The sequence below is a fragment of the Bartonella sp. AU55XJBT genome (assembly GCF_028618525.1).
In genome coordinates, this window is record NZ_JAQITC010000007.1 from 1 (window position 1) to 114,879 (window position 114,879).

Annotated in this window: 92 protein-coding genes and 5 pseudogenes; 61 read left to right on the forward strand and 36 right to left on the reverse strand. The window is 40.6% G+C overall.

All coding sequences use genetic code 11. From position 1 onward, the window contains the following. From trwL (PVV70_RS04690) to PVV70_RS04705, 4 genes are all read right to left on the reverse strand, one after another. Positions 1 to 311 (reverse strand): VirB2 family type IV secretion system major pilin TrwL (gene trwL / locus PVV70_RS04690; protein WP_273758141.1); only part of this gene is annotated, 311 nt, incomplete at its 3' end. Positions 312 to 444: 133 nt separating this feature from the next. After that, complete coding sequence (gene trwL / locus PVV70_RS04695) at positions 445 to 762, reverse strand: VirB2 family type IV secretion system major pilin TrwL (RefSeq protein WP_273758142.1); 318 nt, start codon at positions 760 to 762, stop codon at positions 445 to 447. After that, positions 725 to 1,024 (reverse strand): KorA family transcriptional regulator, encoded by a 300-nt coding sequence (korA, locus tag PVV70_RS04700; protein WP_273758143.1) that lies wholly within the window; start codon positions 1,022 to 1,024, stop codon positions 725 to 727. Before korA ends, trwL (PVV70_RS04695) begins: the two co-directional genes overlap by 38 nt. 126 nt (positions 1,025 to 1,150) lie before the next feature. Further along, positions 1,151 to 1,771 carry a TrwN protein gene (locus tag PVV70_RS04705; RefSeq protein WP_273758144.1) on the reverse strand — a complete coding sequence of 207 codons (621 nt, stop codon included), beginning with the start codon at positions 1,769 to 1,771 and terminating at the stop codon, positions 1,151 to 1,153. Between the two features lie 745 nt (positions 1,772 to 2,516). On the opposite strand from PVV70_RS04705, the gene PVV70_RS04710 reads away from it, so the two are divergent. Next, positions 2,517 to 2,804, forward strand: coding sequence for an H-NS family nucleoid-associated regulatory protein (locus tag PVV70_RS04710; protein ID WP_005774518.1), 288 nt, complete (start codon positions 2,517 to 2,519; stop codon positions 2,802 to 2,804). A 908-nt stretch (positions 2,805 to 3,712) separates the two neighbouring features. Here the strand turns inward: PVV70_RS04710 and PVV70_RS04715 are convergent. Next, positions 3,713 to 4,990: a ubiquinone biosynthesis hydroxylase gene (locus PVV70_RS04715; RefSeq protein WP_273758145.1), complete on the reverse strand. Its 1,278-nt coding sequence runs from the start codon at positions 4,988 to 4,990 to the stop codon at positions 3,713 to 3,715. Positions 4,991 to 5,776: 786 nt separating this feature from the next. Between PVV70_RS04715 and PVV70_RS04720 the strand changes: the two genes are divergently transcribed. The 8 genes from PVV70_RS04720 (at position 5,777) to PVV70_RS04755 (ending at position 21,499) form a co-directional block, all read left to right on the forward strand. Continuing rightward, positions 5,777 to 8,218 (forward strand): DNA translocase FtsK 4TM domain-containing protein, encoded by a 2,442-nt coding sequence (locus PVV70_RS04720; RefSeq protein WP_273758146.1) that lies wholly within the window; start codon positions 5,777 to 5,779, stop codon positions 8,216 to 8,218. Between the two features lie 126 nt (positions 8,219 to 8,344). Then, positions 8,345 to 8,953, forward strand: coding sequence for an outer membrane lipoprotein carrier protein LolA (locus PVV70_RS04725; RefSeq protein ID WP_273758147.1), 609 nt, complete (start codon positions 8,345 to 8,347; stop codon positions 8,951 to 8,953). A 33-nt stretch (positions 8,954 to 8,986) separates the two neighbouring features. Next, positions 8,987 to 9,796: an exodeoxyribonuclease III gene (locus PVV70_RS04730; protein ID WP_273758148.1), complete on the forward strand. Its 810-nt coding sequence runs from the start codon at positions 8,987 to 8,989 to the stop codon at positions 9,794 to 9,796. Positions 9,797 to 9,864: 68 nt separating this feature from the next. Then, a complete protein-coding gene (locus PVV70_RS04735) occupies positions 9,865 to 11,343 on the forward strand; it encodes an efflux transporter outer membrane subunit (protein ID WP_273758149.1) in 1,479 nt (492 codons plus the stop codon). Next, entirely contained in the window at positions 11,340 to 12,563 is a 1,224-nt protein-coding gene (locus tag PVV70_RS04740; protein WP_273758150.1) for an efflux RND transporter periplasmic adaptor subunit, read from the forward strand. Before PVV70_RS04735 ends, PVV70_RS04740 begins: the two co-directional genes overlap by 4 nt. Before the next feature lie 3 nt (positions 12,564 to 12,566). Next, complete coding sequence (locus PVV70_RS04745) at positions 12,567 to 14,552, forward strand: MacB family efflux pump subunit (RefSeq protein WP_273758151.1); 1,986 nt, start codon at positions 12,567 to 12,569, stop codon at positions 14,550 to 14,552. Between the two features lie 556 nt (positions 14,553 to 15,108). After that, on the forward strand, positions 15,109 to 15,339 hold the full coding sequence (locus PVV70_RS04750; RefSeq protein ID WP_273758152.1) for a hypothetical protein: 231 nt from the start codon (positions 15,109 to 15,111) through the stop codon (positions 15,337 to 15,339). Positions 15,340 to 16,540: 1,201 nt separating this feature from the next. Further along, positions 16,541 to 21,499 carry a type ISP restriction/modification enzyme gene (locus PVV70_RS04755; RefSeq protein WP_273758153.1) on the forward strand — a complete coding sequence of 1,653 codons (4,959 nt, stop codon included), beginning with the start codon at positions 16,541 to 16,543 and terminating at the stop codon, positions 21,497 to 21,499. Between the two features lie 464 nt (positions 21,500 to 21,963). Here the strand turns inward: PVV70_RS04755 and PVV70_RS04760 are convergent, their stop codons facing one another. The 6 genes from PVV70_RS04760 to PVV70_RS04785 all read right to left on the reverse strand — a co-directional run bounded on the left by PVV70_RS04760 (position 21,964) and on the right by PVV70_RS04785 (position 29,851). Beyond that, entirely contained in the window at positions 21,964 to 22,641 is a 678-nt protein-coding gene (locus tag PVV70_RS04760) for a YdcF family protein (protein WP_273758154.1), read from the reverse strand. Beyond that, the gene (locus PVV70_RS04765) at positions 22,628 to 23,581 is read right to left on the reverse strand and encodes an ABC transporter permease (RefSeq protein WP_273758155.1); all 954 of its coding nucleotides are present in this window, start codon (positions 23,579 to 23,581) and stop codon (positions 22,628 to 22,630) included. Before PVV70_RS04765 ends, PVV70_RS04760 begins: the two co-directional genes overlap by 14 nt. Further along, complete coding sequence (ftsE, locus tag PVV70_RS04770) at positions 23,574 to 24,233, reverse strand: cell division ATP-binding protein FtsE (RefSeq protein ID WP_139412492.1); 660 nt, start codon at positions 24,231 to 24,233, stop codon at positions 23,574 to 23,576. Before ftsE ends, PVV70_RS04765 begins: the two co-directional genes overlap by 8 nt. A gap of 472 nt (positions 24,234 to 24,705) precedes the next feature. After that, complete coding sequence (gene acs / locus PVV70_RS04775) at positions 24,706 to 26,649, reverse strand: acetate--CoA ligase (RefSeq protein WP_273758156.1); 1,944 nt, start codon at positions 26,647 to 26,649, stop codon at positions 24,706 to 24,708. 1,148 nt (positions 26,650 to 27,797) lie between these two features. Further along, the gene (locus tag PVV70_RS04780; protein WP_273758157.1) at positions 27,798 to 28,049 is read right to left on the reverse strand and encodes a hypothetical protein; all 252 of its coding nucleotides are present in this window, start codon (positions 28,047 to 28,049) and stop codon (positions 27,798 to 27,800) included. A 1,112-nt stretch (positions 28,050 to 29,161) separates the two neighbouring features. Next, positions 29,162 to 29,851 carry a YggS family pyridoxal phosphate-dependent enzyme gene (locus PVV70_RS04785; protein WP_273758159.1) on the reverse strand — a complete coding sequence of 230 codons (690 nt, stop codon included), beginning with the start codon at positions 29,849 to 29,851 and terminating at the stop codon, positions 29,162 to 29,164. Positions 29,852 to 30,017: 166 nt separating this feature from the next. Here PVV70_RS04785 and leuS point away from each other — a divergent pair, with 166 nt between their 5' ends. Both leuS and PVV70_RS04795 read left to right on the forward strand, forming a co-directional pair. Next, positions 30,018 to 32,672, forward strand: coding sequence for a leucine--tRNA ligase (gene leuS / locus PVV70_RS04790; RefSeq protein ID WP_273758224.1), 2,655 nt, complete (start codon positions 30,018 to 30,020; stop codon positions 32,670 to 32,672). Continuing rightward, on the forward strand, positions 32,659 to 33,273 hold the full coding sequence (locus tag PVV70_RS04795) for an LPS assembly lipoprotein LptE (RefSeq protein ID WP_273758160.1): 615 nt from the start codon (positions 32,659 to 32,661) through the stop codon (positions 33,271 to 33,273). Before leuS ends, PVV70_RS04795 begins: the two co-directional genes overlap by 14 nt. On the opposite strand, the gene fsa is transcribed toward PVV70_RS04795, so the two are convergent. Then, positions 33,270 to 33,923, reverse strand: coding sequence for a fructose-6-phosphate aldolase (gene fsa / locus PVV70_RS04800; RefSeq protein ID WP_273758161.1), 654 nt, complete (start codon positions 33,921 to 33,923; stop codon positions 33,270 to 33,272). The genes PVV70_RS04795 and fsa overlap by 4 nt on opposite strands. Before the next feature lie 434 nt (positions 33,924 to 34,357). On the opposite strand from fsa, the gene PVV70_RS04805 reads away from it, so the two are divergent. The 9 genes and pseudogenes from PVV70_RS04805 (at position 34,358) to PVV70_RS04845 (ending at position 45,843) form a co-directional block, all read left to right on the forward strand. Next, the gene (locus PVV70_RS04805; RefSeq protein ID WP_273758225.1) at positions 34,358 to 36,565 is read left to right on the forward strand and encodes a primosomal protein N'; all 2,208 of its coding nucleotides are present in this window, start codon (positions 34,358 to 34,360) and stop codon (positions 36,563 to 36,565) included. A gap of 15 nt (positions 36,566 to 36,580) precedes the next feature. After that, positions 36,581 to 36,882 (forward strand): annotated as a pseudogene (locus PVV70_RS04810) (primosomal protein N'); the annotation flags it as partial. Positions 36,883 to 37,923: 1,041 nt separating this feature from the next. Next, positions 37,924 to 38,508 carry an ATP synthase F1 subunit delta gene (gene atpH / locus PVV70_RS04815; protein WP_273758162.1) on the forward strand — a complete coding sequence of 195 codons (585 nt, stop codon included), beginning with the start codon at positions 37,924 to 37,926 and terminating at the stop codon, positions 38,506 to 38,508. After that, positions 38,508 to 40,043: a F0F1 ATP synthase subunit alpha gene (gene atpA, locus PVV70_RS04820; RefSeq protein WP_273758163.1), complete on the forward strand. Its 1,536-nt coding sequence runs from the start codon at positions 38,508 to 38,510 to the stop codon at positions 40,041 to 40,043. The genes atpH and atpA overlap by 1 nt, the downstream gene beginning before the upstream one ends. A gap of 20 nt (positions 40,044 to 40,063) precedes the next feature. Next, on the forward strand, positions 40,064 to 40,990 hold the full coding sequence (locus PVV70_RS04825) for a F0F1 ATP synthase subunit gamma (protein ID WP_273758164.1): 927 nt from the start codon (positions 40,064 to 40,066) through the stop codon (positions 40,988 to 40,990). A gap of 19 nt (positions 40,991 to 41,009) precedes the next feature. Beyond that, positions 41,010 to 42,617 carry a F0F1 ATP synthase subunit beta gene (atpD, locus tag PVV70_RS04830; protein WP_273758165.1) on the forward strand — a complete coding sequence of 536 codons (1,608 nt, stop codon included), beginning with the start codon at positions 41,010 to 41,012 and terminating at the stop codon, positions 42,615 to 42,617. Positions 42,618 to 42,742: 125 nt separating this feature from the next. Next, positions 42,743 to 43,159, forward strand: coding sequence for an ATP synthase F1 subunit epsilon (atpC, locus tag PVV70_RS04835; protein ID WP_273758166.1), 417 nt, complete (start codon positions 42,743 to 42,745; stop codon positions 43,157 to 43,159). A gap of 23 nt (positions 43,160 to 43,182) precedes the next feature. Next, positions 43,183 to 44,814: an MFS transporter gene (locus PVV70_RS04840; protein ID WP_273718705.1), complete on the forward strand. Its 1,632-nt coding sequence runs from the start codon at positions 43,183 to 43,185 to the stop codon at positions 44,812 to 44,814. A gap of 24 nt (positions 44,815 to 44,838) precedes the next feature. Next, positions 44,839 to 45,843, forward strand: coding sequence for an HlyD family secretion protein (locus PVV70_RS04845; RefSeq protein ID WP_273758167.1), 1,005 nt, complete (start codon positions 44,839 to 44,841; stop codon positions 45,841 to 45,843). A 611-nt stretch (positions 45,844 to 46,454) separates the two neighbouring features. Here PVV70_RS04845 and PVV70_RS04850 read toward each other — a convergent pair. Beyond that, positions 46,455 to 46,742 (reverse strand): hypothetical protein, encoded by a 288-nt coding sequence (locus PVV70_RS04850; RefSeq protein WP_273718707.1) that lies wholly within the window; start codon positions 46,740 to 46,742, stop codon positions 46,455 to 46,457. An 873-nt stretch (positions 46,743 to 47,615) separates the two neighbouring features. Here PVV70_RS04850 and ispG point away from each other — a divergent pair. Both ispG and PVV70_RS04860 read left to right on the forward strand, forming a co-directional pair. Then, a complete protein-coding gene (gene ispG, locus PVV70_RS04855; protein WP_273758168.1) occupies positions 47,616 to 48,857 on the forward strand; it encodes a flavodoxin-dependent (E)-4-hydroxy-3-methylbut-2-enyl-diphosphate synthase in 1,242 nt (413 codons plus the stop codon). 657 nt (positions 48,858 to 49,514) lie between these two features. Continuing rightward, entirely contained in the window at positions 49,515 to 50,666 is a 1,152-nt protein-coding gene (locus tag PVV70_RS04860) for an MFS transporter (RefSeq protein ID WP_273758169.1), read from the forward strand. Between the two features lie 198 nt (positions 50,667 to 50,864). Here the strand turns inward: PVV70_RS04860 and PVV70_RS04865 are convergent, their stop codons facing one another. After that, complete coding sequence (locus tag PVV70_RS04865; protein ID WP_273758171.1) at positions 50,865 to 51,767, reverse strand: polyprenyl synthetase family protein; 903 nt, start codon at positions 51,765 to 51,767, stop codon at positions 50,865 to 50,867. Positions 51,768 to 52,206: 439 nt separating this feature from the next. Between PVV70_RS04865 and rpmF the strand changes: the two genes are divergently transcribed. Beyond that, positions 52,207 to 52,386 (forward strand): 50S ribosomal protein L32, encoded by a 180-nt coding sequence (rpmF, locus tag PVV70_RS04870; protein ID WP_005774555.1) that lies wholly within the window; start codon positions 52,207 to 52,209, stop codon positions 52,384 to 52,386. Between the two features lie 1,084 nt (positions 52,387 to 53,470). On the opposite strand, the gene PVV70_RS04875 is transcribed toward rpmF, so the two are convergent. From PVV70_RS04875 to PVV70_RS04885, 3 genes are all read right to left on the reverse strand, one after another. After that, positions 53,471 to 54,055, reverse strand: a complete 585-nt coding sequence (locus tag PVV70_RS04875; RefSeq protein WP_005774557.1) for a CarD family transcriptional regulator — start codon at positions 54,053 to 54,055, stop codon at positions 53,471 to 53,473. Positions 54,056 to 54,360: 305 nt separating this feature from the next. Further along, on the reverse strand, positions 54,361 to 54,702 hold the full coding sequence (gene fdxA / locus PVV70_RS04880) for a ferredoxin FdxA (RefSeq protein ID WP_273758173.1): 342 nt from the start codon (positions 54,700 to 54,702) through the stop codon (positions 54,361 to 54,363). A gap of 21 nt (positions 54,703 to 54,723) precedes the next feature. Next, positions 54,724 to 56,304 carry a hypothetical protein gene (locus PVV70_RS04885; RefSeq protein WP_273758174.1) on the reverse strand — a complete coding sequence of 527 codons (1,581 nt, stop codon included), beginning with the start codon at positions 56,302 to 56,304 and terminating at the stop codon, positions 54,724 to 54,726. Positions 56,305 to 56,911: 607 nt separating this feature from the next. Between PVV70_RS04885 and PVV70_RS04890 the strand changes: the two genes are divergently transcribed. Further along, the gene (locus tag PVV70_RS04890; RefSeq protein WP_254475021.1) at positions 56,912 to 57,823 is read left to right on the forward strand and encodes an RNA polymerase factor sigma-32; all 912 of its coding nucleotides are present in this window, start codon (positions 56,912 to 56,914) and stop codon (positions 57,821 to 57,823) included. 385 nt (positions 57,824 to 58,208) lie between these two features. On the opposite strand, the gene PVV70_RS04895 is transcribed toward PVV70_RS04890, so the two are convergent. Continuing rightward, the gene (locus PVV70_RS04895) at positions 58,209 to 59,786 is read right to left on the reverse strand and encodes a M48 family metalloprotease (protein WP_273758175.1); all 1,578 of its coding nucleotides are present in this window, start codon (positions 59,784 to 59,786) and stop codon (positions 58,209 to 58,211) included. A gap of 150 nt (positions 59,787 to 59,936) precedes the next feature. Here PVV70_RS04895 and PVV70_RS04900 point away from each other — a divergent pair, with 150 nt between their 5' ends. The 4 genes and pseudogenes from PVV70_RS04900 (at position 59,937) to rimJ (ending at position 64,039) form a co-directional block, all read left to right on the forward strand. Beyond that, entirely contained in the window at positions 59,937 to 60,572 is a 636-nt protein-coding gene (locus tag PVV70_RS04900; RefSeq protein WP_273758176.1) for a thiamine diphosphokinase, read from the forward strand. Positions 60,573 to 60,676: 104 nt separating this feature from the next. Beyond that, complete coding sequence (locus tag PVV70_RS04905) at positions 60,677 to 61,063, forward strand: glycine zipper domain-containing protein (RefSeq protein ID WP_005774563.1); 387 nt, start codon at positions 60,677 to 60,679, stop codon at positions 61,061 to 61,063. Further along, positions 61,063 to 62,928 (forward strand): ABC-F family ATP-binding cassette domain-containing protein, encoded by a 1,866-nt coding sequence (locus PVV70_RS04910; protein ID WP_273758226.1) that lies wholly within the window; start codon positions 61,063 to 61,065, stop codon positions 62,926 to 62,928. Before PVV70_RS04905 ends, PVV70_RS04910 begins: the two co-directional genes overlap by 1 nt. Before the next feature lie 545 nt (positions 62,929 to 63,473). Then, positions 63,474 to 64,039: pseudogene (gene rimJ, locus PVV70_RS04915) on the forward strand (ribosomal protein S5-alanine N-acetyltransferase). 593 nt (positions 64,040 to 64,632) lie between these two features. Here the strand turns inward: rimJ and PVV70_RS04920 are convergent. After that, complete coding sequence (locus PVV70_RS04920; protein ID WP_039760779.1) at positions 64,633 to 64,893, reverse strand: DUF2312 domain-containing protein; 261 nt, start codon at positions 64,891 to 64,893, stop codon at positions 64,633 to 64,635. A 270-nt stretch (positions 64,894 to 65,163) separates the two neighbouring features. On the opposite strand from PVV70_RS04920, the gene PVV70_RS04925 reads away from it, so the two are divergent. Together PVV70_RS04925 and pyk are read left to right on the forward strand one after the other, a co-directional pair. Next, complete coding sequence (locus PVV70_RS04925; RefSeq protein ID WP_273758177.1) at positions 65,164 to 65,652, forward strand: DUF1036 domain-containing protein; 489 nt, start codon at positions 65,164 to 65,166, stop codon at positions 65,650 to 65,652. Then, the gene (gene pyk, locus PVV70_RS04930; protein ID WP_273758179.1) at positions 65,649 to 67,085 is read left to right on the forward strand and encodes a pyruvate kinase; all 1,437 of its coding nucleotides are present in this window, start codon (positions 65,649 to 65,651) and stop codon (positions 67,083 to 67,085) included. The genes PVV70_RS04925 and pyk overlap by 4 nt, the downstream gene beginning before the upstream one ends. A gap of 758 nt (positions 67,086 to 67,843) precedes the next feature. On the opposite strand, the gene PVV70_RS04935 is transcribed toward pyk, so the two are convergent. Both PVV70_RS04935 and PVV70_RS04940 read right to left on the reverse strand, forming a co-directional pair. Continuing rightward, positions 67,844 to 68,227, reverse strand: coding sequence for a cell division protein ZapA (locus tag PVV70_RS04935; protein ID WP_273758180.1), 384 nt, complete (start codon positions 68,225 to 68,227; stop codon positions 67,844 to 67,846). A gap of 12 nt (positions 68,228 to 68,239) precedes the next feature. Further along, positions 68,240 to 68,515 (reverse strand): DUF4164 domain-containing protein, encoded by a 276-nt coding sequence (locus PVV70_RS04940; protein WP_005774573.1) that lies wholly within the window; start codon positions 68,513 to 68,515, stop codon positions 68,240 to 68,242. Positions 68,516 to 68,851: 336 nt separating this feature from the next. Here PVV70_RS04940 and tkt point away from each other — a divergent pair, with 336 nt between their 5' ends. The 7 genes and pseudogenes from tkt to PVV70_RS04970 all read left to right on the forward strand — a co-directional run bounded on the left by tkt (position 68,852) and on the right by PVV70_RS04970 (position 76,741). Further along, a complete protein-coding gene (tkt, locus tag PVV70_RS04945) occupies positions 68,852 to 70,858 on the forward strand; it encodes a transketolase (protein ID WP_273758181.1) in 2,007 nt (668 codons plus the stop codon). 205 nt (positions 70,859 to 71,063) lie between these two features. Then, on the forward strand, positions 71,064 to 72,071 hold the full coding sequence (gap, locus tag PVV70_RS04950; RefSeq protein ID WP_273758183.1) for a type I glyceraldehyde-3-phosphate dehydrogenase: 1,008 nt from the start codon (positions 71,064 to 71,066) through the stop codon (positions 72,069 to 72,071). Positions 72,072 to 72,625: 554 nt separating this feature from the next. Next, a complete protein-coding gene (locus tag PVV70_RS04955; RefSeq protein ID WP_273758227.1) occupies positions 72,626 to 73,819 on the forward strand; it encodes a phosphoglycerate kinase in 1,194 nt (397 codons plus the stop codon). A gap of 119 nt (positions 73,820 to 73,938) precedes the next feature. Beyond that, a complete protein-coding gene (locus PVV70_RS04960; RefSeq protein ID WP_273758185.1) occupies positions 73,939 to 74,970 on the forward strand; it encodes a class I fructose-bisphosphate aldolase in 1,032 nt (343 codons plus the stop codon). Between the two features lie 302 nt (positions 74,971 to 75,272). After that, a pseudogene (locus PVV70_RS09810) lies at positions 75,273 to 75,497 on the forward strand (class I fructose-bisphosphate aldolase). Between the two features lie 47 nt (positions 75,498 to 75,544). Then, positions 75,545 to 75,667: a hypothetical protein gene (locus PVV70_RS09815; RefSeq protein WP_404977261.1), complete on the forward strand. Its 123-nt coding sequence runs from the start codon at positions 75,545 to 75,547 to the stop codon at positions 75,665 to 75,667. Positions 75,668 to 76,327: 660 nt separating this feature from the next. Then, a complete protein-coding gene (locus PVV70_RS04970) occupies positions 76,328 to 76,741 on the forward strand; it encodes a hypothetical protein (RefSeq protein ID WP_273758187.1) in 414 nt (137 codons plus the stop codon). A 476-nt stretch (positions 76,742 to 77,217) separates the two neighbouring features. Here the strand turns inward: PVV70_RS04970 and PVV70_RS04975 are convergent. Both PVV70_RS04975 and rpmE read right to left on the reverse strand, forming a co-directional pair. Beyond that, positions 77,218 to 77,402 (reverse strand): annotated as a pseudogene (locus tag PVV70_RS04975) (ABC transporter); the annotation flags it as partial. A 267-nt stretch (positions 77,403 to 77,669) separates the two neighbouring features. Next, positions 77,670 to 77,891 (reverse strand): 50S ribosomal protein L31, encoded by a 222-nt coding sequence (gene rpmE / locus PVV70_RS04980; RefSeq protein WP_005774581.1) that lies wholly within the window; start codon positions 77,889 to 77,891, stop codon positions 77,670 to 77,672. Positions 77,892 to 78,080: 189 nt separating this feature from the next. Here rpmE and PVV70_RS04985 point away from each other — a divergent pair, with 189 nt between their 5' ends. Next, on the forward strand, positions 78,081 to 79,871 hold the full coding sequence (locus PVV70_RS04985) for an ABC transporter transmembrane domain-containing protein (protein WP_273758190.1): 1,791 nt from the start codon (positions 78,081 to 78,083) through the stop codon (positions 79,869 to 79,871). Between the two features lie 278 nt (positions 79,872 to 80,149). After that, the gene (locus PVV70_RS04990) at positions 80,150 to 81,613 is read left to right on the forward strand and encodes a hypothetical protein (RefSeq protein WP_273758191.1); all 1,464 of its coding nucleotides are present in this window, start codon (positions 80,150 to 80,152) and stop codon (positions 81,611 to 81,613) included. A 437-nt stretch (positions 81,614 to 82,050) separates the two neighbouring features. Here the strand turns inward: PVV70_RS04990 and PVV70_RS04995 are convergent, their stop codons facing one another. The 5 genes from PVV70_RS04995 to PVV70_RS05015 form a co-directional block, all read right to left on the reverse strand. Next, positions 82,051 to 82,842 carry an inositol monophosphatase family protein gene (locus PVV70_RS04995; RefSeq protein ID WP_273758192.1) on the reverse strand — a complete coding sequence of 264 codons (792 nt, stop codon included), beginning with the start codon at positions 82,840 to 82,842 and terminating at the stop codon, positions 82,051 to 82,053. Positions 82,843 to 82,854: 12 nt separating this feature from the next. Further along, the gene (gene efp, locus PVV70_RS05000) at positions 82,855 to 83,430 is read right to left on the reverse strand and encodes an elongation factor P (protein WP_273758228.1); all 576 of its coding nucleotides are present in this window, start codon (positions 83,428 to 83,430) and stop codon (positions 82,855 to 82,857) included. 645 nt (positions 83,431 to 84,075) lie between these two features. After that, complete coding sequence (locus tag PVV70_RS05005) at positions 84,076 to 84,441, reverse strand: helix-turn-helix domain-containing protein (RefSeq protein WP_273758193.1); 366 nt, start codon at positions 84,439 to 84,441, stop codon at positions 84,076 to 84,078. 386 nt (positions 84,442 to 84,827) lie between these two features. Then, positions 84,828 to 85,193, reverse strand: coding sequence for a helix-turn-helix domain-containing protein (locus PVV70_RS05010; RefSeq protein WP_273758194.1), 366 nt, complete (start codon positions 85,191 to 85,193; stop codon positions 84,828 to 84,830). A 542-nt stretch (positions 85,194 to 85,735) separates the two neighbouring features. Next, positions 85,736 to 86,134 carry a hypothetical protein gene (locus tag PVV70_RS05015; protein WP_273758229.1) on the reverse strand — a complete coding sequence of 133 codons (399 nt, stop codon included), beginning with the start codon at positions 86,132 to 86,134 and terminating at the stop codon, positions 85,736 to 85,738. 445 nt (positions 86,135 to 86,579) lie between these two features. Here PVV70_RS05015 and PVV70_RS05020 point away from each other — a divergent pair, with 445 nt between their 5' ends. Then, a complete protein-coding gene (locus tag PVV70_RS05020) occupies positions 86,580 to 86,798 on the forward strand; it encodes a hypothetical protein (RefSeq protein WP_273758196.1) in 219 nt (72 codons plus the stop codon). Here PVV70_RS05020 and PVV70_RS05025 read toward each other — a convergent pair. The 3 genes from PVV70_RS05025 to PVV70_RS05035 all read right to left on the reverse strand — a co-directional run bounded on the left by PVV70_RS05025 (position 86,795) and on the right by PVV70_RS05035 (position 89,869). Further along, complete coding sequence (locus PVV70_RS05025) at positions 86,795 to 87,838, reverse strand: tetratricopeptide repeat protein (protein ID WP_273758197.1); 1,044 nt, start codon at positions 87,836 to 87,838, stop codon at positions 86,795 to 86,797. The genes PVV70_RS05020 and PVV70_RS05025 overlap by 4 nt on opposite strands. Positions 87,839 to 88,255: 417 nt before the next feature. Next, positions 88,256 to 88,621: a helix-turn-helix domain-containing protein gene (locus tag PVV70_RS05030; protein ID WP_273758199.1), complete on the reverse strand. Its 366-nt coding sequence runs from the start codon at positions 88,619 to 88,621 to the stop codon at positions 88,256 to 88,258. Positions 88,622 to 89,206: 585 nt separating this feature from the next. Next, positions 89,207 to 89,869 (reverse strand): thiamine phosphate synthase, encoded by a 663-nt coding sequence (locus tag PVV70_RS05035; protein ID WP_273758200.1) that lies wholly within the window; start codon positions 89,867 to 89,869, stop codon positions 89,207 to 89,209. A 145-nt stretch (positions 89,870 to 90,014) separates the two neighbouring features. Here PVV70_RS05035 and PVV70_RS05040 point away from each other — a divergent pair, with 145 nt between their 5' ends. The 7 genes from PVV70_RS05040 (at position 90,015) to ybgC (ending at position 95,480) form a co-directional block, all read left to right on the forward strand. Continuing rightward, entirely contained in the window at positions 90,015 to 91,157 is a 1,143-nt protein-coding gene (locus PVV70_RS05040; protein ID WP_273758201.1) for an OpgC family protein, read from the forward strand. Between the two features lie 199 nt (positions 91,158 to 91,356). Further along, positions 91,357 to 91,875 (forward strand): DUF1465 family protein, encoded by a 519-nt coding sequence (locus tag PVV70_RS05045; protein WP_273758202.1) that lies wholly within the window; start codon positions 91,357 to 91,359, stop codon positions 91,873 to 91,875. A gap of 284 nt (positions 91,876 to 92,159) precedes the next feature. Continuing rightward, positions 92,160 to 92,417, forward strand: coding sequence for a hypothetical protein (locus PVV70_RS05050; RefSeq protein WP_273758203.1), 258 nt, complete (start codon positions 92,160 to 92,162; stop codon positions 92,415 to 92,417). Positions 92,418 to 92,575: 158 nt separating this feature from the next. After that, entirely contained in the window at positions 92,576 to 93,091 is a 516-nt protein-coding gene (gene ruvC, locus PVV70_RS05055; RefSeq protein WP_273758230.1) for a crossover junction endodeoxyribonuclease RuvC, read from the forward strand. A 13-nt stretch (positions 93,092 to 93,104) separates the two neighbouring features. Further along, complete coding sequence (ruvA, locus tag PVV70_RS05060) at positions 93,105 to 93,719, forward strand: Holliday junction branch migration protein RuvA (RefSeq protein WP_273758204.1); 615 nt, start codon at positions 93,105 to 93,107, stop codon at positions 93,717 to 93,719. A gap of 13 nt (positions 93,720 to 93,732) precedes the next feature. Continuing rightward, a complete protein-coding gene (gene ruvB, locus PVV70_RS05065; RefSeq protein WP_273758205.1) occupies positions 93,733 to 94,824 on the forward strand; it encodes a Holliday junction branch migration DNA helicase RuvB in 1,092 nt (363 codons plus the stop codon). Positions 94,825 to 95,039: 215 nt separating this feature from the next. After that, the gene (gene ybgC / locus PVV70_RS05070) at positions 95,040 to 95,480 is read left to right on the forward strand and encodes a tol-pal system-associated acyl-CoA thioesterase (protein ID WP_273758206.1); all 441 of its coding nucleotides are present in this window, start codon (positions 95,040 to 95,042) and stop codon (positions 95,478 to 95,480) included. 595 nt (positions 95,481 to 96,075) lie between these two features. On the opposite strand, the gene PVV70_RS05075 is transcribed toward ybgC, so the two are convergent. Continuing rightward, positions 96,076 to 96,450, reverse strand: coding sequence for a helix-turn-helix domain-containing protein (locus PVV70_RS05075; protein WP_273758207.1), 375 nt, complete (start codon positions 96,448 to 96,450; stop codon positions 96,076 to 96,078). 731 nt (positions 96,451 to 97,181) lie between these two features. On the opposite strand from PVV70_RS05075, the gene tolQ reads away from it, so the two are divergent. From tolQ to tolB, 4 genes are all read left to right on the forward strand, one after another. Next, positions 97,182 to 97,895 (forward strand): protein TolQ, encoded by a 714-nt coding sequence (gene tolQ / locus PVV70_RS05080; RefSeq protein ID WP_273758208.1) that lies wholly within the window; start codon positions 97,182 to 97,184, stop codon positions 97,893 to 97,895. Between the two features lie 15 nt (positions 97,896 to 97,910). Then, positions 97,911 to 98,360, forward strand: a complete 450-nt coding sequence (gene tolR, locus PVV70_RS05085; RefSeq protein WP_273758209.1) for a protein TolR — start codon at positions 97,911 to 97,913, stop codon at positions 98,358 to 98,360. Between the two features lie 106 nt (positions 98,361 to 98,466). Continuing rightward, positions 98,467 to 99,849, forward strand: coding sequence for a cell envelope biogenesis protein TolA (locus tag PVV70_RS05090; protein WP_273758210.1), 1,383 nt, complete (start codon positions 98,467 to 98,469; stop codon positions 99,847 to 99,849). 43 nt (positions 99,850 to 99,892) lie between these two features. After that, on the forward strand, positions 99,893 to 101,218 hold the full coding sequence (gene tolB, locus PVV70_RS05095; RefSeq protein WP_273758211.1) for a Tol-Pal system beta propeller repeat protein TolB: 1,326 nt from the start codon (positions 99,893 to 99,895) through the stop codon (positions 101,216 to 101,218). Positions 101,219 to 102,067: 849 nt separating this feature from the next. Here the strand turns inward: tolB and PVV70_RS05100 are convergent. Beyond that, positions 102,068 to 102,814: a YebC/PmpR family DNA-binding transcriptional regulator gene (locus tag PVV70_RS05100; protein WP_254492472.1), complete on the reverse strand. Its 747-nt coding sequence runs from the start codon at positions 102,812 to 102,814 to the stop codon at positions 102,068 to 102,070. 394 nt (positions 102,815 to 103,208) lie between these two features. Here PVV70_RS05100 and PVV70_RS05105 point away from each other — a divergent pair, with 394 nt between their 5' ends. The 10 genes from PVV70_RS05105 to PVV70_RS05150 all read left to right on the forward strand — a co-directional run bounded on the left by PVV70_RS05105 (position 103,209) and on the right by PVV70_RS05150 (position 113,947). Then, positions 103,209 to 103,904 (forward strand): DUF1013 domain-containing protein, encoded by a 696-nt coding sequence (locus tag PVV70_RS05105; protein WP_273758212.1) that lies wholly within the window; start codon positions 103,209 to 103,211, stop codon positions 103,902 to 103,904. 194 nt (positions 103,905 to 104,098) lie between these two features. Next, a complete protein-coding gene (gene pal, locus PVV70_RS05110) occupies positions 104,099 to 104,620 on the forward strand; it encodes a peptidoglycan-associated lipoprotein Pal (RefSeq protein WP_273758213.1) in 522 nt (173 codons plus the stop codon). Positions 104,621 to 104,673: 53 nt separating this feature from the next. After that, positions 104,674 to 106,578, forward strand: a complete 1,905-nt coding sequence (locus PVV70_RS05115) for a tol-pal system protein (RefSeq protein ID WP_273758214.1) — start codon at positions 104,674 to 104,676, stop codon at positions 106,576 to 106,578. 18 nt (positions 106,579 to 106,596) lie between these two features. Continuing rightward, positions 106,597 to 108,075 (forward strand): tRNA lysidine(34) synthetase TilS, encoded by a 1,479-nt coding sequence (tilS, locus tag PVV70_RS05120; RefSeq protein WP_273758216.1) that lies wholly within the window; start codon positions 106,597 to 106,599, stop codon positions 108,073 to 108,075. A 114-nt stretch (positions 108,076 to 108,189) separates the two neighbouring features. Continuing rightward, positions 108,190 to 110,358 (forward strand): ATP-dependent zinc metalloprotease FtsH, encoded by a 2,169-nt coding sequence (gene ftsH / locus PVV70_RS05125; protein ID WP_273758217.1) that lies wholly within the window; start codon positions 108,190 to 108,192, stop codon positions 110,356 to 110,358. Positions 110,359 to 110,945: 587 nt separating this feature from the next. After that, a complete protein-coding gene (glmM, locus tag PVV70_RS05130) occupies positions 110,946 to 112,316 on the forward strand; it encodes a phosphoglucosamine mutase (RefSeq protein WP_273758218.1) in 1,371 nt (456 codons plus the stop codon). 325 nt (positions 112,317 to 112,641) lie between these two features. Further along, positions 112,642 to 112,719 carry a hypothetical protein gene (locus PVV70_RS05135; RefSeq protein WP_273758231.1) on the forward strand — a complete coding sequence of 26 codons (78 nt, stop codon included), beginning with the start codon at positions 112,642 to 112,644 and terminating at the stop codon, positions 112,717 to 112,719. 13 nt (positions 112,720 to 112,732) lie between these two features. Beyond that, positions 112,733 to 112,981 carry a HigA family addiction module antitoxin gene (locus PVV70_RS05140; RefSeq protein ID WP_273758219.1) on the forward strand — a complete coding sequence of 83 codons (249 nt, stop codon included), beginning with the start codon at positions 112,733 to 112,735 and terminating at the stop codon, positions 112,979 to 112,981. Positions 112,982 to 113,178: 197 nt separating this feature from the next. Beyond that, positions 113,179 to 113,367, forward strand: a complete 189-nt coding sequence (locus PVV70_RS05145) for an antitoxin VbhA family protein (protein ID WP_273758220.1) — start codon at positions 113,179 to 113,181, stop codon at positions 113,365 to 113,367. Then, on the forward strand, positions 113,354 to 113,947 hold the full coding sequence (locus PVV70_RS05150) for a Fic family protein (RefSeq protein ID WP_273758221.1): 594 nt from the start codon (positions 113,354 to 113,356) through the stop codon (positions 113,945 to 113,947). The genes PVV70_RS05145 and PVV70_RS05150 overlap by 14 nt, the downstream gene beginning before the upstream one ends. On the opposite strand, the pseudogene PVV70_RS05155 reads toward PVV70_RS05150, so the two are convergent. The 3 genes and pseudogenes from PVV70_RS05155 to PVV70_RS05165 form a co-directional block, all read right to left on the reverse strand. Then, positions 113,944 to 114,201: pseudogene (locus tag PVV70_RS05155) on the reverse strand (type IV secretion system protein); the annotation flags it as partial. The gene PVV70_RS05150 and the pseudogene PVV70_RS05155 sit on opposite strands and share 4 nt — an antisense overlap. Before the next feature lie 46 nt (positions 114,202 to 114,247). After that, a complete protein-coding gene (locus PVV70_RS05160; protein ID WP_273758222.1) occupies positions 114,248 to 114,610 on the reverse strand; it encodes an EexN family lipoprotein in 363 nt (120 codons plus the stop codon). A 2-nt stretch (positions 114,611 to 114,612) separates the two neighbouring features. After that, positions 114,613 to 114,879: hypothetical protein (locus PVV70_RS05165; RefSeq protein ID WP_273758223.1), on the reverse strand; the 267-nt coding region annotated here is incomplete at its 5' end.

Genomic DNA, 114,879 nt, shown 5'->3' on the forward strand with positions numbered 1-114,879 from the left:
GTAAATAACAGTGTAGCAAGTTGGGATGCTGAACCAGCAACAACAACGCCAACAGCCCATCGTATGAACGTATCTTTTTCGATGTAGCGCCCTGCATAAGCAATTGCTAGACATAAAAGTATAACGCCAGCGGCAATAGGGATAATAATTTTTAAATCGCTATTTAAACCGTCTAAAGCCGCCTTTGCATTTGTCAAAGTTTTCGGGTCAGCAGCATATGCAGAATTATTCATAAAGAATACAGTTAAAGCTGCAGAGATTGGAGTAGTTTTATTACGAACTATTGTTTGAAGAATATTTAATTGTTTCATATCTCACTCTTATTAAGCTTCTAAATAACATTTCAAATTATATATCTTCGGTATAAATGAAACTGCTATTTATTTATAATTAATGGATAAACTTTGCTTTTTACAAATTGTATTTACTACATGATCGCCACAATTAAGATCGAGTAAATAACAGTGTAGCAAGTTGGGATGCTGAACCAGCAACAACAACGCCAACAGCCCATCGTATGAACGTATCTTTTTCGATGTAGCGCCCTGCATAAGCAATTGCTAGACATAAAAGTATAACGCCAGCGGCAATAGGGATAAGTGCATTTAAATCTCCTTTTAAGCCGTTTAAAGCTTTCTCTGCATTTGTTAAAGTTGTCACTGCGGCATAAGCAGAACTATCCGTAAAAAACACAGTTAAAGCTGCAGAAAACGCAGCAATTTTATTACGAGCTGTTGTGCGAAGAATATTTAATTGTTTCATGTCCTTTATCCTGATTAAGATTAAAACTCCCACAAATGACCCCTCTTTCATGAAGAAATTTAAAGAGATATTTTGGATCAGCCCAAGTTCTTAGTTTTCCTCTTTGTGTAAGTAGTGTATATTTATTTGGTTTTCCGGTGATTGGATCATCGGCAACAAACGTAAAATACCACTGCCTTTCTGAGCGCATCACAACTGTAATTTCACGTGCTGCCCTCTGGCGAAATGCTATATCAACGCTGTTTTGTTCTATCATTTTCATTTTTTTGCCCTCAATTAGAAGAGATTTTGTCCAATCTTACTAATTAGAGCTTTAATATTTTCTTATCTAGCTTTCATTATACTACCCTATCAAAATTCTAGTTTCCATTTATGAAAATATCAGTCATCACTCTAGCCGCTTTGTCGATGAAGAAAAATCTTCCGTGGCAAAAGCATCATAGCTGCTACTTTCTTTACGCATAAATACATCTTCTAATTCCTCTGAGGAAAAGGGAAGATTCTGTTCTGGTTCTTCTTTTTTTAGCCTTACAGGCTCTTGCAAATCTTTATCTCTTCGTGCAGCAGCTTTTACTCCGATATACGAAGCAACTGTTTGTGTATCGACATTACCGTTTAAGTTTTCTGTGTTGTAAAAACTCAGCGTAAACTGCAATGTTGCTTTTTCAAAGGTATGCTTTGATGCTGTTTGTTCATAACAGTAAGTTAAAGTGCTTTGTACAGCTGCAAGATTCCTGCAAAAGTCAAATGCCCAAAAAAAAGAAAACCATTTCATATTTTCAACATCAATTTGCTCAAAGATTGCGTCAAAATTATGTTTATTTTGTTTAAATTGCTCAGCTATTACGGTTTCTTCTTTAAGTATAGATAGGTGACGGAATAATTTATCATGATTAGCTGTTTTATAAACATTATCCCGTGCTCCGCGTTCAATAAGAGCTGAAAATACTGGACGGGGAGTATTGGATATGTATGACTCAGTAAATATTGTGAAATCTGGGACAATCATTAGCACTTACACCTTATTACTAAGAATTCCATTGATACAAATATCAATTCTATGCGGTGCTTTTTGTCGCTGTCTCTTGATTTTATAAATTTGCTGAACGGGATTGTTTAGCTTAGAATATTCCTCGTGGTGATGACTTCTTTCTTTTCTGAGAAGATTTCTAATATATGTGAGTATGCAAGAAATAAGCTCAATGTGTGGCATAAAACAGAGCAGATTACACCAACCAATATTACTAGGATGACGAAAAAAAATAGGACCTTTAAGCAATAATGAGCTTTGGGACTCTCTTGAAATTGCTTGTTTTGTGTAATTTTCTAGCTGTAAAAAAAAATTTAAATAACATTTATACGAAGTGAAAATTCGTTGTATTTGAGGGCAGCTCGTATTGTTATAATGAACTACACCATCATTATAGGGAGAGGGCTTGTTCTTTGTTGCATATTGCCATAGTTTATAGAATGGCGATTTATATTTACTTTTGACGACTGTTTCAGCAGAGTCAAGGAGGTGTGATGGCATTTGCGCACGGCATTTTTCAATTTCAGTGATTAGACTGAAAAGGGATGCAGTGGTGGAAGCTGAGACACAAACAGATAGCTCTTTGTGGTACAAAACACATCTCCGTCAAAGTGATATATTTATCGTAATTTTAATTCTGATAATAAATAGACAAAAATTGTCTATAATTGTGTTTAAAATATGGCAAAGGGCAATTCTTTTTTTTGCAAGGGGAGTAATGAAGGTGAATGATCTCAAAAATATGAATTTTGATGAATTACAAGAGATGCGTACACAAATTGATGTGGAATTAAAAAAACGGCAAGCAAAGGAAAAGCAAAATGCGCGACGAAAAATTCTTGAAATTGCTAGTACCCATGGAATTGATATCGCTGATCTTGTGAGCAAAGAGCGCCATTATAGGAATCCCAATAACCAATGGGAATTATGGAATGGGCGTGGACGGAGACCTAAATGGATTAAAGAGTGGTTGGAGAATGGGTATACACTTGATGAGCTCGAAGTGACATAACACATGTTTGATATTTATAAAGTAAGGGAATATCAAGAGATATGAATGCAAAAAGTAGCCTCTTGTTGCTCATTTGATTGTATAAAAATACTGAATGGATGTATTAACCTATTGAGGTGTCAAATAAAATGGTAAAAGGTATGGACAAATGTATCTAAATGCAAAAGGTATTTTTATCATGAGCTGGCATCATCATTATGCTTCCCAGCTTAAAATGTTATAATTACTCTTGGCATTTGAGGGTGGGGAGCGCTTTATCTCTTTTCGTTATAATTTTACTTAAATGTTGCTCTTTTTAGTCTAGGCAAATAAATGGTTTTATTGATTCTTTACAAAAAGGGGTGAAATCAGAAGAATTTATTGTGTCAGAAGTATGCCAATACTGTTGTTATATTTTCCAGCCGCAATGTTGTGATTTAGTATTGGGGAGGGGATAGAGGAGGCGTGGATTCCTTTTTTTAATCATTTTTTATCCATATACTCATCCTATGTGTGACGTGCAAAGGATGGTTTTGATTGCTTCAACAAGAGAGAGATTGGAAATGAGGGTATTTTACGATTTTCAGCTCTTTCATTCAACATGAAAACAATGAAGTATTCATTATAAATCAAAGTTTGTCTGATCAAGAAAGCCTTGTTTATTTTATTATGCCGTGAAAGAGCCTTCATGTGAAGAGTGATAGATCATTTTCATGAGATGTTTTTTCAGTGTGTGGTGAATATTCTTAAAATATGGCTTGCTTGTTTTGCTCTATGGCTAAGCTAAATACGAGAAGGGCAAATCAAGGGAAACTTGTGTGACAAGAATCTGGGCTGTTTACAGACCGGATTGAATGGAAGTTTTTGCTTTTTGTGGGGGAGTAAAAAAAAGCCAAAGGTTGTAAAAATAAAAGGGTATGAATTTTTTCTTAAAGCGGGAAGCCATTTAGAAGACGGGGTGCATTTGGGGTAAGGCCAGCAGCTTCTTGAATGAAATACTTTTTTATTTTTGGTGCTTGATTGATGATTCCAAGACCGGTATCGCGTAGCATCCGTAAGAGAAGGTTATCGTTCGAAAAAAGTTTATTAAGCCAATCGTTGCTTAAAGCCATACGGACAATTTCAAAACGTCTCCAGCTTTGATAGCGCTCTAAAGCGGTGAGGGAGCCAATGTCAAGACCTAATCGTGCTGTTTCAATAATCACTTCAGCAAGGGCAGCGCTATCGCGTAATCCTAAATTGAGTCCTTGTCCTGCAATGGGGTGGATGGTATGGGCAGCATCTCCAACGAGCGCAAAACGGGGCTTAATACATTGACGTGTTAAAGAAAGTTTTAGCGGAAAAGCTTGACGTTCGCCATTCCAAGAGAGTTTTCCTAATCGATGACCAATACGTCTTTCGAGCTCTGTTTCAAAAATAAGTGCGTCAGCTTTGAGGTAATATTGCGCAGTTTTATGATCTTCATTCCATACAATGGCGGATCGGTTGCCTTTAAGCGGGAGAAGAGCAAAAGGGCCGGCGGGTAAAAAATGTTGAATTGCTTGACCATGATGGGGTTTTTCATGTTCGACTGTGCAGATGATTGCTGTTTGTTTATAGGGGTGAGAAAAGTTTTTTAGACCAGCTTTTTGGCGTAATGTTGAGTGGGCACCATTGGCTGCAATAAGCAATTTTGTTTGCCAAACCTCTCCATTATCTAAAGTGATAGTTGTGTGTTGGTTGTCTTGATGAAAATCAATGACACGTGTGTTTGCAATAACAGGGATATTGAGATCTTTGACACGTTTTTTTAAAGTATTGATCAGTTCTCTATGTTCTACCATAATTGCAAAGGGTTCACCGGGGGTAATGTCGCCTTCAAAGGTTAAAAGAGGGGGTTTAACAGGATCATTTGTGCTTGTATCTGTGATGATCATTGAGTGAATGGGTTGCGCAGAGGGGGTGATAGAGTCCCAACATTGCAATTGTTTTAACATACGAACAGAAGCAGCAGCAAGGGCAATGGTTCGTATGTTAGAAGCAGGAATATCTCCTTGTGGAGCAGCATCAACGATTTCTATTTTCAGATTAGGGGCTGTTTGCTTGAGTGCTATTGCAAGTGTTAAACCGACAACCGCCCCCCCTGCAATGAGAAGATCACATTGTTTGATTTTATGAGATTTTATTTTCTTATGGGGTTTTATATCTTTATGGTGATTAGAATACACAATGCTTCTTCCATTATTTACGAGGCTTCTTCCATTGTTTAAAGCTTGCTTGCTGTTAAAAAGAATACTGTTCGTTCAAATTATCTACACTATTTTAAATTTTTACTTTTTCCCCTACTCTTTAAAAAGAAGAGACTTTTCTTTGGATGAGGTGTCTTTTTGGTATCAATCTGATGACAGATGAGTGTTTTAGAACTCTTTTGTTTTATTTGTGTGACTCACTTTACAGATTTATCGGATCAGCCTTTTTTGAATATCTTCTTCAATTCTTTTTACACTTGGTTGATAGAAAAGAAAACTAAAATTAGACAAAGATGGGAATGTATTTTTTTAATTTGTATGAATGTCCTTTAAGAGGCGTGTTCTGAAAGGGTACATTGAGGGTGATAGATAAAGAAAATAGTGTTCATTTGTGATGGTTAAAACGGTATTAATATTTTTCTGTTACCATGGTGTAGCTTAACCTTCTGTTGAGAAGGGTGATAGGGCTGGTGGTAAACTTTATAACCCATGTAAAATTTTACACATGAGGTGTTTTTTTGTTGCTCGTGTGATAATATTTTAGGGTAGAATTGTTTTCTTGCTTTATGTAAGGATTGGCCCTTCAGATGGTGGTCTATGAACGATATGAAGTGGGAAGAAGGCAGAATGCACGAGATTAAGAAGTTGGATTGTTAACAGATGATTGTTTACAGATCGGCGCTGAGTGTAAGCTTCGTCCTTTTTTAGGAGAAGGGAGAAGTTATAACGCTTTAAATATGAAAATTTTATATTTGGAATTGATGGATGCACCGAAGTTCTTCTCCTTATGATTCATTGGAATCCCCAGATTCTCAAGGTTTTCGACTTGTTGAGATGTTTTTACGTCAGATTGGCGTATTTATTGGGCTTGGGCTTTTGGGCTTTATTATTTTTTGTGTATTTGCTTTGGCAACGTGGAATGTTGCTGATCCTTCTTTAACCCATGCAAGTACAAATGAGGTTACAAACCTTATGGGGTGGCTGGGGGCGATTTTTTCAGATTTTATTATGCAGTTTTTTGGCTTGGCAAGTCTTGCTGTTTTGTTGCCGCCATTATTTTGGTCTTTTCTCTTGTTGGCACAAAAGAATATCTACAATTTGACTTTGCGCTTTTTCTTATGGATGGTATCAACGATTTGTTTTTTAATGGCTTTTGCCCTTATGACGCCTGTCTCTTCTTTTACCTATTGGCCTTTGCCTATGGGATTGGGAGGGGTTTTAGGAGATAAAGCTTTAAATGTTGCTTCTTCAATTTTTCCTCTTTTTCTTTCTCCACTTTACAGGGGACTCTTCGGCGTTGTTTTTATCCTTTTAGGTTTTTTCATTGCTGCTTTTGCTGGCAATGTGATATGGCGGCGTCGAACAAAGAAAAGAAAAGAAAAAAGAATTCTTAAAAATGAAATTGTTGATCCGGTCTTTGAGATGGAAGAAGATGTGGAATATGCTGCAGAGAATGATCGTGAGAAACATGGTTTTTTTACCACAACTTTTGGCGGTCTTTTACATCTTTTTTATTTTTTACAAGCGCGGTTTTTTCGTTTTTTCTGTTTCAAAAGGCATTTCTACAGTAAGGGGAAAGGCAAGTCATTTGATCGGATTGAACCAACTTTTTTGGGTGAAAAAGAAAAGTGTGAGGAAAATCAAAATAAAGTCCACGCTTCTTCTGTAAAAAGTCGAAAGTCTTTAACAGTTTCTTCAAATGGTGGTTTTGTTCTTCCACTTTTAGATTACCTATCGGTTCCACCACCGTCTGTCAGGGATGCAAAACTTTCTCCTGCTGCTTTAAAAGCAAATTCTCAAGAACTGGAAGGGGTTTTGTTAGATTTTGGGGTCAAAGGAAAAATTATAGATGCTTGTCCTGGACCCGTGGTCACTTTATATGAATTTGAACCGGCTGCTGGAATTAAGTCTTCCCGTATCATTAGTCTGGCAGATGATATCGCGCGCTCAATGCGTGCGATTTCTGCACGTGTTGCTGTGGTTCCAGGGCGTAATGTAATTGGAATAGAATTGCCCAATGCAAAGCGGGAGATGGTTTATTTACGAGAGATTGTGCAAGCGCAGGAATTTGTTGAAAGTAAAGCAAAGTTAGGGCTTGCTTTGGGAAAGACTATCGGCGGAGAAGCTGTTATTGCGGATTTAGCAAAAATGCCGCATCTTTTGGTGGCTGGGACAACAGGATCGGGAAAATCTGTTGCTATCAATACAATGATTTTATCATTGCTTTATCGTATGACGCCTGAACAATGTCGTCTCATTATGGTGGATCCGAAAATGCTTGAACTTTCGGTTTATGATGGCATTCCTCATTTGTTAACACCCGTGGTGACAGATCCTAAAAAAGCTGTGACTGCGCTTAAATGGGCTGTTCGTGAAATGGAAGAACGCTACAGCAAAATGTCAAAACTTGGCGTTCGCAATATCGATGGATTTAATGCACGTCTCAAGGAGTCAGAAGGTCAAGGAGAGACAATGGTGCGCACCATTCAAGTGGGCTTTGATCATGAGACGGGTGAACCACTTTATGAGACGGAAACACTTGATTTTAGTCCTATGCCCTATATTGTTGTCATTATCGATGAAATGGCTGATTTGATGATGGTCGCGGGTAAAGATATTGAAGGTGCGGTTCAACGCTTGGCACAAATGGCACGGGCCGCCGGTATCCATGTGATTATGGCGACACAGCGTCCTTCCGTCGATGTTATTACGGGGACGATCAAAGCCAATTTTCCTACACGCATTTCTTTTTCCGTGAGTTCAAAAATTGATAGCCGAACAATTTTAGGCGAACAGGGAGCTGAGCAATTATTGGGACAAGGAGATATGCTCTTTATGATGGGAGGAGGACGTATTCAGCGTGTGCATGGACCTTTTGTTGCGGATGATGAAGTGGAGCAGGTTGTTGCACATCTCAAAGCGCAAGCACGTCCTGATTATTTGGAAACAATTACCCAAGAAGTTGAAGAAGATGGCGCTGATGTTTCTTCGGCTGCTCCTTCAGCAGATGATCCCTATAGTCAAGCTGTTGCTATTGTTCTTCGTGATCGTAAGGCTTCAACCTCTTATATTCAACGCCGTTTAGGGATTGGTTATAACCGTGCTGCAACATTGATTGAGAGAATGGAAGAGGAAGGTATCATTAGTCCAGCAAATCATGCAGGCAAACGAGAAATTCTAGTCCCTGCGGAAGAAGAAGGCTTTTGAAAAATCTTTTGATAGCCTTTTCAAACAATATCTTTATCTTATAAAGCAGGGTATTTATTCATCATTGATGACTTAATTATAAATGATAATGATAAAGACAATTCGATATTGTTTGGGAGCATTTTTATGAAAACATCTTTTTTACCGCAAAGAAGAGTCTTAGGGTTTGTGGGAATTCTTTTCTTTTGGTGTTTAATTTTTCCTGCTTTTTCGCAAGTATCTCAGAAGGTGGCAAAAGCGCAGAATATTGCCAACCACTTTGCGGCAATCAAAACAATGACAGGTGATTTTATTCAATTTAGTCCAAAGGGGAAAATGTCTCAAGGAACATTTTATCTTGAGCGTCCAGGGAAAATTCGCTTTATTTATAAGAAAATGCCTTTACAAATCATTGCAGATAGTCAATTTGTGGGCATTAACAATCGGGCTTTGAATACTTGGAACTTTTCACAACTTTCACAAACGCCAATGAAGTTTTTGTTGGATGATAAAATTGATGTATCATCTGGGCGTTTGTTGGCATTTCGCGAAGATCCAGGAGCCGTGACGATTGTTCTGCGTGATAAAACGGTTGGGGCTGGGCAAATAAGAATGGTATTCGATTCCAAAAACTTTGCTTTGCGGCAGTGGACAATTGTTGACCAACAAAACTTGGAAACCACAGTGCAGATTATGAATGTGCAAACAGGCGTTCGTTTTGCTCAAGGAATGTTTACACTTCCCTCAAAAAAATGAAGCAATAGTATCACGTTATTGGGGTTGAAGCAGATGCTCTTTCGTATTGCGACTTGGAATATTAACTCTATTCGTTTGCGCCTTGCACAGGTTTTTCAGTATTTGAAACTCTTTCCGGCCGATGTTTTATGCCTACAGGAAACAAAATGTCCCGATGCTTTATTTCCCGTGGAGGCTTTTGAAGCAGCAGGATATAAGCATATCGCATTGAGTGGACAAAAATCTTATAACGGAGTGGCGATTGTTTCTCGTTTGCCTTTTAAAAAGGTAGAAAAGCGTTTCTTTTGTCAAAACCAAGATTGTCGCTATATCTCAGTGATTGTGGAAATCCATGGTAAATTGATGCGGATTCATAATTTTTATGTCCCCGCTGGAGGCGATATTCCTGATGCTGAGGTGAATGAAAAATTTCGTTATAAGCTTGATTTTTTAGAAGAAATGTCTTTTATTCGTGCCGATCAAGAAGAGGGGCTGTCTTCTCTTTTGTTGGGCGATTTGAATATTGCTCCTTTAGCAGAGGATGTTTGGTCTCATCAGAAATTGTTGAAGGTTGTAAGCCATACACCCATTGAAACCGAGCGTTTACAAAATTTGTGTTGTCAGGGCGGATGGGTTGATCTTATGCGGTTGCATATCCCTGTTCCCACACAACTTTATACATGGTGGAGCTATCGTGTGCGCGATTGGGCGGTGAAGGATTATGGGCGGCGGCTTGATCATATTTGGTCGTCTCCAGATTTAGCGCCTTTTGTGGCGGATCTTTCGACTTTTCGTGATGCGCGCGGATGGGACCGTCCTTCAGATCATATTCCTGTGCAAACAGTATTTGATTTTTCACGTTAATTTTGAAATAACAAGGTAAATAAAGTATTAATATTACATAATGATTCTGAAAGAATGCGGGAGAGTAGATGCATATCAAAAATCTCAAAAGGGGCGCTTCTCGCGGATTACTTTCTAGTATCTTGCTTTGTTTTCTTTTGTCAGGATGTATGGTTGGTCCGAATTACCATAAGACATTTTTTTCTGTTCCAGCTCAATGGGGACAGCAGTCTGCGCAGATATCTCAGCGTTCAATTTCCCTTGCAGGGTGGTGGCGACAGTTAAATGATCCAGTTTTAAATGCGTTGATGGATGAGGCAATTTCTGGAAATAATGATGTTGCGGTTGCCAAAGCTCGAGTTCGTGAAGCACGTGCGAGTTTAGGGCAAGTGGTGGGATCTTTGTTGCCAAGTGCGTCAAATACGATTTCAGGAACGCGTAGCGGCTCTGGAGAATCTGATACGTTGAACCAGTATCGTAGCGGATTTGATGCAAGTTGGGAGCTTGATTTTTTTGGAGGGCATAAGCGAGGCGTTGAAGCGGCGCGTTATGGTCTTGAAGCGACCGTGGAAGATATGCGTGCGACGATGGTCGTATTGTTAGGTGATGTAGCAACAAATTACGTTCAAATGCGTGGTTGGCAACAAAAGTTATTGATTGTGCGGCAAATTGCTGCAACGCAGCGCAAAACATATGAATTGATGCAGGCAAAATTAACAGCAGGTGATATTTCTGAGCTCGACGTTTCAAATGCACAAGCGCAAATGGCCAATACAGAAGCCGATATCGCTCAGATGGAAGCAAGTCTGGAAATGAGTATGCATCGCCTTTCCGTCTTAACCGGTCATGTTCCTACGGCTTTGAAGGATCTTTTGCAAAAAAATGCCAAACACATGAGGATTCCACAACCACAATGGCCAATACCAGCAGGAATTCCGGCAGATATTTTGTTGTCACGTCCCGATTTACGACGAGCGGAGCGCCAATATGCGCAAGCAACAGCGCGCATTGGTCAACGTGAGGCAGAACGTTATCCGTCACTTACATTAACGGGGAATATTTCAACAGCAGCAACAGCCATAGATCAATTATGGAAAAGTTCAACGATTGGTTGGTCTTTTGGACCTGGTCTTCGTTTCCCTTTCTTTAATGGAGGACAGATTGTTGCCTCTGTTGCGATGGCGCGGGCACAACGCGATCAGGCTTTTATTACTTATCGCTCTGCTGTGTTGAGGGCTTTGGAAGATGTTGAAAATGCGCTCGTGAGATTAACAAAGGAACATCAGCGCCTTAAAAAGCTTGTCATTGCAAATAAAGCTTTTCTGCATTCTTTACACCTTTCACAAAGTCTTTTTGAAAATGGTAATACCAGTTTTCTTGAATTATTAAATGCTGATCGTTCCTATTATTCTGCGCAAATGGCACTTAAAGATAGCCGTATTGCTTTAGCGACCCAATATATTGCTTTGATGAAAGCATTGGGGGGGGGATGGGATGGTGTCGTTGATGTGTCACGTCCGGAAGTTGTTGATGGTGCGTCCCATTCGCTTGTAAAGGTAGGGCAATGAAAAAAAAGTTCATCAAAAATTTCATTATAAAACGCAAGAAACTTTCATTCTTTCTTATTTCTCTCTTCATTATTATCATTTTTTTGTGGTTACGCTCTGTTTTTTTTGGAACATCTACGCCAACCTATATGACAGCTGTGGTGAAGCGTGGTGATATCGAGGAAAGTGTTTTGGCTTCTGGGATTGTGCGCCCTTATCGATTGGTGGCGGTTGGCGCGCGTGCTACAGGGCGGGTGGTTTCTATGCGCGTTTTTCCAGGCAGTGTCGTCAAAGAAGGGGATCTCTTGGCAGAAATTGATCCTACAGATCAAGAAAATGATCTGAAAAGAAAAAAAGCAGCCTTAGCTCATTATTATGCGAATTTGGTGGAACAAGAAGCTTATCTTGCTCTTGCACAGAAAAATTTAGCGCGGCAGAAAAAAATGATCGAATCGCGTGCAATTTCGAAAGCTAATCTTGATGATGCGGCGACACAAGTGAAAATACGTGAAGCGCAAATTGCTCAGCTGCGTCAACAGATTGTACAAGCCCAAATTGATGTGGAGAGTGCAGAGGTTAATCTCGGTTATACGCGGATAACTGCTCCTTCAGCGGGAACGGTTTTGGCAACAGTTGTTGAAGAAGGTCAAAATGTCAATGCTGTTCAGTCAGCGCCCACAATTGTTATTTTAGGTGACTTGTCAAAGATGACCGTTAAAGCACAAATTTCAGAAGCTGATATTCTTAAAGTTCGCACTGGGCAACCTCTTTATTTTACGGTATTGGGTAATGCAGACCGTCGTTATGAGGGAACGTTAGAAAGAGTTGAACCAGCCCCTGAATCCATTCGTGCTGATGTGAGTATTAACCCTGGTTTAGGGGGGGCTAGCTCTCTCTCATCGTCGGCAATTTATTATAATGGGATCGTGCATATTGATAATAAAGACAACTTTTTGCGAACTTATATGACTGCTCAAGTGCATATTATTTTAGGACGTGCTCAGAATGTTTTGCTGGTTCCAAGTGATGCTTTGCGTGATGAAACAAAAGAAGGAAAAGCATGGGTTTCACTGTTGGTGGGGAAAAATAAAGTAGTGGCAAAACAAGTGACTGTGGGGCTTAATAATAAAGTCATGGCAGAGATTGCTTCAGGTCTTGATGAGGGGGATGTGGTTATTACTGGTTTGCGCGATGGTGTGATGCCAGAAATTCCTGATGAACACAGCGAAGATGAGAATTAAGTCATGAAAGCAGAAAAAGCAGATGCTGTTTTTGTTTTAGAAAATATTGTGCGCACGTTTCCTGCAGGTGAAACATTTGTTACTGTCTTAAGGGATATCAATTTGACCATTAAGCGTGGGGAAATGGTAGCAATTGTGGGGGCTTCTGGCTCTGGAAAGTCCACACTGATGAATATTTTAGGGTGTCTTGATCGGCCAAGTTCTGGTCGTTATTGGATTTCAGGAAAAGAAACAGCTTCTCTTTCTGCTGATGAATTATCAGCCTTACGGCGCAATCATTTTGGATTTATTTTTCAGCGCTATCACTTGTTGAATGAATTAACCGCCCTTGGCAATGTTGAAATTCCAGCAATTTATGCAGGTTGTGCACCAGATATGAGAAAAAAGCGTGCAGAAGCACTTTTAACACGCTTAGGTATGGGAGAGAGAATCAATCATCGCCCTAATCAACTTTCAGGGGGGCAGCAACAACGGGTATCTATTGCGCGCGCATTGATGAATAATGCGGAGGTTATTCTTGCTGATGAGCCAACCGGTGCACTCGATAAACAGAGTGGGCAGGAAGTGTTGCGTATTTTGGATGAGCTTCATCAAGAAGGGCGCACCATTATTATTGTAACGCATGATATGCAGGTGGCTAAAAGAGCAGATCGTATTATTGAAATCAGTGATGGGGAAATTATTGCTGATAAGCTCTCAAAAAGTGCAAAAACAAAAACGAGTGTTCAACCTCTTCAGGAACAAGAAAATATGAAAGATCCAAAAACATTGGGTTTTTTTCGTTCTTTTGTTGAACGTTTTCGTGAAGCATTTGTCATGGCATTGCTGGCTATGAATGCACACCGTATGCGGACTTTTTTAACAATGCTTGGGGTGATTATCGGTATTGGGGCGATTATTGCCATGGTTGCTTTGGGAAATGGTACGCGGGAAAAAATTATGGAAAATTTTAAGAGTTTGGGATCCAATACATTAACCATTTTGCCTGGAAAAAGCCTCTCTGATCCACAAGCAGAGAAAATAACCAGTTTGGTGGAAGCGGATGCAGAAGCCCTTTCTAAATTACCCTATATTTCTGGTGTAACACCTCAGATTTCAGCAAGTTCTATGGTTCGTTTTGGTGCGGTTGAAGTCAATGCTATCATTTCTGGGGTAGGAGAACAATATTTTCAAACACAGGGACTTAAAGCTGTTCAAGGGCAGCTGTTTGATCAAAAAAGTGTGCATGAGCGGGCGGTTGATCTCGTTATCGAAAAGGAAGCACTTTCGGTGCTGTTCCCTCATAGTCATGGGAGTCCCATAGGGAAAATTATTCATTTGGGTAATGTTCCTGCGCGCATCATTGGTGTGGTAGATCCACAACATATGGGAGGAGGGGCCTCAAATACATTGCAGATTTATTTGCCTTATACAACCTTACAAACACGTTTTCTTGGCACAACACAAGTTCGCGCTATTACCGTGAAGATTGCTGATCATATTGATTCAAATTTAGCGGAGAAGATGGTGAAGCGTTTCCTTATTATGCGCCACGGCGGAGAGGATTTTTTCATTAGAAATTCTCAGTTCTTTCGTGATCGCATCACGGAAAGCACACATATTTTAACGCTTTTGGTGTCTTCTATTGCTGCTATTTCACTGATTGTGGGTGGGATTGGGGTGATGAATATCATGTTGGTTACGGTTTCTGAGCGGATCAATGAAATTGGGGTGCGTATGGCTGTTGGGGCACGCCAAAGTGATATTCTTCAGCAATTTCTTATTGAAGCAATTTTGGTTTGTGTCATTGGTGGTGGATTGGGCGTTCTCTTTGGGCTTTCTATCGGTGGTTTGTTTTTGCTGTTTAAGGCGCCTATTCACCTCGTCTATACGATGGATTCGATCATTATATCTCTTACTTTTTCCACCCTCATCGGGATATGTTTTGGCTTTTCGCCAGCGCGACAAGCTTCACGGCTTGATCCTGTTGTTGCACTCTCGCGTGATTAAGTGCTCATTATCCTAAGGCATGTCTATTGTTCTATCTGCTTGGATATCAGCGTTTTTGAAGCAAAATATGGAGAAGGAAAAACGTTTAGTACAACACACTATGTGAGCCATGGTGGTATATAGGTAGATCTCTTCGGGGCATGAGGTGTTTTGAGAATGCGTGGTGAATTTAAGTTTTGCTTGTTAGGCTTTATAAAAGCCGATTACATTAAAGGGAAAGCTAGGTGGAATTTACTCAAATTGAGATTTTTTTACAAACTGGATGTGGTTAAGAATCTTCGTCTTTTAGGATATAGAGAGGAGACCAAGTGCAGTACACTGTACGACAATTTTTAAAGATTGAATCTAAGAGGAGGGAGAAATAGATAAGATATCTAATAATAAACAAGACAACAAAGAAGCCAGTTTAAACGAGCAACAACTTGTATTGCTTCCCAAAAAACACACTGGTATACGAGGCGTATTAATCTACATCCTTTTTCTTTTCCTTTTATTCATTCGTCGTCCCGTTCTTTTTTTTACAAGTTGGATGGCAAAAGGAGGGGCAGCGGTCTTCATGACCGTTGGTCTTGGATTTTGTCTTCGTTTGCGTGACGAAGACACGGTCTCCTATGATACTCCAGTTTCCTATGGAGAACTAGATGAACACACCTATTGGTTTATGATGCTTGGAATATTGATAACTGCATTTATTATTATGTGTATCGGTATAGCTGGTAATTGGTTTTATGATATACTTTTATTGCGTTTAGCCCCCCCTGAGTATGAGCTTAAACTCTTTAAATAGATGAACATTAAAAAGAAGCTCAGCAAAATAATTAAACAAATCTTTCGTGAATGATATGCATTGCCTCACATTTTTATTATGCACCTTCTTTAAAGAGGAACGTGCCTTATGTAAAACAGAATGCTGCAAATAGAGTACACTTAAATATTGCACATTGATGCGCTTGTTTTAAAGCAATATCTCTTTGTATTCCGGTTCATTTTCAATAGTGGTATGTGAAAGGTGTTAAGGGTAAAGCTCCAGTGAATTGTATAAAACTGATAGAGCATCATCCTCTTTACACTTAATCATGAGCAAATCGGTATCATCGTACATTGTCTCTCATATTGCAGTTTTTGGTATCAGAAAATTGTAAACTTAAGATTTTTCTGGGGCTTTGAAAAAAGGCGTTATGAGGATTTTTACTCTGGAGTTTACAGGTTGTTTTGCAAGGGTTGGTGTGAATTGCAGGTGTTTGGGTTTATGTAAACGAATTATGATTTTGATGAATACTCTGGAAAATTGAAGAGGTGGATAGACTCTCATTTATTGAAAAAGCATAATCTCATAATTAGCAGGAGCGAGACGGAATAAGAGAGTATCGTAAAACCAAGCTGCAGATAAGCTGCCGAAAAAAAAAGACAATCGCAACAATGACTATTATTGTGTTTTCTGATGTTGTTTCTCCTAGCCCTCCTAGTATACTCCCCACAATAAAAAAAAGTAAAAAGAAAGCTGATCCGAACGCTAGAAAGTTTAATACAGCAAGAATCGGACCACGAAAGAACAAAAGAAAAAGAAAGATGAAAAAAATTAATATGTTGAATATTGTACGCGTTATCGTTCTTAGAATGTGTTGTTTTGTGTGGGGCGTTTCTTTCCTAGTGTCTTGTGTGTTTACAGATGTCGTGTCCATTTCCCCCCTCTCATTTTTTTTAGCTCAATCCTAAAATTATTGCGCACTTTATTGTGTCTTTTTACAAAAGACAATAAAATATTTTCAAAATCATCACACTTTCCTTTTATTTCCATAAGGGAAGAGACATCAGTCAATGCATTATATAGTTTGCGGGCAGCAAAGAGATTTTCTTATATATGTCGTCAAGGATAAAAAGAACATCTTAAAATTAAGATATTTTAAACCTTTTGGGGGTGACACAAGAGGCATTGACGAATTGGTCTAGATTCGATAATTGAAAGGTATTTTTCATTGGGGGGAAGCATGACGACGCTACAATCGCTTTTACAGATATATCGTGAGGAAGCGCGTACCGAACGGGATAAGGGCACGTATTTTGAGCGTTTTGCTCTTGCTTATCTGACCCATGACCCTCTCCAGTCTCAGTGTTATGAAAAGGTTCAGACTTTTAAAGATTGGGCACATGAAAATGGCCATGATGGTCGTGATACCGGTATTGATCTGGTGGCAAAGCTTCGTCATGAAGATGGTTTTGCGGCAATCCAATGTAAATTTTATGATGAATCCTATCGGATCAAAAAAGCAGATATTGATAGTTTTATTTCAGCATCAGGTAAGGCGCCATTCAAGCGTCGTGTTGTAATAGACAGTACCATTAATGCTTGGAGTGATAACGCTGAAACAATGATACGGGGACAGGATATTCCTGTTAACCGGATTAGTCTTTCTGATTTGCAAAAAAGCCCAATCCGTTGGGAGACTTTTGCAGCCAAAGGCACAATTGTGCTGGAGGGTAAAAAGAAAATTCGTCCCCATCAGGGGGAGGCATTGCGTTTTGTGCGTGCGGGATTGGCTGAGGCTGATCGGGGTAAGCTCATTATGGCTTGTGGAACCGGTAAGACATTTACCAGTCTTAAAATTGCTGAAGATTTAGCCGGTCAAGGTAAGTTTGTTTTGTTTCTTGTACCCTCTTTGGCATTGATGTCACAGACGGTGCGTGAATGGACAACGGATGCAGAAATCGGGTTGCGTTCCTTTGCGGTCTGTTCTGATACACAAGTAGGAAAGCGTCGTAAAAATAGTGATGATGTTGCAGAAATTGATGTGTGTGATCTTGCTTTTCCAGCGACAACCGATGCAGCAAAACTGGCAGAACAGGCGGGTAAGAGTGTTGCAGATGAGATGAGCGTGGTGTTTGCAACCTATCAATCCATTCAGGTGATTGCGGATGCTCAAAAAAACTATGGTTTTCCAACCTTTGATCTGATCATTTGTGATGAAGCGCATCGTACAACAGGGGCAACGCTGGAGGGAGAGGATGAATCTAATTTTGTAAAGGTGCATTCCAATGATGTTATTCGTGCCAAGAAGCGCCTTTATATGACAGCAACGCCCCGCATTTTTGGGGATAACGCAAAAAGTCGCGCACATGAAGCCAATGCCGTTCTTGCTTCAATGGATGATGAAAAACTTTTTGGCAAAACACTTTTTTATCGGGGCTTTTCTTGGGCTGTACAGCATGACCTTTTAACAGACTATAAGGTTATTGTCTTAGCCATGGATGAAAAACTCGTGAGTTCCGCTGTTCAAAAGCGCCTGAGTGATAGTGAGTCTGGGCTTATTCTTGATGATGCCACGAAGATTATCGGCTGTTATAAGGCGCTCACAAAACAAAATATGAAGGCTGATGTTGGGGCTGATCTGTATCCCATGCAGCGTGCTTTGGCTTTTTGTAAAGATATTCGCAGTTCTAAACTGGTTCGTGATGAATTTTCTGCGGTTGTGGGAGAATATCTTGAGTATACGCAAGAGAATGCGGAAAATGCACCATTTTTGAAATGTGAAGTTGAACATGTTGATGGCAAATTTAATGCGAAGGACCGTGCTGCACTGCTTGATTGGTTGAAAGCGGAGTGCGATGATGATGTTTGTCGTGTTTTGACCAATGCTCGTTGTTTATCGGAGGGGGTGGATGTTCCGGCTCTTGATGCCATTATGTTTTTAAATCCACGTAAGAGTCAGATTGATGTTGTGCAAGCGGTTGGGCGGGTGATGCGTCGCAGTGAGGGCAAAAAGATGGGGTATGTCATTTTGCCAATTGGTGTTCCTTTTGATACGCCAGCGGAACAGGCTTTGAACAACAATGATAAATATCGGGTTGTTTGGCAAATTTTAAATGCTTTGCGCGCACATGATGATCGTTTTGATGCGACGATTAATAAGGCATCGTTGGGGCAAGATATCAGCAATGTGATTGAGATTATTGGGGTGACGAAAAGTACGGAGTTACAGGCTGTGACGGCTGTTGTCGAGAATCTTCCGGTTCGCTCACGACCGGCACATTCGAACATTGGAAGTTCTGAGCGTGATTTCCTTTTTATAGATGGTCAAGGGGAACTTTCTTTCTCTGTGGATGAGCTTTCGCGTGCGATCATGGCAAAGATTGTTAAAAAATGTGGGACGCGTGATTATTGGGAAGATTGGGCAAGCAATATTGCGGAGATTGCTAAAAATCATATCACGCGATTAACAGCTATTCTAGCAGAGCCAGACACGAGGTCTCGTCAAGCCTTTGACCAGTTTTTAGCAGAACTGCGTGATGATTTAAATAATGCGGTGACAGAAGCTGATGCGATTGAGATGTTGGCACAACATATTATCACGCGTCCTGTTTTTCAGGTGTTGTTTGAAGGCTATCAGTTTACGCGTGAGAACCCTGTTTCGCGTGCTATGCAACAGATGCTTGATGTGCTTGATGAGGTCAATCTTGATAAGGAATCCAAAGATCTTGAAAAATTTTACGCAAGTGTAAAATTACGCGCCAGTGGCATTACCGATCCACAAGCAAAGCAAAGGTTAATTGTAGAGCTTTACGATAAATTTTTTCGTTATGCTTTTCCACGTACGGTCGAAAAACTCGGCATTGTTTATACCCCCGTGGAGGTGGTGGATTTTATCATTCATTCTGTCAATGATGTGTTAAAACAAGAATTTGGCCAAACACTTGGCTCATCTGGGGTGCACATTATGGATCCCTTTAGCGGAACGGGCACCTTTATCACACGGCTTTTGCAATCGGGTTTGATCAAACCAGAAGAAATGAAGCATAAATTTTGTCATGAAATTCATGCCAATGAAATTGTGCTTTTAGCCTATTATATCGCAGCTATTAATATTGAGACGACTTATCATGGGCTGATGGGGGGTGATTATGTTCCCTTTGAAGGAATTTGTCTCACCGATACCTTTCAGCTTTATGAGCAGGAAAAAGATTTGATAAGTGATTTGCTGGTGGATAATAGCACCCGCAGGTCGCGCCAGAAGGAACTGGATATTCGTGTTATTGTGGGCAACCCTCCTTATTCTTTTGGGCAAAAAAGTGAAAACGATAATGCGAAGAATATTGGTTATCCTAAATTGGACGTTCGCATTCGTGAAACTTATGCTTCTCAATCTAATGCGAGCAATTTTAATAGACTTTATGACAGTTATATTCGTGCTATTCGCTGGGCAAGTGATCGCATAAAAGATTGTGGTGTTATTGGTTTTGTTTCTGGTTCTGGTTATGTTGAAAAATTAGCAATGGATGGACTCAGAAAAAAATTGAATGAAGAATTCTCGAGCATTTATGTTCTCAATTTGCGGGGTGATATTCGCAAAAATATGTTGAGCAAAGGGCGTGCTCAAGAAGGGCAAAATGTTTTCGGCAGTGGAAGCATGACGGGAATTGCTGTGACATTGTTTGTTAAAAATCCCAATGTTACGGAGCATTGCAAAATTCACTATTACGATATTGGTGATAATCTCACGACAAAAGAGAAATTATCTAAACTTCAGCGGTTAGGTAGTGTTGGTGGTATCAAGCGTGAACATGGCTGGCAGATGATTACACCAGATGAGCATGGCGATTGGCTGGATCAGCGCAACAGTGATTTTGAAAAGTTTCTAGCCTTAGGAGACAAGAAGAGCTGTGATAAAAAGCTCTTTAAAAACTTTTCTTGTGGTGTAAAAACTAGTCGTGACGCTTGGGCATATAATTCAAGCCGTGAAGCTTTAGCAAAAAATATGAGCAAGATGATTGCTTTTTATAACGGTGAAGTAGAACGCTTTAATAATGCTTATGCGCATTCTGACCGCAAGGTGCGTGCAAATGCTGTGAACGATTTTATTAATGCAGATTCTAAAAAGATCAGTTGGAATTATTCTCTCAAACAAGATTTCCTAAGAGGAAGGTCTTTTAACTTTAAGGGAGATTGCCTTACGCAAAGTCTTTATCGCCCTTTTACACGACAATGGCTCTATTATAATCGAGCTCTTAATGATAGCGTTTACCAAATGCCGCGTATCTTTCCGATGGGGAAAGCGGTTGAAAATAAAGTGATACAAGTTACAGGAACTGGAGCAAGAAGTGGTTTTTCTGTTTTGATGACTAAAAGTCTACCAGATTACTGTACAATAGATAATGGGCAATTTTTTCCACGATATGTTTATGAGGATGCATCATCCTTAGGAGGTAAAGAGGAAGATCAGGTTCATTTATTTGCAAATTTTGCAGGGGAAAGCAAAGAAACTGGTTTGCAGCGGCGTGATGCACTCACGGATGAAGGGTTGGCCTATTTTAAGGCAGCATATCCTGGTGAAATGATAACAAAGGATGATTTGTTTTATTATGTTTATGGGATTTTGCATTCTGAGGATTATCGTGCACGGTATGTCCATAATCTGTCTAAACAATTGCCACGGATTCCAACGGTCAAAAAAGTAGAAGACTTTTGGGCTTTTGTAACAGCGGGGCGAAAGCTTGGTGATTTGCACATGAATTATGAAGAGGTTGAGCCCTATCCGGTTAGCTATAAGCAGGGGGATCCGAAAACTTGGGTGATTTCTGATGCGGAGAGTTTCTATCGTGTTCAAGCGATGAAATTTGCGGGTAAGCGTGGGGCTATTGATAAAAGCACTGTGGTTTATAATAGCAATATTACGATGCAGAATATTCCTCTTGAAGCGTATGAATATGTGGTGAGTGGCAAGCCTGCTCTTGAATGGGTGATGGAGCGGCAGATTGTCAAAACCGATAAAGCGAGTGGGATTGTGAATGATGCTAATAGCTATGCTGTTGAGACGGTGGGTAATCCAGCTTATCCTTTGGAATTGTTTCAACGGGTTATTACTGTCAGTTTAGAAACTATGAAAATTGTGCGTAATCTTCCAAAATTGGAAGTGCGAGAAACTGAAAAGGTTCAGTTGTCCATTGTACGGTAAAATGAGAGTCTTTAGGGGCGGTGATAAAACACTCTTCTTTAAGGGAGCGTGATCCAAGCCGGCACCATTATCCACTGTTCCCAATTTTGCGATAAGTTCTTGGCACTTGAGACTTTTCATAAGAGGCACGCTGTTTTGGGACAGTTTTATGCCACGCAGGTTCTCTTTTCTTGTGATGTGTAAGCAAATGGTTTTGATTGATTCAACAGAGAATAGATTTGAAAAGAGGGAATCTTACGGTATTTGAGATTCTCATTTAATATAAATTAATGGTAGATGATCATTATAAATCAATGTCTTGTAATGAATGCATAAGTGTATTGGGGCGTTTGCTTGGCACGAGGATTTGTTCGTCTAACCTTTATGGAGAAATCCCGTGTGAAAGGGTATGGAGAAAACGTTAGGAAGTGGGCAGAAGGTGGCAAAGTTTAAAGTCAAGAAGGGTAAAGATCAAGGCGGGAAAATCAGAAGGCGGTTCTGATATAGACTTGGAGCGTTTTAATATATTGGACTATAAGAATGCGGGCTTGCTTGATCTGTTGTATTGTACTTTCAGCATTGCTCTTTACAGGATAAGCAATGAAATGGATATCCGGCATGAGATATTTAAGTTCACGCATTGAGCGCCATATATGGTAATCATGAGTGACGATATAAAGGGTTTTATAGTGGTGCTTGTTAATCCAAGCGGCGCTTTCTTCGGCGTTCCCTCTGGTGTTAATTGCTTGATGCCCAATGTCAATACAACAGGAGATAAGCTGTGGGCTAATATGCATATTATGCATAAAACCCTTTAGATTGGTTGAGGTGTTTACACCACTGATGAGGAGTCGTGAACCAAGCCCTTTTTGTAAGAGATGAAGTCCTGTCTCTATTCGGTGTTCTCCGCCTGTAAGCACGATAATGGCATCGGCTTTGGGGAGAGGCGTTGGGGGAGAAAGCTGTTCGGTTTTTTCAAAAAAAATAATAAAACCACCCCAAAAAATGAAAACAATGACGGCAAGAGTCAGTGTTGTGGGTGGAAAATAGCGAAATAAGGAGCGTGGAGACCAGCTATGGTGGGGCCGTTTTGAAACAGAGCGGTCTAAATTGTTTTGAGTCAATGAGTTGGAGTGGTGAGTCATAAAATTAAAATAAACCATTTTCACATTGATCGATTTTTTTCAGTTGCGCTAAAATAGTCATGCGGTTTGTAAGGGTGGTGAGAAAAGAAACAAAAAGAATCAGGAGAGTGATTTTTCCATAAGGAATAGAATTTATGGAAATATATCCAAATAAAGCGGTTACTTGGCTGGCTTCTGCTTTTCCTAAGTTATAATTTGTCCAGAAACAAAAAGCTGAAAATAGAAATATGCTGGTGAGACCACCATATAAAGCACCGCGCAGCGCAGTTTTAAAAAAATGCCAATCAAATTGACGCGCAATGAAAAGGGTTTCAGTGCCAAGAAAATATAACACATTAATAATATGGGCATTTTCTGCCAATGCATTACGGGTGGCAAAAATGATGGTGAGGATTAGAGAACCTAGAACCAATGCTAAAATTGAAAAACCAATGAAAACAGAAGTGTATGCCATGGTTGCAAAACGGTGGACCCAAACACGGTGATCATCAAATTGACCACCTGGGATTTGAGTTTTAATGGCATGATTGATGGCGGCAAAATTGATTTTTTCATTCTCTTTTAAGGTGACAATGATAAGGCGGGGAAGGGGCAATTCGTTCAAATTAAAACCTGTTCCAAGCCATGGTTCGAGTAACTTTTCGGTGGCGTTTTGGTCAATAATTTTTGCATCTTGTACACCAGAAAAGGTTTTAACCAATGTTACTGCATCATGAAGTGCTTTGTTGATATCAACATCGTCAACGGGGCGTATTTGTATTGTGGCTTCATAGCTAATCTGATTGCTCCAATTTTTGGCAGAACGCTGGACTAAATCAACACCAATTAAGGTGAGGCTTGAGAGAAATGTCATAATAGCAATCACGGCAACTAGCGCTTGCCCAGAAATGTTGCTACTGGGAATAATCGCCGTTGTATTTTTCTTATTGCTGTTAAAAATAGGAAACAATTTATTCATGAATCGTCATCCGTCCGTTATGGAGAAGCATACGTCGTGCTGCAACTTGTTCCATTAAAGCAATATCATGAGTGGCAATGATTACAGCCGTTCCAAAACGGTTTAATTCAATAAACAAACGCAGCAGACGTTTTGCCAAGGGCGGATCGACATTTCCCGTTGGTTCATCGGCAAGAAGAATTTCAGGCTGATCAATAAGCGCGCGCGCAATGGCTACCCTTTGTTTTTCCCCACCAGAAAGAACCGGTGGTAAAACATGAATATGATCGCCAAGACCTACCCAACAGAGAAGATCTTCTACTTCACTGCGATAGGTTGCTTCTTCTTGCCCTTTAATGCGTAAGGGCAAAGAGACATTTTCATAAGTGGTCATGTGGTCAAGGAGACGAAAATCTTGAAAAACCACACCAATACGTTGTCGTAGCGCAGGGAGCTCTTGTCGTCTGAGTAAAGCTGTGTCTGTTCCAAATAAATCAATATGACCACGCGTTGGTTTGAGTGCCAAAAACATCAGACGCATCAATGATGTCTTACCCGCCCCAGAGGCTCCCGTGAGAAATTGAAATGATCCAGCAGGAATATGAAAGCTAATATCGCGAAGGACCTCTGGGCCCATTCCATAGCGCAGACCGACATTTTCAAAATGAATCACTTTTTGTTCTTACTCCTGATTTTATCTTGTAGCATTTATTCTAAATTTATTTAAAAAAAATTTTGCCTTTTCATTGCGTTAGGCTTTTGTTGTAAGCTTGTTCATTTTAGATTTCATGGTTTTTTTCTGCGCTTTTGTTATCAATAAATATTCTTGCTCAAAAATATTATTATTTATACTTGCTCTTGCTCTCTTTATTTATGATTTTAGCAGGAATTTCAAAGTGATTCTAGCATAAACATCAGAATTATCTTTCCTTCTTCCCCAGAGACTTTTTTGCATTGAGGGGGCATGAAGCCATTAAAAAAGCTCAGTTACTCTTTTTATCTTATTTTCTTATTTACATGCATATTCCCATTAAGAGTATATTCCAATTGGGAAGTTTTTCTTCTTATCGGTGGTTTTCATAACAATGCCGAGATATTTGAGCAAAGAATAAAAACCACCGTATGTTGTATTTTGTCGTCTTGCCTTAATCTTGTCGGTTGGCAATCAAATCTTCAACAACTTGTGGTTCGGCAAGGGTTGAAATATCTCCTAAATTATCGAAATTATTTTCAGCAATTTTGCGTAAAATACGTCTCATAATTTTTCCTGATCGTGTTTTGGGAAGTTGCGGAGCAAACTGAACTTTATCTAAGATGGCAATGGAGCCTATTTCCTTTCTGACATGTTGAATAAGCTCTTTTTGTAACTCTTCACTTGGTGCTGTCCCTTCCATTAACGTAACAAAACTGTAGATTCCCTGTCCTTTAATGGGATGCGGGTAACCAACAATAGCGGCTTCTGATACAGCGGGATGCAAAACAAGGGCTGATTCAATTTCAGCGGTTCCTAATCTGTGCCCTGAGACATTGAGAATGTCATCAACCCGTCCTGTAATCCAATAATAGCCATCGCTATCGCGTCTACAGCCATCGCCTGTAAAATATTTTCCTTTATAGGTGGAAAAATACGTTTGAATAAAGCGCTCGTGATCCTTATAGAGCGTGCGCATTTGTCCTGGCCATGAATCACCGATACAAAGATTGCCTTCTGCTTCACCTTCTAATATATTGCCTTGGGCATCAACAATTTGGGGTTGAATACCAAAGAAAGGACGTGTGGCTGATCCTGCTTTGAGGGGTGTTGCACCGGGGAGGGGGGTGATCATATGTCCTCCTGTTTCCGTTTGCCACCATGTATCGAGAATCGGACAACGGTCATTTCCAATTGTATGATAAAACCATTCCCATGCTTCTGGGTTAATAGGTTCTCCTACTGTTCCTAAAAGACGCAATGATGTCCTTTTTGAGTGTTCAACAAACGAATTTCCCGCTCCCATTAAGGCGCGGATAGCGGTTGGTGCGGTGTAGAATATATTAACTTGGTGTTTGTCAACAATTTCCCAAAATCTTCCCTTATCAGGAAAGGTTGGGGTGCCTTCAAACATTAAAGTAGTCGCACCATTGCATAGAGGTCCATAAACTAAGTAAGAATGACCGGTAATCCAACCAATATCAGCTGTACACCAGTAAATTTCATCGGGGTTATAATCAAAAACGTATTGATGTGTCATCGCGGCATAAACAAGATAGCCCCCTGTGGTATGCAAAACACCTTTGGGTGTGCCGGTGGAGCCGGAAGTATAAAGAATAAAAAGTGGATCTTCAGCATTCATGGGTTCTGCTGGACAGTCTGTTTTTGCATGAGTGATTTCTTCGTGGTACCAAAAATCACGCCCCTCTATCCAATCAATTGGTCCGCAAGTCCGCCGTATAACCATAACTTGATCGACACGCACATTTTGGCGGGCGGCTATTTCAATAGCATGGTCAACATTGTCTTTTAAGTTAATTCGTTTGCCACCCCGCAAGCCGTGATCAGCAGTAATGATGAAGGTCGATTCACAGTCAACAATGCGTCCTGCTATTGCTTCAGCAGAAAAGCCTGCAAAAATAACCGAATGAACAGCACCAATGCGGGCACAAGCGAGCATAGCATAGGCTGCTTCGGGAATCATAGGAAGATAAATGGTTACTTTATCGCCTTTCTTAATTCCACGACTTTTCAAAAGATTAGCAAAACGACAAACATGTTCATAAAGCTCATTATAGGTTATTTTTTTATCATGATAGGGGTTATCCCCCTCCCAAATGAGCGCGATTTTGTCTCCATGGGTTTTCAGGTAGCGATCAATGCAATTATAGGCAACATTTGTTATCCCATCTTCGTACCATTGAATTGATACATCATCATTAAAAGAAGTGTTTTTTACTTTTGTAAAAGGTTTAAACCATTCAATGCGTTGACCATGTTTGGCCCAGAAGCTTTCTGGGTCATCGATGCTTTCTCGATACCACTGTTGATAAGTCTCCTCATCGAGTAAAGTATTTTTTTTGATCTCTTCTGATACTGGATAGATTTTTTCAGTCATGTTTCCCTCTTTTTATTTTTTAGAAAAATCAGCCATTGTATTTTTATATTTGTGGCAGAGTTTTCCCAAAAGCTTTTCATTGTGAGGTTAGACTAAATGACAAAGATTAGAATAGTCAATTTTTAAATCTGATGTGATGATATTAAAGAGGGTATTCTATGCTTTTAGGATACTCAAATGTGGTAAAACCTATTGCGGTATAGCGCCTTTTATAAAGGCATAAAGACATTTAAAAATGTCTATTATAAAATATTTCTTACAAGTTGATATAAACCAATATCGTTAAATAAAAGACTAACAAGAGAGAATATTGAGCTTATTAATAATGATTTTTTAGAGAATCTTTCCAACTGTAATAAATAAACTTATAATAAAAAATATATATTAAACCAGAAAAAAACGTTGCTATAAGCGATTCAATGATTTTATGAGTAAAATCTGTCATTATAAATCATAACCACTCATTAATAGTATCGTCGCTACTTTATTCAGCGTGCTCGCAACTCATCCAATAAATATTAATATAAACCAAAATATCTACGCAAAAAATTAGAAATAAAGAACATAATAAATGACGATAATGCCATTATAATAGACAATCTCCAACCTACGCCATTGAATATTTTAAAAGAAATGGCAATTATAGGAGTAATTATAATTAACATGCAAAACATTCTTACGATTTCATAACGAATATTCATTATAAAAAACCCTGATTATAAGAGGTGATCCACAATATATATTCCTGAAAAATACTTTGTCCATATATATAAATATTTAATTTTGCAGTTATTTAATACATTTAAATAAAAATATAATAGAAAAATGTATAATTAGTATAAATGATATTTGCATTATAATATTTTTATTATTATATTTTTTAAATATACAAATAATTATAAGTACTAATCCGAATATGATTGTTTGAAACAACGATTCCAAGAATTTAGGATAAATATCCATTATAAAAAAATCCAAACTAAAATATGTAAAAGTTATAAACAAATAGATATCTCTGAAAACTATTTTATCCAGAGCTATCGGAAATTTATTTTGCTATATTTATTAAATACGTGCTTCTCATGCTACTAATTTCAGAGATATCTTGCTTGGTTATTATCTACAAATTAAAATAATATTTCTTGAGTTTACTTGTGGCACTCCTTGGCTGTAGAGAAAATACCTGCAACTGCTCCTGTTCCATAGGCTGCTGTTACAGCTGCTTCTATAGGTATTGCTACTTCCGGAAAAACAACATTTGCCAATCCAACGCCTACCGCTGTTGCACCAGCACCAAAGAGTGCTGTTTCACTTGAATTCGAGATATAACCACCAGTATTACATTCTCCCCAGAAACCTGTTGCGCCACGTGAATCGTGAGATGAACTTGAACTACCCATTTTTGTACTTCTTTGTTTCGCTATTATTAGCTGTTTATAAAAATAGTATCACAATGATACATTTCAAATTGGTATCATGCATTTTAGAGAAATGTCAAAGATAAACTTTAAAAATAACAATAAAAATACTGTATAAATAATATATAAATTATGTATATATGAAATTATTATTCTTAATAAGATAATAATATTAATTATAAGTTTTTAAAATATAAGAAATGACACCATATTTTTGCTTAATTGAAGTTTAAAATTAGAAAAATTGCGCATATAAAAAGTTGAAGTTTTTCTCTTTGTTTATGCGAACGATAAGGAATATCGTTATTGGGATCGGTCTCATTGCCATTGTTTTGCCTGCATGTATTATGTGCATATGAACGGGATTCGTTCTTTTATTTTTCAGGCGAATATTGACCGTATGTTACGCTCTGTAAAGCATAGAAAGCCTTTATGCTATCGTTGGACCTTATAGATTACTATCATGTTATTTAGCGCGGTTCTTGGTGCTCTATTGGGCATTTGAGATGTTTATTTTGCTCACGTGATTTACATGAAAGAGTTTTGTTACTGTATTATGCAGCTATAAGCCTTTTTGCCTGCTTTACGCCATTGGCATGTGAGGAAATTGTTTACGCGTGTTGGAGAAGTTAAGAGAATTCGTGGTTTTTAATGGAAATCATTGCGATAATCGTATTGAATATTCTTTTGCTATTAGTGATTTTTGCGACAGTTTTTTCATGAATGCGCAATGCCTCTTTTATCATTTTGCCTTTATATAAGGATTTATTTTTATGGTGCTTTTGCTGGAGAGGCGGTCAGAGGGGAGGGCGAAGTAGAGCCAATATACGAGAATATGAGAGCCTAAGCAGGGCTGTTTTGAAGCTATTGTACGTGTTGTGGATGTGCCGGTGAGAAATTTGAGAAGATTAGCTTTTTGCTTGTTTTGCTAACAGGATGAAAGAGGGATTAGGATCTTTCTTGCTAGAATTGCTCTTTTTATATTGGTATTGAGGGGAATATTTTTCTCATTTCTGCTGTTTTTGGCTTGTTCGTAGAATTTTCAATGGGAATTTATATGAAGGGGGGAATGAATTTATATTAGGGAAATTGCTTTACACAGGGCGTTTTCCAAATAAAGCAGAGCCAATGCGAAGGACATTCGAGCCAAATTGTAGGGCTGTTTTGAAGTCACTGGACATGCCCATGGAAAGCTTTGGAAGACCGGCTTGTTTTGCTAATTTTGCTAACAGCGCGAAATAGGGTCCGGGGTTTTCATCAACAGGGGGGATGCCCATAAGACCAATAATATCAAGTCCATAGTTGTTTTTGCATTGGTTGACAAAAGATGTCGCTTCTTGTGGTGCGATACCACTTTTTTGGGGTTCTAAGCCAATGTTAACCTGAACATAGCAAGGAAGATGCCTTTTTTGTTTTTGCATTTCTTCCGCCAAAATTTTGGCTATTTTTTCACGATCAACCGTTTGAATGACATCAAAAATTTTAACAGCTTCAGCGGCCTTATTTGATTGTAGGGGACCAATGAGATGAAGTTTAATATTTTCAAATTGTTGACGTAACTCGAGCCATTTTTGTGCTGCTTCTTGTACGCGGTTTTCTGCAAATAAAGATTGGCCTGCTTGCAAAATGGGACGTATATCAGCGGCAGAAACAGTTTTTGAAACAGCGATAAGTTCAATTTCTTCTACGGGGCGTTGTAGTTCTTGACATGTTTCAGCAATGTCTTTTTGAAGGTTTTGCCATGTTTCAATGGAAGGGGCATCGAGGGGCGTTTGTGTATTCATATTTTTGTGCTTTACCTTTTTTGTTTAAGAGTTGGTCGTTTTTTTTAAAGTTTTATAAAATACTTAGGGAAATATTTCACGAAAATGTTGACGATGAGCTTAATCCATGGTCAAGCATAATAAAACAAGTTTTTTGGTGCAGTTTTATTAAAAGAGTATAATGAGAATGACGATTGAGCATTATGAGTTAGGTGAACGCTATAATCCACGTGCGAGAGAAAAAAAATGGCAAGCAATTTGGGATGAAAAGAAAATTTTTCAGACTGTAGGGGAAGATTGCCGTAAAAAATATTATGTTTTAGAGATGTTCCCTTATCCGTCAGGGCGTATTCACATGGGACATGTGCGCAATTATGCCATGGGTGATGTGGTGGCGCGCTATAAACGCGCAAAGGGTTTTAATGTGCTTCATCCTATGGGTTGGGATGCTTTTGGGATGCCGGCTGAAAATGCTGCTTTGCAAAGTAAAGTGCATCCTAAAACGTGGACCTATGAAAATATTGCCGTCATGCGTGGGCAATTAAAGCAATTAGGACTCTCACTCGATTGGTCGCGTGAATTTGCAACGTGTGATGTGGATTATTACCACCGCCAACAAATGCTGTTCCTTGATTTTTATCAAAAGGGGTTGGTGGCGCGTAAAGTGGCTAAGGTCAATTGGGATCCTGTTGATCATACTGTTTTAGCCAATGAACAGGTTGTGGATGGACGGGGATGGCGTTCTGGTGCGTTGGTTGAACAGCGGGAATTAACTCAGTGGTTTTTCAAAATTAGTGATTTTAGTGAAGACTTATTGGCAGGGCTTGAAGAGCTTGAACAGTGGCCTGAAAAAGTTCGCACCATGCAAAAAAATTGGATCGGAAAATCCCAAGGTTTGCTGATTCGTTGGGCTTTGAAGGCGACAGCTGATGATGCAAGGGATGCTCATGATGCTTGTGCTCCCTTTAATGAGGTTGTTTGTTATTCAACGCGTCCTGATACCTTGTTTGGTGCTTCTTTTTTGGCTCTGTCTGTTGATCATCCTATTGCGCAATCTCTTGCAAAAAAAGACAAAGCCTTGGCAGCTTTTGTGGAGAGTTGTCGGAGCGGTGGAACAACAACAGCAGCACTTGAAACAGCGGAAAAACAAGGGTTTCGCACATCGCTTGTGGCGGTGCATCCTTTTGATTCAACAGTGCATATCCCCGTTTATATCGCTAATTTTGTTTTGATGGATTACGGAACGGGGGTTGTTTTTGGCTGTCCAGCCCATGATCAGAGAGATTTTGATTTTGCGCGTAAATATGGTCTGCCGATAAAACCAGTGGTTTTGCCAAAAGGAGAGCAAGCAGAAAATTTTGTCATTGCTGAAACACCTTATGTTGGTGATGGGGTGATGATTAACTCTAACTTTTTGAATGGTTTGACACCTCAACAAGCCTTTGAAGAAGTTGCCAAAAGGCTTGAGGGGCAAGTGCTCAATGGGCAACCGCAGGGAGAAAAAACAGTGCAATTTCGATTGCGTGATTGGGGAATTTCGCGTCAACGTTATTGGGGATGTCCCATTCCGATGATCCATTGTAAGACGTGTGGTGTTGTGCCTGTACCCCGTTCTGATTTGCCGGTTGTATTGCCTGATGATGTTACCTTTGATCAACCGGGCAATCCTCTTGCACGGCATGAAAGGTGGCAATCTGTTGCTTGTCCTTCCTGCGGTCAATCTGCCAAACGTGAAACGGATACCATGGACACATTTGTGGATTCTTCTTGGTATTATGCGCGCTTTACGGCTCCTTTTGCTGCAGAACCTGTTGAAAAACAAGCAACCGCTGAATGGTTGCCTGTGCAACAATATATTGGTGGAATTGAGCATGCCATTCTCCATCTTCTTTATGCACGCTTTTTTATGCGTGCTATGAAATTGGTCGGTCATGTGAGTGTGGATGAACCTTTTAAGGGGCTCTTTACCCAAGGAATGGTGGTGCATGAAACCTATCGGGATGATCAAGGGTGGGTTTCTCCAGCAGAGATTTCGATTGTTGAAAAAGATGGAAAGCGGTGCGCTTATAAATTAACCGATCAAAGCGAAGTGACGATTGGTTTGATTGAGAAAATGTCAAAATCAAAAAAGAATGTCGTTGATCCTGATGATATTATTGCCTCCTATGGCGCTGATACGGTACGCTGGTTTGTGTTGTCTGATTCACCTCCGGAAAGAGATGTCATCTGGACAGAATCCGGCGTTGAAGGCGCACATCGCTTTGTCCAGCGTGTTTGGCGCCATGTGGTTTTGAGTGCTTCTGTTTTAAAGGATGTTGTGCCTTGTGCAGGGCATCAGGGGGCGGCTTTGGAACTGTCAAAGGCGGCACATCGCATGCTCCACGCTGTCGAAGATGATTTGGAAAAATTCGCTTTTAATCGCGCTATTGCACGCCTTTATGAATTCTTGAATATTATGGTACCTTTGCTCAATAAGGTAGCAGATGTTGAAGATGAAATGAAAGCGGCTTTACGTCAAGCTATGGATTTTTTCCTCGCCATGATTGCACCGATCATGCCGCATTTAGCGGAAGAATGCCATGCTGCTTTAGGGGAGAAAACTTTAATGTCTGAACTTGCTTGGCCTGTATATGATCCCGCATTAATCGTTGAAGAAAGCTATACTTTGCCGGTTCAAATTAATGGTAAAAAACGCGGTGAGGTGACCGTTGCAGCAACTGCGAATGAGACGATGATTAAAGAAGCAGTTTTGGCTTTAGATTTCGTTCAGGCGCAGCTGGTTGAAAAACCTATGAAAAAAATTATTATTGTTCCACAAAGGATTGTGAATGTCGTGCTTTAAAAGTTTTTTGCTTGTTGTTTTAGCGGGTGTTTTCACACTGTTGTATGGGTGCAAAATTGAACCGCTTTACCGTCAAGAGTCGCAGAGTTTAAGAGTAATGAACTCTGCTGTTTATGAGGGGTCTTACGCGCACCAGAATTCTATTTCTGAGCAAGCTTCTTTGGGGCTTTCAGAAAAGCTTGCTTCTATTGTTGTGGAAGAGCCTTCGGATCGTTTTGGACAAATGGTGCGCAATCATCTGCTGTTCCTTTTGTATGGAAAGGGTGGAAAACCTTCTCAACCGGCTTATCGATTGGCATTGCAGATATCCGTTTTGACAAGAGAATCGATGCAGATAGAGGTTGATTTTGAGAAAAAGAGAAAGGGACGGCCTTCTGTTGGAACTGTTATGAGCAAAGCTTCCTATACCTTGCAGGATATGAAAAATAGGTCTGTTGCGAACGGAACAGCAATAATGAATGCATCTTTTGAGCGTCTTCGCCAAGAATATGCAACGATGCAAGCAGAAGAAGATGCAAAAAAACGTGTGGCAGAAGAGCTGGCTGAACAGATTTTTTTATTACTTTCTAGAGATCTTTCCAATAAAACTTCTAGTCCTTAGGCAATATTTTGTCCTGTTTTTTGCCAATCGTTGAGAAATATTTGTAATCCTTTATCTGTAAGCGGATGTTTGACGAGGGCTTTTAAAATTGCGGGTGGAACTGTTGCAACGTCAGCACCACTGAGTGCTGCTTCTTTGACATGGTTAACGGTGCGGATTGAAGCGGCTAAGATTTGTGTTTTATAGTTATAGTTATCATAAATTGTGCGAATTTCATGAAGGAGTTCACTTCCATTGAGTCCGCAATCATCGAGTCTCCCAATAAAAGGCGAAATAAATGTGGCACCTGCTTTGGCTGCAAGTAAGGCTTGATTGGCAGAAAAACAAAGTGTGAGATTTGTTTTTAGTCCTTCTGCTGTAAGGGCTTTACAAGCTTTTAATCCATCAAGTGTTAAAGGAAGCTTGATGCAAATATTGTCAGAAACCTTTGCTAAAACAGCCGCTTCTTTCATGATGTTTTCAAATTCTGTTGCGGCAACTTCAGCAGAAACAGGTCCCCTTACGAGAGAACAAATTTCTTTTGTAACTTCAAGAATATTACGGCCTGATTTTAGGATAAGAGAGGGATTGGTGGTCACACCATCAACAAGGCTTAAATTCTGTAATTCTCGTATTTCTTCAATATTGGCGCTGTCCACAAAAAATTTCATCTCTAACCTCTTTTTTTTCGCTTTTTATTCAAAGCTTTTCACATTTTATCTTGCTTTTTTGTTATGCGCTATTGTTGACTGCAAAAGCAAGAGAAAGAATTTAATATAAAGAATAAGAATGTTATAGTGTTTATCATGTATCCGCTTTCTGTAAAGGAAGGTCGCGTGTCAGTGAATGGATTTTATTTGCATAGAAGAATGGCGCTGTTTTTTTGTTAGAGAGGATGACGTTGTATTGATTGTTGGCGTTTTGGTGATGGAATGCGTCTTAAAAAGAATTTTTGGGAGAAGCTTGTTGTGGAAAGGGGAGTGATTGAAGCCCGCAATGAATTTTATAAAAGTGTTTAAAGATAAGGTGTAGGCTTGTTGGTGCTCAAGAGGATCGTAGATAAGATGATCTTAGATAAGGGGGAGATCGTAGATTGGTTAAAAAGATGAATTCAAATATGATAGAGGAAAAGGTTGTCTCTGTCTTGGTTCCTCTTCCTGTTGCGCATGCTTATAGTTATAAAGTTCCGTCTTCTATGGAAGTGGAAATTGGTTCTTTTGTTCGGGTTCCGGTGACGGGGCGTGAGCTTTGCGGTTTTGTTGTGGATGTTGGGGAGAAGACAGAGGATGAGCAAGGAACTGCCTCGGTGGCGCGTGAAAAATTACGCTCTCTTTTACATGTTTTTGATTGTCCGCCATTAAAGGCAGAAATGATTACATTTTTGCGGTTTGTTAGCCGTTATACCATGACACCTTTTGGTCTTGTTGCACGATTGGTTTTGTCCGTACCGGCTGCTTTAGAGCCAGAAGCACAGATGCTGGGATTGCGCTATTGTGGGGGAAATGTGGAACGTCTCACACCAGCGCGGTCACGGGTTTTGGAATTGGTGCGCAGTGAGAAGATCTGGACACGTTCTGGTCTTGCGCATGCGGCTGGAACTTCTGTTTCTGTCGTTGAAGGTTTAAAAGCACTAGGAATTTTTGAAGAGGTTAAGGTTCCTGCTCCTGATCTTGTAGGTATGCCTGATCCTGATTTTTGTCCTCCTCAGTTGCAGTGTGCACAGAGTGAAGCAGCAAAACTGTTGCGGGAAGGTGTTTTATCTTCTCAGTTTCAAGTTTTTTTGCTCGATGGTGTGACAGGTTCTGGAAAGACAGAAGTTTATTTTGAAGCGGTTGCTCAAGCCTTCAAAGGGGGTAGCCAAGTTTTAATTTTATTGCCAGAAATTGCTTTAACACAGCAGTTTTTAGATCGTTTTTATGCACGCTTTGGCGCTGCAGCAGCAGAATGGCATTCCGATTTGACACCGCGTCGTAGAGAACGTGTCTGGCGGCAAGTTGCAGAAGGGCGGGTGCGTGTCGTTGCGGGGGCTCGTTCGGCACTTTTTCTTCCCTTTCATGCGCTTGGCTTGATTGTTGTCGATGAAGAGCACGATAGTGCTTATAAACAAGAAGAGCGTATTTTTTATCATGCGCGTGATATGGCTGTTGCTCGGGGTTCTTTTGAGCATTTTCCTGTTATTTTATCTTCAGCAACACCGTCGATTGAAAGCCAAGCCAATGTTTTAAAAGGGCGTTATCAAAAGGTGCATTTACCCTCCCGTTTTAAAGAAGTTGCCCTTCCACAGTTGCGGGTCATTGATATGCGCCAAGGAGGAGTGCAGAAGGGGCGCTTTATTTCTTTTACCCTTGAAAGGGCTTTAAAACAAACGCTTGAGAAAGGCGAGCAAGCGCTGCTTTTTCTCAATCGCCGTGGTTATGCGCCTTTAACTTTATGCCGAGTGTGTGGACATCGTTTTCATTGTAGTGATTGTTCAAGTTGGTTGGTCGAACATCGCGCGCAAGGGCAACTGAAATGTCATCATTGTGGCTATCATCAACCACTTCCAGAAGCCTGTCCTGAATGCGGGACATTAGACCATCTCGTGGCTTGTGGACCGGGTGTGGAAAGAATTGCAGAAGAAACACAAGGGCTTTTTCCGCAGGCGCGATCATTGATTCTTTCAACAGATCTAAAAGGGGGAATTGGGCAGTTGCGAAGCGAATTGCAAGCCATTGCCAATGGTGATGTAGACATTATTATTGGGACACAGTTGGTCGCTAAAGGACATCATTTTCCCAAGCTTTCTCTGGTGGGGGTTATTGATGCTGATCTTGGTCTTGCCAATGGCGATTTACGCGCGAGTGAACGTACCTTCCAGCTTCTTTCTCAAGTGACTGGAAGAGCAGGGCGGGTAGGATTGGAAAGTTTAGGATTATTGCAAACCTATCAACCCGATCATCCGGTCATAAAAGCTTTACTTTCATGTCAACCAGAAGAATTTTATACCCGTGAGATTGCAGCACGCCAATATTATCATTTACCTCCCTATGGGCGTCTTGCTTCTTTGATTGTGTCTGCACAACAGCGCCAAGCCGCAGAACATTATGCACGAGCACTCCGTCAAGCCGCGCCACGGGGAAAAAATATCACAGTTATGGGACCCGCAGAAGCGCCTTTGGCTCTGGTTCGGGGGCGTTATCGTTTTCGGCTTTTACTGCAAGGACAGCGCTCTTTTGATATACAAGGGTTTATTCGGGCAATGCTGTGCAATGCCCAAAAAATGCCCAGTTCCGTTCGAGTTCAAATTGATATCGATCCGCAAAGCTTTTTTTAAAAATCAATTTTCTTTCAAGTGACCAGAAGAGCAGGGCGGGTGGGATTGGAAAGTTTAGGATTATTGCAAACCTATCAACTGGGTTATCCGGTCATAAAAGCTTTACTTTTATGCCAACCAGAAGATTTTTTACATACGGGAGATTGCAGCACGTCAGCATGATTATTGTCCCCTATGGGCATCTTGCCTCTTTTATTGTGTCTTCTAAGCAGCGCCAAACCGCAGAACATTATGCATGTGTATTGCGTTAAGTCGCGCTCCGGGGAAAAAATATCTCGGTTATGGGACCTGCAGAAGCGCCTCTCTTATTAGTACAAGATATTGATTTATTAAGAGCTTTCACTTTTTGCACGTTACAGGTGGGGAGCTTGTTGGCGTGAAATTGTGCAAGAAAGGCATGCCTTTTATGAAAAAATTCCGGCGTCAAGGGTTGTCGCAACATTGAGGCAGTGTGTGATGGTACTGGTTTGCTCTTGATTAAACGTAAAGATGTGGGCACATGGGGGGGACCTCGCATTCATGGGCGCTGTCGCGAAATGGAAATGCTCCATTTCTTATGCTTTCATTCCTTTCGTTCTTGAATGGAAGTAGATTTTTCATGCAAAGTAGAACGCTTAAAATCGAGTATTTCTAAAACAGAATGTCATTATGGTTATTTTCATCTAATTGTTTGAGCAAATATTTCTCAGAGTGTTGGAATTCATTTTATGATGTTGCTCGTGAATAATGTAAATGCTTTACATAAATGCAAAAGCCGTTAAGGCTCCCTATCTTTAGGGTATAGCTGGTACCATTATTGAGCTTTGAGAAACTGTGGATACATAAGAGTGTTTTTTGGGAGTTTTTTTCAAGAAAATATATTTGGTGAAATGTTTTAAAAAGAGTGGGCATTTAAAACGAAAGGATCATTTTCTTAATTTTAAGGAGATATCCATTATTATTTCTTACTTGTCCATTTGAAATAATAAATTTTTAAAGTCGCAGTCGCTTCTCGCAAAACTTTTGTAGGATAAGAGGAGTAATCTTTAAAGAAGAACTGTTTTTGGGGGTGACAAAAGCGTTTGAAGCACAATAAAAAGCGTAAAATCGCTTATGAGAATGTCAAAAAGAGGCATAAAAAAATCGTGATGTCATCTTGGGGATCTAAAAAAAATCCTTTTCAAAAATATTTTGAATATTTTATTTAAAATTTTTAAAAAGCAGCGATTTGTGGTGTTGCGAGTCGGCTATGTCTATGCTAGAAACCGAATGGTTTTCGTTCGAGGTTTTAAGAAGAAGATTCTTAAGATTGAGAATGTCTGTTTCATTATCATCTGATAACTATCAGAGAGTCGCTCAAGGGAAAGAGGCGGTATTTCGTGTCGGATTCATTTTCTCTCATACCGCTGCCGTTGGTAGATCAACGCTATGCGCAAGCGCTTTTTAATTGCGTTCAAGAAGCAGGAAACGTTGAAAAGATTGAAAAGGCAGTGGAGGATTTCTTGCTTGTCTTAGAGCAAAATGAAGATTTAAAATACTTCGTGCTCAGTCCATTCTTTTCAGTCAAAGAGCAAATTAAGGTGATGCAATCTGTTTGTGAAAACATCAAATTTGCTGATAAAGAAGCAGGACAGATTGTTGGTAATTTTTTACGCGTTATTGCAGCAAACCGTAGGCTTAGTGCCGTATTTGGTATTCTCTATGCCTTTCAGCGTTGCGTTGCACGTGCTCGTAAGCAAGTTACTGCGCAAATTGTTTCTGCGCGCCCCTTAAGTTCTCAACAAAACCAAGAATTGTGTGAGACTTTGGAAGGTATCGTTGGGGGAAAAGTTTTGCTACACACCATTGTGGATCCAACAATTCTTGGTGGATTAATTATTCGTGTTGGGACGTCTCAAATTGATACGTCTCTTCTAACAAAATTGTCTTCGCTTAAGCTTGCATTGAAAAAAGAGGTCAGCTGATGGATATTAGACCATCTGAAATTTCAAAAATTCTAAAAGAGCAAATCAAAAACTTTGACCAAAAGGCTGAGGTTTCAGAAATTGGTTGGGTCCTCTCTGTGGGGGATGGTATCGCTCGCGTTTATGGTTTGGATAATGTTCAAGCTGGGGAAATGGTGGCTTTTCCAAATGGTGTGCGCGGGATGGCGCTCAATTTGGAAGTTGATAATGTCGGTGTGGTTATTTTTGGCTCAGACCGCGATATTCGTGAAGGGGATTGTGTAAAGCGATTGGGCGCTATTGTCGATGTCCCCGTGGGTCCCGCTTTGCTAGGGCGAGTGGTCGATGCACTTGGAAATCCTATAGATGGTAAGGGACCTCTTAAGGAAACAGAGCGTCGTCGTGTTGATGTGAAGGCGCCAGGGATTATTCCGCGCCAGTCTGTTCATGAACCTATGTCAACCGGATTAAAAGCAATTGATGCACTCATCCCTATTGGACGGGGACAGCGTGAATTGGTGATTGGTGATCGCCAAACTGGAAAAACAGCGATTTTGCTCGATACATTTTTAAACCAGAAACCTTTTCATGAAAAAGAGGATGGACGAGAGCAGGACAAAGTTTATTGTATTTATGTGGCTATCGGTCAAAAACGTTCGACGGTGGCACAATTCGTTAAAGTTTTAGAAGAACGTGGAGCGCTGGAATATTCTATTATTGTTGCGGCAACCGCTTCTGATCCTGCTCCCTTGCAATTTATTGCACCTCTTGCGGGATGCGCGATGGGCGAATATTTCCGTGATAATGGGCAACATGCTTTGATCGGTTATGATGACTTGTCAAAACAGGCAGTGGCGTATCGTCAAATGTCTCTTTTGTTACGTCGTCCACCGGGGCGTGAAGCTTATCCGGGAGATGTTTTCTATCTGCATTCACGTCTTTTAGAACGGGCGGCGAAGTTGAATGCGGAAAATGGATCGGGGTCGTTGACAGCTTTGCCAGTCATTGAAACGCAAGCAAATGATGTTTCGGCTTATATTCCTACAAATGTGATTTCGATTACAGATGGGCAAATTTTCTTGGAGACCAATTTATTTTATCAGGGTATTCGTCCTGCTGTGAATGTTGGTCTTTCTGTATCGCGTGTTGGTTCTGCAGCACAAATTAAGGCAATGAAGCAGGTTGCCGGCTCGATCAAAGGTGAATTGGCACAATATCGTGAAATGGCAGCTTTTGCGCAGTTTGGCTCTGATTTGGATGCATCAACCCAGCGCCTTTTGAATCGGGGAGCACGCTTGACAGAGCTTTTGAAGCAGCCACAATTTTCTCCACTAAAAACAGAAGAGCAAGTGGTGGTTATTTTCGCGGGTGTGAATGGCTATCTTGATTCTCTAGCGGTTTCTGATGTTGCGCGGTTTGAGCAGGGGCTTTTGGTGCTTTTGCGGAGTGATTATCAAGATCTTTTACAAGCAATTGCTGAGCAAAAGCAGATAACAGATGAGCTAAAAGATAAGTTGATCACTGTTCTTAACACTTATGCGAAAAATTTTTCGTGATGAATTGATGGAATGCTTGAATGGCCTCATTAAAGGATCTTAGAGACCGTATCGCTTCGGTTAAAGCAACACAGAAAATTACCAAAGCTATGCAGATGGTTGCGGCAGCCAGGTTGCATCGTGCGCAAGAGGCGGCGCAATCAGCTCGCCCTTATGCGAAGAGGATGGCCGATATTTTAACCAGTGTTGCGGCTGATGTGGATGGTGTTGATGCACCGGCTCTTATGCGTGGTACGGGGCGTGATGATGTGCATCTCTTGGTGGTTTGTACGGCTGAGCGCGGCTTATGTGGTGCTTTTAATGTGCAAATTGCTCGTCGTGCCCGTGAGCAGATTAAAGCGTTGTTGGCTGCTGGTAAAATTGTAAAAATTATCACTGTGGGCAAAAAGGGTGCGGATATTTTATCGCGTGATTACAAAAGTTTGATGATTGATCATATTGATTTACATGCTGTAAAGCGAATTAGTTTTGCAGAGGCGATGTTGATTAGTCAACGCATTGTTGATTTGTTCAATGAAGGCGCTTTCGATGTCTGTACGTTGTTTTATTCTGAATTTGTTTCCGTGATTAATCAACGCCCAACAGCTTTTGGCTTGATCCCAATGGGGGCTCCAAAAGCAGCTGTTGAGGCAATAGATGTTGTGGAACAAACAGAGACGAGTAAAGATTCACAATCAATTGTTTCTGAGGCAATTGTTTATGAGTATGAACCTGATGCCGCTTCTCTTTTAGAGGCGCTTGTGCCACGCAATCTTTCAGTGCAAATCTTTCGGGCTTTACTCGAAAATGTTGCTGGTGAAATGGGGGCAAAGATGACAGCTATGGACAATGCATCGCGCAATGCGGGTGAAATGATTAATAAATTGACGGTAGCTTATAATCGTCAACGTCAGGCACAAATTACCACAGAATTGATCGAAATTATTGCGGGCGCTGAAGCGCTTTAAATGGAAAAGGTAAGGATTGATGGCAAAAGCAGTAACCTCAAGCAAAGGAGCAGAAAAAGGTGAAAAAAAGAAACCAGCTGCTCGTTCCGGTGTGAAAAAAGACGCTTCGAAATCTCAAGTAGATGTAAAGACTTCATCTGCGCCTGCACGTCGTGTTGCTAAAGATGCACCGGTGAAAAAAGAAGAGCGTGCAAAAGGCGCTGTTGGTGAGATTAAGCAGGTTATTGGTGCTGTTGTTGATGTGCAATTTGAAGGGGCATTACCGAATATTCTCAATGCGTTGGAAACACAGAATTTAGGCAATCGCTTGGTGTTAGAAGTTGCACAGCATTTGGGTGAAAATACTGTGCGTACGATTGCGATGGATACGACCGATGGTCTGATGCGCGGACAAAAGGTCGTGGATACAGGAGCACAGATTAGTGTTCCTGTAGGAGAAGCGACCTTGGGACGTATTATGAATGTGATTGGAGAGCCAGTGGATAATGTGGGACCAATCCCTTCAACCAAAACACGTTCTATTCACCAAGAAGCGCCTGAATATGTTGAACAATCGACCGTTTCAGAGATTCTTGTCACGGGTATTAAGGTTGTGGATTTGTTAGCCCCCTATTCGAAAGGGGGTAAAATTGGCTTGTTTGGTGGTGCTGGTGTTGGAAAAACCGTTCTCATTATGGAGCTTATAAATAATATTGCAAAGGCCCATGGTGGCTATTCCGTGTTTGCTGGTGTGGGAGAACGGACACGTGAGGGAAATGATCTTTATTACGAAATGATCGAAAGCCGCGTGAATGTGAATCCAAAAGACAATAATGGTTCAACAGAAGGGTCAAAATGTGCGCTTGTTTATGGGCAAATGAATGAGCCACCAGGAGCACGTGCGCGTGTCGCTCTTTCAGGGTTGACCATTGCAGAAAGCTTCCGTGATGAAGGACAAGATGTTCTCTTCTTTGTGGATAATATTTTCCGTTTCACACAAGCAGGGGCTGAGGTGTCTGCTCTTTTAGGACGTATTCCTTCTGCTGTGGGGTACCAGCCTACTTTGGCAACGGATATGGGCGCTTTGCAAGAACGTATTACCAGTACAAAAACAGGCTCTATTACTTCTGTTCAGGCGATTTATGTTCCGGCTGATGACTTGACAGATCCGGCGCCGGCAACGTCTTTTGCCCATTTGGATGCAACGACCGTTCTTTCGCGCTCTATTGCGGAAAAGGGAATTTATCCAGCTGTGGATCCGCTTGATTCTTTCTCACGTATGTTGGATCCATTGATTGTGGGGGAAGAGCATTATACCGTTGCTTGTCAGGTGCAAACCATTTTACAACGTTATAGAGCGCTTCAAGATATTATTGCTATTCTTGGAATGGATGAACTTTCTGAAGATGATAAATTGTTGGTGGGACGGGCGCGTAAAATTGAACGTTTCCTTTCGCAACCTTTCCATGTGGCGGAAGCCTTTACTGGTTCGCCGGGAAAACTTGTTCCTTTGGAAGATACAATCAAAGGCTTTAAAGGTCTTTGTGCGGGCGATTATGATGATTTGCCAGAAGCTGCTTTTTATATGGTTGGTTCGATTGATGAAGCCATTGAAAAAGGAAAACGTCTCATGGCAGAGGCTTCTTGAATTAGAAGCTTCTTACTTGAGGAAAAATCTGTCGTGAATATTTGTCGTTAAATAAGGGCAAGTTGTTGAAAAAGATAAGTTGTTAAAGAAGGCGGAGAGCCTTTCTGGGTATTGTGGAGACTTTTGTGGAAAACAATAGAGAAGAGCATTTTTTGTTTGAGCTTGTATCGCCTGAAAAGATTGTGTTTTCAGAGCAGGTAGTGTCTGTTGTTCTTCCTTCAGCTTCAGGTTCTTTGACCGTTATGGCACAGCATGCACCATTGGTGGCAAGCATTGTGTTGGGAAGTGTTCGTGTTCGCACCTCTGTGGGAGAAAAGCTCTTTGCTGTTTATGGAGGTGTTGCAAATATTACCTTTTCCGGCTGCTCTTTATTGGTAGAGCATGTTGTGGCTGTGGAGCATCTTTCTTTTGATGTCTTAGAACAGCAGATCTTGCAGGTTCAAGCGACGTTAGAGGGGGGAACGAGTGATGAGGATAATCGTAAAATCGAGGCTTTTTTCCAGCAATTATCAGCTGATGGTTCTGTGTTGATAGAGGCGTAGCAAGGTATACAGGAAAAGGTGACATGAGCGGAAAAAAGAGTACGGTTGTGTCTGCCAAAAGGGTCGGAAAACCTTTTCCTCGTCCGGGTCGTGTTTTTGCGGGACCTTTGCCGAAATGTTTTGTTTATATTTTTGCTTCTCTTATTTTGCAATGGGCTTATGGCTTAGGGGCCAATATTGTTCAGTCTAATATTGTCCATCTGACTGGCGATTTTCACGCAACTTTGGCCGAGACGACATGGTTGGTTGCGGCCTATATGGCACCCAATGTAAGTGTGGCGATTATGTTGATCAAAATCCGCTATCAGTTTGGATTGCGTGCTTTTGCTGAACTATCAATCCTTGGCTTCGTTTTGGTTTGTGTGTTGCAGCTCTTTGTGACCGATTTGCGTTCTGCGTTGATTATTCGCTTTTTTGCTGGGATTGCTGCTGCGCCTTTGGCTTCGCTTGCACTGCTTTATATGATGGAGGCTTTTGCTCCAGCAAAGAAGTTTACTGTTGCTCTGAGTTTGAATTATATGAATGCGGCTTTAGCAGCACCTTTATCCCGTTTGATTTCTCCGGATTTGCTGGAAAATGGTGGCTTTTCCAGTCTTTCTGCTCTGGAAATGGGGTTGGTCCTCATTAGTTTGGTCTGTATCTATACTTTGCCCCTTACACCAGTTGTCCGTAGTAAGGTTATTCAAAAGTTAGATTGGATAAGCTATGGTTTGATTGCTTTGGGGCTGGGGCTCAATGCTGTGATTATGTCTGTTGGCATATTGTATTGGTGGTATGAAGCGCCATGGATTGGTTGGGGGCTCGCACTTGCTATTTTCTCGTTGGCTGTTGCTATTATGATTGAGCTTAATAGAGAAAAACCATTGATTGATCTGCGTTGGATTTTCAGTAAAGAAATGATTCAATCTGTTTTTATTTTATTGATTTTTCATGTTTTCTTGTTGGAACGGTCCAATTTGCCCGTCGGTTTTTTTAATCTTTTTGGTTTGCTCAATCGTGAAATGGCGCCCATGTATCTTGCGGTGACATTGGGAACTCTGTTAGGGGGGGCTGTTTGTGTCTTTTTTTTACGGGCGGGGCGTGAGGATTATTTTTATTTGTTATCTTTGGGTTGTTTGGCACTTGGCGCTTATTTAGATAGTCGTGTCAATCATTTAACGCGTCCGCAAGATATGATGTTGAGCCAAGGATTGGTGAGTTTTAGTTATGCACTTTTTTTGCCTCCTGCTCTTTTCAAAGGGTTTGTGATTGCTGGTGAGCGAGGCCCGCGTTATGTTTTGAGTTTTATTGCTGTTTTTTTGCTAACGCAAGTCACAGGGGGATTGATGGGATCGGCTTTTTTTGGCACCTTACAGTTTTATTTTGCTCATAAGAACTTTGAGTCTTTAACACAAAATATTGTTGTGACGGATCCGCTTATTTCTGGTGAGATAAATACTTTATTTTCGCCTTCTTATGGTGTTTCTGTTCCCCATGGCTTTGGAAGTGAGCAGGCGACTTCTCTGTTGATAGAGAAATTTAAGTTAACAGCAAATATTTTTGCTTATGATGACGTTTTTCGGCTTTATTTTTATATTTCAATGGCTGTATTCGTTGTTTTTCTTGTCACAATGGTTGTTAAGTCATGCTCTTTGCGTGCATTAGAAAAAAAGTGATGTCATAGAAGAGGGGTGTAAAAAATGATAAAAGCATTACGGTCAAAAGCTACGATTGTTGCATTCCTTTCTGGTATTATGGGGGTTTTGCTGATTTTGTGGGCTTGGAGACTTCCTCCTTTTGTGAGTAACATTCAAATAACGGATAATGCTTCTATTAAGGGCAATGTGACGCTGGTTAGTTCACAGATCTCTGGGGTGATCGCACGGATTTATGTACAAGATTATCAACGCGTTGAAAAGGGAATGCTGCTCTTTGAGCTTGATGATTCTCTTTTTCGTCAGCAGCTTGCACGCGCACAGGCTGTTCTCGATTCAAAAAATGCAAAATTGGCCAGTATTGAATTGCAAGCACAGATTTTACAGGGAGAAGTTAATGCTGCAGAAGCAGAATTAGCGCGTTCACGAGCATTCTCCAATGTTGTTCCTGATAAAAAGTTAGGCTTTGGAGATGTGGCAAATTCTGTTTCTCGTCCTCTTTCACAACTCTTGGCAGCACTGGAAACAAAACGACAATTGCAAAAACAATTAAATCTTGAACGGCAAAGTTTACAGTCAGAAGTTGCGGGAGCAAAGGTGAGTGTTGAGTTGGCAAAACTTAATCTCGATCATACAAAGATTTTATCGCCTCGAACAGGCTATATTGGATTGGTTGGAGCGCGGGTAGGGCAATATGTTATGCCGGGGACGCAATTGGTCTCTGTTATTTCTGATGATATTTGGATTATCGCTAATTATAAAGAAACGCAACTTTCTCAGATGCGTGTGGGACAACCGGTTGTTTTTTCTGTTGATGCATTGAACAACAAAAAGTTAACAGGGCGTGTGGTTCGTTTTGCTCCTGCGACAGGGTCAGAGTTTTCATTGTTAAAAACGGATACGACAATTGGTAATTTTATTAAAATTGCGCAACGTATTTCAGTACGGATTGCTTTAGATCCTGGTCAGGAAGGGATTGAAAAGCTTATTCCTGGGATGTCTGTGGTTACGTATGTGGATACTTCGCAGCGGGTCGATTCTGGAGGATAAAATTTTGGGTTTTTTCAGTTTAATTTTTATACCATTTGCTTATAGCAAGTGGGCGTTTACGTTAGAAGATTTCGTTTGGTTTATTATGATCCATCTCTTAAAGCTCTTAAAACACTTATTTGTCATGATGTAAAATAATGTTCTTTAGAACATTAAGAGGCATGCCTCTTTAATCACTTCTATTTCTTTTGAAATAACGCAGTAGAAGGGGGGGATTGATAAGGTGCTTTATAGTCTTCTTGCAACAGCGTTCTTTGAAGGCGTGGGGGTGTGGGGTGGCGTGTGTGTGGGCAGTAGGTGAAAATTACTCGATAAAAAATTAGATGTTTACAGACGAGTGGCGGGGAGGAATATTGAAGTAATATTTAGGGTATAGTTTGCCTGTCGTCTCTCACAATACTGTTCTTTGAGGTGTGGTGATGTGGATCGCATGTGTGGACAGTTATCCCGCTAGATAAAAAGCTGAATGATAGACTGGTGGGGTGGAAAATTTAGCCTTGGGAAGGATGGAGGGCGTAAAGTTAGGGGGAAAACGTATAAGTAGTGTGCTTTATCAGTGATGAAAAAAATGCCCGCTTTGAATCGGGCATTAAAAGGGAAGATTGTTGGTGTTAGTAATTTTTGCGGATTAGCAAGAAGCTTGCCAAAACGACTCCGGCAGCTAATGCGAGGGTTTTTTTAGGATTTTCTTTCGCTTTTTTCTTTAATTCTGTTGCATGTTCGTTGAGGTGGTAAAGTGCGTGACGCCCCTTTTGTTTCCATGTGTTAAACAGCTCAGAAATGTTTTCAAAGCTATCATTTTGAGAACTCCAATGATTTACGGGGACCAGCTCTCTTTTTAATTGTGCAATACGTTTTTTAATTTTAGCATTTTTAGCGTTGGTTGAAAATAGACACATTTGTTGACTCCTTCATGTGTTAAATTGTGTGCATGATCGTTGGAATTGTGTTTGGGGTTTTGCTATAACGGCTTAAAAATTGAAAGGTTGCATTGATTATGCGACTTGGGGCGGATTGTGTTTTGGGGGTGAGGTGAAAGTTAAGCGTTTGGGTTTAATGAGGCATTTTTTAAATATGCTTGCGTCCATTTCATGATGGGGGGTGTAAAGGGTATAAGATACAATCTCCTGCAAAGGATAATTTCTTCGTCAAGGCTATCAAGCTGGTCGTTTTATTTTCTTATCCTTGTTTCAAAGTTTGGAGACAGTCCCTCAAGCATTTTTACTTTTTTTCGTTTTTATCTCCATGGTTGCTTGTGGTGTGTAAGGGACATGGCTTTGATTGATGATGAACAGATTTGAAATGAGAGAAGCTTACGATGTTTAGGTTTTCCATTCAAATTTATAAAAAAGAGGTTATTATAAATGAATATGTTGTCTTAATTGGGTGGTATATCCCATGAATTTTTAAACATTTTTTAAAATTGTGCTTTGATGAGCGTTATCTGTTGTGTTGTAAAGTATTGTGCTTTGATGACGTTGATGTAAGGTATGCACCTTAAAAATACAGTCTTGTCTCTGTCTGATTTTAGTTTCTTTTTGAAGCAACCAAGTGTAAAAGTATGAATGTGAACAGGAGTGGTGGGATTTCCGGGGCATCTGTGAAATGAATCTCACTTATGAGCTGAGTTCCATCAGGGGGTAACAGATGAAGCTTAAAGTAATCTGTTAAGATTGGTGGGTGGTGTTATTTTCGTTTTCGTCCTTTGATGTGCGGAGGAAGTCAATGTAAATGATGGTTGAGAGTGCAGGTTTTAAAAATTTGAGGACTTGATGAGCACGACCTATTCTTTGTCGAAATCTCTTGAGCGTCGTCGTTCTGTTGGTGTTGCGGTTGGTAATGTGGTGGTTGGGGGGCAGAGCCCGGTTGTTGTACAGTCAATGACCAATACAGATACCGCTGATGTTGATGCAACCGTTTCTCAAGTGGCTGCTCTTTGGCAAGCTGGTTCACAATTGGTTCGGATTACTGTTGATCGTGATGAAGCAGCGGCAGCTGTACCAAAAATACGGGAGCGATTGGAAAGATTAGGTTTTTCTATCCCATTGGTTGGGGATTTTCATTATATCGGCCATAAGCTTTTATCAGAGCATCCAGCATGTGCTGAGTCACTTGCAAAATATCGCATCAATCCTGGAAATGTAGGTTTTGGTGCAAAAAAAGATCGTCAATTTGCAGAAATTATAGAGATTGCTTGTCGGTATCATAAACCTATTCGCATTGGTGTGAATTGGGGGTCCCTTGATAACGCGTTGTTGACACAGCTTATGAATGAAAATGCACAGCAAGAAAATCCCTTATCTGTGGCTGAAGTAATGCGAGAAACTGTTGTGCAGTCGGCTTTGCTTTCGGCGGCTTTAGCAGAAGAGTTGGGGTTGGGACGGGATAAAATTATTCTTTCTGCTAAAGTGAGTGATGTTCAAGATCTTATTGCTGTCTATACCACCCTGGCTGCACGTTGTGATTATGCTCTTCATTTGGGCTTAACGGAAGCAGGGATGGGAACAAAGGGGGTTGTTGCTTCTTCGGTGGCTTTGGGCATTTTATTACAGCAAGGGATTGGCGATACGATACGCATTTCATTAACGCCTGAACCTGGTGGTGATCGAACACGAGAAGTAAAAGTGGGGCAAGAACTTTTGCAAGTGATGGGATTTCGGCAATTTCTCCCCGTGGTTGCCGCTTGTCCTGGTTGTGGGCGCACAACCTCAACGGTCTTTCAGCAATTGGCGCAAAAAATTGAAGCGGATTTACATAAAAATATGCCCGTTTGGCGTGAAAAATATCCTGGGGTTGAAAGTTTAAAGGTGGCTGTGATGGGATGTATCGTCAATGGACCTGGGGAATCAAAACATGCGGATATTGGAATTTCATTGCCTGGCGTGGGGGAAAGTCCTGCGGCACCTGTTTTTATTGAAGGACAAAAGGTAAAAACTTTGCGTGGTGATCACATTGCTGAAGAATTCGAAGGGCTTTTGAGTGATTATATTCATAAACGTTTTGGACAAGGTTAAACAATTGCACAAGGTTGAAATAAAGAAGATACCTTGTTTTAAAGAGATATCTCTTAAGGTTTCCATTTCACGATAGAATTTGTGAGATGCTATAATGGTAAAACTCTTGTAAAGTGTATAAAACTTATAGAGAATCCCTTCATCTTTTAAGTTTAATAAAAGAACAACCAGCTGCATATGCTTACGCCTGCTTCCTATACAGTTCTAATATCTGAGACGCTACATAAGAGGTATTTTAGTTTTTACTCACATGCTATCTCCGTTTGTAATAGGGCCAGTTAAGTGATTTTAATTGATGCACTATGAGTGGGTGAAAGAATTTTACAATATTCAGGATGCTCATTCGACATGCAAAACAATGAATGATGATTATAAATCAATGTATTGTTTGTTATAGGTTGCTGTGGCTACCGTAAGTTCTTGGATCATTTATTATCTCAAATAAAACCAGCTGTTATGCATTTTATAAGAAGCCTCTGATCGATATCAATATTTACTCATTCTTCCGGTATTTTGGGGCATTTTTCTGGATATAAAATTGATAAAACGGAAGATCCTTATAGCAGATATTGCCCTATTTGTCATAAAATGTGAGCTTTTATTGTTCTATAAAATGATGTATATAAGACGTCTTTTTGGGCGTTATTGGGGGGATGCATGACAAGTATATTAGCATTTGGATTTTTATTTAACGGTATAAGAATTTTAACAGGTGCCTTTATTGTATTTTATATGCTTGAAAAAGGGCTAACTCTTATTGATATCGGGATCATTAAGTCGTTTCAGGCTTTTATTATGATGGTTACAGATATTCCTCTGGGATATTTTGCCGATAGAAAAAGTTATAAAATATCGATCGTTTTGGCAGCGGCTTTTGCTGCTACATGGCTGTGTCTCATGGGATTTTCTACAAGCTTTTATGGTTTTCTTTTGGCAGAATCTTTTAATGCCTTATCGCTGACATTGATTGCGGGGGCTTATAATGCTTTACTTGTTCAATATGCAAAAGCAAAAGTGACATCGACTAAAAAAGTGCTGGGAGCGAGCTCTCAATATAATTACATTGGCATGTTTATATTCAGTTTGATCGGTGCTTATTTTGCTGATTATTCGAGCCAATATATATGGTATATTGCGGCGTTTTTAATGTTGATGACAACACTCTTTGGTTTGTTCTTTCTTGATGACCTGAAAGGAGAGAAAAAACCAAATAAAGCGAATTCTCTCTTTTATGATGCTAAGGAGATGTTGTCTATTTTTATTAAGGTTCCTTATATCTCTTTATGCTTTTATTTTTCACTGATCTTTTTCAATATATTCTCGCAGTATTGGCAGTGGATATTTAAAGATCATAATATTAATGTCACTTATTTTGATCTTGGTGTGACGTTTTCACTGATATTGCTCTCTCAGCTCTTGGCTAGTTTTCTCTTTACAAAACTAAGTGAAAGGGTGAATTTTGTTTTATTGCTTTTTCTTTTGGTTTCACTGATTTTTACAGTGGTTTTCTTTGAGCCGAAAAAAGAAATTGCTATTATTTTAGTCTGTATGATTTTTTACTTAATTAAGTATACATATCTTCGTGTAGAAGTTGTTTTGCATGATAGTATTAGTGATCATTTCAGGGCTACATATGAATCTTTCTTGTCAACCGTTGGGAGATTTAGCCTCTTGGTGTTTTTTTACATGAGTGCATCTATGGTCGATATATTTGGCTTTTTCTCACTCGTTTATATTTTTGCTCTTTATTTATTGATTTACTTGTTGGCAGTATTTTTTCTAGAAGGAACGCGCAAAAAAGTTCCATGAGATTATTATTAGACGTGTGTTTTATAAATTCATGCGTTTGTTTTAATGTACCTCTGGTTTGTCATATCCATTGAATGATGGGACCAATAATATCATGGAGATCAATGGTAAGATTTTTGAAAAAAACTCTTGGACATTTAACAAAGAGGATAGTGTAGGCTCTGTACAATAGAGCGGAATATGATAGGGCGGATGACGTTAATTTTTGCGTGTTGCATTAAAGCGAGCTACTTGTTGGAGAGGGAGTGCTTTGATACCAAAAGGGTGTAAGAGGGCTTCTGCTTTTGTGATGAGCGCATCTCGCTTTTTTTGGGTTTCTTCAATGCCATAGAGACGAACAAAAGTTGCCTTTTGTGCTGTTTCATCTTTCCCAGCGGTTTTTCCTAAAGTCTGTGTGGTGGCAGTAACATCAAGAAGATCATCCGTTAATTGAAAGGCTAAACCAAGATAGGTTCCAAAAGCCGTCAACTTTGTCAATAATTCTTCTGACGCATTGCCAATGATGGCGCCTGCTTGGCAAGCAAAGCTTATCAGGGAAGCCGTTTTCATGCGTTGTAGGGTGATGATGTCAGTACTTTCTTGTGGTCTTTTTTCAGCTTCAAGATCCAGCATTTGTCCCCCTAGCATACCACCAAGTCCGGCTGATTGTGCAAGTGCTGTGATCAATTTTATTCTCATCTCTGTAGACAGTGCATTGGCTTTATGGGCAATGATTTCAAAGGCAAATGTCAAGAGAGCATTGCCTGCTAGAATTGCTGTTGCTTCATCAAATTCTATGTGGACAGTGGGTTTCCCACGCCGGAGGATATCATTGTCCATGGCTGGAAGATCATCGTGAATGAGTGAATAACAGTGAACACATTCTAAGGCACATGCAACATCAAGTGAATGCTCTATAGGGATATCAAAAAGTGCAGCACTTTGAATCACAAGAAAAGGTCGCAGGCGTTTTCCACCGTTCAGCACCCCATAGCGCATGGCTTTGATTAAGTTTTCAGGGCGCGAAATTTCACCAGTTTGGATGTGATCACTTAACAGTGCGCTCAGTCGATTTTCAACGCTTTTACCATGTTTTGCAAGAAGGGGGGTAAATTCGTGCATTCTTGCTTCCTTTGTTTTTATGAAAATGAAATGATGACGTTCAAAGAGAGAGACTATTGCTTTTTCTTGTGTTCATCAATGGACGTAGGTTTTTATTAAAAATCAATTTCTCTTTATTATGCGTATCTTTACTGTATGCGCAAATCCCTTTTAAAGCCAAATAAAATAATGCCAAATAAAAAATTAGTTAGTCTTATGAAAATACTTTCATGGGTGTATAAAACTCATAAACTTTGTGGTGCTTTTGCTCTTCATTTGGTCATTGTGATATCATTTTTGATAAAAGGAAGGTTATTTTTGCTCAGTGGAAGATCATTTTGACATTGCCTCTTCTTTTTTATCAGTATATAATGCCCTCAAATTTTATGGTGTTTTTAAATGAAGCATTGTCATTTTTGGCATTGCTTTTTCTGTTTTAATGGATTTGGAGTGTCTTTTTATGGCTGTACCTAAACGAAAAACCTCTCCAGCGAAGAGGGGCATGCGCCGTTCGGCTGATGCTCTGAAGGCGCCGACTTATATCGAGGATAAAAATTCTGGTGAGTTGCGTCGCCCTCATCACATTGATTTGAAAACGGGAATGTATCGTGGACGTTCCGTTTTAGTGGTTAAGGATTGAGTCTTTTATCTCTCTTTTATGCTTAGGTTTCCTTTGATTTCTTGGTGAATGCACGCTCTCGAGTCGTGCATTTGCACTTTAAGATGGCTGTTGAGGTGACCTTGCGCTGCTCTCATGCCATTGATTGGAAAAGGGGACATTGATTTGAAAACGGGAATGTATCGTGGACGTTCCGTTTTAGGGATTAAGACTTTAGTCTTTTATCTCTCTTTTATGTCGGTTAAGTTTCTTTTGATTTCTTGGTGAATGTACGCTCTCGAGTCGTGGATTTTCTGTTCTTCTCTAGAATAGAGGGTAGATTTTGCTGAGAGAGATGATTCTATTGTGGAGAGATACTTTTCTTGTTCTTTGATGAGATTACAGCCATCATATAAATAAAACGCCTCAAAAGGGATATACTTGTGTTGTAATATCTTACGTGTTTTTTAAAAGCACCTCTCTCAGCGTGCTTTTCAGCCCATTTTGTGACAGTATTTCGTGAAGGGTATAATGATAACCCCATGAAATAATATAAAATTTATTTGCCTTTAAGCTGCATAAAAGTGCAAGCTAGCACTGTCATACACTTGCGAGCTCATGGGTGTTGCGAATAACCCTTGGCTCTTAAAACAGTTCATAAGAGGCATGCCTTTTTTGTAAAGTTTTTACTCACATGACCTCCTCGCTTGTAAGAGGTAAGTGAATGTTTTTAATTGATTCAACATGGAATAGGTTGGAAACAAAAGAGCTTCACACTATTCGGGGGTTTAATTCAATATAAGAAAAAACGATAAATTATCTTTATAAATCAATATTTGAATTACATGGGATGTGTGATGCAGCCGTTTGAATGGTTTAATGGGAGAGAATCTTCCTGTATTAAGACTGATGATTGAAGATAAAAATGATATCTTATGATGATGAGTCAATGAGCGCGCTATGAAGTAAAGCGTATGAGGCGGCGGCGAGTGGAATGGGTCGAAAAATTAGAGCGTTGATTGGTGTTTTAAGAAATTTTATTCTTGAGAATACAGAGGATGATAAAAAAATAAAACCAGCTTTTTGCTGGTTTTATTAAAGTACCCTGTTGTTATGAAAGAGTGTATTATGCAGCGTAGACAGCTTCGCTGTTTTCAGCGGTTTCTTCTCTTTCAGTTTTAAATTCGCGTTTTGGCTTGTTGGAAAGGTGCATCTCGATGAGATTAATCGCTTCTGTTTCAGAAAGGCTATTAATAACCGCAATTTCGCGGGCCATTCTTTCAAGAGCAGCGGTATAAAGTTGACGCTCAGAGTAGGATTGTTCGGGTTGTAGGTTAGAGCGAAAAAGATCACGAACTACTTCAGCGATACAAATAAGATCACCTGAGTTGATTTTAGCATCATATTCTTGAGCACGGCGAGACCACATGGTTCGTTTAACGCGTGCTTTTCCGCGTAAGACTTTTAAGGCGCGTTCGACGGAATCTCCAGCAGATAATTTACGCATTCCAACGGAAAGGGCTTTTGCAATAGGGACCTTGACATCCATTTTATCTTTCGCAAAATGAATGACGAAAAGTTTTAATTTATGTCCTGCAACTTCTTGATCTTCAATCGCTATAATTTGTCCTACTCCATGTGTGGGGTAGACGATATATTCAGAGGTTGCAAATTCTTTAGTCTTTGAGGACGTTCCATGTTGGGATGCCATAATTTTAGTTTACTCCCTTATGATCAACAAATGCATCGGAAAACAGGTTATAAACCTGAGGGTTGAGTTTTCTTTAACCAAGTATATTGTACCAATTAAGTGAGCATAAAAGCCGAGTACTTTTAAATCCAAAAAAAAATACATTGCTTTACTAAAAAAAGCAAAGAAAAATACTTAGAAAGATGATCATGCTAGAACAACACTAACATCAAACTTCAAAAGAATCAATCATTTCGCTTGAGGATTTTTTATTTTTACAAGAGAAGTCTTTCAATTGTGGAAGGAGAGCGCTGTAAACTGTAGCATTACTCTTCTCCATTTCCTGGGTTTTCTGAAAAATACTTTTCTAATTTGTTTGGAACACCATCCATTTCTTTGGCTTGAGGAAGAGGCTCTTTTTTTGTGGTTAAATTGGGCCATTTGTTTGCGTAATGAAGATTAAGTTCTAACCACTTTTCTAGTCCTGGTTCTGTATCCGGTATAATGGCTTCTGCTGGGCATTCTGGCACACAAACACCACAATCGATGCATTCATCAGGATGAATGACCAACATATTTTCACCTTCATAAAAACAATCAACAGGACAAACTTCAACGCAATCCGTATATTTGCAGTGAATGCAGTTGTCGGTTACGACGTGGGTCAAGATCAAACTCCATTTGTTACTTTAATGCTCTTTAGAGGAGAGAGAGTGTGTGTTTTGATGATTGGTGAGTTGATCGCGTAGTACAGCTAATTTTGCAAAAGGTGAATCAGGGTTAAGACGTTTTTCTGTTTGAAAAGGCTTATAATTTGTACGCTTGCCTTGGGATTTGTGAAACTTATGAGAACGTTTTATTTGTGGAGGTGCTTCTTGAGGGGAATTTCCATTCGCATTGTCTCCTCTTTTTATAGCGCCCTTCGGTTTATTTTTCCACTTATGTCCAGATTTATCACGTTTTTTTTGTGTGTGGTGGTGAAATTGAGGCCTATAATGCCATAATAAAATAACTTTATCTTCTGCTGTAGGGGGAGTGGGCTTGGCAAAGTTTCCAACAGGTTCAGCAGCTGGTAAATGATTGGTTTTATGGGGGTGTCTTTCAATATGAGAGGATACAGTTTTCAGGGGTGAAACATTTTTTTCTTCTTGTGTTGTTTCTGAAGTCTTGATTGTTTGCCATAGACTACCAACGCATTCTGCGGGTCGAGCCTCTTGTGTTGTCGCAGTCACAGGAAAAGAGCTTTGCTGTGCAAGAAGATTTTGTTCAAAAACAGTATTGCTTATGCTGTATGATTGGTAGCCAAGTCCTTTGAGGATTTCTTCCATATCATTCCCATTGGCACCAAGAATGGACATCATGGCTGGGGTTACAAAAAAACTTTTACCATCATAGGCACCTTCAGGTTTGGAATCACTTCCTTGTTTCCACTGAAGGGCGGGGCGGATGAGATTGGCAAGACGTTCTAAAATATCAATCCGTACGGCACGTTGCCCTAAGATTCGGTATCCAGCTAATTGATAAAATTGGCGGTTATAGGTAGGGTCAACAATTAAAGAGGTCCGACCAGCAGATAATGCCGTAAAAATTTCATCCAAACCCGTTTGGTCTTGTCCTGCATTTTGAAGGTTCCACAAAAGGGTAATGGCTTGTACTGGAGCGGGTTTAAGCATTCCGGCAACATAGATATGAAAAGCACCAAAACGCACCCCTAGACGCCGAAGCACAGCACGGGATTCTTGCACAAGGTTTTTGACAAGGTCTAAAACTTCGCGGCGGGGTAAAACCCCTAAAGCGTTAACCAGTTGTAAAGCAAGATTATTGGTTGAATCTGTCAAATTATCGGCATTGCGCAAATCAAATAGGGGTTTTAAAGTCGTTTCAAAATGAAAGGTTACAAAGCGCTCTAATCGTTTTATGACGTTATCGCGGGATTCTCCGATGAGTTGTGTGTCTGCTAAAACAAGTAGTTTGGGTTTGAAAAAATCTTCTGTCGCAACAAGTTGTCCCACAGGTTGACCAATCCAGCGCACAATGCCATCAGAACTGAGGGTAAAATCACCATTTGCACAAGCACAAAAACGCTTTGCGCGTTTGGAAAACGCAAGAATCAAATTTTCATTCTCTATTGAGCATTGCTGCTCGGCTGTTTGATCGGTATTGTTCTTGTTGGCATAAAAACGAAAACCTTCAAATTTACCCCTTCCGTATTTTTCAATGAGAATATCATCTTGAAGAATCTCATTCTGTTGAACAATCTTGCTATCCATGATCATTTTCTTTCTCAGTGTGACACTGGTAAAAAGCCTTTTGCGACAACTCCATAATGTTGTTCTTTCTTAACACGTTTGTTGCGCTTGCTTCAATCATTCTTGTCCTTTTTTGATGTTTCTTTTTGCGTCTTTAAAACTTAGAGGCTACTTTTTTATTCAGTTTTCATTCAGTTGGAATAGTTTATATTTGCAGATTACACTTATTAGTTGTAATGTAAAGCTGAAAGCGTAAAAAGCATAAACAGATTCTCTAAAATTAAAAGGAAATGGAATCGGTCATCCAAAAAAACAGCATGTATTTTGTCTGAGCATTTCAATTTTTTTTGCTGTTTTGTCATGAAAAGTGAAGAGAAAGTTTTTTTAAAAAATATTTTATATAGGCGAAAAGGCATATTGTAGGGGCATTTTACAGATGAAATTATGTCTTATGATAAGAAGTTTTTACCATGATCATAAAAAAAACAATTGCGATTATAAATTTACACGTTAAAGTAGTGAGCGCATAAGTGGACAACTTTTGAGTTCTTTTTAAGAAAGAATTTAAGAAAGAACAATGGTGTCGTTACCAAATCAATTTTTATAATTTTAATCGCAAGGGGTTATTATGGGTAATCTTTCAAATGCTGTTTATAAAAGCAGCAAAAATTATGGCGATGCAGATAAAAGCTTAGGACGGAATATGATGCGTTCTGCTATGCAAGCACCTTATCTTGAACGACAAAAAGAGCATGATTTGGCTCTGCGATGGAAAGATAAACGCGATGATGATGCCATGCATCAAATTGCCGCAGCTCATATGCGTTTGGTGATTGCTATTGCGAACCGCTTTAAACGTTTCAAAATGCCCTTAGGGGATTTGGTACAAGAAGGGTATGTGGGATTGTTGGAAGCCGCGGCGCGTTTTGAACCTGATCGAGAAGTGCGTTTTTCAACTTATGCAACATGGTGGATACGGGCTTCTATTCAAGATTATATTTTGCGAAACTGGTCAATCGTTCGAGGAGGAACCAGTTCTTCGCAAAAAGCACTTTTCTTTAATTTGCGACGTTTGCGCGCAAAACTGGTGCAAGATGATAGCGCTTTGTCAAAACAGGATATTTTTCGTACAATCGCTGAAAAGCTCGGTGTTTCCGTACGCGATGTTGAAACAATGGATTTTCGTTTTTCCAGTTCGGATAATTCCTTGAGCGTTTCTGTTTCTGAGAACAGTGATAATCCCATTGCGAAGATGGATGTTTTGGTTGATGAGAGCCCTCTTCCTGATGCTTTAATTGAGCAAGTGATTGATGGTCAGCGACGTACGCAGTGGCTTTACGATGCGTTGCAAATTCTCAACGAACGGGAGTTGGAAATTATTCGCTTTCGTCGCTTAAATGAAGAGGGAGCTACTCTAGAAGTTTTGGGTGAAAAATTAGGAATTTCGAAAGAACGTGTGCGTCAAATTGAAGCACGAGCTTTGCAGAAATTGCGTTCTGCTCTTCTTACGGTTCATTCAGAAGATGCTTACGATATATAAGCTGTGAAAGACTTTGTGAGGGGAAGGAGAGTGCTTAGGTGCGGGGGCGTAGGGCATGATGAAGCGGATTGAGGGATTACTCGCTTTATCAAGCCATACGCCTCCTTTTGGGGTGCATTGAGCCATCTTTATGAGCAGAGGGAAGATTGGAGGGGAGGGGCTTATTTGAGAAGATCTATGCAGAAATTGTCTTCTGCTCTTCTTACGGTTCATTCAGAAGATCTTTAAGATATATAAGCCGTAAAAGATTTTGTGAGAGGACGGAGAGTGTGTAGGTGCGGGGGCGCAAGGCATGATGAAGTTGGTTGCATTTGCCAATAGGCTTGGGGAGGGCGTGATTAAAGAGAGACAAAGAATCAAGATTGTCGCAGATGAAAAAGGAGATTTATTCGGTGATAATTTTTACTTTTGTACCAGCGCGTAATGTTTGAGTTGGTGAGAGGGCATTGAGAATCCGAAAGAGTTTTTCTTTGTTTGGTGTATGTTGCATTTTATTGGCAAGGTTTGCAATATTTTCTCCTTGTTTAACGCGGACAATACTGATCTTTAAGGGTTTCAATTTTTTTAACTCTAAAGTTGAAAGAGGGTGAAAGCTTTGGATCGTTTTTTGGGCAATTTCTGCAAAATTTTGAGAATTATAGGGCGCTGCCGTCAGAAAACGAAAAATATGATTATTGAACAGAATGACAATCACATCAAATTGCCATTGCTCATGAGTCGCACGAGCTTGTGCTGCAAGTAAATTTTGGCTTAAGTGTTCTTGACGCGTGAAGCCTTGATGAGGGAGCCCTTGAATTGTAAGGGGGCGGATAGATGATGGATCTAACCCGATAATCCATCCGCTTTTCAAATAATCACTTGCAGTCATTCCTGCAGGATGGGGAATAGCATCAAAACGAATCGCAATTTTATTGGGGCCGCTGGCCCAAACGGTTTGTGCGGAATGTTCTATTGTAAAATTGTTGGGAACAGAAAAAGCGATGCGCCATTGCGGATGAATAAATTCATTGCCACGTACAACCCCTGTGTAAAAGCTTCCTCCAAAAGTCATGCCATCAATGCTTTTGAGAAAAGAATCACGATCTGTATTTCCACTATTTTGTTGATTGATTTTACGGGCTTTTTCTATCGCAAGCCGAATGCGTTGAGGGGTGGTTGGGTGAGACGCTAGAAAGTCTAAGGAAGCATTTGGGGTGCCAGAAATATTCTGAAAAGCACTATAGGCTTCCATTGTTTGAAGAAAGCGTGGTGAAGCAAAGGGATCATACCCTGCTTGTTGGAGCATTTCGAGGGCAAGGGAATCAGCTTCCAGCTCTTGATTGCGGGAAAATTGTGCGAGTTGTTGCTTGTTGTGTATGGGATTGTGTTTTTTGCCCATAGAAGAAAAAAGACGTGGAGACATATGGTCTGTCATCTTCTTCAATTGGGCTTCTTTTTGAAGGCGTAAAATGCCATGATTGGCTTTGATATGGGCCATCTCATGGGCTAAAATTGCAGCAACTTCTGAAGAATCATTGGCGAGTGCCAGCATACCACGGGTGATGTAGATCGAGCCATTGGGGAGTGCAAATGCATTGACATTTTCCGAGTTTAAAATTGTGACGGAATAGCTTTGAGGAGAATGGTGGGATGCAATGGTTAGTTTACGAATAATTTTTGCTAAAAAGCGTTCAAGTTTTGCATCATGATAAGCACCACCATACATTTGCAAAATACGGGGGTGTTGCAGTGCGCTTAATGTGACATAGATATTGTGATTGTCGGTACGTTTGATTGTTTCAGAAGAACTGGAAGAGAGCCTATCATTGCGAGAAAGGGGGGTATGACAAGCTGAAAGGAGAAGCATTAAACTGGTGAAAGTTGCTTTATAAGGCAGAGAGCGAAAAAGAAAATTTCGTTGAAAAATGGAGAATGTTGGATCGCGGTGCAGGTTGTTTCTGCGGTGTAATGTGGCAAATTTCATGTGTATCTTTATATCGTGTGTGTTTTTTTGAGAGAAGCTTTAGAGATAAGGATTCATTTGGCTACATCATAGTTATTGTTTATAAAAAATAGCTCTCATGGATAAAGGGGTGTGAGAGAAAATAGAATTTTGTGAAAGGCAAAATATGGCATGACAACATTTACAATATTGTTAAATGGAGATCTTTTTATCACTGATCGTTTGCTTAATCAAATTCAAAACAGTCGGGTGATTGCTGCGGATGGCGGCATGCGTCATGCGGAAGCACTTAATGTGATGCCTGAGTTGTGGTTAGGGGATTTTGATTCATCTGATCAGACTTTGATCGACAAATATAGCCATGTTCCGCGTGAGGTTTTTCCCTCTGATAAAGATATGACCGATAGTGCTTTGGCTTGTGAAAGAGCGCTACAAAAGGGTGCTAAAAAGCTTATTTTGTGTGGTGCTTTGGGAGGGGAGAGAAGTGATCATAGCCTTTCTCATATGACGCAAGCGTTGATGATGGCAGAGAAAGGCATTTCAGTATTGTTGACAAGCGGTTTGGAAGAAGGTTGGCCGGTTTTGCCAAAACTTGTGTCATATGATTTGCCTAAAGGGTGCTTGTTTAGTCTTATCGGTTTTTCTGATTTAGAAGGCTTAACGCTTGAGGGGGTAAAATGGCCAATTTGTGACAAAAATGTGTCATTTGGCTCTTCTTTAACACTTTCTAACCGTATTTGTGGAACCTTTTCTTGCCATTTAGGTTCTGGAAAAGCTATATTGTTAGCGTCTGTACCTATTTCGTAAAGCTCTTCCAATATATTTTGAATAAGGCAAGGGGGGGGCGTAGTGATTAAGTGCCGACATAAACGATGTATTATGTATTGATCTTGAGAAGGAAAGGTTTTGCTATGTTAAAATCAATTTTAAAAGTAGCCGTCGTTTCTGCGATTGGTTTCAGTTCGGTGGCTTGTACGACAACTGATGAGCGCGTTGCGCGTTACGGTGTAGGGGGAGCAGCAATTGGGGCTTTGGCTGGAACAGCTATTGCTGGAAGCACGCCTGGAGCAGCGCTTACTGGTGCGGCATTTGGGGCTTTGGCTGGAACAGTAACGGGTGAGGCTGTAAATCAAAGAAGACAACAAAGACAAGCTTCACAATTGTGCACATATCGCTCTCGTAGAGGACATGTCTACCAAGCACCTTGTGCACAAAGAGTTCCAGTACGACAATTATGTACTTACCGTGATGCAAGAGGGGTGATGTATCAAGCACCTTGTCCGCGCCGCGTTCGTTAATGGCGGTGCCATTGCTGCGGCTTGACCGCATTTTCTTAAACGTGGGGACAACGCCTTTGCTCAACCAAGCCTGTTTATCGGTTGAGCAGGGAGCGCGTATTGCGTTGGTAGGCCGTAATGGTTGTGGAAAATCGACCCTGTTAAAAATTGCCGCAGGAATATTAGAGCCTCATGGTGGCGAAATTTTTCGCCACCCTCGCGTAACACTTCGTTATGTCGCTCAAAATCCGGATTGTTCTGGTTTTGAGGATATTAACACTTATATGGAAGCGGGGCTGGACGAGACATCTGATGTTCAGTGGATCAATATGCTTCGTACAAATTTAGGGTTTTCGGGCGCGGAAAAATTAGAAACGCTTTCGGGCGGTGAAAAGAGGCGTGTTTCATTGTTACGGGCCATTGCAGCAAAACCCGATATTTTGTTCTTAGATGAACCAACCAATCATCTTGATTTACCAACCATTGAATGGTTGGAAGGCGTGTTGTCTTCTTTGCGTTCAGCGATTGTGGTGATTTCCCATGATCGACGATTTTTGGAAAATGTTACGCGTTCAACGGTATGGCTTGATCGTGGGACAACGAAAAGACTGGAAAAGCGTTTTTCAGAATTTGAAAATTGGCGCGATAAAGCTTTGGAAGAAGAAGCACTCGAGCAGCATAAATTGGGGCGTCAAATTGTCCGTGAAGAGCAATGGTTGCGTTATGGGGTAACTGCACGGCGTAAGCGTAATGTACGGCGCTTGGGCGAATTAAAAAACTTAAGACAGCGTCATCAAACTTATAAGGGGCAGCCGGGAAGTGCACTGTTGAGCGCTGCTAAAAGTCATGATTCTGGGCAATTGGTGCTCGAAGCAAAGAAAATTTCAAAATCCTATGGGGATCGCGTTATCGTGAAAGATTTCTCTTTACGCATTCAGCGGGGAGATCGAATCGGTTTGGTAGGACCTAATGGGATTGGAAAGACAACGCTCCTTTCCACATTGATTGGGCAAGAAGCTGTAGATAGTGGGACGGTGAAGCATGGCTATAACCTCTCCATGGCATTGCTTGATCAGCAACGTATTCTCAATGAAGAAGAAACTTTGGCGCATTATTTAACGGGAGGAAGGGGCGATACTCTCGTGATCAATGGACAAGAACGGCATGTGGTTTCTTATATGAAAGACTTTTTATTTTTGCCGGAACAAGCGCGCACCCCCCTTAAAGAATTTTCAGGGGGAGAAAGAGCACGACTCATGCTTGCACGCCTTCTTTCGCGTCCGGCAAACTTTTTAATTCTTGATGAACCGACCAATGATTTGGATATGGAAACTTTGGATTTATTGCAAGAATTTATTGCTGATTTTGCAGGAACAGTGTTGTTGGTTAGCCATGACAGAGATTTTTTAGATCGTACTGTAACGCATATGTTGGCACCGGAGGGCGATGGTCATTGGGTTTTATATGCGGGTGGCTATAGTGATATGATGGCGCAAAATAAGCAGGCTCTCCGTTTACAACGCACAGAAATAGAATTATCAAACCGTAAAACATCTGCAAAATCTTGCGCAGGGGTGGGCGGAAAAAGTACTTTCTCAACAGATCCTAGCTTGGATAGTGCGGGAGAGAAAAAGACACGAAGAAAATTGTCCTATAAGCAGGTTTATGCATTGGAAAAATTGCCTGAAGAAATCGCTGTTTTGCAAAGTGAAATAAAAAAAATTGAACAAGAGCTCTGTGACCCAACTCTTTATGGCAGTGATAAAAAACGTTTTGAGCGTTTATCAACAGCGTTGGAAAAAAAGAAAATAACTTGCACACAAAAGCAAGAAGAATGGCTAGAACTTGAAATTTTACGTGAAGAAATAGAAGCGTATTCACGGTAATATCTCATCATTTCCCAGTATTTTAAGAGATTCCTATTGTCTCATCGCTTTCTGTGGAAGTGCTTGGACATATTGAAGAATGACCACAGTACCTTATGAGTTCATAAAGAGCAGATTTTTTAAAACATACTTTTGACTGCGGTTCGAAGTCATAGCGCTGGTTAATGGGATTTTGAAGAAAGCTTTACTGTTTACGTTTGGCTTTTTGGCACAACTCTTGATAAAGAAAAAATTATTGGTGCGGTGCGTTTTTCAAAATGTTCTCACGCATGGTAATACACTCACACATTTTGCAAGTCCCCAATGTTGCTATCGCTCGTGGCGTTTGAGCGCATTCATAAAAGTATTCTCTTGTTTTAATTTTATACCTTCAATACACCAATCTCGCTTATGACGAACAAGCAAATGAGCCTCATTGATTCTCATGTGAGAAGTGTTGTGATGCGAAAAGTGTAACATATTCGATGTTACGGTTTAAGGTTAAAAATGATGATATGTCACGACAAATCAACGTGTTATTGTAACATTTTTAGGAGGAGAAAATGATGGACATTAAAACAAAGCGAACAATTTCCACATTGATTGGTTTAGAAGATGCTGCTGAACTGTCTGCTTATTACTTGCGTAATGCGAATCATCTGCGCCCTTTTGAACCGTTGAGATCTGACGACTACCACACTCTAACAGCTTGGCGAGCACGCGCGCCAATGCATTTGCTTATGAAAGCGCACAAGGGCAAGCCTATCGATATATCGTACGTCTAAGAAATGAAAACACAATCATCGGTGTTGTAAACTTCACAAATGTGGTTCGTGGTGTTTTTCAAGCCTGTCATCTTGGTTTTTCTCTTGATGAGAAACAACAAGGCAAAGGGCTTATGTTTGAGAGTTTATCGGCTCTTATACGCCATATCTTTCAAGTCTATCACCTGCATAGAGTGATGGCAAATTATAGACCTGAGAACATAAAAAGCGAACTTTTATTAAAGCGCCTTCATTTTGAAAAAGAAGGCTATGCCAAAGATTATTTGATGATTTCTGGAAAATGGAGAGATCATATTCTAACCTCTCGAATTAATGAGTGTTATAAGTCCGTCAATAGATTTGAATAAAAGATTTTAATAAAGCTAGAGGCTTTTTACGAGATGTCTAAATATGCCGAATTCTTCACGATCTTAACAATACGAAGATCCTTAACCATCTCTCTTCTGTAAATAGTTTAGGACCTTTGTTTAGCGAATTTCAGCTGCTGCCTCCTTTAAATGTTTTTTATCCTAGAGAATGAATGGGTTGATTATCATCATTCATTGTTTTTCAATGTGAATAAGAGTTCTCAATAGCGCAAGATTTTCTCCATTTTACACCTGTTTTTAGGTTGAAGGACTCAAAAACGCTTTGCTGTCATGCACAAGTGGGGTTGGCTTACAAAGGAGACTCCTATGGATAAAAACGCCCTCCCTATGGATAAAAATAATTGAAGAATAAGACGTAAAAATGCGCTTTTCATGAATCCTTTCACCTTACATGAATCCTTTCAAATGTGAGGGCTGTCGCAATGTTATGCACCTGTGAAGTCGTCTTGTCACAAGTTATATGAGTTTTGTGTTATTTTGCACAAACTACCCACGGTTGGCAGAATTTTTGTGCATTCACGCGTTTTTTCATTTTCCCTTTTCTTAAAAAATTTCTAATATTATCAATGTTGTTAACTCATCCCAAGCGCATTTTTATAAAGTTCAATGATAGCTTCTTCTTCCATTCGTTCATGCTCTTCTTTTTTACGCAACCGTATAATGCTTCGAACAGCTTTGCTATCAAAACCAGAGCCTTTAAGTTCCGTGTAGACGTCTTTAATATCATCGGAAATGGTTTTTTTTTCTTCTTCTAGTCGTTCAATTCGTTCGATAAAAGAGCGTAATTGGTTGACGGATATAGCGTGTGTTTGATCGGTTACTGTATCATTCATTGTATTTTCTCCAAGTTATATGTTGTACGTTATTTTTTCGATGACCAATTTATGTTGGAAAAGCTTGAAAAATAAAAAATCAATCAAGCACCACAGTTTTTTTACAAATTGACTTTAAATATTTTGTAAAGTTTTTAAGATATAAGATATATGTATTGATAAAAGGGCTATAAAAAGAAAAATATAAAAATATATGTTTTAGACGTGAAAGGCTTTTGAAAAAAAAGATGTATGATTTGTTTTGAGAATTGACATTATAGAGGAAGTTTTGTGATTTTGAAAAAACAATATTGGGCATTTCAGAAAAGATTAAAGGTTTTTCTCTTGAGCATTTTGCTCTTATTTCCCCTTGTTGTTTGTGCAAAGGCTGACTTTAGGGTGTGTAATACAACCCAACAGTCTGTAGGGGTTGCTCTTGGATATCGTACCTTTTCAGGGTGGGTGAGCGAAGGTTGGTGGGTGGTTCCCGTGACAGAATGTAAAACTTTAATCGAAGGACCTCTTGCCTCGCGGTTTTATTATTTTTATGCGGAAGGGGCACAAAAAAAAGGAAGCTGGGCAGGCTCTGTCACCATGTGTGTGCAAGATAGCCAATTTACTATTCAAGGGGTTCATGATTGTTTCCCTCGAGGATATCAAAAGGCTGAGTTTAAGGAAATCGATACCGGTAATCAAACCAGTTGGATGGTGCAATTGACGGATGAATCTTTGTTAAACAATTCAGTTGCCTCTTCTCTTTCAGGAAATTCTCCACCGTGAGACGTGCCCGTAAAGTAAAAATTATTGCGACTCTTGGTCCTTCTTCTTTTTCTCGTGTAATGATTGAGAAGCTTTTTAGGGCAGGGGCAGATGTTTTTCGCCTTAATATGAGTCATACGGATCGTGACACATTGGGCGATTTGGTCAAGTCAATACGGGAGGTTGAAAAAACGGTTCAACGGCCCATTGGTATTTTAGTAGATCTTCAGGGGCCGAAACTGCGTGTTGGTCGTTTTGCAAAAGGTCAAGAGGATTTGCGTGTTGGGCAAAGTTTTACGTTAGATCATCGCGATGTGGCTGGCGATGCGCAGCGTGTTTTTTTCCCTCATGAGGATGTCTTTTCGGCACTTAAACCAGGGGATCGCTTGTTAATTGATGATGGAAGGTTAGAACTGCGTGCTGAAGTGTGTGATGATCATTTTGTTCAGTGTCGTGTGGTTTCTGGAACCCGTATTTCTGATCGAAAAGGTGTGAGTTTTCCGGATACAATTTTGCCTTTTGATTCGATGACCTCAAAAGATAAGGCTGATCTTCAGGCTCTGTTACAGCTGCCTGTTGATTGGGTTGCCCTTTCTTTTATCCAGCGTCCAGAAGATATTATAGCGGTGCGCAGGCTAACGAAAAACAAGGTGTCTTTGATGGCTAAAATCGAAAAGCCTCAAGCCTTGGAACATATAGAAAAGATTATTGAAGTCTGTGATGGTATTATGATTGCACGCGGAGATCTCGGGGTGGAAATGCCTCTGGAAAGGATTCCTGCGCTGCAGATGGAGCTGATCAAAGCTTGCCGTTTAGCCGGAAAACCTGTTGTGGTGGCAACACAAATGCTCGAATCAATGATCACATCTCCTGTGCCAACGCGTGCAGAAGTATCCGATGTTGCTACAGCGGTTTATGCTGGAACAGATGCGGTGATGTTGTCGGCTGAATCTGCTTCTGGTCGTTATCCGGAAGAAGCGGTTCTTATGATGGACAAAATCGCACGGCAAATTGAACAAGATCATACTTATGCTGCTCAGGTTGGAGCACAACATCCAACACCAGAATCAACAGGGACGGATGCGATTTCTCTTGCCGCGCGTCAGATTGCTGAAACACTTTCACTTGCCGCTATCGTTGCCTATACGGCTTCAGGAACAACGGGTTTGCGCGCTTCTCGTGAGCGTCCCAATAGACCGATTATTGCTTTATCGCCCATTGTGGAAACAGCACGGCGTTTGGCACTCGTTTGGGGGCTTCATTGTGTGGTTACTGCGGATGCAAAGAATTTAGAGGATATGGTTGATCGTGCAGCTACCATTGCCTTTCAGGAAGGTTTTTGCCAAGGAGGAGATCGCTTCCTTGTGACAGCCGGTGTTCCCCTTGGAACGCCTGGTGCAACAAACCTTTTGCGTATTGCCTCTGTTTCTCCAGATGGAACGAAGGGGATTTGATCCGTTTACACATAGTGTTTTTTCACGCGCCTTTAAATAGGTTTCAGGAACAACGGGTCTGCGCGCTTCTCGTGAGCGTCCTAATAGACCGATTATTGCTTTGATCTTCCCTTGTGGAAATAGTATGGTCTTATGGGGTTTGGGCAATTAGGTTTTGGGGTGGGATGCGGTGATGTTGTAACTTTACCTTTCGTTTTGAAGATGGTTACTTATGGTAGAATTTTTTTTTCTATCATCTTTTTAGATATGTTTCAGATCGTTTTATTGATGTCTTATAAGCGAGAAATTCATTGATCATGAAAATTCATTCTTTTGCTGTTTGAATGAGAGCTTTAAAATTTTTCATTTTAAGCTTTTGTAAATGGATGAAATTTTCGCAAACAGAATTGAATAAAATTATGTGTCCCCAAAAATCATGAGGGTCAGGCATGAGAATAAAGTGACGGGTGAATGCATTTTAAAAAATAGGCTGGTCACGCATCGTTTTTATGTAAAAGCAGTTGGCTTTATCGTTGTTGGCTCATTGATATGATTTTTTACAATGATGTCTTGGTTTTGAGATGTTGGTTTTGGTCATTTGTTGTGCGAGATATCTCATTGGAAGCGTGGTGGTGGTATAAGGCGGATTCTTTGAGGTATGAAGTGTTTGTGTGTCAATGAAATATTCAAGAGAGTTTTTTGAGGAGATTTTAAGTCAATTCCATAAGGGCCATGTGTGATCAGTTACTGGAATCTTCTTGATAAAAAATCGAACTGCTTTAAAAGTCTTCCTGCTCTTGTTCTTGAATGTTTTTGCTGTTTTGATCATCTTTGAGCAATTGGTTGGTGAGCTTTTCAATGCGTTGTGTGGTGTCACGCATAATCCTTCCCATGGCACGCTCCTTTTCATTGTGGAGTCGTAAAAGAGCATCGTAATCTTCTTGTAACTTTTTATTTTCTCGTTTTATTTCTTCCATTTCATCGATAATCATTATGCCCGCCATTACCGATAAACGATGGTCGCCAATTTCTCCAAAATTGTTCTTTAAATGGGTGATATATTGATCCAATTGAGCTGCAAGCGCAATAAGATGACTTTCTTGTCCTTTATTACAAGCCATGCGATAGTTTTTACCATCAATGGTAACGGAAACTGTTTCCATACGTTCAAACCTTTATCTATCAATGACGACACGAATCGTTTCCATTGCTTTAATAAGACGTTTGGAAACTTCTTTGTTAACAGATTCTAAGCGTTCAATTTGAGCTTCAGCTTTGTCAAGCGCTTGGGCAAGATGACTGCGGTCAGCATTCATTCGTTGAATTTCTTCTTCCCATTCGTTATTTTTATCAATAACGGCGTTGCGGTTGATTATTGTGATCTCTAAGGTTCTAAGTGCTTTTTCTAGGTGCTCTAGAGCATCTTGCAGAACCGTAGTCTCTTGGTTCATTGCTTTTTTCCTTTGGGTAATTGTATCCTTTATCAATGCGTTATGCAAAAACGAATCACTTACATTCTCATATTGTGTCTCTTTTATTTTTAAGTATGTAGGATATTTTAGCAAGCAAAGCAGGGGTGAGATATAAATTAAAAGCTGGATTTTTTGCGCGTATTGGCATAAATGACATGAATATACAGGATGCGTGAGGGGAATGTGTTATTAATGTTATGGAAGTGATGACAAAAAGTCTCACGCTGATGGTTAAAAAAAGTATTTCTTAAGGAACTTTAAGAGAATACAGAAAAAGCAACAGTATAACGTATTTAATGAAATGGTCGATCATTCATGATAAACACCCACCAACAGAATCAGATGGCCAATGCTATCCGTTTTCTTGCTATTGATGCGATTGAAAAAGCCAATTCTGGTCATCCCGGTTTGCCAATGGGAGCAGCCGATATTGCTACGGTTCTTTATACACAATTCCTTGCTCATGATCCTAAAAATCCTCGTTGGCCTAACCGTGATCGTTTCGTCTTATCAGCAGGACATGGATCTATGTTGCTTTATGCTCTGCTGTATCTTTCTGGTTATGAAGATATCGGTATTGAGGATCTTAAAAATTTTCGCCAATTAGGGGCAAAGCTTGCGGGGCATCCAGAATATGGGCATGTGGCAGGAATTGAAACAACGACGGGACCTCTCGGACAAGGGTTGGCTAATGCTGTGGGGATGGCTCTTGCAGAACGTCTGCAAAATGCCCGTTTTGGAGATCTTGTCAACCATTATACTTACGCGTTAGTGGGCGATGGATGCTTGATGGAAGGGATTTCTCAGGAAGCACTTTCCTTGGCAGGACATTTGAAACTCAATAAGCTCATTGTGTTGTGGGATGATAATAATATTTCTATCGATGGAGAAATTTCCCTTGCGGATAGTACAGATCAAATAGCCCGTTTTAAAGCATCTGGTTGGAATACACTCAAAGTGAAAGGGCATGATCAAGCCGCCATTGCACATGCCATTGAAGCAGCACGAAATTGTGATAAACCAACGTTAATTGCCTGTAAAACAACGATAGGCTTTGGGGCGCCCAATAAAGCGGGAAGCAATAAAGTTCATGGTGCCCCTTTAGGAGCACGGGAAATCGCTGAGACCCGTATCGCCTTGGGGTGGGAGGCAGAACCTTTCGTTATTCCAGCCGATATTCTCGATAATTGGCGCTTGGCAGGGCTTAATGCCGCTAAAAAGCGACAAAAGTGGGAAGAAAAATTGGCCGATCTTCCTGTTTCAGAGCGGGTGGAATTTGAAAGGTTGATGCGTGGTGATCTCGTGGGAGGATTTGATGGCGCTGTCGATGCTTATAAACAGAAACTCGTTGAAGAATGTCCTGTTGTTGCTACCCGTAAAGCTTCGGAAATGGCTCTTGAAGTGATCAATGAAGTCGTGAGTGAGACCATTGGTGGTTCTGCTGATTTGACCGGATCTAATAATACAAAAAGCAGCCAGATGAAAAGTATCACGGCGGAGGATTTTTCTGGGCGCTATCTCCATTATGGCATTCGTGAACATGCCATGGGGGCTATCATGAATGGGCTTGCTCTCCATGGGGGCTTTATCCCTTATGGAGGGACATTCTTATGCTTTTCTGATTATATGCGCCCTGCCATGCGTTTGTCTTCCCTTATGGGGTTGCGGGTGGTTTATGTTATGACCCATGATTCTATTGGGCTTGGTGAGGATGGTCCGACCCATCAACCCGTGGAACATTTGGCTTGCCTGCGTGCTATGCCTAATCATCTTGTGTTTCGTCCTGCTGATGCTATGGAGACAGTCGAGTGTTGGCAATTGGCTTTAAAAGCACGCAAGACGCCTTCTACTTTGGCTTTGAGCCGACAAAATTTGCCGCTATTGCGTCAAGAGTATGAAGAAGAAAACCTCTGTATGCTTGGGGCTTATGAATTGCTAACCGCCAGTGATGAGGCGCAAGTGACACTGTTTGCTTCCGGTTCAGAGTTGCAAATTGCGGTCAAAGCACGTGAAGTCTTAGAAGAAAAAGGTATCCCAACCCGTGTGGTTTCTGTGCCTTGTTTTGAACTCTTTTCTCAACAGTCTTGCTCCTATCAACGGGCTCTCATTGGCGATGCGCCGATTAAAATCGCGATTGAAGCTGCTGTTGCTCAAGGATGGGACCGTTTTATTGGCTGTGATGGGGTGTTTATTGGTATGGAGAGCTTTGGGGCGAGTGGAACAATTGATGATCTTTATGCACACTTTGGTCTTACTTCTGAAAATGTTGTTGCGACTGTTGAAAGAGAGCTGGAAAAGATTGGAGAGGAAAAGACAAAATGACAGCCGTGTGTTGTCATGCGTGGGGGTGTTTCTAGGGTATCATACTCTGTGCGATGTTGTGGATAGTGTTGTGCATTATTGTGGATAAGTGATTGATTGATCGAGATATTGACGTTTTGGGAATTCATGGTGTGGGATTGGAAAATGCCCATTTGTTGTGTTTTAAATGTTATGCTTTAAAAAATTAGATGAGGAAACATGTGAAATGACAGTTCGTGTTGCAATTAATGGGTTTGGTCGTATTGGACGCAATATTTTACGGGCACTTATGGAAAGTGGACGAAAAGATATTGAAGTGGTCGCAATTAATGATTTGGGATCGGTGGAAACAAATGCCCATTTGCTGCGCTATGATTCAGTTCATGGGCGTTTTCCTGGGGATGTTAAGGTGGTGGGAGATGCCATTGATGTGGGGGCTGGTTTAATAAAGGTCTGTGCAGAGCGTGATCCAGCACAATTGCCTTGGAAAGATTTGGATATCGATATCGCGTTGGAATGTACGGGCATTTTTACTGCGCGTGATAAGGCAAAGGCTCATTTGGATGCGGGGGCAAAGCGTGTTCTGGTTTCCGCTCCCTCAGAGGGTGCAGATCTTACGGTCGTCTATGGGGTTAATCATCAGTCTTTAAGCAGTGAGCATCGCATTGTTTCAAATGCCTCTTGTACAACCAATTGTTTGGCGCCTGTTGCACAAGTTTTGCATAACACGGTGGGCATTGAAAAAGGCTTTATGACAACAATCCATTCTTATACGGGGGATCAACCTGTGTTGGATACCATGCATCGTGATCTTTATCGTGCGCGTGCGGCAGCTCTTTCGATGATTCCTACCTCAACCGGGGCCGCAAAAGCTGTGGGATTGGTTTTGCCAGAATTAAAGGGATTGCTTGATGGGGTATCCATTCGTGTTCCAACCCCTAATGTTTCTGTGGTTGATTTGACATTTACGACTCAGCGTTCCACAACAATTGAAGAAATTAATACGGCTATTGCGACTGCTGCACGAGGTCCTCTCAAGGGAATTTTGGACACTACAGAAGAAAAGCTTGTGAGTTGTGATTTTAATCATAATCCGCATTCAGCGATTTTTCACAATGATCAAACCAAAGTAATTGATGGTAAGCTCTGTCGTGTTCTCGTTTGGTATGATAATGAATGGGGCTTTTCTAACCGTATGAGTGATACGGCGGTGGCTTTTGCCAAGACAATATAAATACCATAAGAAGGACCTTAGGGTCCTCTTTTTATAGGAAAAAGCCTCGTTTTTGTACAAATTAAGGGGCATTCTTTTGAGAAAGTCGAGACAAGTTATGTTCTTTGTGCGCCAGAGAGAAGATGCTGTTGAAAGATTGATGGTCTGTTTTGATACGAGGCGATATGTGCTTTTAAAAACTGCATGAAAGAGTAAAATTTGAAAAACATCTGACACGGGATGATGTTCGAGAAAAGGTCAGAAAACGAAAGAGATAAACTCTTTTGCATAAAAGTAAAAGGGTGTTTTAGTGAAAATAAAATTGAGCCAATGCATTTGTTTGTAACAATGGAATGTGGAAAATTAAAAGCAATGAGGGGTTTTTGTGCACTTGACAATGGCTCTTTGGATTTTCAGACAGAGAGTTGAGAGAAGGGAGGTGTCGAGGGTCCTTTTCATGCAAAAACAAAGAGAGGCATACAAAAGCGAAGAAGAGGTTTTAGTGGAAAGAAAATTAAGCAGGTTTGTTCGATGCGTTTTTATTTGAAACAATGAAAAATGAAGAGGAAGCAGTGATGGGATTTCGTACGCTTGATGATGTTGATGTTTTGGGCAAACGTGTTCTTGTGCGCGTGGATTTTAATGTTCCTATGGCACAGGGTAAAGTTTGTGACGAGACGCGTCTTCAACGACATAAAGAGACACTCGTTGAGCTGCAAAAGCGGGGAGCTAAGCTTATTCTGCTTTCTCATTGTGGTCGCCCCAAAGGAAAGGTCGAGTCAGAATTTTCACTTCGTCCTGTTATACCAGTGCTGGAAAAGATCATAAAACAGCCGGTTGCTTTTGTTCCTGACTGTATTGGCTCGGTGGTGCAGGTCGCGGTGGAGGCATTGCAAAATGGGGGTGTTATCCTGCTCGAAAATGTTCGTTTTTATGCCGGTGAGGAAAAGAATGATTGTTCTTTTGCAGAAGCTTTGGCTCATAATGGGGATCTTTATGTCAATGATGCTTTTTCTGTTTCGCATCGTGCTCATGCTTCGGTGGAAGGGATAACGCATTTGTTGCCCTCTTATGCGGGGCGATCGCTGCAAGGGGAATTGCAGGCCTTAGAAAAAGGGCTTGGAAATCCAACACATCCCGTGGTGGCTTTGGTGGGAGGGGCGAAAGTTTCCAGTAAGCTTTTTGTTCTCAATCATTTGGTGGAAAAAGTCGACTCCTTGGTTATTGGGGGTGGGATGGCCAATAGTTTTTTAGCTGCGCAAGGTATTCATGTGGGGAAGTCACCGTGTGAACACGAATTAATGGAAACGGTTAAAAAAATCATTAAAAAAGCGCAGGAATGTCACTGTACACTTCTACTGCCTGTGGATGCTATCGTTGGATTTCGCTTTGAAAAAAATGCGCCGCATCGTCTTTATGATATTGGCGATATTCCTGAGGATGGCATGATATTGGATATTGGTACGCGCTCTATTGCTCATATCAAGAGCGCAATAGATAAGGCTGCGACCCTTGTGTGGAATGGGCCCCTTGGTGTTTTTGAGATGCCTCCCTTTGATAAAGGAACAATTGCTGTTGCACGCCATGTTGCAGAACGCAGTTTGATGGGCAAGTTGGTTTCAATTGCGGGAGGGGGAGATACGGTTTTTGCCCTTAATCATGCCGGTGTTGCCAATGATTTTACGTATCTCTCAACTGCAGGAGGAGCTTTTTTGGAATGGATGGAAGGAAAGGTTCTTCCTGGAATTCTTGCCCTTATGCAGGATTAAGGGATTATTTGAAAAGTAGTTTTAAAACTGTGTGTCGCTCACGTAGAGTGTGTTCAAGTGTATGGTGCACTTTTGGGAAACTGTAAGAAAAAACAGAGAAAATAAAGAGGAATTTTTTTATGACTGAACGGATTGAAGATATTGCACTTTCTCTTGTGCAGGCGGGTAAAGGTATTTTGGCGGCAGATGAAAGTACGGCGACAATAGGCAAGCGTTTTGAAAGCATTGGGGTTGAATCCAATGAAGATAAGCGCCGTTCTTATCGTGAAATGCTTTTTAGTGCAAAAGAAGCTATGGAAAATGCTATTTCTGGAGTGATTTTATTTGATGAAACCATTCGACAAAAAGCATCAACAGGGCAAATGTTGACGGATCTTATTCGTGAGGCAGGGGCGTTACCAGGAATTAAAGTGGATACCGGTGCTAAACCCTTGGCTGCTTTTCCCCAAGAGACAATTACTGAAGGGTTGGATGGTCTTCGTGAACGGCTAAAAGACTATTATACTTTGGGTGCTCGTTTTGCTAAATGGCGGGCGGTGATTGCCATTAATGCCGATACTGTGCCAACAAGAGGCGCCATCAATCAAAATGCACAAGCACTCGCCCGTTATGCTGCTTTATGTCAGGAACTCAATATTGTACCGATTGTTGAGCCGGAGGTGCTGATGGATGGACCGTCGTGCGGGCATTCCATTGCCCGTTGTTTTGAGGTGACACGCGCTGTTTTGACAACTGTCTTTAAAGAATTGTTTGAAGCTCGTGTTGTTTTAGAGGGGATGATTTTAAAACCTAATATGGTCATTGATGGCAAGGATGTGCGCAAGGCTGGTGTTGAAGAGGTGGCTGAAAAGACTGTCCGTGTGCTTAAACAAACTGTTCCTGCCGCTGTTCCAGGAATTGCTTTTCTATCCGGAGGGCAATCTGATCAGGAAGCAACGGCACATTTATCGGCCATGAATTCTTTGGGGGCATTGCCTTGGAAATTGACCTTTTCCTATGGACGTGCATTGCAAGCGGCTGCTTTAAAAGCATGGGCTGGAAAAGATGAAAATATTGCTGTTGCACAAAAGGCATTTTGTCATCGTGCGCGGATGAACCATCTTGCGGCTTTAGGACAATGGACAAAGAGCCAAGAAAAGGTAAGCGCTTGAATTGCCATAGATTTGAATTTCCATAAGGATGTGCGGTGATTGTCCTTGATGTAAACGTTTTGCTAGCCAAGAGGGCAATCAAATGCACAAGCTCTTGCGCATTATACTCTTTGATAAAGAATATAGTTCTTTTTTTGGGTTTAATAATTTCGAGATAGGAGTGTGCTGATTTTTGAATGGTCAGTGCTGGTGGGTGGGTTGTCTTGCCAACATTCCATTGCCTGTTGTTTTGAGGTGACACATGCTGTTTTTACCACGGTGTTTAAAGAATTGTTTGAGAGCTGCGTGTTATTTTAGAGGGGATGATTTTAAAACCCAATAGGGTCATTGATGGAAAGGATGCGCGCAAGGCTGGAGTTGAAGAGGTGGCTGAAAAAACTGTCCCGTGTGCTTAAACAAACTATCCCTTCCGCTGTTCTTAAGAATTGCTTTTCTTGTCTTTCGGACAATCTGATCAGGAAGCAACGGCACATTTATCGGCCATGAATTCTTTGGGCACATTGCTTTGGACATTGACCTTTTCTTAATCGACGCGCATTGCAAGCGGCTGCTTTAAAAGCATGGGCTGGAAAAGATGAAAATATTGTGGTTCGCACAAAAGGCATTTTGTCATCGTGCGCGGATGAACCATCTTGCGGCTTTAGGGCAATGGATAAAAGAGCTGGGGACAAAGAGCCAAGAAAAGGTGAGCGCTTGAAGTACAAGCTCTATGCTTAAATGGGGAATATTTTACATGTTTCTGCGTGATTGGGAAATCCTCATCATGATAAGAATGATGGGGACTTTTTAGGCTTGAAAGATTTCACAGAGAGTTTTCTCTTTCGACATTTTAAAAGTTTTTATGGCGGTTATCGAGAGATAAGATTGCGGGAGAGGCGCGTTTGTAGGAAGGGGAGATGGTGCTTTAAAGGAAATTCGTGAATGCGCAGCAGTATGTTGTCGTTCATGAGGGGGGCTTGCTTTTTAAGTAAAAATCATAAAGATGATATTATATTGAAGAGTTTGATATTGTAATATTATCTCTTTTTCATGTTATCATTGCTTGTCATCAGTAGAATCTATTTGATTGCAGTTTCACAAAGGTGGATAAGCGGGTTGATTGGAGAGTTGTGATTTCTCTATGGGTTAGACATACAGCTTATGAAGCTTTTGTGCGTCAGGATAGTTTCCTTTTCAATGAGCGGGGCGTTTTTTATTGGCGGACGGGTTGAATAACTCTTGCGAAAGAAGATAGATTTGCACCTCAATAAAACCCCTCTTTTTTCATTAAAATGAATAAATTTTTCTTGTATTTTGTGATGATATCATTATAGAAAATTAATTTCGTGGCATTTCAGCTTAGAAATGGGGGGGAGTTGTGGACAGCATATCTTCTAAGAATACAAGCACCAAAAAAAATCGTTACGCAGAGCAGAGCGTTTCTGCAATTATGATGCGGAAATTTTGCCATATCGTGCGTGGGGTATTCTCTGGGATATTCGAAGCGTTTATTTTCATAATTTTTCTTATCTTGCTCAACATGCGTGGATTGGTTCATATCGTACTAAACTTCTTTGCGGGTGCGAGTGGACTCACGTGCTTTTTCTTTTTTGTCGGATACTACTTACAACGCCGCGAAGCAACAGCAGATGAAGCCGCTCTATCGTTCACGCTACTCATAGCAATTGGTGAAGGTGTTTTTTCTGTTTGCTGCATGTCCGCTAGTTGGGGGTATGACGCTCTCTTATTCCGTTTAGCACCTCCAGGGTATGTTCTTATTCTCTCTGAATAAATAGAGCGCACTTCATTTGTGTATAAATCGAAATAAGAGGCGGGTAGCCTCTCAAATTCTTAATAAATACTCTCTATCATGCCATTGTATCCGCTTTTCATAAAGGGACTATAACAAACCTTGGATTTAAAAACTCAAAGAAAACCTCACAGGGTGCCTCACTGCGTCCTTGACCTTAAGACGCCAAAACGGCTTATTGTGTCCTTTTCATGCGGTTTATGAAGTCATGATATAAAGGGAAAGTTTCTCATGGTGCCTCAATGGTATGTTACCGTGTGTTAAATGGAAAAATGAAAAAGCACCTTTATACAATATAATCCAATTATGATTTTTTGATTTAAGAAATATAAAGGGTCTACAAGCTTTCTACAAAACTAATACGATATAGGGGAAAAATTGCCTATAATGGATCGCTTCAAGTACCAAGGGGCTGTAGAAACATTGGGAGCTGGCAAATTAATGATGGTGCCGGATTGCAACAAGAGGGGTGAATTTCTTAAAATCGCACGTGCAATACTAATGCGTTGTTTTGCTTTCCAGAAAGCATAATACCACGCTCTCCTACTTGCGTATCCAAGCTATCTGGGAAAGCTTGAATAAATTCAAGTGCATTAGCCGTTTTAGTGATGGCAAGAATAGCCTCTTCATGGATATTTTCAGTTCAAAAGAAGATGAATGGTTTGCAATCATTTTATTTTGAAATCTTTGTGCCCCATGAGAAGAGGCTTATGTTGGCATTTCAAAATGATTTTGAAATTAAAAAAAAACGCAGCCGCCATGATTTATAAATGCCTAAGCCTCATCTGTTTCTGTTGGATGCGTTTTGAAATTAATATCTTAAAGTGCACTCTTTACAGCACAAAAAACTCATCGCTTAACGAGGCAATCGTTTTGTTTAAAGTCTTTGTGCCTCGTGAAAATGAGATTTTTACATACCAATATTGCCAAAACGATTTTTGAACTTAGAAAGGCGACCGCCACGGTCTACGAGTGTTTGGGACCCTCCTGTCCATGCTGGATGCGTTCTTGGATCAATATCTAAATTAAGGGTATCCCCTTCTTTTCCCCAAGTGGAGCGCGTTGTATATTGAGTTCCATCCGTCATAACAACGGTAATTTTGTGATAGTTAGGATGAATATTCGCTTTCATGCGTCAAACCTTTTGCGTTTATAGAATGAAAGAACACTTACTCGATTTTTTAAGTGCGCTTCCTTTGTCTTTTTGATACATTGATTAAAGTATTTATTCCTATAGCTGAGCACGCATTAAAAAACAAGTGTTCAAGATGCGTCATTGTGTCAGGTGTTGTAAATCATTCAATATAGTGAGCGAAGTTTTATGAAATTATATCGTCATTCAGAAGAATCTACAAAGTCTTCCCCTAGAAAATCTCCATTCTCTTCGCTTGCCATTTTTTTTCCTTATCTTGTACGCTATCGTTGGTTGTTTATCTTTGCTTTTGTTGCTTTGTCTGTTGCAGCCCTTGTCACATTAGCTTTGCCCATAGCGATCCGCCAAATGTTTGATCATGGGTTTTCTCCTTCAAGCCATGGACATATCAATTTTTACTTCGGAATTTTGTTTGTATTAGCTTTGATTCTGGCTTTTTCTTCAGCGTGCCGTTATTATTGTGTTATCACATTGGGAGAACGGATTGTTGCCGATTTACGGCGTGATGTGTTTGTCCATATTATGAAACTTTCTCCTGCTTTTTTCGATCGGTCACATTCAGGCGAGATTGTTTCAAGACTTCTAACAGATACAACACAAATAAAATTGGCTGTTGGCTCGACCGCCTCTACCGCTTTGCGTCAGCTAATTATCGTGATCGGTGCCGTCGTGATGATGGTGATCACCAATGCTAAATTATCTCTGCTGGTTTTGGCTGCTATTCCTGTTGTGGCACTTCCTTTGGTGATCTTTGGGCGTAAAGTTCGCGCGCGTACGCGTGCGGCGCAAGATCGTCTCGCTGATGCCAATGCTGTGGCAACAGAACAGGTCAGCGCTATTCGCACGGTGCAAGCTTTTACCGCTGAAAAACTTGTTGCAACACGTTTTTCTCAGTTGGTAGAACGCGCTTTTCAGACGGCGCGAGCTTCTGTGATCTTGCGGTCCTTTTTTACTGGATTTGCCATTTTTCTTGTGTTTAGCAGTGTGGTTGCTGTGTTGTGGATTGGATCGCGTGATGTGTTGAATGGTACCATGACAGCAGGAACCTTAGGGCAATTTGTCCTTTATGCTGTTTTTGGAGCCTCAACCTTTGCGCAATTATCAGAACTGGGGGCAGAATTAATCCAAGCTGCAGGCGCTGCTGAACGATTGGCTGAATTATTGCAAGAACAACCCATGATTTTAGCCCCCAAAAAACCTGTCTCTTTAGAAAAACCTGTTCGAGGCGAACTTGTTTTTGATCATGTTGATTTTACCTATCCTTCTAGACCACAAGAGAAGATTGTACGCGCCCTTTCCTTTTCGATCAAAGCAGGGGAAACGGTTGCTTTTGTTGGTGCTTCAGGGGCAGGAAAAAGCACACTTTTTTCTTTGATTCTGCGTTTTTATGATCCGACAAGTGGAAAAATTCGACTGGATGGTATGGAGATTGATCGCCTCTCTTTACAGGATTTACGTGGTGCAATTTCTTATGTTCCTCAAGATGTTGCCATTTTTGATGGCACACTGCGTGATAATATTGTTTTTGGGACTGAAAATGCTATGGAAGAGGATATTATTGCTGCTGCTAAAGCCGCTAATGCCCTTGAATTTATTGAAGCTTTACCTGATGGTTTGGATACACAAGTAGGAGAACGCGGTACCATGCTTTCTGGGGGGCAAAAGCAGCGTATCGGTATTGCGCGGGCGATTTTAAGAAATGCTCCGCTCTTGCTGCTGGATGAAGCAACATCTGCTTTAGATGCAAACAGTGAAAAGCTTGTGCAAAAAGCCTTAGAAGGGCTGATGCAAAACCGCACAACATTGGTGATTGCACACCGTTTGGCAACAATTTTAAAAGCGGATCGTATTCTCGTGATGGATAAAGGTACCCTTGTGGAAGAGGGAACCCATGCCGAACTTGTGGCAAAAAATGGCGTTTATGCTTATCTTGCTAAATTGCAATTTTCACCCGAATAAGAGATTTTGAGACAAGAACAGTAATTTTAAAGGCAATGAACAGCACTCTTCTAAAGTAGGCTTATCAATCTTTATGGCTGGCTTTTCTTTAAAGTACATTAATCAACAAAAGTATAATTAAATACAAATTGTTTTATTCTATCAATAAAAATATCTATATTTTGTATATTGTATCCATTAAAATAGAATATATAGATATTTGCGAATCAAATATACACATAATGATATAATATAAGAAAGTCGATGGGAAAGCCCCATAAATAATAAAGAGGGAAATAATGGATGGAGAAATAATAGACGGAATTATTGCCACGATAGAAGGAATTGGTTTCATAATAACTATCATTAAGTTCATCCGAAAGTGGAAGAAGCTATCTATTTTTATAGGATTGGTTGTATTCGCCATAGTGATGGGTGGGTTGTGGTATTGGGGATATTCAACGAACGTGTTGTTAGGCTTTGCAATGGGAATGGTATGTTGTGTGGGAGGCATAATGCTGGTAACCACGATTTATCGTAACAAACAATTAACTGAACAACTTAAGCAAAAAGATCGAGAGTATCAGATATATAAAAAGATTGTTGAAAAAGGGGAGCAAAGGCTTTTTAAAAAAACACAAAAAATATCAAAGGAATGGATTGAACAATGGGATGAGGGAGTAAGGCAATGGGAAAGGAATGCATTGAGGATCGAAAAAACTGGGGCAGGAATAAAAGCCCTTGGAAATAGACCTTCATTGGTAAAGGGGATGTGTGTGCAAGGGCAAGAAGAGGTATATTCATTGTATGAAAAGGAACTCAAGAATATTTGTGCGCAAGGGGGGAGAGAATTGCGTTTATTGTATGAAAAGGCACTCGAAGAAGAATTGGCTGAAGAGCATTATAAAAAAATTAATAATAGTGTAAAGCATTGTATAGATATTAACCATTTTAAGGAAAATTATCAGAAAACGTTAGAGTTAATGAACGAGAATGGGATAATTGTTGAAGAGATCGTAGAGCCCCATACGCAAGAAATAAAATATAAAGCTACGATGTTGTTTTTTCATTGGTACTTGTATGTGCTTGATAATATGATTGCTAATTGGGATCGAAGACAATCAGAAGAACAGTCTAGTGAGAAGAATGAAAAACGGGAATCTACGGATAGTTATAAAGGTAATATATCTACGATTATAGCATGCGAAGAAATACAGAAAACAATAAGTCCCCATCGCAGTGAAGGTGATTGGGTATTAGATAATAAAAGTTACATTCTGTCACTATTATATGGTATTTCCTATGGTTATAAAGTAGCAATAACAACTTTTATTTACTATAAGATGCTTATTAATACGGTGAAAGAAGGATATATTGCCTTGGATGAAGATTGTAGCTATTCCACGGTTGAAGATGCAATGAAGGCTTGTAGAAAGAAAGATAAAGAAGAGAAAAAAGACCTTAGCATTTCTGGAGAGATACCAACATTTGAAGAAGCTTACAAATTAGGTGCTAAAGAAAGGCTGAGATTATCAAATGAAAAATGTTTTGATCAATTGTTTTATTGGGATATGCTTCTAAAAACAGAAAACGCAAGAGATAAATTACAATATATTTTCGATGAGGATCAGCTAAAGAAACTGGAAGAGGCTATTAATAAAGAAAAAGAGCTTTTTAGTATCAAACTGCGAGAGGCGATTGTCGAAAATAAAGATTTTCATTACAACCAATCTTGTGTGCACTTCATAAACTATCTGAAATAATGGTAAACTAAAGGGGGTTGGGGCGTGCAATGAATTTGCTGAGGTTTCTGTCACTCTGGTAGGGGTGGGGGCTCTTGAGAGGCATGTGTGATAGCTCTTAGCAGAGAGGAGAGGCGGTTTGGAGGCGAGCTTTTTGCGCCGTGTAAGGGTGATTTCTTAAGAGGAGTAGGGGGCTTGTTTCTGGTATGGTTGTTGCTTTTTGAAGTGTTTTGTTGTGATGGGTTTTTCGTTTGCTAGCGTGTTTATAGGGGAATTGAGAAAAATAGCAGGTTTAATAATATTGGCTAAGCTGTTTCTGTTGTGTTTGTAAAGAACAGTTGAAAAGCCTCTCTTCATATTGTTTTTTTTTAAGATTTTATAAAACTTTAAGGTGGGGGGACAAGTTTTAAGGGGCTTTTTAGGACGACGGGCTTTTTAAAAGATTATGATTATAGGGTTTAGATACCTTTTTTGAGAACTTTTTCTAGCTTGGTGCGAATGTGTTCATTGCCAGCGAGGATATTTTTTTTGCGGAATATGTCATCACCACCTTCTTTATCGGTGACAAAACCACCGGCTTCGCGAACCATCAGTATACCGGCAGCCATATCCCAAATTTGCAGGTTGTCTTCCCAATAGCCATCGGTTCGACCAGCCGCAACATAGGCTAAATCAAGAGCTGCTGCACCAAAACGGCGAAGTCCAGCAACTTCTGCCATTACATTGCGCAGCTCAATGAGATAGGTTCCATGATCTGGGCGTCCAAAATGAGGCATGCCTGTGGCAATGACACAATCTTCTAGTCTGCGCCGTGCAGAAACACGACAGCGCCGGTCATTGAAAAAAGCACCATTGCCCCGTTCTGCGGTAAAGAGTTCATCACTTACCGGATTGTAAATGACACCCGCAACGATTTTGCCTTGGCTTTCTAAAGCAATGGAAACGGCAAAAAAAGGAATGCCATGGAGAAAATTGGTGGTGCCATCTAAAGGGTCAACTATAAAACGATGTTGTGAATCTTCTCCAACGATTTCTTTAGACTCTTCCATCAGAAAACCAAATTTGGGGCGTGCTTTGCTCAGTTCAGTGAAAATAATTTTTTCTGCTTTACGGTCTGCTTGGCTGACGTAATCGGCTGGCCCTTTCAAAGATACTTGCAAATTTTGCACTTCACCGTAATCACGCACGAGCGAGCGTCCTGCTTTCATGGCAGCTTGCACCATGACATTCATGATTGCAGAATGGGCCATCTTGTTATTCCTTTATTTATCTTTTTCATTTGCACGACGCAAATAGATCAACTCGTTGGTGTCGACAATGATACGCTCACCGGCATTCATAAAAGGGGGGACAAGAATACGAATCCCGTTTTCAAGAATGGCAGGTTTATAAGAGGAGGTCACCGTTTGTCCTTTGAGAGCCGGATCAGCTTCCACAATCGTGACAGCAACTTGATCAGGAAGTGAGATGCCGATAGGCTTTTCTTGATAAAGTTCAACTGTGACAGTCATTCCATCTTGCAAGAAAGCAGCACGTTCACCTACAAAATCCTTTTGGAGTTCAAGTTGTTCATACGACTCTGAATCCATAAAGACTAAAGCGTCTCCTTGTTGATAAAGAAAGGTGAAATCCTTTTGTTCAAGGCGGACTCTTTCAACCGTTTCAGCGGCACGAAAGCGTTCATTTAGTTTTGTACCATCAAGCAAATTTTTCATTTCAACTTGATTAAATGCACCACCTTTTCCAGGTTTTACAGCATTACATTTGACTGCAACCCACAAACTTCCTTGATGCTCAATCACATTACCGGGACGAATTTCATTGCCATTAATTTTCATCGTTTCTATCCAATTCTCTTCTTGCAAAAAGAGTTCTCTTGTCGCTTTTACGGCGCTTTTCTTTGCTGCCTTAACAGTGAACTCTTTTGTTGTTTTTAGGCTCAAAACCTCTTATTCGTTTTGCGGTTCCCTCATGGTCTTTGTCTGCTTTTCATCTGTCTTACCATGGATTTGTTCATGGGCTTTTCTCATAAGTTGTCTTATGAGCTTTGCAGAGAAAAGCTTAAGGACAAAAAGGGATTTGATGTATTCTTGCTTTTCAGTTCTTTGCAAGACCATAAAAAGTGCTAAGACGCAAGCTTTTTAAAAATTTGCACAAAAATTTTTGGGGTTTTGGGGAAATTTATCCCGTTGTGTTGTAAAATTTCATTGAGGTGGATGAGAGAAGTTCTGTAAATCTATGAGGCGTTTTTTATGAGAATGACGCGTGGATATGTGCGGGGAAACTTGTCCGAATAATCTTGTGAAATCAACCCCATGAAATGGGAAGCTGAGTTTTGTTTTGAGAAGTCTGATTGCTGAGAAATTGGATCGGGAAAGGGCTTTGTGTCATTTAAAGATGTATGCGGTAAGTTAAGAACAGAGCAAATAGCACCTTATAGCGCGTTTCGTTTTATAGAGAATGTGGTGAGCTATTGCGTGGTGTTAGCTTGTATTCTCATCCATGATAAGCTGTAAAAAAGCTTTTCTTTTTACAGTGGTGAGTGTTCTAAATCTTTTGAGCAACAGATATTCCTCTGTGCTGGAGATGACTTCATCGTGATGGTATGGAGGCTGTTGTTTTGTGATGATATCGGCATAAAAAAAGGAAATCGGAACATTCAAAATATCGGAAATTTGCATTAAACGCCCCGCGCTTACACGATTTAAGCCGTTTTCATATTTTTGAATTTGTTGGAAACTTACACCTAAAGCATGCCCTAAAGTTGTTTGAGACATTTTTAGCATTTGTCGTCTCAAGCGAATTTTCTTGCCAACAAAAAGATCAATATTAAGATTTTGAGATTGCATTTTACCCTCCCGCCGGTTGCGAGCGCCCTCGCATGAGTATTCCGGGAGCTTGAAAGTACTGAAACCTAATCAGCTTTTTTTGCTTTTAGTGCGAAAACACACCTGGACATAGCAAAATCTCCCGGAATTCCGGGATACCCACAAAGTGGGATAAATTCATGCTTAGATTTTCGGGCTTTCAAGACCCTCTTGGTCGTTGCGTATGCGACCAAAACACCTTTTTATTCATAAAGTAATTTCAGCAGATTGGCAATAAAAAACAGCTTTTTTAATAAGAGCGGTGTTTTTCCTGAAAACAATAAAGCATCTATATCGAGAGGGAGTATGGCTTTGAATAGCGCGTTTCGTTTTATAGAATAGAGAATGTGGTGCGCTATTGCGTGGTGTTAGCTTGTATTCTCATCCATGATAAGCTGTAGAATAGCTTTTCTTTTTACAGTGGTGAGTGTTCTAAATCTTTTGAGCAGCAGGTATTCCTCTGTGCTGGAGATGACTTCATCGTGATGGTATGGAGGCTGTTGTTTTGTGATGATATCTGCATAAAAAAAGGAAATCGGAACAGTCAAAATATCGGAAATTTGCATTAAACGCCCCGCGCTTACATGATTTAAGCCGTTTTCATATTTTTGAATTTGTTGGAAACTTACACCTAAAGCATGCCCTAAAGTTGTTTGAGACATTTTTAGCATTTGTCGTCTTAAGCGAATTTTCTTGCCAACAAAAAGATCAATATTAAGATTTTGAGATTGCATTGCTCCCCACCGGTTGCGAGCGCCCTCGCATGAGTATTCCGGGAGTCTAAAAACACTGAACCTAAATCAGCATTTTGCTTTTAGTGCGTAAGACGCACTTGGACATAGCAAAATCTCCCGGAATTCCGGGATATCCGCAAAGCGGAACAAATTAATGTTTAGGTTTCGGGTTTTTAGATCCCTATTGGTCGCCGCGTATGCGACCAAAACACCTTTCAACTCATAAAGGAATTTCAGCAAATTGGCAATAAAAAAACAGCTTTTTAAACGAGAGGCGCTGTGTTTTTCTTACGCAATCAAAAAGAAGGCAGCGCTCTTCTGATCCTCTGATCTTTCCATATTTTGAGAATAATATTTTACAAGCGGATAGCTTATTTTGCTGAGGTGTGGAGCACTTGTATCGTTACAAGATGTGATAAAATTTATCTATTCTCGCTAAAAAACAAGGTTCTTTATTGAGATGCAAATCTCTTTGCCTTTCGCAAAAACTTTTAAGTCTTTACATTTAAAATAGAGAGAATGCCCATATTCAAAGAGCGGGTTCATTTGGGCTGAGTATTTATATAAGCACGTGGTTCTCCGTTCACATTATACTGAAAAAGAGATACTATAGTGCTACTATTTAATCTTATTCTATAACTCAAATTCACACCCATGTTTTGTTGTTTTTGGGGTTGATCTGTATAGATCACATTATATCCATTCCGTTGCAACAGATTGATAAATAAAGGCGTAAAGCTGTCTACTGTATTATTTTTCTTTATAAGAAGTGTGGTTGTAGCTGGTGGTAAAATCCCTTTGTTACCGCTAATAAATTTGTTAGCAACTAATTGTGCCTGACGCTTTGTAAGACTTTGATCAACATAATTTGATGAATAACTGCCTACAGACGCGCAACCAGCCACCACCACAACCGGTGACAGCAATAAATATTTTAACATTGTTATTCCCCTTACTATTGCTAGGCTTTCCTGAGAAGCTCCTATTCCAGAAATAAGAGCAACTTTACGCATAGCTACGTTAACAACATATCGATTTCCAATCAAGCGGCAATTCATTCATGAATAAAGGGTCTTGCTTTAATTGAAAGCTGCTTGAACTGCTTCTTGCAGCGTATATTTTAAATAAACTGCTGCGTTGGGGGATTTTGAGATAAAAGAGCAATCTTTTGCGCTTGCATGTTAAAGATTGCGTCTTTTGGCACCATTATAAAATGATGTGTTAGGTGTCGCTCCAGATCGACCAAATAAATTTTCAAACATTGCTTTTTGAAGGCTACCTTTTTTAAAATATGCATCAGTGTTTATGCTGTTTGCTGTAAAATGCTGTCGTTTGCAATGTTGTGTTGTAAGGTATAAAATTTGCACGTGGGGTGTTTTGATGAGAATGGGTGGTGAATATCTGAGGGGGGAGCATTCTTGCAAGATCCGATGCTTTTGGCCTTATTTTAGCCGGAAGAGCCGCATGGCGTTGTTAGAGTATGGCGTTGTTATTGTTGCTGCTGCCTTCTGTGTTTTGAAGCATCCTTTTGTTTATTCTTTTGATAAAGCCTTTCTGAGAAAAATTTGTGCCTCGCAAAATTTAAGTTTGTTAAGGGCATTTTAAAAAACAGGAAGGAGCTTTATTGCTTCTTTGCGCGCTTCTTCTTGTTGTTTGTTATCCATACCTTGGAGCATTCTTTCAAGATCAGGGGCTTGCATTTTTGCTTCTTTCGCAAGCATATACCATGCTGCTGCCATGATCATATCGCCTTTTGTTCCAATGCCGTCTCGATAAAGTCTTGCAAGAGAAATTTGGGCGGGGGCAATCATATTGCTGGCATTGTGAAGCAGTAAATGAAAAGCACGATCAAAATCTTTGGCTCCTCCACGGCCCTCTATCAGCCATTGTGCTAAATGAAGTTGAGCTTTTAAGTGGTTGTTTTGAGCCGCGACTTCCATGAGCTTGCGAGCATTACGATCATCCTTTGGTCGATTTAACGTGCCTAAGGAAAGAATTTTTGCCGCCGCAAAAGCAGCTTCCGCATCCCCAAGAGCAGCCCCTTTTAAGTGCCATTTTAAGGCTTGCTCGATGGCTTCATTTTCACGGCTTGGAGAAGAAACGCCGGGGAGATTTTGTTTTTCCTGGGAGGCTTTATAAAGAAGCAGTTGTCCATAATAAAAATAAGCTTCCTTAACACCTGCCTTGACAGCTTTTTGAATAAACTGTTCACCAAGTTCTTGATTTTGTTTTACAAAATGACCATCAAACAACATAAGCCCATAGCGAAGTTGCGCTTGGGGCTCCCCTTGTTTTGCGGCGCGTTCAAACCATAAAGCAGCCCGCGCTCCGTCAATAGGAACAGCACATCCTTCCATATAAATTCGGGCAAGAAGCGTTTGCGCAAAAGGATCATTTTTTTCAGCACGTCGAAGAGCTTCTCGAAAAGCTTTTAAATAATAGCCTTGGATGTAATAGTCATAGGCTTGGTCATAGTCTCCAGCTTTTAAGGGTTGAAAAGGTTCTTTTGGGGGGGAAGATTCTTGAATCGTATTGAAAGAGTGTTCAAAATTTGCTGATTTATCAGTGTTGCCAGCAGAATTTACAACAGAACTTGTAAGCCCGACCATTCCTAGGATAAGCAGTTTAACACCTTTCTTGATCATCGATATCTCCTCCTCATTACCGATCAGAATTTTCACATTTTTTTTTCATCATGACAAGCCGTATCAGAACCCCATTGCCTTCTTATTTTTTTATTTCAGTTAAGGGAGGTTTTTAGGTCCCTTTATAAAGATAGCATAAACGTTGATAAGAACCCAGACTGTTTTAAATAGAGCTATTCTCAACACCTTTAAACAAAGATAATGAAAGAATGCCCCAGAGAGGTGACCTTCTCTTATCAATACGCATCACTCTAAAATAAAAAAGCGTCTACCATGAGGCTACTTTTACAAATCCGCAATAAACTGCTTATGAAGAACTGCTGATGAAAAACGTGAAATATTGAGGAGAAGAGAATGTGTAGGCTCTCTAGTGCATATCGCGTTATCAAGAACGTGGTGTGCACGAGTTACATGAGGTTAGCTTCTATTCTCATCAAAGAGTAACTGCAAAATTGCTTTCTGTTTTACTGTTGTTAGCACTCTAAATCTTTTAAGCAGTAGGTATTCTTCTCTACTGGAGATCGCTTCATCATGGTGGTATGGGGGCTGTTGTTTTGGCATGATATCTGCATAAAAAAAGGAAATCGGAACAGTCAAAATATCGGAAATTTCCATTAAACGCCCTGCGCTTACACGATTTAAGCCATTTTCATATTTTTGAATTTGTTGGAAACTGACGCCTAAAGCATCCCCTAAAGTTTTTTGAGACATTTTAAGTATTTTTCGTCTCAAGCGAATTTTTTTGCCGACCAAAAGATCAATATTAAGATTTTGAGATTGCATTGCTCCCCTCCGGTTGCGAGCGCCCTCGCATGAGTATTCCGGGAGTCTAAAACACTGAACTCAAATCAGCTTTTTTGCTTTTAGTGCTGGTAAGCACCTGGACATAGCAAAAACTCCCGGAATTCCGGGATACCCACATAGTGGGATAAATTCATGTTTGAGTTTTCGGGGTTTTAGAGCCCTATTGGTCGCCGCGTATGCGACCAAAACATCTTTTAATGTGTAAAGTAATTTCAGAAAATTGGCAAATAAAAATAGTTTTTTACTTACAAAATTTGTTTTTTGAATGAGAGGCTATTCTCGCCTCTCAATTTCTCTGGAACGATGACCAAAATCATGATCCCAGCTCCCGTGTTTGTTAAGAGGAGTAAAATGATTTCATCCACGGTAATGAATTCACAAGCGGTTTCTTCATCAAAACTTACACAATCATTTGCTGTTTGAAGAAGGGCGGGGCGGTTCTTTTTAGTCTATAGGGTTGTGGTTACAAGACGTGAGTGGGGTGCCCATGTGGTTTGGGGTGTGTGCGCTTTATTTATTTGGGAGTTTTTTCCTTTATAAGAGTCAAATAAAAAAGGAGGCGCTTTACAAGGAGGCGTTTTTACATTTTTCGTGGCAAAGTTGAAGCAGGTGTAAAGGATTGTCGTTCCCCAAAATAACTTCTTCCACCGCAATGAATTCACAGCCCGTCTTTAAGGCTTCGTCAAAATTTGCAAAATCGCTGCCTGCTTGAATAATGGCAGGGATTTCCATAATCTCTGACCACCATGTGGCTAACTGAATATTGCGAGGGTGGGCTTGGGGTTTTTTATCAGCCCCTAATTTGCCAAAGAGAAGATAATCAACCCCTGTTTCTGCTGCAAGCATGGCACTATGGCGATTGCGTAGATTGCCAAAGCCGATGATTTTTTGTTCCTTTTGCTGATTTTTAAAGCTTTCAAGAGCGTTAAGATCATCTTCTATATGCAATCCATCAGCTTTTATGCGTCCAGCAATGCGGCTGTCACCAGCGATAAGAAGAGCGGCGTTATTGTTTTGAATATCTTCTGCGTAAGTTTGAGCCTGTTTTTGTAAAAAAGAGCCATCATCTTTCTGCTGTTCAGAATCGTAAAGGATGACACAGGCAAAAGACTTTGTTTGCAAAATGGGACGCAAAAAGCCGTGTGGAATATTGCGTCGAACATCAAGTGTTAAAACCAATTGAGGAAAAAGAGAAAAGTCAATCGGTTTGTTTTTTTGTTTTGTCATGTCCTATCTCTGATTTTTGTAAAAAATGATTGTTAAAAAGAAACTTGACTCTTAAAAGTTAAAGTTTCATTCTACCTTGTTTGCGATAAGGGTAACCAACATTTTTATGTGACTTCAAAGTTTTGTGACGCGTGGGAGTCCATTTATGAAATACCAAGCCGTTGTTGATCATAAGATGCAACCTTTTCGTCGTGATACACGCATCGATGTTTTTCGTTCTTTAGCCTTATTGACGATTTTTATCAACCATATTCCCGGAACGCTCTATGAGCATATAACTCATAAAAATTTTGGCTTTTCTGATTCTACAGAAGTTTTTGTTTTGCTTTCAGGCATTTCGCTGGGCTTAAGCTTTCATGCGCGGTTAGAGAAGAAGCCTTTTTCCTTCATTGTGCGTAAACTTTGGTACAGGGCTTTGCAGCTCTATGGCGCATATCTTTTTACAACCTTTGTCACGTTAAGCTTGTTTTTAGGAGCCTTTTTCTTATGGCGAACAGAAAAACTGTTAGCGATGAACAATGTGGGGCTTTTTGTCACACAGCCGCTCACGGCATTTTTAAGTACCTTAAGCTTGGGACATCAATTAGGCTATAATAATATTCTGCCGCTTTATATGGTTTTGATGTTTTTTGCGCCTTTTATCCTATATGTGGGGCGTAAACAGACAAAGTGGTTGCTTTTGGGCTCATTTATACTCTATCTTATCTGCGGACTGTATAAAATTGCTCCCCCTTCTTATCCTATAGAGGGAAGGTGGTTTTTGAACCCTTTTTCTTGGCAATTTTTGTTTGTTATAGGCTTGACCAGCACCTTAGCGCTTAAACAAGGAAAAACAATCGCCTTTAAGTCTTTTTGGGTGGTTTGTGCGGCAGGCTATCTCTTGGTGGCACTGTTATGGGTTCGCTTAAATTGGTGGGGCGTTTTGGGTTGGTTGGGCTGGTCGTCCCCATTGGTCAACTTTAATAAAACTTTTTTAAGTTTGCCACGTTTACTCCATGTTCTTGCATTATCCCTCCTCATTTTGTGCTTGCCGCGCGTCAATAAATGGTTTTCTGTTTCAGAACAACATCCTTTAGCAATCTTAGGAAAACATAGTTTACCGGTCTTTGTAACAGGAACTATTTTTGCCATGTTTGGACAAATTATCAAAACAGTGATGACAGGAACGTTTTTTTCCGATAACCTCTTAATGATAACGGGGTTGGCTCTGCAATTTGGAGTCGCTTATTACTATGAAAAACGGCGGTCTTTGCAGGGAGCGTTTTCAAGGAAACTGATCCGTTTATAAGAAAAACGCGGCAGTGCGGTCCTTGTGCGGCTGCGTTAACCTTAGTATAAAAAGCGCATTGCACAAAAAAATTAAAAGAGGTAGTCATTTCAAAAAAAAAGCATTCTATACAGCAACAAAAGAAACTTTTTAGGACTCTGTTCGTTGAATGATATAATTGAGCGGTGTGGTTTTGTGCTGATCCTTGGAGTATAAAAGCGTGAGCGTACATAAACGTCCCTATGATGAACCTATTATCATGATTGAGCATAATGCTTTTGAAAATGCTTTTAATCGTCTCTATGAAGAGACAATGGCGCTGATTGAAAAAACAGCAGCCTATATCGATTCAGAAGGGAAAGCCGTCGCGCGTTCCCTTTCGGCAGAAATTTCTGCACTCTATGCAAAAGAGGCGATGTATTTAAGTACAAGACTGATGCAAATTGCCTCTCAATTGCTTCTTCTTCGGGCAGAACGGGAAGGGGAAATGTCATCAGAACAAATAAAAAAAGAAATCGTAAAAGTTTCCCTTCAGACTCCGTCATTGGAATTTGAAACCCCTCATTGGAACGAACTCCCAGAAATTTTCCGCCAATTTGTTGCTCATTCACTGCGTTTAGAAGCTCGTATAAAATATATGCGTACGGGGTGGGAAGCGGCTGCTTCCAGTACTTTAGAAGATGATAATCCAGTAGGAAAACAAATCGAATTACTCAAAACAGCCTTTGGGCGTTCTTAGAGGATATTCTCTTGGCTTTTGTCTAAGGGGAAATGTCATCAGAACAAATAAAAAAAGAAATCGTAAAAGTTTCCCTTCAGACCCCGTCATTGGAATTTGAAACCCCTCATTGGAACGAACTCCCAGAAATTTTCCGCCAATTTGTTGCTCATTCACTCTGGTTTGAGAGGCTCGTATAAAATATATGCGTGCGGGGTGGGAAGCGGCTGCTTCCAGTACTTTAGAAGATGATAATCCGCTGGCAAAACAAATCGACATTGGTGGGTATAATGTAAAAAGACTCGGTGGCGTATATACCATTCAGAGAGGAGAATTTTTATACTTATGAATGTATGGATCCTCTCTTTGCTCGTTTGAGATGGTTTAATCATTATGACATTGGAGATGCGATAAAAGGGGGAGATGCGATAAAAGGGGGAGATGCGATAAAAGGGGGAGATGCGATAAAAGGGGGAGATGCGATAAAAGGGGGAGATGCGATAAAAGGGGAGTTTTTATATTTTTCTTTTGCTTGTTTGTCAGGTGTGATGGGTTTTGTTTGATGGCATTTTTAAGTCTCATAAAGCTGATGTTTGTTCGGGTGTTATACGGCATAAATCATGACACATGTCCCTCTTTTTATGGATTTTATGTTTTGCTGCTGTTTTCTTTGTGGGCGAACCTTTATTCAAAAGGGGGAAAAGTGTATAAACTGGAGTTTATGGCAGAGACGATTCGTATTATAGGCATTGATCCCGGACTACGGTATACTGGGTGGGGCGTTATCGATCTTGCGGGTAATCGTCTTCAGTTTGTTGCTGCAGGGACAGTTTCTTCCGATGTAAAGTGTGATCTAGCTTCCAGACTCTGTCAGATCCATAAAGGTCTTTCAGAGGTTGTGCATCAATTTATGCCCCATGAAGCTGCGGTGGAACATGTGTTTGTCAACAAAGATGCGACGGCAACTTTAAAACTTGGGCAAGCGCGTGCGATTGCGCTGCTGGTTCCTGCGCAGGCACATTGTCCTGTTTTTGAATATGCACCCAACAAAGTAAAAAAATCGGTTATTGGTGTTGGGCATGGGGCAAAAGAACAAATTCATATGATGGTGAAAGTTTTACTCCCACGGGCTGAATTTAATAGCAATGATGCCGCTGATGCCCTTGCTCTTGCTCTTTGTCACAGCATGCATCGTAAGAGGATTGATCAATCTTATCAGGCAAGGATGGCGATATGATTGGGGTGACAACATGATTGGAAAATTAAAGGGTACGCTTGAACATATCTTTGAAGATTATATCGTTCTTGATGTTCATGGTGTGGGGTATGTTGTTTTTATCTCAAATCGGTTGCGGCCTTCTTTACCCTCTGTTGGGGAGGCGTTAAGTCTCTTTATTGAAACGCATGTTCGGGAAGAGGCAATCCGCCTTTTTGGTTTTGCAACAAGAGCCGAACAGGAGTGGTTTTGTATGCTCCAAAATGTTCCAGGCGTAGGGGCTAAGGTTGCTTTGGCAATCTTGGGGACTTTATCGCCAGATGAACTTGCACAAGCTATTGCTTTAAACGATGGGGCGATGATTAGTCGAGCACCGGGCGTTGGTAAAAAAGTCAGTGAAAGAATTGTGGGTGAGTTGAAAAGTAAAACGCTTCCCTTTGAACAGGCGGTCAAGACTGTTTCAATTCCGCAGTATGAGAGGGCTAATCAACCTGCGCAGGATGCGCTTTCCGCGTTAATGAAGCTAGGATTTGAACGTGAGCAAGCAGCTCGTGCTCTTGCTCTGGCGATGAACACTCTTGAGGGGGAAGCTGTTTCTTCTGCCCTGCTGATCCGCCATAGTCTCAAATTGCTTTCTTCTCCGACTTAAATAAAAGGTAACAATGCATAAAGATGAAGATCAACGCCTTTTAGGGGCTGCGCCCCTTCCCAACGATCCGGATCGTTCTTTAAGACCACAAGTTCTCGATGATTTTATTGGTCAAGAAGCAGCGCGGGCTAATTTAAAAATATTTATTGAAGCTGCAAAAACTCGGCAAGAAGCGCTGGATCACGTTTTGTTTGTAGGACCACCGGGACTGGGAAAAACAACGCTTTCACAGATTATGGCAAAAGAATTAGGGGTTAATTTTCGCTCTACTTCAGGACCGGTCATTGCTAAAGCAGGAGATTTGGCCGCTCTCTTGACCAATCTTGAAGAACGCGATGTCTTGTTTATTGATGAAATTCATCGCTTAAATCCAGCAATTGAGGAAATTCTTTATCCAGCTATGGAAGATTATCAACTCGATTTGATCATTGGAGAGGGGCCGGCAGCACGCTCGGTTAAAATTGATCTGGCTAAATTTACTTTAGTGGCGGCAACCACACGATTGGGGCTTTTAACGACACCGCTCAGAGACCGTTTTGGGATCCCTATTCGTCTTAATTTTTATACGATAGAGGAATTGGAATATATTGTGCAGCGTAATGCGCGGCTTTTTGCTGTCAAGATCAGTGATGATGGTGCCCATGAAATTGCACGTCGAGCACGGGGGACCCCGCGTATCGCTGGACGGCTTTTACGGCGCGTTTGTGATTTTGCTTTGGTAAAACGAGCCCAACAAATTGATCGACAAATCGCTGACGAAGCGCTTTCGCGCCTTGAGGTGGATCATCTGGGGCTTGATCCACTTGACCGGCGTTATTTGCTGCTGATTGCGAAAACTTTTTTAGGGGGGCCGGTGGGCATTGAAACCATTGCTGCTGCTTTATCAGAACCCCGTGATGCTATTGAAGATATCGTTGAACCGTATCTTCTTCAACAAGGCTTTATTCAAAGAACGGCTCGTGGCCGCATTCTTACGGAAAAGGCGTGGAGCCATTTAGGATTTGCTGCACCTGATTCAACGTCGATACAAAAGCGTGCTCAACTTTCTGATGCTCAAGATAATGCATCACTTCAGACAACTTTATGGGATGGGGAAGATGACTGAGGCATCTTTTTTAACAAAAACTGTGCGGATGATTTATCGCAAGCTCTTATAAGGACAAGAAGAACGCCTTTGGTCCTTGTGTTCTGACTGAAAAGGTTTAGAACCATGGAGGATTGTGTGCTTTTTCTTTTCACAACTTCAACACAAAAATATGTTCAATCTTTTGATTGATAAACAATTTTCTAACTTAAATGATTTTATGGGACATGAAGTCAATGACAGAAGTAATGCCTTTCAAGAGCAATCATAACAATGCTTTTCATAATTTTCAGGTGCGCGTTTATGTGGCTGATACAGATTTTTCCGGTGTGGTTTATCATGCGCGTTATCTGGAATTTTTTGAACGGGGACGTTCAGAGTTTTTACGGGATACCGGTTTTAATAATAAAATGTTAGCAGCAGGGAGGGAGGGGGAAAAACTGTTTTTTGTTGTGCGTCATATGGAAATTAGTTTTTTGCGACCAGCCCAAATTGATCATCTTTTAGTCGTTAAAACACGTGTTAATCATATCCAAGGGGCACGCTTTTTTATGGAGCAATCGATTGTGCATGAGGCGACCACGTTGGTAACCGCGAAAGTTGAAATTGCTCTGATTAATGAAGAAGCAAAACCGCGACGTTTACCCAAAGAGCTGTTTGCAAAAATGCTTGGTTAAAACTCTTGGATGTTGGATATACAACATTTTGATTAATAAAGATAATATGGCGTTATTCAATTTCAATGAGAGCCGTGGGTGGTATAAAATTTTCTCATTTCAAATTCTTTTGTGAATTCATTAAAATCATTTTCTTGCATATCACATTTTTTCTTGTTACAGGCAGGGTTGATAGGTGGATATAAAAAGGATTGAGAAAGGCATAAAATGCCTTTTATAAAGCTTTTTAAGTGCCAAGACTGATCGCAATTTTGAGCTGGAAACGGCTTATCTTATCATGCCGTAAAACACTGCTTTGGGGACGTTGATCGTTGGGTAATGTAAATGTAAGGGGCTTCATGTGAAAGTAGGGGGTGAATATTTTAGGGAAAGATTTGCGGGCTGGGGAACACTCTTCTTTGAGAGACAGTGATAATTCTATGAAATAATCAGCTGAGAAATCCGCTAGCACCAGAAGTCAGCGTGTTGATAGACCAGTGTTTATAGAATGGTGCGGGGATAGTTTCATTTGCTGATTTTTATCAAGATGGAAAAGTGTAAAAACGTGGATCTGTAAAAATGAAATAAAGGATTGGAGCTTTGTGCGTGCTTTTGCCTAATTTGAAATTAACCACCAAATTGCCTTTTGTTTTTTAGGGTGGAGTTCTCTAAAATTTTTTACAAGAGTGTGTTCTTTTTCGCTATAGATTTCTTGATCATCGTGTGAGGGATATTCTTTTGTGAGGTTATCTTCTTTTGTAGCAATAATATCCGCGTAAAAAAAGCTCATTGGAACTTTCAGTAGATTAGCAATTTCTAGCAAACGTCCTGCGCTTACACGGTTTAACCCTTTTTCGTATTTTTGGATTTGTTGGAAACTAACACCTAAAGAATTTCCTAATTCTTTTTGAGAAAGCTTCATTGATATTCTTCTATGACGAATTCTTTTGCCGATAGAAATATCGTTAAAATATGAATTTTTGGTTTGCATGTTAAGCCCCCGCCGGTTGCGAGCGCCCTCGCATTATTGGTATTCCGGGAGTTAAAGGTACTGAGCTCTAGTCAGCTTTTTGCTTTTAGTGCTTTTGGCACCTGGACATAGCAAAAGCTCCCGGAATCCCGGGACACCCACAACAGTGGGTTTATTTGTACGCTAGAGCTTAGGACCTTTAATCCCTCTTGATCGGTGCGTAGACGATCAAAATATTTTTTAATTGATAAAGTACTTTAAGGAGCTTGGCAAGAAAAATTAAAGCATTGGCTCTTCTATGATATTGTAAAATAGCGCTATTTGAGAGGTGGGAATCTGAAGTCAACGAGAGGGAATTTGCTTTAAGGAAAACTGACGTGTTGATAGATTATTGTTTGCAAAGTGGTGCGAGGTTAGAAACTTTGTCTTTTGCAGTGCGGGGGGGAAGTCAAGATGGTTTAGCGTTCTTTTCATAAACGGAAAGAAGGGGGATTTGGTTTCATGCTTTATAGGTATTGATGGAGGAGGAGGCTTTATGGTTATCTTGTCGTTAATGCCTTTGTGAAAGAGGGGGGAGGTGTCTTGAGAGATGTCTTTAATGATCACTTTTTAAAGAAATTTAAGAAACAGGTCTTGTTTTAGTGCATGGATTTATGTGAAACTGAAATTTTTTACTTAAATTTAGAAACTATAAAACAATCTGTTTTATAAAATTTTAAGAAGTGCACCTTTCATTTAGAGGGACAAAAATTATGCCGCATGGTGAACTAATGAATCCGGAAACAATGGGAATGTTGCATTTGTTTATGCAAGCAAGTCTCGTCGTTAAAGTTGTTATGGTTGGGTTGCTGCTTGCTTCCGTCTGGAGTTGGGCCATTATTTTTGATAAAATTTTTACGTACCGGAGAATACGGCGTGAAATCAAGCAATTTGAACGGACATTTTGGTCTGGCAAAGCGCTAGAGGATCTTTATGTCGCCTGTAAAAGTCACCGTACCAATAGCATATCTGCTGTTTTTATGGCAGCAATGGCTGAATGGAAAAAATCTCTTGAAAAAGGGACCCATACTTCGATCAGTTTGCAGAGCAGAATTGATAAGGCAATGGATCTAACACTGGGACGTGAAAGTGAAAAAATAGAATCAAAATTAAGTTTTCTTGCAACACTGGGATCTGCAGGACCCTTTATTGGCCTTTTTGGAACAGTGATTGGTATTATGGAGTCCTTTCTTTCTATTTCTGCTTCTCAAAATACATCTCTTGCCATTGTCGCACCAGGGATTGCAGAAGCACTTTTGGCAACGGCTATTGGTTTGTTTGCAGCAATTCCAGCCGTTATTGCCTACAATAAATTGACCCATGAAAGTGCGCGCATCATTGCTCAAATAGAAAATTTTGCCGATGAATTTTCAACAATTGTCTCACGGCGTATTGATGAAACACGTACAGCACCTTCCCCTTTATAAAAAGGAGCTTATCTCATGGGAATTTCTGTTTCTTCTTCTCAAAAAAATACACGGAGGCGGCATCATTCACGAAGCCAGCTGATGAGTGAGATTAATGTCACCCCTTTTGTGGATGTCATGCTGGTGTTGCTTATTATTTTTATGGTCTCTGCTCCCCTTTTGGTGAACGGTGTTCCTTTGGATTTGCCACGCAGTCAAGCGGGGCCCGTCCGCGCACAAAAGACACCCCTTACGGTTTCACTGGATGCGCAAGGGCGCTTTGCCATTCATCAAGATTATTATGAAACGTCACAAGCGTTGATTGCACAGCTTAAAGCTCTTCTGGAAGCCGATCCTACACAAAAAGATCAACGGGTTTTTGTGCGGGTTGCTAAAACTGTTGAATATCAACAAGTCTTAAAATTGCTTGCAGACATTCAAAAGGCGGGGTTTTCTCAAGTTGCGCTAGCAAGTCTAGCACAATAAATAACGGACAATCATATTGTCAATAACTTATTGTTTTTAAATGTTTTTAAAGAGAATAGCGTGATTAAAAGTGAAAAAATACAAGGTATTAATTAAGGCATAAAGAATGAACAAAGACTCTTATCATAGCATGAAACGAGGCTTGGCTTTATCCCTTGTGATCCATGTTATTTTTCTCAGTTGGGGCGCCGTTCAGTTTACAAACTCTGTTTCTTTGCCACAACCCTTGGAAGCAATTCCCATTACTCTTGCGCCTTTGATGGAAGAATTTTCCTCTCAACAAGGCGCTGTGAAAGCGCCACTCCATGCAATCCCTGCTGTTAAACCAACGACTTACCCCCAAGAGCAAGAAGATGCTCGCCATATTGGAGAAGGACAACGAGATAGTCTTGCACCTTTTCAACCAAAGGAAAAGCCGCGTCCCGTTGAGACAACACCGCCGCCGCCAAGCAATCCCTCAGAACTATCCAAACTTACAGAACCAGTTGAAGTAAAAACAGAGGAAATTTCAAAAGCAGCGGAGGAAATTCCCAAGCTTGTCTCTGAGATGCCTGTAGAAACATCGGAGGCTCCCCCCAAACTTGCGCCTGAGATGCCTGTAGAAACATCGGAGGCTCCTCCCAAGCTTGCGCCTGAGATGCCTGTAGAAACATCGGAGGCTCCCCCCAAGCTTGTTCCTGAGATGCCTGTAGAAACATCGGAGGCTCCCCCCAAGCTTGTCCCTGAGATGCCTGTAGAAACATCGGAGGCTTCTCCCAAGCTCGCACCTGAGATATCATCTGTAGAAACACCGGAGGAAGCGTCTAAGACTGTGCCTGAGCCTGCGCACAAAAATGAAGAGAGGATATTGCCAAAAGAATTGGCTCCAACAGTGCAAAAGGCACTAGCCGAGCAGGTTGTTCAGCAAGTGCCTAAAATTGCACTTCCAGAAAAACCTCTTCTTCCGCAGTTTAAACCAAAATTTAATGAAAAATTTCCAATGAAGAATGAGGCTGCATTGAAGCAAAAGACGTCAAAGTTTAACAAGAAAAATCAAGAGAAACAGACCATTGAAGATATTTTAGCGCTGGAAGAAAATAATTTGCTCAATCGTGTGCGCTCACAAGGAGGGGGAGCAAAACGTTCTCATACACCAGAAGCAATGGGGGCAAGAAAAAATATCAATGATACCACAAAAATGGCACAAACATTGGTCAACATTGCAGGGGGATGCATTCAACAGAAGCTTAAACTTGTGGCACTTGGTGGCGATTTAAAAAACCGTCCCATCGTGCGGTTGCGTTTTTACTTAGATCGTGAAGGGATGGTTATGGGGGATCCTATCATTGATCCCGTAAGCGGTCTTGAGAGTCAACAAGCGATTATGATAAGGCAGGTCTATGCCGCTGTCTTTTCATGCCAACCTTATGCAGATCTTCCCCGTGATCAATATGGCCTGTGGGGGCAGGGTTTTGACTTTAATGTTGACCCTCTCCAAGAAATAAGATGATAAATAAGAGACAATAAATTCGCTTAATGAAAGGACACATTCCATGAGGACTATAACAAGACATAAAGTTTTTACGTGGTTTATTGTCACTTGTGGTTTGTGGCTTTCAAGTTTCTCATCGGCTTATGCGCAATTGAAAGGAACGATTTCCAGCGCTGATTTTAATCCCATTCCCATTGCAATTACAGATTTTATCTCCAATGATTCGATCGGGTTGAAAATATCTGCTGTGGTAACAGCCGATCTTGAACGGTCGGGGCTTTTTTTACCACTTGATAAGGAACATTTTTTTGAAAAAATTTCTAATCCGAATAAACAACCGCATTTTGCTTCGTGGCAGAAAATAAAAGCACAAGGTTTGGTGATGGGGCAAGTCATGAGAGAAAGCGACGGACGTTTGAGAGTCGATTTTCGTCTATGGGATGTTTTTGGACAGCGACAATTGAAAGGACGGCGTTTTTATACCGCGACAGAACGTTGGCGGCGTGTGGCCCATATGATCGCTGATGAGATCTACAGTGAAATGACAGGAGAAAGTGGCTATTTTGATACAAGAATTGTTTTTATCGATGAAACAGGTCCGCAAAATGCACGCATTAAACGTTTAGCAATGATGGATCAAGATGGTGCAAATTTGATTTATATGTCTGATGGAAGTGAATTGGTGCTTACACCGCGTTTTTCACCCAAAAGGCAAGAAATCACCTATATGGCTTATGAGGATAATCAAATCCCTCATGTCTATCTCCAGCAAATTGAAATGGGGCAAAGAGAATTGATTGGAACGTTTCATAACATGACAATTGCTCCGCGTTTTTCTTCTGATGGACAAAAAGTCATCATGAGTTTATTGCAAAATGATGGAAGTGCAAATCTTTACACCATGGATTTGCGGACCCGTACAATGACGCGATTGACAACAACTTCTGCCATTGATACCTCTGCTTCTTATTCACCAGATGGAAAGCAAATCGTCTTTTCCTCAGACCGTAGCGGAAAGCCGCAAATTTATAAAATGAATGCGGATGGCAGTGATATTCAGCGTATTTCTTTAAACGAGGGGAGTTATTCGACACCCATTTGGTCGCCACGGGGTGATTATATCGCCTTTACAAAACAATTAAACGGACAATTTTCTATCGGTGTTATGCGCCCTGATGGACAAGGAGAACGTATTTTAACCACAGGGTTTCACAATGAAGGACCGACTTGGGCTCCCAATGGTCGTGTGTTGATGTTCTTTCGTAAAAACCCCGGTATGGGACCCAAAATCTATACCATTGACATTACAGGACACAATGAACGCCTACTCCCCACACCCAATGATGCTTCTGATCCCGCATGGTCGCCATTGCTCAATATACAGTAAAACAAAATGCTTGATAAAAAGATAAAAACAGAGAAAGTATAGAGTCTACACAATCTCAAAGGTCTTTAACCAGTTAAAAGAACGCACTTGTGAGAGGGGGCATGGGGGCTATCAATTTCATCCAGCATCGGGGCTGTCGTTTATCGATAGTCGAATCTTCTTGAGACGAAAATATTTAAAAAAAAACAATTTCTTGAAAAAATAGAGCTGTTTTGGGGGGAGATTGCCTTTATTCTTCAAACTGTTGCTATAGATCTTTTTGACTTCCTTTCTGATCTGGTTTGCTTAAAGACCAGAGGGTTGTCAAGCAGGTTTTCTCTGCTTTCCCCTGATGTGTCTTCCTTCTTCAATAAGGCAAAACAACTTTATAAATCAATATGATAAGCTGTGTTTTCTTAAGTTTCAAGTAAATTTCATGGGTGAGAAGAAGAACGTGTCTTTAAGAAAATCCGAATGGTTTACAGACCAGAACATCTTCATCCCTTGAGGGGAGGAAAGAAAGGAGAAGCTTAAACAGTAAAGAAAGAGGCGCTAGAGGGAGCTTTCTTAGACTATAGGTAAATATATAAGAAAAGCGTGAGACGATAGAGTGTTGTATGTTTTTATCATCAAAACAGTTTGCGTGTTCAAGGGCGTTAAAGGGGAGACTTGCTTTGCGCTTTCTTTTTTCTTCAATCCGCTTTTGGGGCCATTGGTTCTATTTTTTGCAATTGATTGATTGTGGTTTTTTGGGGCTTTATAAATGATTGACCCCGCTTTTTACGCGGGGCTTTTATATTTATGACCAACGAGGAAAGATGATAGTTTTTTTCGTTCCTCATCGGTGAAAAGAGGGGCCAATAATGGGCATTATACGGACAGTTTTGCCAAAATCTCATCGCTGACATCAAAGTTAGCATAAACATTTTGCACATCATCATCTTCTTCTAAGGTTGAAATCAGTCGTAAAACGGATAAAGCTTTTTCTTCATCTATGGGAGCAAGAGTGGTGGCTTTCCAAATTGTTTTAATCGATTCTGCTTCACCAAGTTTTGCTTCAAGTGTTTTTGAAACTTCACCAATATCTTCAAATGCGCAGGTAATATGATGTCCGGTTTCTTCGGATTGTACATCTTCAGCACCAGCTTCAATTGCTGCATCCATGATGTTGTCTGCTGTTCCTGCTTCTGGTTTATAGATTATTTCCCCAATCCGATTAAACATGAAACTGACCGATCCTGTTTCGCCTAAGGCTCCTCCTGATTTGGTGAAGGCGGCGCGCACGTTTGAAGCGGTGCGGTTACGGTTATCAGTTAAAGCTTCAACAATGACGGCCACACCACCTGGTCCATACCCTTCATAGCGGACTTCATCATAATTTTCGACATCGGCTCCTGACGCTTTTTTAATCGCGCGCTCAATATTATCTTTCGGCATTGACTGTGCTTTGGCATTTTGGACAGCCAACCTTAAACGTGGATTCATGGCTGGATCAGGAGCACCTTGTTTTGCTGCTACGGTAATTTCGCGCGCAAGCTTAGAAAATATTTTCGAGCGCATTGCATCTTGACGCCCTTTACGGTGCATAATATTTTTAAATTGTGAATGGCCTGCCATAGTTTTCCTTCCTGTTTGAGGGCTTTCTTTCTGGGGTGGATATTCTTTTTAGAATTTAAGACGATAAAACACGCATCCCACCAGAATACCCACCAGAATAAATGTGCCACAGCATGAGGTGAAATAATCAAATAAATCCTTTATAGGAAAATTCATCTTAAAGGTAAAGACACCTTTGTTGAGGATCATTCCAAGAGAGATCTCTTGTCGTTGAGCAAAAATCACGCTATAACAGAATGTAATCTCATGGTAAAACAGTTTATTCCAGCCTCGCTTTATTTTAAAAGTGGGTGGAAAAAACGAACATATAAGAACATATAATGAAGAAGTTCCAGTGCTCTTGAATGGGCGGTAACCTGCCTCATAGAAGAGGCGCAGAAGAGGATTTATAAAGATGGCAACGCAACTTTTGATGCCCAAAGCAACAGCTGTTTGGTTGGTTGATAATACAGCTCTTTCTTTTGAGCAGATTGCAGAATTTTGTAAATTGCATGTCTTGGAAGTCAAAGCTATTGCCGATGGAGAGGCCGCTTATGGTATTAAAGGTCTCAATCCGATTAATTCTGGGCAGTTGACGCGCAGTGAAATTGCCCGGGTGGAGGCGGATCAAAATGCACGCTTGAAAATTTCTCAATCAAGGGTGCACATTCCTGAAAAAAAACGTAAAGGAGCGCGCTATATCCCTCTTTCTCGACGTCAAGATCGTCCCAATGGTATCTTATGGTTGGTGACCAACCATCCCGAGTTGAAAGATGCACAAATTGCAAGGTTGATTGGGACAACAAAAGCGACCATTGAACAAATCCGCCTTCGAACCCATTGGAATAGTGCTAATTTATCTCCTCTTGATCCTGTAGGGCTTGGCTTGTGTTCGCAAATCGATTTAGATTTTGAACTCCAACGTGCAGCAAAAAATCGCCCTGTTGCTGCAGAAGAAGATAGGTCATTGCTTCCCGCCTCTGTGACGGAAAACGCTGCTCTAGAGGAAAATGAAAGTGAAGATGATTCCCACAAAACTTTTGATGCTGATAGAGTTTTTGCAAAATTGAACGCGCTGCAAAAAAATCGTCAAGATCAAGAGGAAGCGTAAGTGGTAGGACATACCAGAGCAATGTTTCTCAATTGATTATCGAGATGTTAGAGGAATAGCTGGGAGGGTAGAAAAATTGGCAGAGACTGAAAAATGATGACAAAAAACAGAAAAATTTCGTCTTCATTAGGAATTAACGGTTATTCTTAAAAATATTTTTAAGAATTTACCCTTCTTTAAAGGAGAAACGGACTATGTGCTCTACCAAAAATACTCTCTCTCGTTCCTTAGCGATCCTCTTTCTTTTCTCCCTATGTTTGGGTGGGTGTGGCAAAAAAAATACCGGTGCATTTCACGGTATGAATGGCGCTTATATGAATGATGCTGGTTTAAATCAGGTGTTACCAGGTTCAGGACAAGAATTTACGGTTAATGTGGGGGATCGTGTGTTTTTTAGTCTCGATTCTTCTTCATTGGATGCGGATGCTGAACGTATTTTAACGCGTCAAGCAGAATGGTTGCTTCATTATCCTTATTATTCTATTATGATCGAAGGTCATGCTGATGAAAGGGGAACACGTGAATATAACTTGGCACTTGGACAGCGTCGTGCTGTTACTGTGCGAAATTATTTGGTGTCTCTCGGTGTGTCTGCACAACGGATTCAAACAATTTCTTACGGAAAAGAAAGACCTGTAGCTGTATGTGATGATATTTCCTGTTGGAATCAAAATCGACGTGCTGTGACAACGCTAAGTGATATGAACAGTCATTAAATGAGCAAATTGTTTGTTTCTACCATTCAATGAACTCTTAAGGGGAGAAAAGAATGTATCGTAAAATCAATTGGAAAACGATCTTTTATATGGCGGTTTTCGTAGCTTGTTCTACTTCATTTGCTGAAAGTGCGGCTCGAAAGGCTTCAGAATATCCTGCACATGATACGGATAAAGTTGGCACCGCTGATAAAGCTGTTTCCGATGCAGTGGAAAAAGCCACTGACGCTGCTGATAAAGCCGCTTCTGGTGCGGTGGAAAAGGCCACTGACGCTGCTGATAAAGCTGCTTCTGGTGCGGTGGAAAAAGCTACTGACGCTGTTGATAAAGCCGCTTCTGGTGCGGTGGAAAAAGCTACTGACGCTGCTGATAAGGCTTCCGATGTGCTGAAGAAAGCCAAGGATGCTGCTGATAAAGCGGCTTCTGGTGCGGTGGAAAAAGCTTCTGACGCTGCTGATAAGGCTTCCGATGTGCTGAAGAAAGCCAAGGATGCTGTTGATAAAGCCGCTTCTGGTGCGGTGGAAAAAGCCACTGACGCTGCTGATAAAGCTGCTTCCGGTGCGGTGGAAAAGGCACCTGACGCTGCTGATAAGGCTTCCGATGCGGTGAAGAAAGCCACTGATGCGGCTAAAAAAGCAGCTTCCGATGCGATGGAAAAGGCACCTGACGCTGCCGATAAGGCTTCTGATGCCGTGAAGAAAGCTTCTGAGGCTGCTGATAAAGCAGCTTCCGATGCGATGGAAAAGGCACCTGACGCTGCCGATAAGGCTTCCGATGCGGTGAAGAAAATACCTGATGCGGCTAAAAAAGCAGCTTCCGATGCGATGGAAAAGGCACCTGACGCTGCTGATAAGGCTTCCGATGCGGTGAAGAAAGTACCTGATGCGGCTAATAAAGCTGCTTCCGATGTGGTGGAGAAAGCCACTGAGGCTGCTGATAAGGCTTCTGATGCGGTGAAGAAAGTACCTGATGCGGCTAAAAAAGCAGCTTCCGATGTGGTGGAGAAAGCCACTGAGGCTGCTGATAAGGCTTCTGATGCGGTGAAGAAAGTACCTGATGCGGCTAATAAAGCTGCTTCCGATGTGGTGGAGAAAGCCACTGAGGCTGCTGATAAGGCTTCTGATGCGGTGAAGAAAGTACCTGATGCGGCTAAAAAAGCAGCTTCCGATGTGGTAAAGAAAGCCACTGATACTGCTGATAAAGCCGCTTCCGATGCCGTGAAAAAAATCTCTGATGTTTCGGCGCACCAAGGGATTATTTTAGAGAATCAGCAGGCTTTATTTAAAGATTATGATTTAGATAAGCTTTTGCATAAGATACGGATGGTGCTTGAGCATAACAATCTAAAAAATGTTAACAAGCAATTTCACCGGCTTTTTGATAAAAAAGACTCTTCTGTTTATTCTTGTTCCGTTGAAAGTGCCGCGTTGGATGAGAAATCTCAGACTGAAAAAGAAGAGATGGTGCAGCAGCTGAGCGTGGATAACCAGACAAATGTTGCTGATGTGAAAGACCATGATGTGAAGGAAACTGAGGAGATTTTAAAAAAAGTGCATGACGTAAGTGCTCATATCGAAGCACATCAGAGTGACACTCTTTCTTCTTCCAAAGCTTTGTATAAGGAAGGGTATGATTTTATCCGGTCTGCCAACTATGTTGAGGCTGAAAGGCGCTTTTGTGCTTTTCAAAATCGTTACAAAAAAGATCCTTTGAGTGACGATGCTTTGTTTTGGTTGGCTGAATCTTTGTTGGGACAAAAACGCTATCATGAAGCAGCACAAGTTTATCTGTCCGCATGGTATGCCGATAAAAAGAAGCTCTATACCTCTGAAATTTTGCTGAAATTAGCAAGGAGTATGGTTGCTCTTGAGAAAAATGAAAAGGATTGTGCTTTTTTCGCAAAGAAATCAAAACATCATCAAATGTTAGAGTCTGTGTTTTGTAACCCTCTAAAATAAGCAGCGAGGTTGTTTTGGGTGTGCGTTAGACTGGCAAAAAATCTCTTTAAAACATCGGATTTTATTCAGTGTCGACGAGTGATTCTTGCCGTCTCAGGGGGAAGTGATTCTTTAGCTTTAATGTTTTTGGTCAAAGAGTATTTGGAAACGCTCTCTGCTCCTCCGGAAATCATTGCTGTGACGGTTGATCATCAATTGCGTAAAGAATCAGCGCGTGAAGCAGACACTGTTGCGGAAATTTGTCGTGCCCATCACATTAAACATATTACTGTGCGGTGGGAAGGCAAAAAACCAAAGACACATATTGCTTCTAGCGCTCGTGTTGCACGCTATGATCTCTTGGTTTTGGAAGCGCAAAAACAAGGCGCTTCCCTTATTATGACGGGACATACACTCAATGATCAGGTTGAAACTTACCAAATGCGGTCTCAACGTCTTCAAAAGAGTAGGGGGCTTTTGTGCGATGAAGTTAGTGCTATGCGTGATGGGTTGTCTGAGAGCGGTTTTGCTGATGCGTTGCGCGGTGATGGAGCTATGGGTGATGAAGATCATGCTAGAGAAACGAAAAAAAATATTGCCGAAAAAGAGGGGCTCTATGAGCGTGGTTTATCCTGTATTCCACGTGAAGCATTGTTACATGGAAAAGTGCGTTTGATTCGGCCGCTTCTTGGTGTAAAACGCCAAACATTGCGCAATTATTTACGCTTACAAGGAAAAATGTGGATTGATGATCCCACAAACGAAGATCGCAATTTTGAACGTGTGCGGGTGCGCCAATCTCTTTCTTCGCAAAAGCTTACTGATATTGCTCAAAAAATAAATGAAGCCGCCTTGCAGCGTCGTCAACAAGCGCAAAATATTGCCAATTTAATTGTAGCGCTGGATATTACGGTTCAACATGGGCGTTGTTTCATCAAAAAGCCTGCGCCACTTTTACAAAAACATGTTTGTTTCCCTTTCGTTGTTGGGCTTTTTGCCGTGTTGATGGGTGGGGGATTTTATTTGCTTCCCAAGCAAAAATTGAGCACGCTTGTTCAAAAACTCTGTCTCCATTCTTCCGAAAAACAGCGTTTTACTTATGCGGGCTGTGTGATTGAATATAACAAAGATGGCATTGCTTTGTGGCGCGAAGGGCGCAATATGAAAGAGGCTCTGGTAGGGACAGAGGAAACACTCATATGGGATGGGCGCTATCAGATTACCAATCATGGATCTGAGGCTATAAAGGTTGGAGCAGCAAATTTAAAACAGCTGAAATCTTTATTGCAAAATAGCAATCTTGATCTTGAAAAGCCCCATTTTCCCTCTTTACAATCGTTGCTGATGATTTCAAATGATGGAGGATATGATATTCCGGAGTTGATTTCTCAAGCGATTATTCATAAAAATGTTATCATCAAGCGAATTATGGCGCCTTTCGATTGGCTTTCCTCACGTGAAGATGCTGCGCTGGTGAATGTTTTGGAACCTTTTTTTAATCTTGAGGTGAAAAGATAAAGAAAAATCACTCTAAAAGAAAATAAACAGCTTCTCATCTCTTGGCAAGGGGCTGACAAGGTTATATGTTAAGGGGAACTGTTTGAAATCTATATTTGATTAAGTGGGCTGAATATGAATTCCAATTACCGCTCTCTCCTCATTTGGGGAGTTATTGCCTTGATTTTGATTATATCGTTTTCTCTCTTTAATGGAGATAGTCAACGTTCTGGTGGTGGAGAAGTCTCCTATTCTGAATTTTTGCAAAAAGTTGAGAATAATGAGCTGAAATCGGTGACCATTCAAGGTCAAAAATTAACAGGACAAACTGTCGAACATAGAACTGTTTCAACTTTTGCACCACGCGATCCTAGTTTGATACAAAAATTGGAAAGCAAAAACGTCAATGTTAAAGCTATTCCTGAAAGTTCTGGAAATAGTATCTTCCTCAATCTCCTGTTTTCTTTGTTGCCTGTTATTATTATCGTTGGGGCGTGGGTCTTTTTTATGCGACAAATGCAAAATGGGTCACGCGGGGCAATGGGATTTGGGAAATCAAAAGCAAGGTTGCTTAATGAAGCACAAGGACGTGTTACCTTTAAGGATGTTGCTGGCGTTGAAGAAGCAAAACAAGATCTCCAAGAAATTGTTGAATTTTTGCGCGAACCACAAAAATTTCAACGCTTAGGAGGACGTATTCCACGCGGTGTTTTGCTTGTTGGTCCTCCAGGAACCGGTAAAACGCTGTTAGCGCGCTCAGTAGCGGGGGAAGCTAATGTGCCATTCTTTACCATTTCAGGGTCTGATTTTGTTGAAATGTTTGTAGGTGTTGGGGCGAGCCGTGTGCGAGATATGTTCGAACAGGCTAAAAAAAATGCACCTTGTATTATCTTTATCGATGAAATTGATGCTGTTGGACGCCATCGGGGAGCTGGACTGGGTGGGGGAAACGATGAGCGTGAGCAGACCTTAAATCAGTTGCTTGTCGAAATGGATGGGTTTGAGCCCAATGAAAGTATTATTCTGATTGCTGCGACAAACCGCCCTGATGTGCTTGATCCTGCTTTATTGAGACCAGGACGTTTTGACCGACAAGTTGTGGTGCCAAACCCAGATGTTTCTGGCCGGGAACAAATCTTGAAAGTGCATGTGCGCAATGTCCCTTTAGCACCGAATGTTGATTTGAAAGTTTTGGCAAGGGGAACACCAGGATTTTCCGGTGCGGACTTGATGAATCTTGTCAATGAAGCTGCTCTTATGGCTGCAAGCCGTAATAAAAGAGTTGTGACAATGCAAGAATTCGAAGATGCAAAAGATAAGGTGATGATGGGGGCTGAACGCCGTTCAACCGCTATGACACAAGAGGAAAAAGAACTCACGGCTTATCACGAAGCAGGGCATGCTATCGTGGCTCTCAATGTGCCAGTTGCTGATCCTGTCCACAAAGCAACAATCGTTCCAAGGGGAAGAGCATTGGGAATGGTGATGCAATTGCCGGAAGGTGATCGCTATTCCATGAGTTATCGGTGGATGATTTCTCGTTTGGCCATTATGATGGGAGGGCGCGTGGCTGAAGAGTTGAAATTTGGAAAGGAAAATATCACATCGGGGGCTTCTTCTGATATTGAGCAAGCAACGAAATTAGCACGTGCCATGATCACACGGTGGGGATTTTCTGATCTGCTTGGAAATGTCGCTTATGGCGATAACCAAGATGAAGTCTTTTTAGGTCATTCTGTCGCGCGAACACAAAATGTTTCTGAAGAAACAGCGCGCATGATTGATATGGAAGTGCGTAAGCTTATTGATGATGCCTATAAAAACGCGACCAATATTTTAAAAACAAAAAGAAAAGAATGGTTTGCTCTCGCTCAAGGCTTGTTGGAATATGAAACTTTAACGGGTGCTGAAATTAACGAGGTCATTGCAGGAAAACCTCCTTCACGCACACAGAAAGATGAGGGGGCGGCACCACGGACTTCCTCTGTTCCAAAAACTGGAACGGTGAAGGCAGAGGACTCTGTGGTCGATGAAAAAGACGCCAAAACAGCACCTAAAACAGTTGTCCATAAAGCGGAGAACGTTAAAAGTGAGGCAAGCAAAGCAGAGGGCGCTGTTGGGAAGAAAACAGCAAATTCCAGTAATACTCAATCCAAGGATATGGAGCCTAAAAAAGCGCAATCGGATGAAGCTGAGAAAAAAGCGCAAAGCGCAAAAGGTTCCACAAAGTCAGTTAATCATTCTCAAAGTAAAAACAGTGTTGAAAAAAAGTTAAAACCTTCGGGATCTGATAAAGGAAAATAAGAACCCTTTAAAAACACTTGAGTGACTATGTTTTGGGAAAAATTTTAAATTCTTTGAGAAAGGCGTGAGCATTGCTTGCGCCTTTGATGTAATGTTTACCAAAATATGGAAGCAAAAAATTAAGCAAATCCGTTTATTATGACAGCTTTAGCAGGGGATAAGGTAGTCTGTTCTCTTACAATATTGGTAGGGTGCGAGGTTAAGTGATGTGCGGGGCTTTGCGGTTTTGGTCCGATGGTTGTGAGGTTTGATGATGAATTGGCTTACGGGTTTGGTCAAGGGTGTGAGGTGATGGATTGGCTTGCGATTTTGATAGGATGTGAGACTATCCTTTGGGTGTATTCAAGGGATGTGTGAAGCCTGTTTAAAAAATAATATTGCTTTATGTGTGCAGAGGAGAAACATTATTGGTTGAGCGTCGTTTAGATCTGTCAATGGTGAAGAGGGTTTTTAATGATCTAAAAAGATGAGGATCGAGTCAATCTTATTTATAAGGTAAAGGGTATAGGGTGAGGAAGCCTATTGTACCAAGGAGGCTGTTAGAGCTTTTAAAAAAGCCTAAGGGAAGAAGGATAAAGGAACGAGGCATGGTGCAAAAATATTTTGGGACAGATGGAATTCGGGGGAAAGCTAATTCATTTCCTATGACACCTGATTTTGCCATGAAGGTGGGGATGGCTGTAGGGATCTTATTCCGTTCACACCATCAATCGCGTCGTGTGGTGATTGGCAAGGATACCCGATTATCTGGCTATATGTTGGAAAATGCTTTGGTTTCAGGATTGACGGCTGCGGGGATGGAAGTTTTTTTATTGGGGCCCGTTCCGACACCTGCTGTTGCAATGCTTTGCCGTTCTTTGCGCGCAGATCTTGGGGTGATGATTTCTGCTTCTCATAATCCTTTTTATGATAATGGCATTAAACTTTTTGGTCCTGATGGCTTTAAACTTTCAGATGATATGGAAGCAAAAATTGAACAATTGATCGATACAGATCTGTCAAAATCTTTAGCAAGTTCTGCCGAAATTGGTTACGCAAAACGAGTTGAGGGGGATATTTATCGTTATATTGAATATGCCAAACGAACTTTGCCTCGTGATGTTGGCTTAGATGCTGTGCGTATTGTGGTGGATTGTGCTAATGGTGCTGCTTATAAAGCAGCGCCCCGAGCTTTATGGGAGTTGGGGGCTGAGGTTTTTGCTATTCATGATGAACCCAATGGCACCAATATTAATCAAAAATGTGGCTCAACCGATTTAAGCTCTTTAAAACGCAAAGTGCATGAAGTGCGTGCTGATGTGGGGATTGCTCTTGATGGAGATGGCGATCGTGTTCTCATTGTTGATGAAAAGGCACAAACGGTTGATGGAGATCAGTTGATTGCTGTGATCGCTGAAAATTGGCATAAAATGGGACGGTTACGGTCCAATGGTGTTGTCACAACGATTATGTCTAATCTGGGACTGGAGCGGTTTTTGAACGGCAAAGGGTTGGATCTGATCAGAACAAAAGTTGGAGATCGTTACGTTGTCGAGGCCATGCGCCAAAAAGGATATAATGTTGGTGGTGAGGCTTCTGGGCATATTGTGCTCAGTGATTTTGGGACAACGGGTGATGGGTTGGTGGCAGCCTTGCAGATTTTAGCTTGTATGAAGGAAAGTCAGAGCCCTATGAGCCAATTGTGTAAACGATTTGAACCTGTCCCGCAAATTTTAAAAAATGTAACGATTAAAAATAAAAATGTCCTGGAAAAAAATCCCGTCAAAGTGGCCATTGATCAAGCAGAAAAGCGATTGGGAAAAGAAGCACGGCTGGTGATCCGCGCTTCTGGAACTGAGCCGGTTATCCGCCTTATGGCCGAAGGAGATGCACGAGACGTGTTGGATACGGTCGTGACAGAGTTGATGGATGTGATCATCCATCATGATGAACGCGTGAGTACTGTGCTTGAGAAATAAAGAAATGAGAATGATCAATTTTTTTCATGACAATTCTAATGTTTATAAAGTAAAAAAAGCCGCGTGATATAAAAATAATAAACATTTTTTTATATCTTGTCTTGTTACATATTCTCTTAATTTATGATTTTAGGATTTAAACATAAAAGAATTGAAGCCTTCTATAATACCGATACGACTAAAGGGATTAAAACCGCCCATGCTGAAAAAATAAAATCTATTCTAGGGGATCTTGAAGGAGATGTATCGCCAAAAGATTTAAAGTTATGCGTCCTTTTGATTAGATCTACTAAAAGATGATCTCAAGGATTATTGGTCAATTATTATCAATGAAAATTGTCGTGTAATATTTCGCTTTGGTGGCATAGATGTTTCAATGGTTGATTATCGAGATTATCACTAAGGAGATCTAAAAAATGATGAAGAATCCTCCGAATCCTGGTGAATTATTGCATGAAGATGTGATCAAAGAACTTGGTTTATCGGTTAATGAAGCAGCAGAGTGGCTTGGTGTATCTCATGGAGCACTTTCTAGAGTTTTAAATGGAAAAGCTGCTATGAGTGCTAATCTTGCTATTAGGCTTGAAATGTCTGGTGTAAGCACAGCACGTGCGTGGCTCGCACTGCAAACAAATTATGATTTATCAAAAGCAATTTCTAAATAACAGTCTCATGATAAAGATTGCAGAAAAGAGTTTCAAACGGCGGTTAAATTTTTGCAACAGAGATATTTGGAAGAGCAAAACAATGCGAGATAGAGCGTATAAAAATCAAAAGATATGATACGGTAAAGCAAGGGATAAAATCTTGTGTCTGTAGCCTATTCGAGCGATAACGAATATCAACAAAGGAGGATTTTAATATGTTGAGTGAAGACGAAATTAAACGACGTCGCTTTGCTGCTAAAAATGCATTAGCAAGTCAACGCTTAGAGGGATTGGAACCAGATCCACAGGTCGTTTCTCAGATGGAGCGGGTTATTATAGGTGAACTTGAAACAAGTGATATCATCAAGGATCTTATAGAGCGGATAAAACGTGGTGAAGTATAAAGGGAGCGGTGATCCTTATACTGATTGTGAGACTGGTGTCCTGTATAATCGGTTTGGCATTAAAGACAAAGCCACATTGCAGCGTGTAGAACCTACTTTCGCTTATATAAGGTCTTATGAACTTGATAGTATTCCTATTAGGGGTAAGTTTGATCTGGGTCATATGAAAGAGATCCATAGAAAACTGTTTGGTGACATATATGAATGGGCGGGACAAATTCGTTCAGTGAATATTGCCAAAGGCAATAGTATGTTTGCGAATTATAATCAGATTGAAAGTTATGCACTAAAGATTACGCAACAGCTTGCAAAAGAACATTATCTGCGTGGTCTTAATATGGATGAATTTAGCCAAAGGGCTGGATATTACATGGGAGAGGTGAATGCGTTGCATCCCTTTCGAGAGGGGAATGGGCGTACTCAGCGTGAATTTATGGGGCAACTTGCCAATGAAGCTGGTTATCATATCAACTGGAAGGGTATCGAGAAACAAGAAATGATAGAAGCATCAATTGCGGCACATTTTGGTAATTTAGAATATCTGTCTGCACTCATTCATAAGAACCTTAATCTCTTATAACCAGCTGAGTTTGTGGCAAGTGCAACAATAATGCCAAGTTTGAAAACTGTTGCTATAAAGTCCCATAAAGGTATGGAAGAACGTCCATAGATGATATTGTACCCTATAAATATAATGTAAATGGTACAAGATAGTTTAAGCGGAGCACTTAACCCCGACGAAAGATTGTTAATAGTTTTATCCATTATTTCTTCAAGAGCCTTCGTTACAAAGCTATTCATATCAGTGAATATGGTTATATTTTCAAATGCCATTGCACATCCATTCTATTCAATGTTTGCAAATATGATCATTTATAATTCAATTATTATCTTGTTTCTGTTCAGCTTTTTCTTTCGCTTCTTGTTCGGCTTGTTCTTTTGCTTTTTGTTCAGCTTTCCATTTTTCATGTTCAGCCCTAAGTTTATCCATACTTTTTTTCCGTTCCTCTGCTGCTTTACGAATTCTTTCTTCAGCTTGTGCTTTATATTCTTTTTCAAGTTCTAAAAATGCTAACCGCATGTTTTCACAATTCTTTGAAGTCCCTGCAAATCCACATTTAGCATCCCACTCTAGGCGTAAATTTTTATCTTTTTTAAATTCTGCGACGCTATAGGTTTTTTCACAGCCAGCAGCGATGAGTCCTGTGCCAAGTAGCAATGTTGTTATGATGATCTTGTTCATGATTAGTGACTTTCTTGTTGTTGTTCTTCTGCTGCGCGTTCTTTCGCTTCTTGTTCGGCTTGTTCTTTTGCTTTTTGTTCAGCTTTCCATTTTTCATGTTCAGCCCTAAGTTTATCCATACTTTTTTTCCGTTCCTCTGCTGCTTTACGAATTCTTTCTTCAGCTTGTGCTTTATATTCTTTTTCAAGTTCTAAAAATGCTAACCGCATGTTTTCACAATTCTTTGAAGTCCCTGCAAATCCACATTTAGCATCCCACTCTAGGCGTAA

Coding starts and splice junctions, on each gene's coding strand:
- trwL (WP_273758142.1), bottom strand. CDS start 762: ATGAAACAATTAAATATTCTTCGCACAACAGCTCGTAATAAAATTGCT.
- korA (WP_273758143.1), bottom strand. CDS start 1,024: ATGAAAATGATAGAACAAAACAGCGTTGATATAGCATTTCGCCAGAGG.
- PVV70_RS04705 (WP_273758144.1), bottom strand. CDS start 1,771: ATGATTGTCCCAGATTTCACAATATTTACTGAGTCATACATATCCAAT.
- PVV70_RS04720 (WP_273758146.1), top strand. CDS start 5,777: ATGCACCGAAGTTCTTCTCCTTATGATTCATTGGAATCCCCAGATTCT.
- PVV70_RS04725 (WP_273758147.1), top strand. CDS start 8,345: ATGAAAACATCTTTTTTACCGCAAAGAAGAGTCTTAGGGTTTGTGGGA.
- PVV70_RS04730 (WP_273758148.1), top strand. CDS start 8,987: ATGCTCTTTCGTATTGCGACTTGGAATATTAACTCTATTCGTTTGCGC.
- PVV70_RS04735 (WP_273758149.1), top strand. CDS start 9,865: ATGCATATCAAAAATCTCAAAAGGGGCGCTTCTCGCGGATTACTTTCT.
- PVV70_RS04740 (WP_273758150.1), top strand. CDS start 11,340: ATGAAAAAAAAGTTCATCAAAAATTTCATTATAAAACGCAAGAAACTT.
- PVV70_RS04745 (WP_273758151.1), top strand. CDS start 12,567: ATGAAAGCAGAAAAAGCAGATGCTGTTTTTGTTTTAGAAAATATTGTG.
- PVV70_RS04750 (WP_273758152.1), top strand. CDS start 15,109: ATGACCGTTGGTCTTGGATTTTGTCTTCGTTTGCGTGACGAAGACACG.
- PVV70_RS04755 (WP_273758153.1), top strand. CDS start 16,541: ATGACGACGCTACAATCGCTTTTACAGATATATCGTGAGGAAGCGCGT.
- PVV70_RS04760 (WP_273758154.1), bottom strand. CDS start 22,641: ATGGTTTATTTTAATTTTATGACTCACCACTCCAACTCATTGACTCAA.
- PVV70_RS04765 (WP_273758155.1), bottom strand. CDS start 23,581: ATGAATAAATTGTTTCCTATTTTTAACAGCAATAAGAAAAATACAACG.
- acs (WP_273758156.1), bottom strand. CDS start 26,649: ATGACTGAAAAAATCTATCCAGTATCAGAAGAGATCAAAAAAAATACT.
- PVV70_RS04780 (WP_273758157.1), bottom strand. CDS start 28,049: ATGGGTAGTTCAAGTTCATCTCACGATTCACGTGGCGCAACAGGTTTC.
- PVV70_RS04785 (WP_273758159.1), bottom strand. CDS start 29,851: ATGAATACACAAACGCCCCTCGATGCCCCTTCCATTGAAACATGGCAA.
- leuS (WP_273758224.1), top strand. CDS start 30,018: ATGACGATTGAGCATTATGAGTTAGGTGAACGCTATAATCCACGTGCG.
- PVV70_RS04795 (WP_273758160.1), top strand. CDS start 32,659: ATGTCGTGCTTTAAAAGTTTTTTGCTTGTTGTTTTAGCGGGTGTTTTC.
- fsa (WP_273758161.1), bottom strand. CDS start 33,923: ATGAAATTTTTTGTGGACAGCGCCAATATTGAAGAAATACGAGAATTA.
- PVV70_RS04805 (WP_273758225.1), top strand. CDS start 34,358: ATGAATTCAAATATGATAGAGGAAAAGGTTGTCTCTGTCTTGGTTCCT.
- atpA (WP_273758163.1), top strand. CDS start 38,508: ATGGATATTAGACCATCTGAAATTTCAAAAATTCTAAAAGAGCAAATC.
- PVV70_RS04825 (WP_273758164.1), top strand. CDS start 40,064: ATGGCCTCATTAAAGGATCTTAGAGACCGTATCGCTTCGGTTAAAGCA.
- atpD (WP_273758165.1), top strand. CDS start 41,010: ATGGCAAAAGCAGTAACCTCAAGCAAAGGAGCAGAAAAAGGTGAAAAA.
- PVV70_RS04840 (WP_273718705.1), top strand. CDS start 43,183: ATGAGCGGAAAAAAGAGTACGGTTGTGTCTGCCAAAAGGGTCGGAAAA.
- PVV70_RS04845 (WP_273758167.1), top strand. CDS start 44,839: ATGATAAAAGCATTACGGTCAAAAGCTACGATTGTTGCATTCCTTTCT.
- PVV70_RS04850 (WP_273718707.1), bottom strand. CDS start 46,742: ATGTGTCTATTTTCAACCAACGCTAAAAATGCTAAAATTAAAAAACGT.
- ispG (WP_273758168.1), top strand. CDS start 47,616: ATGAGCACGACCTATTCTTTGTCGAAATCTCTTGAGCGTCGTCGTTCT.
- PVV70_RS04860 (WP_273758169.1), top strand. CDS start 49,515: ATGACAAGTATATTAGCATTTGGATTTTTATTTAACGGTATAAGAATT.
- PVV70_RS04865 (WP_273758171.1), bottom strand. CDS start 51,767: ATGCACGAATTTACCCCCCTTCTTGCAAAACATGGTAAAAGCGTTGAA.
- rpmF (WP_005774555.1), top strand. CDS start 52,207: ATGGCTGTACCTAAACGAAAAACCTCTCCAGCGAAGAGGGGCATGCGC.
- PVV70_RS04875 (WP_005774557.1), bottom strand. CDS start 54,055: ATGGCATCCCAACATGGAACGTCCTCAAAGACTAAAGAATTTGCAACC.
- PVV70_RS04885 (WP_273758174.1), bottom strand. CDS start 56,304: ATGGATAGCAAGATTGTTCAACAGAATGAGATTCTTCAAGATGATATT.
- PVV70_RS04890 (WP_254475021.1), top strand. CDS start 56,912: ATGGGTAATCTTTCAAATGCTGTTTATAAAAGCAGCAAAAATTATGGC.
- PVV70_RS04895 (WP_273758175.1), bottom strand. CDS start 59,786: ATGAAATTTGCCACATTACACCGCAGAAACAACCTGCACCGCGATCCA.
- PVV70_RS04900 (WP_273758176.1), top strand. CDS start 59,937: ATGACAACATTTACAATATTGTTAAATGGAGATCTTTTTATCACTGAT.
- PVV70_RS04905 (WP_005774563.1), top strand. CDS start 60,677: ATGTTAAAATCAATTTTAAAAGTAGCCGTCGTTTCTGCGATTGGTTTC.
- PVV70_RS04910 (WP_273758226.1), top strand. CDS start 61,063: ATGGCGGTGCCATTGCTGCGGCTTGACCGCATTTTCTTAAACGTGGGG.
- PVV70_RS04920 (WP_039760779.1), bottom strand. CDS start 64,893: ATGAATGATACAGTAACCGATCAAACACACGCTATATCCGTCAACCAA.
- PVV70_RS04935 (WP_273758180.1), bottom strand. CDS start 68,227: ATGGAAACAGTTTCCGTTACCATTGATGGTAAAAACTATCGCATGGCT.
- PVV70_RS04940 (WP_005774573.1), bottom strand. CDS start 68,515: ATGAACCAAGAGACTACGGTTCTGCAAGATGCTCTAGAGCACCTAGAA.
- tkt (WP_273758181.1), top strand. CDS start 68,852: ATGATAAACACCCACCAACAGAATCAGATGGCCAATGCTATCCGTTTT.
- gap (WP_273758183.1), top strand. CDS start 71,064: ATGACAGTTCGTGTTGCAATTAATGGGTTTGGTCGTATTGGACGCAAT.
- PVV70_RS04955 (WP_273758227.1), top strand. CDS start 72,626: ATGGGATTTCGTACGCTTGATGATGTTGATGTTTTGGGCAAACGTGTT.
- PVV70_RS04960 (WP_273758185.1), top strand. CDS start 73,939: ATGACTGAACGGATTGAAGATATTGCACTTTCTCTTGTGCAGGCGGGT.
- PVV70_RS09815 (WP_404977261.1), top strand. CDS start 75,545: ATGAAAATATTGTGGTTCGCACAAAAGGCATTTTGTCATCGTGCGCGG.
- rpmE (WP_005774581.1), bottom strand. CDS start 77,891: ATGAAAGCGAATATTCATCCTAACTATCACAAAATTACCGTTGTTATG.
- PVV70_RS04985 (WP_273758190.1), top strand. CDS start 78,081: ATGAAATTATATCGTCATTCAGAAGAATCTACAAAGTCTTCCCCTAGA.
- PVV70_RS04990 (WP_273758191.1), top strand. CDS start 80,150: ATGGATGGAGAAATAATAGACGGAATTATTGCCACGATAGAAGGAATT.
- PVV70_RS04995 (WP_273758192.1), bottom strand. CDS start 82,842: ATGGCCCATTCTGCAATCATGAATGTCATGGTGCAAGCTGCCATGAAA.
- efp (WP_273758228.1), bottom strand. CDS start 83,430: ATGAAAATTAATGGCAATGAAATTCGTCCCGGTAATGTGATTGAGCAT.
- PVV70_RS05005 (WP_273758193.1), bottom strand. CDS start 84,441: ATGCAATCTCAAAATCTTAATATTGATCTTTTTGTTGGCAAGAAAATT.
- PVV70_RS05010 (WP_273758194.1), bottom strand. CDS start 85,193: ATGCAATCTCAAAATCTTAATATTGATCTTTTTGTTGGCAAGAAAATT.
- PVV70_RS05015 (WP_273758229.1), bottom strand. CDS start 86,134: ATGTTAAAATATTTATTGCTGTCACCGGTTGTGGTGGTGGCTGGTTGC.
- PVV70_RS05020 (WP_273758196.1), top strand. CDS start 86,580: ATGGGTGGTGAATATCTGAGGGGGGAGCATTCTTGCAAGATCCGATGC.
- PVV70_RS05025 (WP_273758197.1), bottom strand. CDS start 87,838: ATGATCAAGAAAGGTGTTAAACTGCTTATCCTAGGAATGGTCGGGCTT.
- PVV70_RS05030 (WP_273758199.1), bottom strand. CDS start 88,621: ATGCAATCTCAAAATCTTAATATTGATCTTTTGGTCGGCAAAAAAATT.
- PVV70_RS05035 (WP_273758200.1), bottom strand. CDS start 89,869: ATGACAAAACAAAAAAACAAACCGATTGACTTTTCTCTTTTTCCTCAA.
- PVV70_RS05040 (WP_273758201.1), top strand. CDS start 90,015: ATGAAATACCAAGCCGTTGTTGATCATAAGATGCAACCTTTTCGTCGT.
- ruvC (WP_273758230.1), top strand. CDS start 92,576: ATGGCAGAGACGATTCGTATTATAGGCATTGATCCCGGACTACGGTAT.
- ruvA (WP_273758204.1), top strand. CDS start 93,105: ATGATTGGAAAATTAAAGGGTACGCTTGAACATATCTTTGAAGATTAT.
- ruvB (WP_273758205.1), top strand. CDS start 93,733: ATGCATAAAGATGAAGATCAACGCCTTTTAGGGGCTGCGCCCCTTCCC.
- ybgC (WP_273758206.1), top strand. CDS start 95,040: ATGACAGAAGTAATGCCTTTCAAGAGCAATCATAACAATGCTTTTCAT.
- PVV70_RS05075 (WP_273758207.1), bottom strand. CDS start 96,450: ATGCAAACCAAAAATTCATATTTTAACGATATTTCTATCGGCAAAAGA.
- tolQ (WP_273758208.1), top strand. CDS start 97,182: ATGCCGCATGGTGAACTAATGAATCCGGAAACAATGGGAATGTTGCAT.
- tolR (WP_273758209.1), top strand. CDS start 97,911: ATGGGAATTTCTGTTTCTTCTTCTCAAAAAAATACACGGAGGCGGCAT.
- PVV70_RS05090 (WP_273758210.1), top strand. CDS start 98,467: ATGAACAAAGACTCTTATCATAGCATGAAACGAGGCTTGGCTTTATCC.
- tolB (WP_273758211.1), top strand. CDS start 99,893: ATGAGGACTATAACAAGACATAAAGTTTTTACGTGGTTTATTGTCACT.
- PVV70_RS05100 (WP_254492472.1), bottom strand. CDS start 102,814: ATGGCAGGCCATTCACAATTTAAAAATATTATGCACCGTAAAGGGCGT.
- PVV70_RS05105 (WP_273758212.1), top strand. CDS start 103,209: ATGGCAACGCAACTTTTGATGCCCAAAGCAACAGCTGTTTGGTTGGTT.
- pal (WP_273758213.1), top strand. CDS start 104,099: ATGTGCTCTACCAAAAATACTCTCTCTCGTTCCTTAGCGATCCTCTTT.
- PVV70_RS05115 (WP_273758214.1), top strand. CDS start 104,674: ATGTATCGTAAAATCAATTGGAAAACGATCTTTTATATGGCGGTTTTC.
- ftsH (WP_273758217.1), top strand. CDS start 108,190: ATGAATTCCAATTACCGCTCTCTCCTCATTTGGGGAGTTATTGCCTTG.
- glmM (WP_273758218.1), top strand. CDS start 110,946: ATGGTGCAAAAATATTTTGGGACAGATGGAATTCGGGGGAAAGCTAAT.
- PVV70_RS05140 (WP_273758219.1), top strand. CDS start 112,733: ATGATGAAGAATCCTCCGAATCCTGGTGAATTATTGCATGAAGATGTG.
- PVV70_RS05145 (WP_273758220.1), top strand. CDS start 113,179: ATGTTGAGTGAAGACGAAATTAAACGACGTCGCTTTGCTGCTAAAAAT.
- PVV70_RS05160 (WP_273758222.1), bottom strand. CDS start 114,610: ATGAACAAGATCATCATAACAACATTGCTACTTGGCACAGGACTCATC.